The sequence below is a fragment of the Pseudomonas sp. p1(2021b) genome (genome assembly GCF_020151015.1).
Classification (GTDB): Bacteria; Pseudomonadota; Gammaproteobacteria; order Pseudomonadales; family Pseudomonadaceae; genus Aquipseudomonas; species Aquipseudomonas putida_K.
In genome coordinates, this window is record NZ_CP083746.1 from 893,105 (window position 1) to 1,005,607 (window position 112,503).

General features: G+C 64.1%; 103 protein-coding genes and 1 pseudogene (2 of these 104 only partly in view). 54 read left to right on the plus strand and 50 right to left on the minus strand.

Annotation, left to right across the window (positions count from 1 at the left end; translation table 11 throughout):
- The 3 genes from ftsA to lpxC all read left to right on the plus strand — a co-directional run.
- Positions 1-705 carry the 3' portion of a cell division protein FtsA gene (gene ftsA, locus K8374_RS04215; RefSeq protein ID WP_224458035.1) on the plus strand. Its footprint begins 552 nt before the window's first position, so only the last 705 of its 1,257 coding nucleotides appear in the window; its start codon lies off the left edge, out of view; it ends in the stop codon at positions 703-705.
- 55 nt (positions 706-760) lie between these two features.
- Positions 761-1,957, plus strand: coding sequence for a cell division protein FtsZ (gene ftsZ / locus K8374_RS04220; protein WP_084857291.1), 1,197 nt, complete (start codon positions 761-763; stop codon positions 1,955-1,957).
- Between the two features lie 112 nt (positions 1,958-2,069).
- Positions 2,070-2,981 carry a UDP-3-O-acyl-N-acetylglucosamine deacetylase gene (lpxC, locus tag K8374_RS04225; RefSeq protein ID WP_070092350.1) on the plus strand — a complete coding sequence of 304 codons (912 nt, stop codon included), beginning with the start codon at positions 2,070-2,072 and terminating at the stop codon, positions 2,979-2,981.
- A gap of 121 nt (positions 2,982-3,102) precedes the next feature.
- Here the strand turns inward: lpxC and K8374_RS04230 are convergent, their stop codons facing one another.
- Together K8374_RS04230 and K8374_RS26205 are read right to left on the minus strand one after the other, a co-directional pair.
- A complete protein-coding gene (locus K8374_RS04230; protein ID WP_224458036.1) occupies positions 3,103-3,558 on the minus strand; it encodes a DUF721 domain-containing protein in 456 nt (151 codons plus the stop codon).
- Between the two features lie 32 nt (positions 3,559-3,590).
- The gene (locus tag K8374_RS26205; RefSeq protein WP_263498519.1) at positions 3,591-3,719 is read right to left on the minus strand and encodes a hypothetical protein; all 129 of its coding nucleotides are present in this window, start codon (positions 3,717-3,719) and stop codon (positions 3,591-3,593) included.
- 198 nt (positions 3,720-3,917) lie between these two features.
- Here K8374_RS26205 and secA point away from each other — a divergent pair, with 198 nt between their 5' ends.
- The 4 genes from secA (at position 3,918) to K8374_RS04250 (ending at position 9,756) form a co-directional block, all read left to right on the plus strand.
- On the plus strand, positions 3,918-6,656 hold the full coding sequence (gene secA / locus K8374_RS04235; RefSeq protein WP_224458037.1) for a preprotein translocase subunit SecA: 2,739 nt from the start codon (positions 3,918-3,920) through the stop codon (positions 6,654-6,656).
- Positions 6,657-6,836: 180 nt separating this feature from the next.
- On the plus strand, positions 6,837-8,054 hold the full coding sequence (gene argJ / locus K8374_RS04240; protein WP_224458038.1) for a bifunctional glutamate N-acetyltransferase/amino-acid acetyltransferase ArgJ: 1,218 nt from the start codon (positions 6,837-6,839) through the stop codon (positions 8,052-8,054).
- A 128-nt stretch (positions 8,055-8,182) separates the two neighbouring features.
- Complete coding sequence (locus K8374_RS04245; RefSeq protein ID WP_224458039.1) at positions 8,183-8,815, plus strand: glutathione S-transferase family protein; 633 nt, start codon at positions 8,183-8,185, stop codon at positions 8,813-8,815.
- On the plus strand, positions 8,812-9,756 hold the full coding sequence (locus tag K8374_RS04250) for a Nudix family hydrolase (protein WP_224458040.1): 945 nt from the start codon (positions 8,812-8,814) through the stop codon (positions 9,754-9,756). Before K8374_RS04245 ends, K8374_RS04250 begins: the two co-directional genes overlap by 4 nt.
- A 69-nt stretch (positions 9,757-9,825) precedes the next feature.
- Here the strand turns inward: K8374_RS04250 and K8374_RS04255 are convergent, their stop codons facing one another.
- From K8374_RS04255 to K8374_RS04265, 3 genes are read right to left on the minus strand one after another with little or no spacing between them, the layout of a single operon-like run.
- Entirely contained in the window at positions 9,826-10,392 is a 567-nt protein-coding gene (locus K8374_RS04255) for a cob(I)yrinic acid a,c-diamide adenosyltransferase (protein WP_224458041.1), read from the minus strand.
- 1 nt (position 10,393) lies between these two features.
- On the minus strand, positions 10,394-12,424 hold the full coding sequence (locus tag K8374_RS04260) for a sensor histidine kinase (protein WP_224458042.1): 2,031 nt from the start codon (positions 12,422-12,424) through the stop codon (positions 10,394-10,396).
- 39 nt (positions 12,425-12,463) lie between these two features.
- Positions 12,464-13,381: a putative 2-dehydropantoate 2-reductase gene (locus tag K8374_RS04265; protein WP_224458043.1), complete on the minus strand. Its 918-nt coding sequence runs from the start codon at positions 13,379-13,381 to the stop codon at positions 12,464-12,466.
- Between the two features lie 96 nt (positions 13,382-13,477).
- Between K8374_RS04265 and K8374_RS04270 the strand changes: the two genes are divergently transcribed.
- From K8374_RS04270 to K8374_RS04280, 3 genes are all read left to right on the plus strand, one after another.
- Complete coding sequence (locus K8374_RS04270; protein WP_084855798.1) at positions 13,478-13,963, plus strand: YajQ family cyclic di-GMP-binding protein; 486 nt, start codon at positions 13,478-13,480, stop codon at positions 13,961-13,963.
- 118 nt (positions 13,964-14,081) lie between these two features.
- Complete coding sequence (locus K8374_RS04275) at positions 14,082-14,924, plus strand: mechanosensitive ion channel family protein (RefSeq protein WP_224458044.1); 843 nt, start codon at positions 14,082-14,084, stop codon at positions 14,922-14,924.
- Between the two features lie 178 nt (positions 14,925-15,102).
- Positions 15,103-16,344 carry an MFS transporter gene (locus K8374_RS04280; RefSeq protein ID WP_224458045.1) on the plus strand — a complete coding sequence of 414 codons (1,242 nt, stop codon included), beginning with the start codon at positions 15,103-15,105 and terminating at the stop codon, positions 16,342-16,344.
- 102 nt (positions 16,345-16,446) lie between these two features.
- On the opposite strand, the gene K8374_RS04285 is transcribed toward K8374_RS04280, so the two are convergent.
- Together K8374_RS04285 and K8374_RS04290 are read right to left on the minus strand one after the other, a co-directional pair.
- Positions 16,447-17,994 carry an AmpG family muropeptide MFS transporter gene (locus K8374_RS04285; RefSeq protein WP_224458046.1) on the minus strand — a complete coding sequence of 516 codons (1,548 nt, stop codon included), beginning with the start codon at positions 17,992-17,994 and terminating at the stop codon, positions 16,447-16,449.
- A gap of 44 nt (positions 17,995-18,038) precedes the next feature.
- On the minus strand, positions 18,039-18,392 hold the full coding sequence (locus K8374_RS04290) for an MGMT family protein (RefSeq protein WP_224458047.1): 354 nt from the start codon (positions 18,390-18,392) through the stop codon (positions 18,039-18,041).
- A 153-nt stretch (positions 18,393-18,545) separates the two neighbouring features.
- On the opposite strand from K8374_RS04290, the gene K8374_RS04295 reads away from it, so the two are divergent.
- The 5 genes from K8374_RS04295 (at position 18,546) to groL (ending at position 23,230) form a co-directional block, all read left to right on the plus strand.
- Complete coding sequence (locus K8374_RS04295; RefSeq protein ID WP_224458048.1) at positions 18,546-19,553, plus strand: DUF481 domain-containing protein; 1,008 nt, start codon at positions 18,546-18,548, stop codon at positions 19,551-19,553.
- 110 nt (positions 19,554-19,663) lie between these two features.
- Entirely contained in the window at positions 19,664-20,395 is a 732-nt protein-coding gene (locus K8374_RS04300; protein WP_224458049.1) for a HugZ family protein, read from the plus strand.
- Positions 20,396-20,462: 67 nt separating this feature from the next.
- Positions 20,463-20,924 (plus strand): FxsA family protein, encoded by a 462-nt coding sequence (locus K8374_RS04305; RefSeq protein WP_084855805.1) that lies wholly within the window; start codon positions 20,463-20,465, stop codon positions 20,922-20,924.
- Between the two features lie 319 nt (positions 20,925-21,243).
- Positions 21,244-21,537 (plus strand): co-chaperone GroES, encoded by a 294-nt coding sequence (locus K8374_RS04310; RefSeq protein ID WP_003260750.1) that lies wholly within the window; start codon positions 21,244-21,246, stop codon positions 21,535-21,537.
- 49 nt (positions 21,538-21,586) lie between these two features.
- Entirely contained in the window at positions 21,587-23,230 is a 1,644-nt protein-coding gene (gene groL, locus K8374_RS04315) for a chaperonin GroEL (protein WP_084855806.1), read from the plus strand.
- A 153-nt stretch (positions 23,231-23,383) separates the two neighbouring features.
- Here groL and K8374_RS04320 read toward each other — a convergent pair whose 3' ends face one another.
- On the minus strand, positions 23,384-24,112 hold the full coding sequence (locus K8374_RS04320; protein ID WP_224458050.1) for a phosphatase PAP2 family protein: 729 nt from the start codon (positions 24,110-24,112) through the stop codon (positions 23,384-23,386).
- A 177-nt stretch (positions 24,113-24,289) separates the two neighbouring features.
- Here K8374_RS04320 and colR point away from each other — a divergent pair, with 177 nt between their 5' ends.
- From colR to K8374_RS04345, 5 genes are all read left to right on the plus strand, one after another.
- Positions 24,290-24,973: a two-component system response regulator ColR gene (colR, locus tag K8374_RS04325; RefSeq protein WP_043213544.1), complete on the plus strand. Its 684-nt coding sequence runs from the start codon at positions 24,290-24,292 to the stop codon at positions 24,971-24,973.
- A complete protein-coding gene (locus tag K8374_RS04330) occupies positions 24,963-26,291 on the plus strand; it encodes a sensor histidine kinase (RefSeq protein WP_224458051.1) in 1,329 nt (442 codons plus the stop codon). Before colR ends, K8374_RS04330 begins: the two co-directional genes overlap by 11 nt.
- Before the next feature lie 108 nt (positions 26,292-26,399).
- On the plus strand, positions 26,400-27,080 hold the full coding sequence (locus K8374_RS04335; protein ID WP_224458052.1) for a class I SAM-dependent methyltransferase: 681 nt from the start codon (positions 26,400-26,402) through the stop codon (positions 27,078-27,080).
- Positions 27,081-27,085: 5 nt separating this feature from the next.
- A complete protein-coding gene (locus tag K8374_RS04340) occupies positions 27,086-27,787 on the plus strand; it encodes a lipopolysaccharide kinase InaA family protein (protein ID WP_224458053.1) in 702 nt (233 codons plus the stop codon).
- Positions 27,784-28,011: a hypothetical protein gene (locus tag K8374_RS04345; RefSeq protein WP_084855811.1), complete on the plus strand. Its 228-nt coding sequence runs from the start codon at positions 27,784-27,786 to the stop codon at positions 28,009-28,011. Before K8374_RS04340 ends, K8374_RS04345 begins: the two co-directional genes overlap by 4 nt.
- Before the next feature lie 357 nt (positions 28,012-28,368).
- On the opposite strand, the gene K8374_RS04350 is transcribed toward K8374_RS04345, so the two are convergent.
- The 9 genes from K8374_RS04350 to K8374_RS04390 all read right to left on the minus strand — a co-directional run bounded on the left by K8374_RS04350 (position 28,369) and on the right by K8374_RS04390 (position 41,911).
- Complete coding sequence (locus K8374_RS04350) at positions 28,369-31,401, minus strand: multidrug efflux RND transporter permease subunit (protein ID WP_224458054.1); 3,033 nt, start codon at positions 31,399-31,401, stop codon at positions 28,369-28,371.
- 13 nt (positions 31,402-31,414) lie between these two features.
- Positions 31,415-32,566, minus strand: coding sequence for an efflux RND transporter periplasmic adaptor subunit (locus K8374_RS04355; RefSeq protein ID WP_224458055.1), 1,152 nt, complete (start codon positions 32,564-32,566; stop codon positions 31,415-31,417).
- Positions 32,567-32,729: 163 nt separating this feature from the next.
- Positions 32,730-33,827, minus strand: coding sequence for a DUF1513 domain-containing protein (locus K8374_RS04360; RefSeq protein ID WP_224458056.1), 1,098 nt, complete (start codon positions 33,825-33,827; stop codon positions 32,730-32,732).
- 2 nt (positions 33,828-33,829) lie between these two features.
- Complete coding sequence (locus K8374_RS04365; protein WP_224458057.1) at positions 33,830-34,894, minus strand: imelysin family protein; 1,065 nt, start codon at positions 34,892-34,894, stop codon at positions 33,830-33,832.
- A 17-nt stretch (positions 34,895-34,911) separates the two neighbouring features.
- The gene (locus K8374_RS04370) at positions 34,912-36,339 is read right to left on the minus strand and encodes a di-heme oxidoredictase family protein (RefSeq protein WP_224458058.1); all 1,428 of its coding nucleotides are present in this window, start codon (positions 36,337-36,339) and stop codon (positions 34,912-34,914) included.
- A 278-nt stretch (positions 36,340-36,617) separates the two neighbouring features.
- A complete protein-coding gene (locus K8374_RS04375) occupies positions 36,618-37,949 on the minus strand; it encodes an imelysin family protein (protein ID WP_224458059.1) in 1,332 nt (443 codons plus the stop codon).
- A 145-nt stretch (positions 37,950-38,094) separates the two neighbouring features.
- Positions 38,095-40,146, minus strand: coding sequence for a putative bifunctional diguanylate cyclase/phosphodiesterase (locus tag K8374_RS04380; RefSeq protein WP_224458060.1), 2,052 nt, complete (start codon positions 40,144-40,146; stop codon positions 38,095-38,097).
- A 288-nt stretch (positions 40,147-40,434) separates the two neighbouring features.
- Entirely contained in the window at positions 40,435-41,031 is a 597-nt protein-coding gene (locus K8374_RS04385; protein ID WP_084855819.1) for a superoxide dismutase, read from the minus strand.
- A 280-nt stretch (positions 41,032-41,311) separates the two neighbouring features.
- On the minus strand, positions 41,312-41,911 hold the full coding sequence (locus K8374_RS04390; RefSeq protein ID WP_084855820.1) for a LysE/ArgO family amino acid transporter: 600 nt from the start codon (positions 41,909-41,911) through the stop codon (positions 41,312-41,314).
- A 124-nt stretch (positions 41,912-42,035) separates the two neighbouring features.
- On the opposite strand from K8374_RS04390, the gene K8374_RS04395 reads away from it, so the two are divergent.
- From K8374_RS04395 to K8374_RS04405, 3 genes are all read left to right on the plus strand, one after another.
- Positions 42,036-42,926, plus strand: coding sequence for a LysR family transcriptional regulator ArgP (locus tag K8374_RS04395; RefSeq protein ID WP_224458061.1), 891 nt, complete (start codon positions 42,036-42,038; stop codon positions 42,924-42,926).
- 49 nt (positions 42,927-42,975) lie between these two features.
- Positions 42,976-43,971, plus strand: a complete 996-nt coding sequence (locus tag K8374_RS04400) for an NAD-dependent epimerase/dehydratase family protein (protein WP_224458062.1) — start codon at positions 42,976-42,978, stop codon at positions 43,969-43,971.
- Positions 43,972-44,061: 90 nt separating this feature from the next.
- On the plus strand, positions 44,062-44,907 hold the full coding sequence (locus tag K8374_RS04405; protein WP_224458063.1) for an ATPase: 846 nt from the start codon (positions 44,062-44,064) through the stop codon (positions 44,905-44,907).
- Between the two features lie 96 nt (positions 44,908-45,003).
- Here K8374_RS04405 and K8374_RS04410 read toward each other — a convergent pair whose 3' ends face one another.
- Positions 45,004-46,053 carry an alkene reductase gene (locus K8374_RS04410; RefSeq protein WP_084855824.1) on the minus strand — a complete coding sequence of 350 codons (1,050 nt, stop codon included), beginning with the start codon at positions 46,051-46,053 and terminating at the stop codon, positions 45,004-45,006.
- Positions 46,054-46,136: 83 nt separating this feature from the next.
- Positions 46,137-46,439 (minus strand): ArsR/SmtB family transcription factor, encoded by a 303-nt coding sequence (locus K8374_RS04415; protein WP_084855825.1) that lies wholly within the window; start codon positions 46,437-46,439, stop codon positions 46,137-46,139.
- A gap of 151 nt (positions 46,440-46,590) precedes the next feature.
- Here K8374_RS04415 and K8374_RS04420 point away from each other — a divergent pair, with 151 nt between their 5' ends.
- A complete protein-coding gene (locus K8374_RS04420) occupies positions 46,591-47,163 on the plus strand; it encodes an ACP phosphodiesterase (RefSeq protein WP_224458064.1) in 573 nt (190 codons plus the stop codon).
- 111 nt (positions 47,164-47,274) lie between these two features.
- Here K8374_RS04420 and K8374_RS04425 read toward each other — a convergent pair whose 3' ends face one another.
- Together K8374_RS04425 and olsB are read right to left on the minus strand one after the other, a co-directional pair.
- Positions 47,275-48,063 (minus strand): lysophospholipid acyltransferase family protein, encoded by a 789-nt coding sequence (locus K8374_RS04425; protein ID WP_224459270.1) that lies wholly within the window; start codon positions 48,061-48,063, stop codon positions 47,275-47,277.
- On the minus strand, positions 48,063-48,818 hold the full coding sequence (gene olsB, locus K8374_RS04430; RefSeq protein ID WP_084855828.1) for an L-ornithine N(alpha)-acyltransferase: 756 nt from the start codon (positions 48,816-48,818) through the stop codon (positions 48,063-48,065). Before olsB ends, K8374_RS04425 begins: the two co-directional genes overlap by 1 nt.
- 134 nt (positions 48,819-48,952) lie before the next feature.
- Between olsB and K8374_RS04435 the strand changes: the two genes are divergently transcribed.
- The 6 genes from K8374_RS04435 (at position 48,953) to K8374_RS04460 (ending at position 53,708) form a co-directional block, all read left to right on the plus strand.
- Positions 48,953-49,840, plus strand: a complete 888-nt coding sequence (locus K8374_RS04435) for an acyl-CoA dehydrogenase family protein (RefSeq protein WP_224458065.1) — start codon at positions 48,953-48,955, stop codon at positions 49,838-49,840.
- A gap of 42 nt (positions 49,841-49,882) precedes the next feature.
- Positions 49,883-50,971 (plus strand): serine hydrolase domain-containing protein, encoded by a 1,089-nt coding sequence (locus K8374_RS04440; protein ID WP_224458066.1) that lies wholly within the window; start codon positions 49,883-49,885, stop codon positions 50,969-50,971.
- Positions 50,968-51,264, plus strand: coding sequence for an amidase (locus K8374_RS04445; RefSeq protein ID WP_224458067.1), 297 nt, complete (start codon positions 50,968-50,970; stop codon positions 51,262-51,264). Before K8374_RS04440 ends, K8374_RS04445 begins: the two co-directional genes overlap by 4 nt.
- Before the next feature lie 44 nt (positions 51,265-51,308).
- Positions 51,309-51,890 carry a YceI family protein gene (locus K8374_RS04450; RefSeq protein WP_224458068.1) on the plus strand — a complete coding sequence of 194 codons (582 nt, stop codon included), beginning with the start codon at positions 51,309-51,311 and terminating at the stop codon, positions 51,888-51,890.
- A 1-nt stretch (position 51,891) separates the two neighbouring features.
- Positions 51,892-53,049 (plus strand): phospholipase D-like domain-containing protein, encoded by a 1,158-nt coding sequence (locus tag K8374_RS04455; RefSeq protein WP_224458069.1) that lies wholly within the window; start codon positions 51,892-51,894, stop codon positions 53,047-53,049.
- An 80-nt stretch (positions 53,050-53,129) separates the two neighbouring features.
- Positions 53,130-53,708: a DJ-1/PfpI family protein gene (locus K8374_RS04460; protein WP_084855834.1), complete on the plus strand. Its 579-nt coding sequence runs from the start codon at positions 53,130-53,132 to the stop codon at positions 53,706-53,708.
- 611 nt (positions 53,709-54,319) lie between these two features.
- On the opposite strand, the gene K8374_RS04465 is transcribed toward K8374_RS04460, so the two are convergent.
- On the minus strand, positions 54,320-54,718 hold the full coding sequence (locus K8374_RS04465; RefSeq protein ID WP_084855835.1) for a nuclear transport factor 2 family protein: 399 nt from the start codon (positions 54,716-54,718) through the stop codon (positions 54,320-54,322).
- A 115-nt stretch (positions 54,719-54,833) separates the two neighbouring features.
- On the opposite strand from K8374_RS04465, the gene K8374_RS04470 reads away from it, so the two are divergent.
- Together K8374_RS04470 and K8374_RS04475 are read left to right on the plus strand one after the other, a co-directional pair.
- Positions 54,834-55,424, plus strand: a complete 591-nt coding sequence (locus tag K8374_RS04470) for a GNAT family acetyltransferase (protein WP_224458070.1) — start codon at positions 54,834-54,836, stop codon at positions 55,422-55,424.
- A complete protein-coding gene (locus K8374_RS04475) occupies positions 55,421-56,293 on the plus strand; it encodes a carbon-nitrogen hydrolase family protein (RefSeq protein WP_224458071.1) in 873 nt (290 codons plus the stop codon). The genes K8374_RS04470 and K8374_RS04475 overlap by 4 nt, the downstream gene beginning before the upstream one ends.
- Positions 56,294-56,406: 113 nt before the next feature.
- On the opposite strand, the gene K8374_RS04480 is transcribed toward K8374_RS04475, so the two are convergent.
- On the minus strand, positions 56,407-57,930 hold the full coding sequence (locus K8374_RS04480) for a fumarate hydratase (RefSeq protein WP_043214937.1): 1,524 nt from the start codon (positions 57,928-57,930) through the stop codon (positions 56,407-56,409).
- Positions 57,931-58,206: 276 nt separating this feature from the next.
- On the opposite strand from K8374_RS04480, the gene K8374_RS04485 reads away from it, so the two are divergent.
- Positions 58,207-59,127, plus strand: a complete 921-nt coding sequence (locus K8374_RS04485; protein WP_224458072.1) for an iron-sulfur-binding ferredoxin reductase — start codon at positions 58,207-58,209, stop codon at positions 59,125-59,127.
- A 138-nt stretch (positions 59,128-59,265) separates the two neighbouring features.
- Here the strand turns inward: K8374_RS04485 and pyk are convergent, their stop codons facing one another.
- On the minus strand, positions 59,266-60,720 hold the full coding sequence (gene pyk / locus K8374_RS04490; protein ID WP_084855841.1) for a pyruvate kinase: 1,455 nt from the start codon (positions 60,718-60,720) through the stop codon (positions 59,266-59,268).
- 183 nt (positions 60,721-60,903) lie between these two features.
- Between pyk and K8374_RS04495 the strand changes: the two genes are divergently transcribed.
- The 3 genes from K8374_RS04495 to sbcB all read left to right on the plus strand — a co-directional run bounded on the left by K8374_RS04495 (position 60,904) and on the right by sbcB (position 63,286).
- Entirely contained in the window at positions 60,904-61,290 is a 387-nt protein-coding gene (locus K8374_RS04495; RefSeq protein ID WP_084855842.1) for a hypothetical protein, read from the plus strand.
- A gap of 117 nt (positions 61,291-61,407) precedes the next feature.
- Positions 61,408-61,767, plus strand: coding sequence for a PilZ domain-containing protein (locus K8374_RS04500; protein ID WP_224458073.1), 360 nt, complete (start codon positions 61,408-61,410; stop codon positions 61,765-61,767).
- An 88-nt stretch (positions 61,768-61,855) separates the two neighbouring features.
- Positions 61,856-63,286, plus strand: coding sequence for an exodeoxyribonuclease I (gene sbcB / locus K8374_RS04505; protein ID WP_224458074.1), 1,431 nt, complete (start codon positions 61,856-61,858; stop codon positions 63,284-63,286).
- A 66-nt stretch (positions 63,287-63,352) separates the two neighbouring features.
- Here the strand turns inward: sbcB and mvaT are convergent, their stop codons facing one another.
- Positions 63,353-63,730, minus strand: coding sequence for a histone-like nucleoid-structuring protein MvaT (gene mvaT / locus K8374_RS04510; protein ID WP_084855845.1), 378 nt, complete (start codon positions 63,728-63,730; stop codon positions 63,353-63,355).
- A 305-nt stretch (positions 63,731-64,035) separates the two neighbouring features.
- Here mvaT and purU point away from each other — a divergent pair, with 305 nt between their 5' ends.
- Entirely contained in the window at positions 64,036-64,887 is an 852-nt protein-coding gene (gene purU / locus K8374_RS04515) for a formyltetrahydrofolate deformylase (protein ID WP_084855846.1), read from the plus strand.
- Between the two features lie 65 nt (positions 64,888-64,952).
- On the opposite strand, the gene K8374_RS04520 is transcribed toward purU, so the two are convergent.
- From K8374_RS04520 to K8374_RS26390, 5 genes and pseudogenes are all read right to left on the minus strand, one after another.
- A complete protein-coding gene (locus K8374_RS04520; RefSeq protein WP_224458075.1) occupies positions 64,953-65,945 on the minus strand; it encodes a lysylphosphatidylglycerol synthase transmembrane domain-containing protein in 993 nt (330 codons plus the stop codon).
- Positions 65,942-66,706 carry a DUF2334 domain-containing protein gene (locus K8374_RS04525; protein WP_224458076.1) on the minus strand — a complete coding sequence of 255 codons (765 nt, stop codon included), beginning with the start codon at positions 66,704-66,706 and terminating at the stop codon, positions 65,942-65,944. Before K8374_RS04525 ends, K8374_RS04520 begins: the two co-directional genes overlap by 4 nt.
- Positions 66,699-67,820 carry a glycosyltransferase family 4 protein gene (locus K8374_RS04530; protein WP_224458077.1) on the minus strand — a complete coding sequence of 374 codons (1,122 nt, stop codon included), beginning with the start codon at positions 67,818-67,820 and terminating at the stop codon, positions 66,699-66,701. The genes K8374_RS04525 and K8374_RS04530 overlap by 8 nt, the downstream gene beginning before the upstream one ends.
- A 294-nt stretch (positions 67,821-68,114) precedes the next feature.
- Positions 68,115-68,879, minus strand: a complete 765-nt coding sequence (locus tag K8374_RS26385) for a methyl-accepting chemotaxis protein (RefSeq protein WP_411969628.1) — start codon at positions 68,877-68,879, stop codon at positions 68,115-68,117.
- Between the two features lie 141 nt (positions 68,880-69,020).
- Positions 69,021-69,989: pseudogene (locus K8374_RS26390) on the minus strand (cache domain-containing protein); the annotation flags it as partial.
- 167 nt (positions 69,990-70,156) lie between these two features.
- On the opposite strand from K8374_RS26390, the gene K8374_RS04540 reads away from it, so the two are divergent.
- On the plus strand, positions 70,157-71,632 hold the full coding sequence (locus K8374_RS04540; RefSeq protein WP_224458079.1) for a helicase HerA-like domain-containing protein: 1,476 nt from the start codon (positions 70,157-70,159) through the stop codon (positions 71,630-71,632).
- A gap of 110 nt (positions 71,633-71,742) precedes the next feature.
- Here the strand turns inward: K8374_RS04540 and K8374_RS04545 are convergent, their stop codons facing one another.
- Together K8374_RS04545 and K8374_RS04550 are read right to left on the minus strand one after the other, a co-directional pair.
- Complete coding sequence (locus K8374_RS04545) at positions 71,743-73,215, minus strand: inorganic phosphate transporter (protein WP_224458080.1); 1,473 nt, start codon at positions 73,213-73,215, stop codon at positions 71,743-71,745.
- Positions 73,216-73,533: 318 nt separating this feature from the next.
- Positions 73,534-73,734, minus strand: a complete 201-nt coding sequence (locus K8374_RS04550) for a hypothetical protein (RefSeq protein ID WP_224458081.1) — start codon at positions 73,732-73,734, stop codon at positions 73,534-73,536.
- Between the two features lie 561 nt (positions 73,735-74,295).
- Here K8374_RS04550 and pcaR point away from each other — a divergent pair.
- The 5 genes from pcaR (at position 74,296) to K8374_RS04575 (ending at position 79,570) form a co-directional block, all read left to right on the plus strand.
- Positions 74,296-75,165 carry a pca regulon transcriptional regulator PcaR gene (gene pcaR, locus K8374_RS04555; RefSeq protein ID WP_224458082.1) on the plus strand — a complete coding sequence of 290 codons (870 nt, stop codon included), beginning with the start codon at positions 74,296-74,298 and terminating at the stop codon, positions 75,163-75,165.
- 164 nt (positions 75,166-75,329) lie between these two features.
- Positions 75,330-76,190 carry a CoA transferase subunit A gene (locus K8374_RS04560; protein WP_224458083.1) on the plus strand — a complete coding sequence of 287 codons (861 nt, stop codon included), beginning with the start codon at positions 75,330-75,332 and terminating at the stop codon, positions 76,188-76,190.
- Positions 76,187-76,966, plus strand: coding sequence for a CoA-transferase subunit beta (locus K8374_RS04565; protein ID WP_224458084.1), 780 nt, complete (start codon positions 76,187-76,189; stop codon positions 76,964-76,966). Before K8374_RS04560 ends, K8374_RS04565 begins: the two co-directional genes overlap by 4 nt.
- Positions 76,963-78,168: a 3-oxoadipyl-CoA thiolase gene (gene pcaF / locus K8374_RS04570; protein ID WP_224459271.1), complete on the plus strand. Its 1,206-nt coding sequence runs from the start codon at positions 76,963-76,965 to the stop codon at positions 78,166-78,168. Before K8374_RS04565 ends, pcaF begins: the two co-directional genes overlap by 4 nt.
- A gap of 112 nt (positions 78,169-78,280) precedes the next feature.
- The gene (locus K8374_RS04575; protein ID WP_224458085.1) at positions 78,281-79,570 is read left to right on the plus strand and encodes an MFS family transporter; all 1,290 of its coding nucleotides are present in this window, start codon (positions 78,281-78,283) and stop codon (positions 79,568-79,570) included.
- Between the two features lie 79 nt (positions 79,571-79,649).
- On the opposite strand, the gene K8374_RS04580 is transcribed toward K8374_RS04575, so the two are convergent.
- The 4 genes from K8374_RS04580 to ttgA form a co-directional block, all read right to left on the minus strand.
- Positions 79,650-80,174: a DUF962 domain-containing protein gene (locus tag K8374_RS04580; protein ID WP_224458086.1), complete on the minus strand. Its 525-nt coding sequence runs from the start codon at positions 80,172-80,174 to the stop codon at positions 79,650-79,652.
- A 187-nt stretch (positions 80,175-80,361) separates the two neighbouring features.
- Positions 80,362-81,816 (minus strand): AdeC/AdeK/OprM family multidrug efflux complex outer membrane factor, encoded by a 1,455-nt coding sequence (locus K8374_RS04585; RefSeq protein WP_224458087.1) that lies wholly within the window; start codon positions 81,814-81,816, stop codon positions 80,362-80,364.
- Positions 81,813-84,965, minus strand: coding sequence for a multidrug efflux RND transporter permease subunit TtgB (gene ttgB / locus K8374_RS04590; protein ID WP_224458088.1), 3,153 nt, complete (start codon positions 84,963-84,965; stop codon positions 81,813-81,815). Before ttgB ends, K8374_RS04585 begins: the two co-directional genes overlap by 4 nt.
- Positions 84,966-84,968: 3 nt before the next feature.
- Positions 84,969-86,123 (minus strand): toluene efflux RND transporter periplasmic adaptor subunit TtgA, encoded by a 1,155-nt coding sequence (ttgA, locus tag K8374_RS04595; RefSeq protein WP_084855862.1) that lies wholly within the window; start codon positions 86,121-86,123, stop codon positions 84,969-84,971.
- 255 nt (positions 86,124-86,378) lie between these two features.
- Here ttgA and K8374_RS04600 point away from each other — a divergent pair, with 255 nt between their 5' ends.
- Positions 86,379-87,011, plus strand: coding sequence for a TetR family transcriptional regulator (locus K8374_RS04600; protein ID WP_224458089.1), 633 nt, complete (start codon positions 86,379-86,381; stop codon positions 87,009-87,011).
- 100 nt (positions 87,012-87,111) lie between these two features.
- On the opposite strand, the gene K8374_RS04605 is transcribed toward K8374_RS04600, so the two are convergent.
- Positions 87,112-88,563 (minus strand): MDR family MFS transporter, encoded by a 1,452-nt coding sequence (locus tag K8374_RS04605; protein ID WP_224458090.1) that lies wholly within the window; start codon positions 88,561-88,563, stop codon positions 87,112-87,114.
- A 388-nt stretch (positions 88,564-88,951) separates the two neighbouring features.
- Between K8374_RS04605 and K8374_RS04610 the strand changes: the two genes are divergently transcribed.
- On the plus strand, positions 88,952-89,821 hold the full coding sequence (locus K8374_RS04610; RefSeq protein ID WP_224458091.1) for an oxaloacetate decarboxylase: 870 nt from the start codon (positions 88,952-88,954) through the stop codon (positions 89,819-89,821).
- 9 nt (positions 89,822-89,830) lie between these two features.
- Here K8374_RS04610 and K8374_RS04615 read toward each other — a convergent pair whose 3' ends face one another.
- Positions 89,831-90,736 (minus strand): LysR family transcriptional regulator, encoded by a 906-nt coding sequence (locus K8374_RS04615; protein ID WP_224458092.1) that lies wholly within the window; start codon positions 90,734-90,736, stop codon positions 89,831-89,833.
- Between the two features lie 104 nt (positions 90,737-90,840).
- Here K8374_RS04615 and K8374_RS04620 point away from each other — a divergent pair, with 104 nt between their 5' ends.
- Positions 90,841-91,716 carry an MBL fold metallo-hydrolase gene (locus tag K8374_RS04620; RefSeq protein ID WP_224458093.1) on the plus strand — a complete coding sequence of 292 codons (876 nt, stop codon included), beginning with the start codon at positions 90,841-90,843 and terminating at the stop codon, positions 91,714-91,716.
- Positions 91,717-91,782: 66 nt separating this feature from the next.
- Here K8374_RS04620 and K8374_RS04625 read toward each other — a convergent pair whose 3' ends face one another.
- On the minus strand, positions 91,783-92,658 hold the full coding sequence (locus tag K8374_RS04625; RefSeq protein WP_224459272.1) for a LysR substrate-binding domain-containing protein: 876 nt from the start codon (positions 92,656-92,658) through the stop codon (positions 91,783-91,785).
- Between the two features lie 114 nt (positions 92,659-92,772).
- Between K8374_RS04625 and K8374_RS04630 the strand changes: the two genes are divergently transcribed.
- Positions 92,773-94,410, plus strand: a complete 1,638-nt coding sequence (locus K8374_RS04630) for a 5-guanidino-2-oxopentanoate decarboxylase (RefSeq protein WP_224458094.1) — start codon at positions 92,773-92,775, stop codon at positions 94,408-94,410.
- A gap of 266 nt (positions 94,411-94,676) precedes the next feature.
- Here the strand turns inward: K8374_RS04630 and K8374_RS04635 are convergent, their stop codons facing one another.
- Entirely contained in the window at positions 94,677-95,585 is a 909-nt protein-coding gene (locus K8374_RS04635; RefSeq protein WP_224458095.1) for an AraC family transcriptional regulator, read from the minus strand.
- Positions 95,586-95,785: 200 nt separating this feature from the next.
- Here K8374_RS04635 and K8374_RS04640 point away from each other — a divergent pair, with 200 nt between their 5' ends.
- Both K8374_RS04640 and K8374_RS04645 read left to right on the plus strand, forming a co-directional pair.
- Positions 95,786-96,079, plus strand: a complete 294-nt coding sequence (locus K8374_RS04640) for a putative quinol monooxygenase (protein WP_084855871.1) — start codon at positions 95,786-95,788, stop codon at positions 96,077-96,079.
- Positions 96,080-96,145: 66 nt separating this feature from the next.
- Positions 96,146-96,379, plus strand: coding sequence for a hypothetical protein (locus K8374_RS04645; protein WP_224458096.1), 234 nt, complete (start codon positions 96,146-96,148; stop codon positions 96,377-96,379).
- On the opposite strand, the gene K8374_RS04650 is transcribed toward K8374_RS04645, so the two are convergent.
- Both K8374_RS04650 and K8374_RS04655 read right to left on the minus strand, forming a co-directional pair.
- Entirely contained in the window at positions 96,380-96,991 is a 612-nt protein-coding gene (locus tag K8374_RS04650) for a flavin reductase family protein (protein ID WP_224458097.1), read from the minus strand.
- A 120-nt stretch (positions 96,992-97,111) separates the two neighbouring features.
- Positions 97,112-97,438 (minus strand): hypothetical protein, encoded by a 327-nt coding sequence (locus K8374_RS04655; RefSeq protein ID WP_224458098.1) that lies wholly within the window; start codon positions 97,436-97,438, stop codon positions 97,112-97,114.
- Positions 97,439-97,773: 335 nt separating this feature from the next.
- Here K8374_RS04655 and K8374_RS04660 point away from each other — a divergent pair, with 335 nt between their 5' ends.
- Positions 97,774-98,523, plus strand: coding sequence for a hypothetical protein (locus tag K8374_RS04660; protein ID WP_224458099.1), 750 nt, complete (start codon positions 97,774-97,776; stop codon positions 98,521-98,523).
- A 158-nt stretch (positions 98,524-98,681) separates the two neighbouring features.
- Here K8374_RS04660 and K8374_RS04665 read toward each other — a convergent pair whose 3' ends face one another.
- The 4 genes from K8374_RS04665 to bglX form a co-directional block, all read right to left on the minus strand.
- Complete coding sequence (locus K8374_RS04665; protein ID WP_224458100.1) at positions 98,682-100,001, minus strand: MFS transporter; 1,320 nt, start codon at positions 99,999-100,001, stop codon at positions 98,682-98,684.
- Positions 100,002-100,266: 265 nt separating this feature from the next.
- Positions 100,267-101,601 (minus strand): sigma-54-dependent transcriptional regulator, encoded by a 1,335-nt coding sequence (locus K8374_RS04670; RefSeq protein WP_224458101.1) that lies wholly within the window; start codon positions 101,599-101,601, stop codon positions 100,267-100,269.
- Positions 101,595-103,352, minus strand: a complete 1,758-nt coding sequence (locus K8374_RS04675; RefSeq protein WP_224458102.1) for an ATP-binding protein — start codon at positions 103,350-103,352, stop codon at positions 101,595-101,597. The genes K8374_RS04670 and K8374_RS04675 overlap by 7 nt, the downstream gene beginning before the upstream one ends.
- A 156-nt stretch (positions 103,353-103,508) precedes the next feature.
- Complete coding sequence (bglX, locus tag K8374_RS04680; protein ID WP_224458103.1) at positions 103,509-105,800, minus strand: beta-glucosidase BglX; 2,292 nt, start codon at positions 105,798-105,800, stop codon at positions 103,509-103,511.
- A 223-nt stretch (positions 105,801-106,023) separates the two neighbouring features.
- Between bglX and K8374_RS04685 the strand changes: the two genes are divergently transcribed.
- Together K8374_RS04685 and K8374_RS04690 are read left to right on the plus strand one after the other, a co-directional pair.
- Positions 106,024-106,641: a TPM domain-containing protein gene (locus K8374_RS04685; RefSeq protein WP_084855880.1), complete on the plus strand. Its 618-nt coding sequence runs from the start codon at positions 106,024-106,026 to the stop codon at positions 106,639-106,641.
- A gap of 98 nt (positions 106,642-106,739) precedes the next feature.
- A complete protein-coding gene (locus K8374_RS04690; RefSeq protein ID WP_224458104.1) occupies positions 106,740-107,954 on the plus strand; it encodes a class I SAM-dependent methyltransferase in 1,215 nt (404 codons plus the stop codon).
- Between the two features lie 35 nt (positions 107,955-107,989).
- Here K8374_RS04690 and K8374_RS04695 read toward each other — a convergent pair whose 3' ends face one another.
- From K8374_RS04695 to cynR, 4 genes are all read right to left on the minus strand, one after another.
- Positions 107,990-108,952, minus strand: coding sequence for an IS110 family transposase (locus tag K8374_RS04695; protein ID WP_224458105.1), 963 nt, complete (start codon positions 108,950-108,952; stop codon positions 107,990-107,992).
- Positions 108,953-109,202: 250 nt separating this feature from the next.
- Complete coding sequence (locus K8374_RS04700) at positions 109,203-110,219, minus strand: DUF4917 family protein (protein ID WP_224458106.1); 1,017 nt, start codon at positions 110,217-110,219, stop codon at positions 109,203-109,205.
- Positions 110,220-110,314: 95 nt separating this feature from the next.
- Positions 110,315-110,560 (minus strand): helix-turn-helix domain-containing protein, encoded by a 246-nt coding sequence (locus K8374_RS04705; protein WP_224458107.1) that lies wholly within the window; start codon positions 110,558-110,560, stop codon positions 110,315-110,317.
- A gap of 108 nt (positions 110,561-110,668) precedes the next feature.
- A complete protein-coding gene (cynR, locus tag K8374_RS04710) occupies positions 110,669-111,559 on the minus strand; it encodes a transcriptional regulator CynR (RefSeq protein WP_224458108.1) in 891 nt (296 codons plus the stop codon).
- Between the two features lie 112 nt (positions 111,560-111,671).
- On the opposite strand from cynR, the gene K8374_RS04715 reads away from it, so the two are divergent.
- A complete protein-coding gene (locus K8374_RS04715; RefSeq protein ID WP_224458109.1) occupies positions 111,672-112,331 on the plus strand; it encodes a carbonic anhydrase in 660 nt (219 codons plus the stop codon).
- Positions 112,332-112,360: 29 nt separating this feature from the next.
- A protein-coding gene (cynS, locus tag K8374_RS04720; protein WP_224458110.1) for a cyanase crosses the window boundary here: on the plus strand, positions 112,361-112,503 show its 5' end (the start). It continues 328 nt past the right edge of the window; the window shows 143 of its 471 coding nt (coding positions 1-143); it begins with the start codon at positions 112,361-112,363; its stop codon lies beyond the right edge, outside the window.

A 112,503-nucleotide genomic window follows, 5' to 3' on the forward strand; every position in this document is an offset into this window, starting at 1 on the left:
ATCATCCTCGAGCAGCTGGCCTCGGCCTACTCGGTGCTGACCGATGACGAAAAAGAACTGGGCGTGTGCCTGGTGGACATCGGTGGTGGCACCACCGATATCGCCATCTTCACCGAAGGCGCTATCCGCCACACCGCGGTGATCCCGATCGCCGGCGACCAGGTGACCAACGACATCGCCATGGCCTTGCGTACGCCGACCCAGTACGCCGAGGAAATCAAGATCCGCTACGCCTGCGCCCTGGCCAAGCTGGCCGGCGCCGGCGAGACCATCAAAGTGCCGAGCGTGGGCGATCGCCCGCCGCGCGAGCTGTCGCGCCAGGCCCTGGCCGAGGTGGTGGAGCCCCGTTACGACGAGCTCTTCACCCTCATCCAGGCCGAGCTGCGTCGCAGCGGTTACGAGGACCTGGTGCCGGCCGGCATCGTCCTCACCGGTGGCACCGCGAAGATGGAAGGCGCCGTGGAATTGGCCGAGGAAATCTTCCACATGCCGGTACGCCTGGGCGTGCCGCACAGCGTTCGGGGGCTGAGCGATGTCGTACGCAACCCGATCTATTCCACCGGCGTGGGCCTGCTCACCTATGGCCTGCAAAAGCAGACCGAGGACCTGCCCTTGACCGGTAACAGCAGCAGCAACAGCTATGGCGATGAACCGAAGGCCCCGGTGCTTGAGCGATTCAAGCGTTGGGTCCAGGGCAACTTCTAAGTTTCAAAGCAGTAGTGGTAGGCGCAAAAACTAGAGAACTGTAAGGAGAGGGAAAATGTTCGAGCTCGTAGACAACGTCCCGCAAAGCCCGGTCATCAAAGTGATCGGTGTCGGCGGTGGTGGCGGCAACGCCGTCAACCACATGGTCAAAAGCAACATCGAAGGCGTCGAGTTCATCTGCGCCAACACCGATGCACAGGCGCTGAAGAACATCGGCGCGCGCACCATCCTGCAACTGGGTACCGGCGTCACCAAGGGTCTGGGTGCAGGTGCCAATCCGGAAGTCGGCCGCCAGGCTGCGCTGGAAGACCGCGAGCGCATCGCCGAAGTGCTGCAGGGCACCAACATGGTGTTCATCACCACCGGCATGGGTGGCGGTACCGGTACCGGTGCTGCGCCGATCATCGCCGAAGTGGCCAAGGAAATGGGCATCCTCACCGTTGCGGTGGTGACCCGTCCGTTCCCGTTCGAAGGCCGCAAGCGCATGCAGATCGCCGATGAAGGCATTCGTATGCTGGCCGAGAGCGTCGACTCGTTGATCACCATCCCCAACGAGAAGCTGCTGACCATCCTGGGCAAGGATGCCAGCCTGCTGTCTGCCTTCGCCAAGGCCGACGACGTGCTAGCCGGTGCCGTACGCGGTATCTCCGACATCATCAAGCGCCCAGGCATGATCAACGTCGACTTCGCCGACGTGCGCACCGTGATGGGCGAAATGGGTATGGCAATGATGGGGACCGGTTGCGCCAGCGGCCCGAACCGTGCCCGCGAAGCGACCGAGGCGGCGATCCGCAACCCGCTGCTCGAGGACGTCAACCTGCAGGGCGCCCGCGGCATCCTGGTGAACATCACCGCAGGCCCGGACCTGTCCCTGGGCGAGTACTCCGACGTCGGTAGCATCATCGAAGCCTTCGCCTCTGACCACGCAATGGTCAAGGTCGGCACCGTGATCGACCCAGACATGCGCGACGAACTGCACGTGACCGTAGTGGCCACCGGCCTGGGCGCGCGCATCGAGAAGCCGGTCAAGGTCGTGGACAACACCCTGCAGAACGCCCAGCAGGCCTACGAGGCGTCCATCCCGGCACCGGCCCGCCAGGAGCAGCCAGCGGTCAACTACCGTGACCTGGAGCGTCCGACCGTGATGCGCAACCAGGCCCACGGCGGTGCTGCCGCAGCCGCTAAACTCAACCCACAGGATGATCTGGACTACCTCGACATCCCGGCGTTCCTGCGTCGTCAGGCCGATTAATGGAATTTATCAGGGGTATAGGGGTGATTGGTGTTCAGCAAAGGCCGGGTCTGTTATCATCCCCAGCCTTTGTTGATACCTGTTCGCAATTTGCGCTGAAGCGGCCAATGCCATGATTAGACAACGCACCCTGAAGAATACCATCCGTGCCACAGGTGTCGGCCTGCACTCCGGGGAGAAGGTTTACCTGACCCTCAAGCCAGCGCCTGTGGACACCGGCATCGTCTTCCGCCGTGCCGACCTCGACCCTGTCGTCGAGATCCCGGCGCGCGCGGCCAACGTCGGCGAGACAACCATGTCGACGACGCTGGTCAACGGTGACGTAAAGGTCGATACGGTCGAGCACCTGCTCTCCGCCATGGCGGGCCTGGGCATCGATAACGCCTACGTCGAGCTCTCCGCCTCGGAAGTACCGATCATGGATGGCAGCGCGGGCCCCTTCGTATTCCTGATTCAATCCGCCGGCCTGGAAGAACAGGACGCAGCCAAGAAGTTCATCCGCATCCTGCGCGAAGTGACGGTGGAGGAGGGCGACAAGCGCGCCACTTTCCTGCCTTTCGACGGGTTCAAGGTGAGCTTCGAGATCGACTTCGATCATCCGGTACTGCGCAACCGGACCCAGAGCGCCAGCGTCGACTTCTCCAGCACGTCGTTCGTGAAGGAAGTCAGCCGCGCCCGTACCTTCGGTTTCATGCGCGACATCGAGTACCTGCGCAAGCACAACCTTGCGTTGGGCGGCAGCGTGGAAAACGCCATCGTGGTCGATGAGGACGGCGTGCTCAACGAAGACGGCCTTCGTTACGAAGACGAATTCGTCAAGCACAAGATCCTCGACGCCATCGGCGACCTCTACCTGCTGGGCAACAGCCTGATCGGCGAGTTCAAGGGCTACAAGTCCGGACACGCGCTGAACAACCAGCTGCTGCGCAAGCTCATTGCCGAGAAAGACGCCTGGGAAGTGGTCACCTTCGAAGATGCCAGCACGGCACCGATCTCCTACATGCGCCCTGTTGCGGCCGTGTAAGTTCGAACACTCTCTAGTTCATTGAGGCCACCTTCGGGTGGCCTTTTTTATGCCGCGTATATGCAGCCCCGGTAGGAGCGGCCTTGCGCCGCGAAAGGAGCGCGAAGCGGTCCCAGCGGGCCTATGGCTTGTCGCGGGCGTGACTGGCCAACCGTTCCAGGGCTGCGCGCAGCCTGGGGTCGGCAATGCCTTCGGCGGAATCGCGAATGTTCTCGGCTGCCTTGCTCGACAGCTCGACCCCTTGCCCCTCGCGCTTGGCCGGCACCAGCGGCGGCTGCACCTTGAACAGGATACGTTGCAGGTTGCCGAACGCCTCCAGCGTCTGTAGCTGACGTTGCAGCCTTTTCTGCTGGTAGCGCAGGCGTGTCGCCCAATGACCATCCGTCACCACCAGCAACAAAGTGCCATCGCGCCAGGACGCCACGTGGCAATGCTCGCGAGCAGCTGGCTGCAGCTGGCTCTCCAGCAGGCGCTGCAGGTATTCCAGGCGTTCGGCCTGGTTGAGCAGCAGGCGCAGCGGTCGGGCCTGGCGTAGCAGGGCGGCCGGTGGGCGGGCGGGGGAGGGCTTGTAGGCCATTGGAGTACACAGTGGGTTGCTGGGTGGCCATCTTAACAGAAGCTGCACGCCACACGGCCTGTCTTGCCGAACCCCTGCGGGAGCGGGCTTGTCCCGCGATTGAGCAGCAAACGCAACGCAACCGCCTGATCCGCTTCGGAAATGTCCCAGATACGTTTCATCTTCCAGCACCTTGAACTTGCCCGAAAAGCCCTTATGTTAGGAGGGCCCCCGCCAAAGCGCTGTGCCAGCATCGTGGAAATCCACCACTTTCCTCACCATCGTTTCCGGGTAGAATGCTCGTTCGCATGCAGCCCATGGGCTGCACGGGCGACTCACGGGGCCGCCCTCCATCCCTAAGTGTGGAAGATCCTGTCGATATGTTTGCGCCTTTGTTAAAGAAACTTTTTGGAAGCAAGAACGAGCGTGAAGTCAAACGCATGCTCAAGACGGTGAATATCGTCAATGCCTTCGAAGAGAAGATGGTGGCCCTCTCCGACGAGCAGCTGCGGGGCAAGACCGCAGAGTTCAAGGAGCGCCTGGCCAAAGGCGAGACCCTCGACCAATTGCTGCCCGAAGCCTTCGCCGTGGCCCGTGAGGCCGGCAAGCGCGTCATGGGCATGCGTCACTTCGATGTGCAGCTGATCGGCGGCATGACCCTGCACGAGGGCATGATCGCAGAAATGCGCACCGGTGAAGGCAAGACGTTAGTCGGTACCCTGGCCGTCTACCTCAACGCACTGTCCGGCAAGGGCGTGCACGTGGTGACGGTGAACGACTACCTGGCCCGCCGTGACGCCAACTGGATGCGTCCGCTGTACGAGTTCCTCGGTCTTTCCGTGGGTATCGTCTCGGCCTTCCAACCGCCGGAGGAGAAGCGCGCCGCCTACGCCGCCGACATCACCTACGGCACCAACAACGAATTCGGTTTCGACTACCTGCGCGACAACATGGCGTTCAGCCAGGAGGAGAAGTTCCAGCGCGAGCTGAACTTCGCCGTGATCGACGAAGTCGACTCCATCCTCATCGACGAAGCCCGTACCCCGCTGATCATCTCCGGCCAGGCCGAGGACAGCTCCAAGCTGTACATCGAGATCAACCGCCTGATCCCACGCCTGACCCAGCACATCGAGGAAGTCGAAGGCCAGGTGACCCAGGAAGGTCACTACACCATCGACGAGAAGAGCCGTCAGGTGGAGCTCAACGAAGCCGGCCACCAGTTCATCGAGGAGATGCTCACCCAGGCCGGCCTGCTGGCCGAGGGCGAGAGCCTCTATTCGGCACACAACCTGGGGCTGCTGACCCACGTCTATGCCGGCCTGCGCGCCCACAAGCTGTTCCACCGCAACGTCGAGTACATCGTCCAGGACGGCCAGGTCCTGCTGATCGACGAGCACACCGGCCGCACCATGCCGGGCCGCCGCCTGTCCGAGGGCCTGCACCAGGCCATCGAGGCGAAGGAAAACCTGAACATCCAGGCCGAGAGCCAGACCCTGGCCTCGACCACCTTCCAGAACTACTTCCGCCTCTACACCAAGCTGTCCGGCATGACCGGTACCGCCGATACCGAAGCGTTCGAGTTCGCCCAGATCTACAACCTCAACGTGATGGTCATCCCGCCGAACAAGCCATTGGCGCGCAAGGACTTCAACGACCTGGTGTACCTGACCGCCGACGAGAAGTACGCGGCGATCATCGCCGACATCAAGGAAAGCATGAAGCAGGGCCGTCCGGTCCTGGTCGGTACAGCCACCATCGAAACCTCCGAGCACATGTCCAACCTGCTCAAGAAGGAAGGTATCGACCACAAGGTGCTCAACGCCAAGTACCACGAGAAGGAAGCCGAGATCATCGCCCAGGCCGGTGCGCCGGGCGCGCTGACCATCGCCACCAACATGGCCGGTCGAGGTACCGACATCCTGTTGGGGGGTAACTGGGAAGCCGAGGTCGCAGCCCTCGAGAACCCGACCCCCGAGCAGATCGCCCAGATCAAGGCCGACTGGCAGAAGCGTCACCAGCAGGTGATCGAGGCTGGCGGCCTGCACGTGATCGCCTCCGAGCGCCACGAATCCCGCCGTATCGACAACCAGCTGCGCGGTCGTGCCGGCCGTCAGGGTGACCCGGGTTCCAGCCGTTTCTACCTGTCGCTCGAAGACAGCCTGATGCGTATCTTCGCCTCCGACCGGGTGAAGAACTTCATGAAGGCCTTGGGGATGCAGTCCGGCGAGGCCATCGAGCATCGCATGGTCACCAACGCCATCGAGAAGGCCCAGCGCAAGGTCGAAGGCCGTAACTTCGACATCCGCAAACAGTTGCTCGAATACGACGACGTGGCCAACGAGCAGCGCAAGGTGATCTACCACATGCGCAACAGCCTGCTGGCGGCCGACAACATCGGCGACACCATCGCCGAGTTCCGCCAGGAAGTGCTCGACGCCACCATCAGCCAGCACATTCCGCCACAGTCGCTGCCCGAGCAGTGGGACGTGGCCGGCCTGGAAGCCGCTTTGGCCAGCGATTTCGCCATCAAGCTGCCAATCCAGCAGTGGCTCGACGAGGACGAGCGCCTCTACGAGGAGACCCTGCGCGAGAAACTGCTCAGCGAAATCACCGCAGCCTACAACGAGAAGGAAGACCAGGCCGGCGAGGAAGCCCTGCGTACCTTCGAGAAGCAGATCCTGCTGCGCGTACTGGACGACCTGTGGAAGGACCACCTGTCGACCATGGACCACCTGCGTCACGGTATCCACTTGCGCGGCTATGCGCAGAAGAACCCGAAGCAGGAGTACAAGCGCGAGTCCTTCAGCCTGTTCCAGGAGCTGCTGGAGTCGATCAAGCGCGACACCATCCGTGTGCTGTCCCATGTCCAGGTCCGTCGCGAGGACCCGGCCGAAGAGGAAGCGCGCCTGCGTCGCGAGGCCGAGGAACTGGCCCAGCGCATGCAGTTCCAGCATGCCGCCGCCCCTGGCCTGGAAAGCGAAGAGCAAGCTGCCCAGGAAGGTGCCGAAGTGGCCGTGGCCACCGCGCCGGTGCGCAACGAGCAGAAGCTGGGCCGCAACGAGCCATGCTGGTGCGGTTCGGGCAAGAAGTTCAAGCATTGCCACGGCCAGATCGAATGATCTGATCCGCCTGCTGTAACGTGACAAACCTGGGCCGCTGTGCGGCCCATTCGCGGCACAAGGCCGCTCCTACAGGGACTGCGCCCGAGGCACTGTAGGAGCGGCCTTGTGCCGCGAATGGGGTGCGAAGCGGCCTCGCTCTTCCATCACCTGTCCACCGTATTTTCTAGGAGCGCTCTAATGGCTGTTGGTCTTGGTCCTTTGCCCACCCTGCACCCGGTTCCCGGTTTCGAACTCGGCATCGCGTCTGCCGGCATCAAGCGCCCTGGGCGCAAGGACGTGGTGGTGATGCGTTGCGCCGAAGGCTCCAGCGTCGCGGGTGTGTTCACCCTCAACGCCTTCTGTGCAGCGCCGGTGATCCTCTCCAAGCAGCGTGTACAAGGCACCGTGCGCTACCTGCTGACCAACACCGGCAACGCCAATGCCGGCACCGGCGCGCCGGGCCTCGCCGCCGCCGAGCGCACCTGCGCCAAGCTGGCCGAATTGGCGGGTGTCGATGCCAGCACGGTATTGCCGTTCTCCACCGGCGTGATCGGCGAGCCGCTGCCGGTCGAGAAGATCGAGGGTGCGCTGCAGGCCGCCCTGGACGACCTGTCGGAAGACAACTGGGCGCAAGCCGCCACCGGCATCATGACCACCGACACCCTGCCCAAGGGGGCCAGCCGCCAGTTCCAGCACGACGGCGTCACCGTCACGGTCACCGGCATCAGCAAGGGCGCCGGGATGATCCGCCCGAACATGGCCACCATGCTCGGCTACATCGCCACCGACGCCAAGGTTGCGCCGGGCGTGCTCAAGGACCTGCTGCTCGACGGCGCCAACAAGTCGTTCAACCGGATCACCATCGATGGCGATACCTCGACCAACGACTGCTGCATGCTGATCGCCACCGGCAAGGCCAACCTGCCGGAAGTCACTGAAGCCCGCGGCGCGCTGTTCGACGCCCTGAAGCAGGCCGTGTTCGAGGTGTGCATGGAAGTGGCCCAGGCCATCGTGCGCGACGGTGAAGGCGCCACCAAGTTCGTCACCGTGCAGGTCAATGGCGGCGGCAACCACCAGGAGTGCCTGGACGTCGGCTACGCCGTGGCCCACTCGCCGCTGATCAAGACCGCGCTGTTCGCCTCCGACCCCAACTGGGGCCGCATCCTCGCCGCGGTCGGCCGTGCCGGCGTACCGGCGCTGGATGTCAGCCTGATCGACGTGTTCCTCGATGACGTCTGCATCGCCAGCAAGGGTGGCCGTAGCCCGAGCTATACCGAGGAGCAGGGGTCCAAGGTGATGGCCCAGGAGGAAATCACCATTCGCATCGAGCTGGGCCGTGGCCAATGCAGCGAAACCATCTGGACCACCGACCTGTCCCACGAGTACGTGAAGATCAACGCTGAATACCGCACCTGATTCAGCTGGGGCCGCGTCGCGGCCCTTTCGCGGCACAAGGCCGCTCCTACAGGGCCCAGGTAGGAGCGGCCTTGTGCCGCGATGGGCTGCAAGGCAGCCGCAAAATCCCAAACCGATGGAGCCGAACCATGAGCTATCACCTGATCATCGGCGACAAGCTGTACTCCTCCTGGTCGCTGCGTGGCGCGCTGGCCCTGGAGCTGGCTGGCGTGCCCTATGAAGAAACGCTGATCAAGCTGAACCAGCCCGACACCCGCAAGCGCATCCTCGAGTTCTCGACCAGTGGCAAGGTGCCGCTGCTCAAGACCGAGCATGGTGTGATCGCCGATTCCCTGGCCATCGCCGAGTACCTGGCCGAGCGCCACCCCGACGCCCAGCTGTGGCCGGCCGACGTCACTGCCCGTGCCCTGGCCCGCTCGGCTTGCGCGCAGATGCACAGCGGCTTCATGGCCCTGCGCAGTGCCATGCCATTCGACCTGTCTCGCGACGAGGGCCTGGAAAGCATCCCGCTGGATGTCCAGGTGGATATCGACCGTATGGTCGCCCTGTGGTCCGAATGCCGGCTGGCGGCCAAGGAAAGCGGCCCGTTCCTGTTCGGCAAGCCGAGCCTGGCCGACGCCTTCTTCGCCCCGGTGGCTGTGCGCCTGCGTACCTACCGCGTCGAAGTGCCCGCGCAAGCGGCGACCTACATCGAGACCATCTACCAGTGGCCGGCCTTCCAGGCCTGGCAGAAGGCAGGCCTGGCGGAGCGTGAAGGGTGAAGCGGATTCATGTCGTAGCAGCAGTCATTCGTGGTACCGATGGGCGCATCCTGATCGCTCGACGCGCCGACACCCAGCACCAGGGCGGCCTGTGGGAGTTCCCCGGCGGCAAGGTGGAGGAGGGCGAGGCCGTCGAGGCGGCGCTGGCCCGTGAGCTGCGCGAGGAACTGGGCATCGAGGTGACCCGTTCCCGGCCGCTGATCAAGGTCAGCCATGATTACCCAGACAAGCAGGTGCTGCTGGATGTCCGTGAGGTCGACGGTTTCACCGGCGAGCCCCATGGCGCCGAGGGCCAGCCGCTGGCCTGGGTGGCGACCCGGGATCTGGGGCAGTACGACTTCCCCGAGGCCAACACGCCGATCGTGGCGGCCGCCCGCCTGCCAGACCAGTACCTGATCACCCCGGACGGGCTGGACGCGCCGCAACTGCTGCGCGGTATCCAGAAGGCCATCGCCAACGGCATCCGCCTGATCCAGCTGCGTGCACCGGACATGTACGACCCCAAGTATCGCGACGTGGCGGTGGATGCGGTCGGCCTGTGTGCCGGCAAGGCCCAGTTGATGCTCAAGGGGCCGTTGGAGTGGTTGGGCGATTTCCCCTCCGCCGGCTGGCACCTGACCTCGGCACAACTGCGCAAGTACGCTGCCAATGGTCGCCCCTTCCCCAAGGCGCGCTGGCTGGCGGCGTCCTGCCACGATGCCGAGGAGTTGGCCCTGGCCGAGCAGATGGGCGTGGATTTCGTCACCCTGTCGCCGGTGCAGGCTACCCAGACTCATCCGGATGCGGCGCCGCTGGGTTGGGAAGACGCGGAGCGTTTGATTCAGGGCATCAACCACCCGGTATTCCTGCTCGGGGGCGTAGGGGCCGCTGAGCGGGAGCGGGCCTGGAGTGTGGGAGCCCAAGGTGTCGCGGGGATTCGGGCCTTCTGGCCTGAGGTCTGAGGCAAGGGGGCCGCTGTGCGGCCCTTTCGCGGCACAAGGCCGCTCCTACACCGCATAGGGCCGGTAATATCAGGCTTGCGGCCTGGCTGCCGCCTGCCACAACACTTCGGCCACCCCCTGCCGCCGCCCGATGATCCGGGCCGCCACGAACAGCAGGTCTGACAATCGGTTGATATACGCCAACCCGACCCCCTCCAGCGGCTCGAGCCCATTCAGCTGTTGGCAACGCCGCTCCGCGCTGCGTGCCAGGCTCCGGCATACATGGGCCTGGGCCACCAGCGCCGAGCCACTGGGCAGGATGAAATTCTTCAACGGCCCGAGTTCTTCGTTCCAGCGGTCGATCGCTTCTTCCAGCCGTTCGACTTCCATGGCGTTCAGTGCCTGGTAGCTGGGCATCGCCAACTCGCCCCCCAGGTCGAACAACCGGTGCTGGCAGGGCGACAGGACCTCGATCACTTCTTCCAGCCCTTCTGCGGCGAGCCCTGCGAGCAACAGGCCCAACTGGCTGTTGAGGCTGTCCACCTCGCCGATGGCCTCGATACGCGGGTGGTCCTTGGGCACCCGGCGCCCATCGCCCAGGCCGGTCTCGCCTTTGTCGCCGGTGCGGGTGTAGATCTTCGACAGGCGATAGCCCATGTCATGCCTCCGTGGTACCCGGTGCCGTCGGCGCCGGTTGGCCAAGGGGCAGGCGCAAGGTGAAGCAGGTACCCTGGCCGGGGGCGGAATGCACTTCCATTTGCCCCTTGTGGTTGTTGGTGATGATGAAATACGAGACCGACAAGCCCAAGCCGGTGCCCTGCCCAATCTCCTTGGTGGTGAAGAACGGTTCGAAGGTTCGCTTGCGTACGGCTTCGGGCATGCCGACGCCATTGTCTTCCACCTGGATTTCCGCCCACGGCGGGTTGAGCCGGGTGCGCAGGGTGATGCGCCCCGGTTCGCTGGGTTGCGGGCGCTGGTGAATGGCCTGGGCGGCATTCTTGAGCAGGTTGAGCAGCACCTGCTCCAGCTCGTTGGCCGTGCAGGGTACTGGCCCGAGCGCCGGGTCGAATTGACGCACGATGTGTTGGCCCTTGAAGTCGAAGCCGATGGCCAAATCGAAGTCGTTGCCGGCGATTTCCACGGCCTGGTCGATCAGCGCCGGCAGATCGCAGGGCGCCAGCTGACGGTTGCTGCGGCGGCTGAAACTGAGCATGTGGGTGACGATCTTCGCTGCGCGCGCGCCGGCCTGCTGGATGCCATCGAGCAGTTGGGGTACCTCGCGGCTTTCCAGGTAGCGGTTGACGCTGGGCAGGTCGATGTCCAGCTCGGCCGCCTGCTCCTGGTTGCGAGGCAGCTCCGGCGACAGCCGTCGGCGGATGTTCTGCACGTTGTGCAGGATGGCCCCCAGGGGGTTGTTGATCTCGTGGGCCATGCCCGCGGCGAGCCCGCCCACCGAGAGCATCTTCTCCGACTGCACCATCATCTCTTCCAGCGAGAGGCGCTGGGTGATGTCGTCGATGCGGATCACCACGCCACGCCCTCCGCCGCCCGTCAACGGGTAGAAGGTCAGGGCGTAGTGGCGCACGTCCTCGCCCTTGGGCCAGGTGACCCGTTCGATCTTCGCCACGCGGTGTTTCTCCACGCTTTCCTTGAGTTGCGGAAGGAACGGCTTGAGCGGCTCGAAGGCGATGAAGATCGGCTGGTTCAGCGCCTCATCCAGCGGTGTGCCGGAGAGCACCGTGGCTTCATGGTTCCACTGGGTCACGTAGAGCTGTTCATCGAGGGCGATCAGGGCCGAAGGCATGGAGTCGATGATGCTGTTGAGGTAGTTCTGGAAGCCCGTGAGCTTCTTCTCGATCTTGCTGCGCACCTGGACTTCCAGTTCCAGCTTGCGGTTGGTGTGCCGCGTTTCTTCGGCCAGGCCCTGGGCCTGGTCATAGGCCATCTGGAATTCGTCGCGGGTGCGCTTGAGCTGCTGCTCGCGGGCCTCGATGCGCGAGAGCATGGTATTGAAGGCGTTGGCCAGGCTGCCGATCTCGTCGTCGTTGCCGCGTTGGGCGCGCAGGGCGTAGCTTTCCTCACGGGTGACCTGGCGGCTCAGTTCCTCGAGCTGGTTGATCGGTTCGGTGATCAGGCGCTTGATCTGCCGAGCGATGAGCAACCACAGCAGCACACTGAAGACCAGGATCGCCAGGCTCGCGGTGAGGGTGCCCGTGTAGAAGGCCGTCGGCAGTTCGCTGCTGGCGACCAGCAGCAGGTGGGCCGGGGGCTTGCCTTCGCGGGGCAGGGGGATCAGTTGGGTGCTGCGAAATTCCATCATGCGCCAGCCGCTGATGTTGCGAAAACGCTTGGGCAGCGCCAGCGGGTCGCCATGTTGCAGCTGTGCGAGCATGCGCCCATCGCCGCCATAGAGGGCGGCGGCGCGCAGGGGAGAGTAGCTGTCCAGTTCCTTGAGCAGTGCGCTGGCCGCCTCCTGCGAGTCGCCGGCGCGCGCCGACAGCTGTGGGTTGGATACCAGCCGGCCGATGGTGTGCAGGGCCTGGGGCGCCATGCTTTCCTGGGTGATCCAATAGGCGGCGCTGATGAACGCCAGGTTGGCTACCAGCAGGATGGTGACCAGCAGTACCAGCAAGGCCGCCAGCAGTTTCTGCCCGACCGGGAGGTTTTCCAGGCGTTGGCGCAGGGTCATGGGCGAGGCGGTGTCCTCTGTGCGGTTGATGGGGCAGCGTCAGTCGCTGGGCAGGCCACGGGCCTGCAAGCTATCGACCAGGCGCTGGTGCAGGCGTTCCAGGTGCGGCAGGCCCAGGCCATGGCGGGCTGCGGTCCGGCAGGCATGGCCGAGCAGATAGTGCACCTCGGTGCGCCGGCCATGACGAACGTCCTGGTACATGGAAGAGTAGTTGGCTGCCGTGGCCAGCACGACCCGCTGCACTTCCTCGCCCAGCGCTTCGGCAGCCTGGGGTTGGCCGCAGCGCCGCAGCAGTTCGGCCAGTTCCTCGCACAGGATGGACACCTCGCCCAGGTGCTCCAGCAAGCCACCGTTGTGGCAATCGTGAAGCACGGTCAGCGGGTTGATCGCACAGTTGAGCGCCAGCTTGCGCCACAGGCGGGTGAGGATATCCACGGTCCATTCGGCAGGGATGCCGGCATCGCCCAGGTCGTCGAACCACTCCGGCACGGCAGGGTTGGCAGGGTCGCCCAGCCAGTTGAAGCCTTGGCCGGCGAAGCGCACGCGCCAGTCGTCCTCGCGAAAGGCGCCTTCGGTGCTCGAGGCGAAGATGCAGCGGGCCCGAGGCACCTGCTCGGCGACTTCGTCCTGGCTGCCCAGGCCGTTCTGCAGCAGCACCAGCTCGGCGCCTTCGGCCAGGCGCGGTGCCAGGCGGGCCACGGCGGGGGCGGCATCATAGGCCTTGCAGGCCACCAGCAGGCGATGGATCGGCCCATGGGCGCCGGGGCTCTCGGCCGGGATCGCATAGTGGCTGGCCTGGTCATGCTCGACCAGGGTCAGGCCGCCGACGGCCTGGTAGGCGGCCACGCGCTGTTCGTCACGCAGGACCAGGCGCACCGCCTTGCCCGCGCGGGCCAGGCGGCAGGCCCAGAGGCTGCCGAGGTTACCGGCGCCGAGAATATGCCAGGTGCTGCTCATCTGCGTTTCGCAACCCGTTATAATGAGCCCGCATTTTAACCGTCAAACCTGGCGCGCTCCATCCGACCGAGCGCGCTTTTATTTTGGAGAACAACCATGCCTTCGTTCGACGTGGTATCGGAACTGGACAAGCACGAAGTCACCAACGCCGTGGACAACGCGGTGAAGGAACTGGACCGTCGCTACGACCTCAAGGGCAAGGGCAGCTTCGAGTTCAAGGACAAGGAGCAGACCGTGCTCCTGACCGCCGAGGCGGAATTCCAGCTCGAGGCGATGATCGAGATCCTGCGCCTGGCCCTGGTCAAGCGCAAGATCGACGTCAAATGCCTGGAAGTCAAGGATGCCTACCCCTCCGGCAAGGAAATGAAGCAGGAAGCCAAGTTCCGCGAGGGTATCGATAAAGAACTGGCCAAGAAGATCGTCGCTACCATCAAGGACGCCAAGCTCAAGGTCCAGGCCGCCATCCAGGGCGAGCAGGTGCGGGTCACCGGCAAGAAGCGCGACGACCTGCAGGAAGCCATCGCCCTGCTGCGCACCAAGGAATTCGACATGCCGCTGCAGTTCAACAACTTCCGCGACTGACCGTTTGTGAAGCAGGAACCTTGATGGCCTAGTGATGTCCATTGGAACCTGGGGCCGCGAGATCTTCGCGGCCTGTTTTTTTCGTGTACGTGCCGTTCGGCATCAGGAGATGAAATAGATGGATTTGAACGCTGAAGTCGACCAGCTCGTCCGCCAGTCGCAGACCTGGATCCCGTTGATCATGGAATACGGCAGCCGCGTGCTGCTGGCATTGGTGACCCTGGGTATCGGCTGGTGGGTGACCAACAAGATCAGCAACCGCCTGGGCCGCCTGGTCGGCCTGCGCAACCCCGACCTTGCGCTGCAGGGCTTCATCAGCACGATCGCCAATATCGTGCTCAAGGTGCTGCTGGCCATCAGCGTGGCTTCGATGATCGGCATCGAGACCACCTCGTTCGTGGCGGCCATCGGTGGTGCCACCCTGGCCATTGGCCTGGCCCTGCAAGGCAGCCTGGCGAACTTCGCCGGTGGCGTATTGATCCTGCTGTTCCGCCCGTTCCGCATCGGCGACTGGATCGAAGCCCAGGGCGTGAGCGGTACCGTCGACAGCATCCAGATCTTCCACACCGTGCTGCGCACCGGTGACAACAAGACCGTGATCATGCCCAACGGCAGCCTGTCCAACGGCATCATCACCAACTACAACCGCCAGCCGACCCGCAAGGTGGTGTTCGATGTCGGTGTGGATTACGACGCGGACCTGCAGAAGGCGCGCAACGTACTGCTGGAGTTGGCCAAGGACCCGCGCGTGCTGCAGGACCCGGCTCCGGAAGCCGTGGTGTCGACCCTGGGCGACAGCGCCATTACCGTCTCCCTGCGTGCCTGGGTCAACACCGCCGACTACTGGAGCGTGATGTTCATGCTCAACGAGCATGCCCGTGATCGTCTGAAGGCCGAGGGTATCGACATTCCGTTCCCGCAGCGGGTGATCCGCGTGGTGCAGGAAGCGGCTGCGCAATAAGGTCGTTGTTCCCGGGGCTGCTTTGCAGCCCTTCGCGGGGCAAGCCCGCTCCTACAGAGTCGTGTGGGGGTTGGCTTGCCCCGCGATGCGTTGGTAGCCATTACACTTGTTCACAGCCTCGCCCCGCCGTTTCTGGCATATAGGCTGGCCCCTCCTGTTTTCCAAGCTGTCTTCGATCATGAAACCATTGCTGTACATCACGCCCCTGCGTGCCTTGCTGTTCGGGCTGACCCTGGCCCTGTTCGAATTGCTGACCTACCTGGCCAGCGACGCGGTCATGCCCGCCATGCCGGTGGTGGTCGACGATCTGAAGGCCAGCCCCGAATACATTCCCCATGCCCTGAACCTGTACCTGCTCGGTGGCGTGCTGCTGCAGTGGCTGATCGGCCCCCTGGCCGACCGCTATGGGCGGCGGCCGCTGCTGCTGGCTGGTTGTGCGTTGTTCGGCCTGGCGTGCCTGGCCACCTACTGGGTGCACGACATTGGCCTGTTCAACCTGCTGCGCCTGTTGCAGGGCATTGGCCTGGGCTTCGTGGTGACGGTCAGCTACCCGGCGCTCAACGAGGCCTTCAGCGAAGCCGATGCCGTGCGCATGATGGCCCTGTTGGCCAACATCGCCCTGTTGTCGCCGCTGCTGGGGCCGCTGGTGGGGACCCTGATGCTGCAATGGCTGGATTGGCGCTGGTTGTTCGTGGCGTTTGCCGTGGGCGCTGTGCTGACCTGGGCGCTGCTCTACCGGTTGATGCCGGAGACCCTGGGCGTGGAGCGCCGCGATGGCTCGCGCCTGCCGTTCACGCCGATCCACCTGCTGCCGTTGCTCGCCGGTTATGGCCAGCTGCTGGGCAACTCTCGCTTCGTCGCGGGCAGTGCAGCGCTCGGGCTGGTGGGCTTGCCGCTGATCGGCTGGATCGGCCTGTCGCCGGTGTTGCTGATCACCGACGAAGGTTTGAGCACGATGGAGTACGCCTTGTGGCAGTTGCCGGTATTCGGTGGGCTGATCCTGGGCAACCTGATCATCAACCGTATCGCCGACCGCTACCCCTTGGCCAGTCTGGTACGTGGGGCGCTCTGGCCGTACCTGGCAGGGCTTTGCCTGATGGCGCTGGCGACCTGGTACTGGCCGACGGTGACCAGTCTGGTGGCGGGCATGTCGCTGTATGCGTTGGGCCTGGGTGTGGCCAATGCGGTGTTGTATCGCATGACGCTGTTCGCCAGCGAGCAGAGCAAGGGGCTGGTATCGGCGATGCTGGGGATGATCACCATCGCCCTGCTGGGGCTCGGTGGCGCGGTGCTGGCGATGCTGGGGGCGGGGGCGAGCCTGGTGCACTTTGCCCTGGGGGCCGGCCTTGCCGGAGCGTTGGCGCTGTGGCCGTTATGGTTTGTGGTAGGCGGGCGTCGGGACCAAGGCGCTGTGGTCTAGGATCCGGGGGCCGTTTCGCGGGGCAAGCCCGCTCCTACAGGGACCTCACCCTTCTATAGGTGCGGGCTTGTCCCGCGTGGGCTGCACCGCAGCCCCCAGAGCTCAAGGCCGCTCGGCCGCGGAATTATCCACAGGCGCCGGCTTGCCACGCCCGGCCTCCTGGTGCCAGTGCAGGGCGATCAGGATCAGCGTCGGTACGCCCAGCAGAGCGGTGATCAGGAAGAAATCGTGGTAGCCGAACTTCTCCACCAGCACCCCTGAGTAACCGCCGATCAGACGCGGCAGCAGCAGCATGATCGAGCTGAGCAGTGCGTACTGGGTGGCCGAGAACTTCAGGTTGGTCAGGCTCGACAGGTAGGCCACGAATGCCGAAGTGGCAAGGCCCGAGCTGAAGTTGTCGAGGGAGATGGTGACCACCAGCATTTCCAGGTTCGGGCCCATGTCGGCCAGCATCAGGAACAGAATGTTGGTCGCCGCCGAGGCTGCGCCACCGATGAACAGGATCGGCAGGATGCCGAAGCGCACGATCAGCAGGCCGCCAGCCCCGGCGCCGACCAGTGTCATGACCAGCCCGAAGATCTTGCTGACGCTGGCGATCTGGTCCTTGGTGAAGCCCTGGTCGATGTAGAACACATTGGCCATCACGCCCATCACGGTGTCGGACATGCGATAGGTAGCGATCAGCCCGAGCAGCAGCAACGCCTGCCAGCGATAACGCAGGATGAAGTCGTTGACCGGCGTCAACACCGGCGCCAGGCCTCTTCGGCCCAGGGAGGACAGGCAAGCCCAGGTCAGCAGCACATAGAGGATCAGGCGCAGGAAGGCACGATCCTCGAGCAGCAGGTCGAGCATGGTCGCATCACCGGCAATCACGCTGGACCAGCCGGTATTGAACATCTGCGTGAAGCTCGCCGGCACCGACACCAGCAGAATGATCAGCACGAACACCGAGGCCAGCTGATGGACCAGGCCGTAGCGCGCAGCCGACAGCTGGGTGCGCATCGGCACGGGCGGCTCGCGCATCACCAGGGTGGTGAACACCGCAGGTAGCATCAGTACGCCGAACAGCACATAGGTGCCGGTCCAGGCCTTGTGCAGGTAGCTGAAGCCGGTGGAGCCGAACCATTCGGCGAAGAACAGCGCACCGGCCGTGGCGAGCAGGGCCGCGACACGGTAGCCGGCCATGTAGCTGGCAGCCAGGGCGGCCTGGCGCTGGTCATCGGCGATTTCCAGGCGGTAGGCATCCACGGCGATGTCCTGGGTCGCCGAGGCGAAGGCCACCAGCACGGCCAGGGCGATCAGCCAGGACAGGTGTTTCTGTGGATCGCACAAGCCCATGCCGACCAGGCCGACCACGACCAGGGCCTGCGACAGCAACAGCCAGGAGCGGCGCCGGCCAAGACGACCGAGCACCGGCAGGCGCCATTGATCCAGCAGCGGCGACCAGACCCATTTGAACGCGTAGGCAAGGCCGATCAGGCTGGCATAGCCGATGGTCTCGCGTGCGACACCCGCTTCCCGAAGCCATACGGAAAGCGTCGAAAACACCAGCATGTAGGGCAGGCCGGCAGCGAATCCAAGCAGCAAAAGCACCAAGGTCGACGGGCTGGCATAGGCAGCGAGCGCAGCGCGCCAGGTTTTACGGGGCATGGGCCAACATCTGCCTCAACATTTGCGAAAACAAAGCGCGCACTCTAACCGCTGTGCTCCATCGGACGCCAGCCATGACGCGACATATCGACGCGATTGTTCACGACTGCAACGCCTTCTGCACGCAGGCGAGCACGCTGTTCATCCCCCGATGGCGTGCCCAGCGCCAGGCTCAGGCGGCCGCCTGCACCCACCACTCGGTGCCACGGCAGGCGGGTGTCCACCGGGAGCTGCCCGAGGGTGCGCCCGACCCAGCGGGCTGCACGCCCCAGGCCGGCCAGCTCGGCCAGCTGGCCATAGCTGACGACCTTGCCGGGGGGAATCTGGCCCAGTACCGAATAAAGCGCCATTCGTCGGCCTTCGGCATCTTCCGCTGGCCCAGAAGGGGGCGCCGGCATCACTGCAGCCCTGGCCTGTGGATGAAAGCGGACCGGCGGTCGGGGTAAATGAGAGTGGAACTCAACGGCATGGTCTGGGTCTGTCCTTGCTCTGGTCGTGGTGATCTGGATAATGCCCGGCTTTTTTTGGTAAATCGAACCCGTAGTCAGCTTATGTATTCTAGAACCCTGCTATGCATCCTTGCCGCTTCACTCTGCGCGCCGGCGCTCGCCGACACCGTGTGGATGAAGAACGGCGACAGGCTCAGCGGCAAGATCAAGGTCTTCGATGGCGGCAAGTTGTTGCTGGAAACCCCGTATGGCGGTTCCATCGCCCTGGACTGGAAAGAAGTGCAGACCCTGGAAAGCGACCAGGAACTGCTGGTCAAGCAGGACGCCTACAACGGCGAGAAGACCAAGTCGCTCAAGGCTGCCGAGCCGGGCAAGGTGACCCTGGCCAATGGCGAGGCGCCCAAGACCGTGGACCTGGCGAGCATCGAACAGATCATGAAGCCCAGGCCACTGGTCGAGGACTTCCTGTGGAAGGGCAATGTCGATGTAGCCATGGACTACAAGCGCGCCGAGAACGATACCGACGACTACGACGTCAGCTTCAAGACCACCGCGCGCCATGGTCGCTGGCGGCACAATGCCGAAGGCGAATACAACCGCGAGACCAAGGACGACGTCACCACCACCAACAACTGGAGCGCTGAATACGCCCTGGACCGTTTCATCACCGACCAGTGGTTCTGGCAGGGGCGCATGGAATACAAGCGCGACCACATCGAGGACCTGGCGCGCCAGCGCACCGTCGGTACGGGCCCGGGCTACCAGTTCTGGGACGACGAGCTGGGGGCGTTCTCCCTCGGTTCGCTGATCAACCGCACCGACTTCGAATACCGGGACGGTGGCAAGGACAACTTCTATTCCGCGGCGCTGAAGTGGGACTACAACCGCTACCTGATCGGCAAGAGCGTCGAGATCTTCACCAATGGCGAATTCGGCAAGCCTCTGGGTGGCGTGGCGGATTACTCGCTGGATGCCGAGGCGGGCCTGCGCTACAAGGTCACCGAATGGGCCTCGCTCAACCTCAAGGCGGAGAAAGACATCATCAGCGGAACCCGGGACAGCGACCTGGACAAGACCCGTTACACCGCCGGCTTCGGGGTGACCTGGTAGGGCACAAGGTGACTCGCGCCTGCAACGGGTGTGACAAGGCAGCGATTGGCAGTGGGCAGTGATAATGCTTATCTTGTCCGCATCCAGTCCGCCGCCCAGGAGCGCGCTTCGTGAGTAACAATGCCATCCGCCCCGCCCGGGAACTGCTGCTCAAGGAATACCGTGGCGTCCTTTCGACCCACTCCAAGTCCATGCCCGGTTTCCCCTTCGGTTCGGTGGTGCCGTACTGCCTGGACGGCGATGGCCACCCGCTGATCCTGATCAGCCGTATCGCCCAGCACACCCATAACCTGCAGAAGGACGCCAAGTGCTCGCTGCTGGTGGGCGAGCGCGATGCCGAAGATGTCCAGGCCGTGGGGCGGCTGACGATCATGGCGCAGGCCCGCAAGCTCACCGACGAAGCCGCCATCGAGGCGGCGGCCGAGCGCTACTACCGCTACTTCCCGGATGCGGCGAACTACCACAAGGCGCACGATTTCGACTTCTGGGTCCTGGAGCCGGCTCGCCACCGCTACATCGGCGGCTTCGGCGCGATCCACTGGCTCGACCAGGTGACCCTGGCCAACCCCTTCGCCGGCCAAGTCGAGGCGAGCATGATCGAGCACATGAACAACGACCATGCCAATGCCATCGCCCACTACGTCGAGCTCACCAACCTGCCGCGCACGGCGCCGGCGCAACTGGTGGGCATCGACAGCGAGGGCATGCACTTGCGGATCGGCCAGGGTATTCACTGGCTGGCGTTTCCCAGTGTTTGCAACACCCCGATACAGGTTCGCGAAGCCTTGGTTTTGCTGGCCCGCGCCGACCAATGGCCGGTTGCGGCGAAGGTCGAGGGTTGAAAACAGGCGCAGACGCATCCATCTGATGGTCTTACTGGAAGGTTTTCTTCCGCCGAGGATCCCTTGAATGCGTGCCTTTCTACTGCTGTTCCTGATTTTTCCGGTGCTGGAGCTGTTCGTCTTCGTCAAGGTCAGCGCCGCCATCGGTTTCTTTCCGGCGCTGCTGCTGATCATCGCCGGTTCCGCCCTGGGTGTGCTGGTAATGCGCGTGGCAGGCCTCGCGACCGCCCTGCGTGCCCGTGAAAGCCTGCAGCGCGGCGAACTGCCCGCCGAGGACATGTTCCAGGGCATGATGCTGGCCGTCGGTGGCGGCCTGCTGTTGCTGCCCGGCTTCATCAGTGACGTGCTGGGCCTGCTGTGCCTGTTGCCGTTCACCCGTCACCTGGCCGCACGCAAGATGCGCCAACGCGCCGAAGCCCAGGCCATGCGCCAACGCGCCTTCCAGGACGACCCGTTCCAGGCGCAGCCGCGTGACGGTGGTCATCGCCCGAATGTGATCGAGGGCGAGTACGAACGTCGCGACAAGTAATTCTGCTGGGGCCGCTTCGCGCCCCGTTCGCGGCACAAGGCCGCTCCTACAGAGGCAAGCGTGTTCATGTAGGAGCGGCCTTGTGCCGTGAAAGGGGCGCGAAGCGGCCCAGTTTTTTCGCCTGAAAAAATTTTTACGTACCAAGCCTTGTAATTGATTTCGCCGACCACATGTATGGGTCACCGCAAGGTTTCTGGTGGCAACACCAGACATATATACGGGGTTCGCCCGGGCGAGCCCCGACCGGCAACGCCGGACCGTATCAACCCGCCGGTATCGACACCGGCCGATGAAAACCACAATTTGGGAGAGATCGACAATGAAGCTTCGTCCTCTGCATGACCGCGTCGTCATCCGTCGCAGCGAAGAAGAATCGAAAACCGCTGGCGGTATCGTCCTGCCGGGTTCGGCCGCTGAAAAACCAAACCGCGGCGAAGTCGTCGCCGTCGGCACCGGTCGCATCCTGGACAACGGCGAAGTACGCGCGCTGGCCGTGAAAGTGGGTGACAAAGTGGTTTTCGGCCCTTACTCGGGCAGCAACACCGTGAAAGTCGATGGCGAAGACCTGCTGGTCATGGCTGAAAACGAAATCCTGGCCGTCATCGAAGGCTGATTTCCCCGACTTCCCGTTACTCCAAAGATTTTTCAAGGAATAAACGATCATGGCTGCTAAAGACGTAAAATTCGGCGATTCCGCTCGTAAGAAAATGCTGGTTGGTGTCAACGTTCTGGCTGACGCCGTAAAAGCGACCCTGGGCCCGAAAGGCCGCAACGTGGTCCTGGCCAAGAGCTTCGGCGCGCCGACCATCACCAAGGACGGTGTTTCCGTCGCCAAGGAAATCGAGCTGAAGGACGCCTTCGAGAACATGGGCGCCCAGCTGGTCAAGGAAGTCGCTTCCAAGGCCAACGACGCTGCCGGTGACGGCACCACCACCGCTACCGTCCTGGCCCAGGCCATCGTCAACGAAGGCCTGAAGGCCGTTGCTGCCGGCATGAACCCGATGGACCTCAAGCGCGGTATCGACAAGGCCACCGCCGCCATCGTCGCCGAGCTGAAGAACCTGTCCAAGCCATGCGCCGACTCCAAGGCCATCGCCCAGGTAGGTACCATCTCCGCCAACTCCGACACCTCCATCGGTGAAATCATCGCCGAAGCCATGGAAAAAGTCGGTAAAGAAGGCGTGATCACCGTTGAAGAAGGCTCGGGCCTGGAAAACGAACTGTCCGTCGTCGAGGGCATGCAGTTCGACCGTGGCTACCTGTCGCCGTACTTCATCAACAAGCCGGACACCATGGTTGCCGAGCTGGAAAGCCCGCTGCTGCTGCTGGTCGACAAGAAGATCTCCAACATCCGCGAGCTGCTGCCTGTTCTGGAAGCCGTTGCCAAGGCCGGCCGTCCGCTGCTGATCGTTGCCGAGGACGTCGAAGGCGAAGCCCTGGCCACCCTGGTGGTCAACAACATGCGCGGCATCGTCAAGGTCGCTGCTGTCAAGGCACCTGGCTTCGGCGACCGCCGCAAGGCCATGCTGCAGGACATCGCCACCCTGACTGGCGGCCAGGTCATCTCCGAGGAAATCGGCCTGACCCTGGAAACCACCACCCTGGAGCACCTGGGTAACGCCAAGCGCGTCATCCTGTCCAAGGAAAACACCACCATCATCGACGGCGCCGGTTCCGATGCCGACATCGAAGCACGCGTCAAGCAGATCCGTGCCCAGATCGAAGAGACTTCCTCGGACTACGACCGTGAGAAGCTGCAAGAGCGTCTGGCCAAGCTGGCTGGCGGTGTTGCCGTGATCAAGGTCGGTGCTGGCACCGAAGTCGAAATGAAAGAGAAGAAGGCTCGCGTCGAAGACGCCCTGCACGCTACCCGTGCAGCCGTCGAAGAAGGCGTGGTGCCTGGCGGTGGTGTTGCCCTGGTGCGCGCCCTGCAAGCCGTTGCCGACCTCAAGGGCGAGAACGAAGACCAGAACGTCGGTATCGCGCTGCTGCGTCGCTCGGTCGAAGCCCCGCTGCGTCAGATCACTGCCAACGCCGGCGACGAGCCAAGCGTTGTCGCTGACAAGGTCAAGCAAGGTTCGGGCAACTACGGCTACAACGCTGCTACCGGCGAATACGGCGACATGATCGAGATGGGTATCCTGGACCCAGCCAAGGTCACCCGTTCGGCCCTGCAAGCCGCAGCTTCGATCGGCGGTCTGATGATCACCACCGAAGCGATGGTTGCCGACCTGCCGGAAGACAAGCCAGCAGCTGGCGGCATGCCAGACATGGGCGGCATGGGTGGCATGGGCGGCATGATGTAAGCCAGCCTTACCCCTGCTGTAACAAAAAGCCCCGCCTTGTGCGGGGCTTTTTGTTGCGGTTTTTCGCGGCACAAGGCCGCTCCTACAGGAAAGTGCGCTTTTTTGTAGGAGCGGCCTTGTGCCGCGAAAGGGGCGCAAAGCGCCCCCGTTCATTCAGGCAACGCTACGTTGCGCTTCGGGCACCGTCACGGCTCCCCGGCGATACAGCACCAGGTAATAGCACCCCAGCCCGATCATCCAGCAGAACACCGCTGTCCACAGGTTGTGCGACAAGAAATGCGCGCCCTGCAGCATGCGCCCGATCGACAGTACCGTGCCGGTGGTGAACGCCAGCACGAAGGCGGCGCGCGCCAGGCGTGGGCGCCGGTCGCGCAGGACGAAGAACAGGGCGAACAGGCTGAAACCGGTCGCCGCATGGCCGCCAGGCCAGCAGCGCCCGGGCTTGTCTGTGGCCGGGCGGTGTTCGAGCAGTTTGCTGTAGGTCTCCTTGCCACCGAATTGGCTCAGGCTCCACGGGCACTGCACCTCGGTCGCGGCCTTGAGCGGGGTGACGAAGGCGGTGGACAACGCCAGCGACAATACCAGGCAGCCCAGCTCGCGACGCCAGCCGAACAGCCGTGACCAGAAGCAGCTGGCCACGAAGGCGACGATCGACAGCAGGCCCAGGCCGATGACCACCTGCTTGACCCGGTCGTGCAGGATGTTTTCCAACAGGTAGCTGTGACGGCCGATGAACTGGCCGGCGACCGGGTCGAAAGCCAGCTTGGCCACGTCCATGTCCAGCGACGTCCATTCCAGCAGGATCAAGGCCACGGCGGTGGCCAGCGGGATGCCCAGGTACAACCACAGGTTGAGCGGGCGGGGGCGGGGATTTTGCTGCATGACGGCTCCAGGGGCATAAATGCCGGGCATTGTCGGCTAGCCGCTATGCTGGGTTCGTGAAGGATGAGTGAAAAATCCGTCAGCCTTAAGGATCGTTGCCCAAGACTGGCGCCGCGCCGACGATGGCCTTAAGCTGCGCCTGCCGCGCACAGCGAAAGCGCCGCACAGGAGACCCCGATGCGCATTCTACTGGTTGAAGACAACCGCGATATTCTCGCCAATCTGGCTGACTACCTGGGCATGAAAGGCTACACCGTCGACTGCGCCCAGGATGGCCTGTCCGGGTTGCACCTGGCCGCCACCGAGCATTACGACCTGATCGTGCTCGACATCATGCTGCCGGGCATCGACGGCTATACCCTGTGCAAGCGTCTGCGCGAGGATGCCCGCCGCGATACCCCGGTGATCATGCTGACCGCCCGCGATCAGCTCGATGACCGCCTGCAGGGCTTTCGCTCCGGTGCCGACGACTACCTGCTCAAGCCGTTCGCCCTGTCGGAGCTGGCGGCGCGCATCGAGGCGGTGCTACGCCGCTCCCAGGGGGGCGGCCGCCGTACCCTGCAGGTCGCGGACCTGAGTTATGACCTCGATACCTTGGAGGTCACCCGCCAGGGGCGCCTGCTCAAGCTCAACCCGGTCGGCCTCAAGCTGCTCGCCGTGCTGATGCAGAAGAGCCCCCATGTGCTGCGCCGCGAGGTGCTCGAAGAAGCCTTGTGGGGCGACGACTGCCCCGACAGCGACAGCCTGCGCAGCCATGTCCACCAACTGCGTCAGGTGATCGACAAGCCGTTCGAAAAACCGCTGCTGCATACCGTCCATGGCGTCGGCTATCGCCTCGCCGAGGGCCGTGATGGAGTTTAAGCAGAGCCTTGCCCAGCGCATCATCATCGCTTTCGCGCTGATGAGTGCGCTGGTGGCCGGCGCCTTCGCCTTCGGTATCGTCGCCACCGTGCACCTGGTCGAGGAGCGGCTGATTTCCGCCGTGCTCGGTGGGGACCTGCAGCGCCTGCTGCGTATGGATAGTATCAGTGACTGGAGCCATCGGCCGCGCCCTGACCAGCTGTTCTACTTCAGCGGAGGCCGCGACGATTTCGAGTTGCCCAAGGACCTGCGCCATCTGAAGCCGGGTTTCCATGAAGTGTTCCGTGACCAGTTGTCCTACCACGCGATGGTGGAGATCGTCGACGGTCGCCATTACGTACTGCTGCAGGACCAGAGCGACTTCGAAGAGCGCGAGCGGGTGCTGTTCGCCGTCGTGGTCGTAGGGTTCATGCTCAGCCTGGTGCTGGCCGTGACCCTTGGCTGGTTGCTGGCCAGGCGCGTGATGGCGCCGGTCATCCGCCTGGCCCGACAGGTGCGCCATCGTGACCAGTTACTGGGCCTGGCGCCGCCCTTGGCCCCCGATTACGCTGCGGACGAAGTCGGCCAGCTGGCGGTGGCCTTCGACGATACCTTGGGCCGCCTGCGCGATGCCCTGACCCGCGAGCGGCTGTTCACCAGTGACGTGAGCCATGAACTGCGCACGCCCTTGATGGTGCTGGCCACCTCCTGCGAATTGCTGATGGAGAACCCGAACCTCGACAGTCGTTCGCGCAGCCAGGTGGAGCGCATCGCCCGGGCGACCGAGGAAATGCGCGAGTTGGTCAAGACCTTCCTGATGCTCGCCCGGGCCCAGCGCGACGAAGGCGCGGTAGCTTCCCAGGCGACCTTGAGCGAGGTGGCCGACGACCTGATCGGTGTGTGGCGCGACACCATCGAGCAGAAGGGGCTGACGCTCTACTACGACGGCCGCATCAGCGCCGGTCGGGTGCTCTATAACGCCACGTTCCTGCAATCGGTGATGGGCAATCTGCTACGTAACGCCGCCCATTACACCGACAGCGGTTACATTCGTCTGAGCCTGGAGCCCGCCGGCTTCAGTGTCGAGGACAGCGGCGTGGGTATCCCGGAAGAACAGCGCGAAGCCATGTTCCGGCCCTTCGTGCGCGGTGACGAGCGTCGTGGTGAAGGCCTGGGCCTGGGGTTGTCGCTGGTGCAGCGGATTTGCGATGACCAGGGCTGGCGGGTCACCCTGACGGCAACCCAGCCCCATGGCTGCCGTTTCCAGGTGGACCTGAGCCAGGGGAAAACCCCTGGCGAAGATAGTGAAACCGGTGACCAGATACCGGTTTCCCGTTGATTTTTCGGAAATATCCTCTTGCAGGGCTGACGTAATTTTCACATTCGCATGACCTGATTCCAACGCTTGACGCCCTAGAGTGAGCGCACTTGGAGTCAGGAGAGCACCATGCGTAGCCCCATCAAACTCGAATTTTCCGAGAAGTACGACCGGCAGCACGCCCAGGAGTACTTCCTCAAGCACCAGGACGGCCTGGCGCGTCGCCTCTCGCACCAACGCGACGAGCAATTGGCGCGCCGTGCCCTGGCCTTGGCCGGAGAGCCGGGGCTGGTGCTGGACCTGCCATGCGGTGCCGGCCGCTTCTGGCCGCTGCTGGCGGAAAAACCCAATCGAGTGATCATCGGTGCCGACAACTCCGCTGCAATGATCGAGACCGCCTGTGCCTCGCAGCCGGCAGACGTGGTGTCGCGGGTACGCCCCTTGCAGACTTCCGCCTTCGATATCCAACTGCCGGACAATGCGGTCGACAGCATCTTCTGCATGCGCCTGTTCCATCACATCGGCGAGGCCGCTCATCGCAAGGCGATTCTCTCCGAGTTTCACCGGGTTAGTCGCGACAGCGTGATCCTCTCGCTGTGGGTCGATGGCAATTTCAAGGCATGGCGTCGCAAGAAACTCGAGCGCCGTCGCAGCGCCAAGGCGGAGCAGGGCAGTTACCAGAATCGTTTTGTGTTACCAGTTGATACAATCGAAGAAGAATTTATGACAGCAGGTTTCCGTATCCAGGATCGCCTGGACTTCCTGCCGTTCTACGCCATGTGGCGGGTATACGTATTACGAAAGGGGTAGGTTTCATGGCAGTGGCCGGCAATACAGCTTCCCAGTTCGAGTTCTACTGGAGCCAGCAGGGTGAATGGGTCGAAGCGCCCAATCAGCGCCGTGGCGGCGAAAGTGGCGTGCAACGTTTGACCGCTGCGGGTGGGCAGTTGCTGTATGCCAAGCGCCAGGTCGGGCATATCTACCGCAGCCTGCGCCATCCCTTCGGCCGGCCGACGGTATTACGTGAGCTGGACGCCTTGCACAGCTTCGAACAATTGGGCGTGCGCGTACCGCGTATTGTCTTCGCTGGCGCTGAACGAGGCGCCGACCATCAATGGCGGGCGCTGTTGGTGAGCGAGGCCCTGGACGGCTTCGTCGACCTGGACACCTGGCATGCCGAGGGTGCCGTGGAGCGTTACCCGCAAGCGCTGCATGAGCGCCTGCTCAAGGACCTGGCGGACAATCTGGCGCGCATGCACCTGGGGCACTGGCAGCATGGTTGCCTGTATGGCAAGCACGTATTCGTCAAAGTCATCGGCGAAGGAGAACAGGCCCGGGCCGAAGTCGCCCTGCTGGACCTGGAAAAGTGCCGGCGGCGCATCAGCTGCCAACGTGCGGCCTACAACGATCTTCGCCAGTTGCGGCGCCATTCGTCATTCAATGAGGCGCACTGGCAGACCCTGCTCTATTTTTACCAGATGGCGTTTGGCAGCGCTGTCAAAGGGTTAGAGCAATGAAACTAGAAATCGCTCGAGCTTTGTTCCTGTTGGCTGCACTGGCGGTGACCACCGCGGCGGTGGCGGCCTGGGAAGAGCCGCGTCCCGCGGTGTTCAGCAAGGCAGAGGTCGGGGGGCTGTGCGCGGTGCCCCGTGAGGTGAAGCAGCAGGTCAGGGTCCAGCCGGACAACGACCTGTTGTTGTTCCTGTTCGGCATGCGCCAGGGGCTGCGGCCGTTCGGGTGAGCGAGCGCGTGATGGTTGAAAACGCCAGGGGCCCACGACGGGCCCCTGGCGTTTTCATTCCGGCCCGATCGCCGGCAAGCCGGCTCTCACAGTGATTTCGCAAGTCTTGAGAGCGGCGCAATCTCGGTGGGAGCTGGCGACAGCCTGCGATGGGCTGCAAAGCAGCCCCAAGCCCTCGAACGGTGGAGCCCCTCCAGACTCAAGGGGCCGCTTTGCGGCCCATCGCAGGCTCCGCCAGCTCCCACGAAGCAAGCGGAGCCTGGGCGGTATTGGCATGGCTGTCCAGCAAGCGTCCCGCTCAGGAGCAGTGTCATTTTGTGGGAGCCGGCTTGCCGGCGATTGGGTCGAAGCAGGCACTCAGGCGTGTACCGCCGTCCTGTGCGCCAGCAGTGTGTAGATGCATGGCAACACGAACAATGTGAACAAGGTCCCGATCGACATCCCCGTGGCGATCACCATGCCGATATCGAACCGGCTGACCGCCCCGGCCCCGGTGGCGAGAATCAGTGGCACCATGCCGAACACCATCGCTGCGGTGGTCATCAGCACCGGGCGCAGGCGAATGGCGGCTGCCTCTTCGATCGCTTCGCGCACGCCCAACCCCTTTTCCTCACGCAACTGGTTGGCGAACTCGACGATCAGGATGCCATGCTTACTGATCAGCCCGATCAGCGTCACCAGGCCCACCTGGGTATAGATATTCATGCTGGAGACCCCCAGGAACAACGGCAATAGCGCGCCGCAGATCGACAAGGGCACGGTCACCAGGATCACCAGCGGGTCGCGGAAGCTTTCGAACTGCGCGGCCAGCACCAGGAAGATGATCGCCAGCGCCAGGCCGAAGGTGACCCACAAGGCGCTGCCCTCCTGCACGAACTGGCGCGCCGCGCCGGCATAGTCGAAGGAAAAGCCTTCCGGCGCTTCCTCGCGGGCGATCGCCTGCACCGTCTGCAGCGCCTCGCCGATGCTGACCAGCGGGAAGCCTTGGATGATCGCTGAGTTCAACTGCTGGAACTGGTTCAGCTGGCGCGGCCGGGCGCGGTCGCTGACGCTGATCAGGGTCGAGAGCGGCAGCAGTTGGCCCTGGTCGTTCTTCACGTAGTAGCTGTTCAGCCAGCCGGGGTTGTCCCGGTAGGGCCGCTCGACCTGGGCGATGACCTTGTAGCTGCGCCCTTCGAGGGTGAAGCGGTTGATTTCCCCTTCGCCCAGCAGCGTCGCCAGGGTGCCGCCCAGCTCGTCCATGGATACGCCCATCTGCGCGGCCTTGGCCCGGTCGATGTTCACCACCACCTCCGGTTTGTCGAAGGCCAGGTCGATGTCCAGAAAGGCGAACTTGCCGGAGGCCTGGGCTCGCTCCTTGACCCGTTGGGCCACCTCCAGCAGCGTCGGATAGTCGCCGGCGGTGTTGATCACGAACTGGAACGGCAGGCCTTCGCCGGTACCGGGCAACGATGGCAGGTTGAAGCCGAAGATCTGCAGGCCGCCGATTTCCTCGAGTTTGGCCTGCACCAGCGGCAGCAGCTCCATCTGGGTGCGTTCGCGCTCGTTCCAGGGCTTCAGGAGAAAGCCGCCTATGCCGCTTTGCACGCCGTTGAAGCCGTTGATCTGGAAGGACGAATAGTACTCGGGGAAGGTCTTGAACAGCGGTGTGAATTCATCGGTGTAGGCGTTGAGGTAGTCCAGGTTGGCTGTCTGCGGCGAATTGCTCATCATGAAGATCACGCCCTGGTCTTCGTCCGGCGCCAGTTCGTTGTGGGTGAACATCAACAGCACCGGGATCAGGCACAGCACGAGCACGGCGAACACCAGCACCACCGGGCGACTGTCCAGGGTGCCGTGCAACAAGCGCTGGTAGCGAACCTTCAGCCCTTCGAACAGCACGTCCAGACGATGCGCCAGGCCGCTGGGGTTCTGCTCGTGGCGCAGCAGCAGGGCGCACATCATAGGCGACAGGGTCAGGGCGACGATGCCGGAAATGATCACGGCGCCCGCCAAGGTCAGGGCGAATTCCTTGAACAGCGCGCCGGTCAGGCCTTCGAGGAAGCCGATGGGTGCATACACGGCCGCCAAGGTGATGGTCATCGACACCACCGGCATGGCGATTTCCCGTGCGCCTTCCAGGGCGGCCTCGAACGGTGTCTTGCCTTCCTCGATGTGCCGATGGATGTTCTCCACCACGACGATGGCGTCATCCACCACCAGGCCGATGGCCAGCACCATGGCCAGCAAGGTCAGCAGGTTCAGCGAATACCCCATCATCTGCATGAAGAACAGCACACCGATCATCGACAGTGGAATGGTCACCACCGGAATCAGCACAGAGCGCAAGGCGCCCAGGAACAGGAACACCACCACGATCACGATCAGCACCGCCTCGCCGAGGGTCTTGATCACCTCGTCGATGGACGCCTGGATGAACAAGGTGGCGTCGTAGGCGATGGAGACCTTGAGGTTGGCGGGCAGCTCCGACTCCAGGGTGGGCATGATGCGCCGCACTTCCTTGATCACTTCCAGCGGGTTGGCCGCCGGGGTGGCCTTGATGCCGATGTAGACCGAAGGCGTGCCGTCGAAGGAGCTGACCGTGTCGTAGTTTTCCGCGCCCATTTCCACCCGTGCCACGTCGCCCAGCAGCACGCGCCGGTCACCGGCGGTCTTGACCGGTAGCTTGGCGAAGGCCTCGGCGGACTTCAGCTCGGTGGTGGCGTTGATGCTGGTGACCACATATTCGCCTTTGACCTCGCCTGCGGCAGAGAGGAAGTTGTAGCGGCGCACCGCATCGGTCACATCGCTCGCGGCCAGGCCGAAGCCTGCCAGCTTCACCGGGTCGAGCCAGATGCGCATGGCGAACACCTGGTTGCCGAGGATCTCGGCCTCGGCCATGCCGGGCAGGGTGGCCAGCTTGGGCTGGATCACCCGCGACAGGTAGTCGGTGATCTGTGGATTGCTCATCTGCTGGCTGTAGAAGCTGATGTACATCAGGGCCGAGGCGTCGGCCGCTTCCTTGCTCAGTACGGGGTCTTCGGCGTCCTGGGGCAGCTTGTTGCGTACCTCGTTGGCCTTGGCCAGCAGTTGAGTGAACAGCCGGTCGGTGTCGGCGCCGATGCGTGCGTAGACGGAAATCACCGAGAAGTTCTGGCGGCTGACCGAGGTCATGTAGTCGATGCCGTCGGCGCTGGCCAGGCTCTGCTGCAACGGCTGGGTGATGTAGCCCTGGATGGTCTCGGCATTGGCGCCAGGGTAGGCGGTGGTCACCGTGATCAGCGCGTTTTCCATCTGCGGGTACTGGCGGATCTGCAACTTGCTCCAGGCCTGGAAGCCCAGCAGCAGGATCAACAGGCTGACCACGCTGGCCAGGACCGGGCGGCGGATGAACGGGTCGGTGAACGCCATGCCTGCCTCCTGCTCACTCGGCGCCGGCGGCGCCCTGGCCATCCTGCTCGAGCGCCTTGTCGGCACTGATACGGATGGCGGCGCCTGGGGTCAGCTTCAACTGGCCTGCACTCACCACCTGCTCGCCAGCCTTGAGCCCTTCGCTCACCACCACCAGGCCATCGCGGCGCTCGCCGGTCTTGACCGTGCGTTGCTCGGCGATCAGCTGCGGCTGGCCATCGGCGTTCTTTTCCACCTGGCCGTCCTTGCCTTTCTTCTGGGTCACGACATACACCGAGTTGCCGTAGAGGGTATAGGTGATGGCGCTCTCCGGGACCACCACCTGTGGCTGTGGGTTGGGCAGCAGCACCAGCAGGCTGGCGAACATGCCGGGCAGCAGCTTGCCGTCGGGGTTGGCCAGGGTCGCACGTACCAGCAGGTTGCGGGTGCTCTCGTCGACCTTGGGGTTGATGGCGCTGAGGCTGCCTGGGAAGGTCTGGCCCGGGTAGGCCGCCACCTGTACCAGCACCTGCTGGCCGAGCGTCAGTTGCGGCAGGGCCTGTTCGGGCACGTTGAAGTCGACGTACAGGCTGGAAAGGTCCTGCAGGGTGGCGATGACGGTGCCGCTGGGCAGGTAGTCGCCCACGTCGACCTGACGGATGCCGATGGTACCGCTGAAGGGGGCGCTGATGCTTTTCTTGGCAAGCGAAGCCTTCAATTGCTCGACGACCGCCTGATTGCGCCGGTACTGGGCCGTGAGGCGGTCGAACTCGCCACGGGAGATGGCCGAGTCGCCGACCAGTTGGCTGCCCCGGCCGAAGTCGACCTTGGCCAGGCCCAAGTCGGCCTGCGCGGTGCCCAGCAGGGCGGTCTCCTGGTCGTGATCCAGTTGCAGCAACAGCTGGCCGGCCTTGACCTTCTGCCCGGACTCGAAGTGCAGCGACTTGACCGTGCCCGCCACCTCCAGGCTCAGGTCCACGCCCTGCAAGGCCGTGAGGCTGCCGACTGCGGGCAGGCGCTCCTGCCACTGGCGCTGTTCGGCCCACGCCGCAGCCACGCTCACCGGCGGTTTCGGGGCGGAGAACATCTGGACCTGCTGGTAGATCGAGAACGCCTTGATGCCACCCAGGGCCAGCACGATCAGCAGGACCACGGCCAACATGATCAGCATGCGGCGGCGCAGCATAGTTCCGCTTCCTTGGAAAAGGGTTGTTGTTCGTATGGCACGACAACGGGCGATCCTGCCCACGTGCGGATGAAGGAAGTATTGCCTGTTTTCTGGACGAGGGGGAAGGGCGGATCGGCTTGGCGGTCGGTTATTCCATTGGGCTGCAAAGCAGCCCAATGGCTCAGACCAGGTGCAGGTGGTTGTCCCAGAACCCGGACGGCAGGTTCAACGGTTGGCCGACCAGCTCGGTCTTGCGGCAATCATAGTAGCGGCAACGCCCCTGGCCGGAAGTGACCACGAAGCCATCCTTGACCGCGCCCACGCCCGCACAATCGGGCATCGGTGCGTCCAGCTTCACGGCACCGTTGTCCAGGTCCCAGATGAACAGGCGGTTGGCCCGCGGGGCGGTCAGCGCGACCAGGCGCAGGTCGCTGTGGATGGCCACGCTGGCGGTGTACTGGGCCATCGACTGCAGTTGCCGCTCCGGCACCGGGAAGGCCTTGAACGGCTCGCCAGGGCGCTTGATCGCCAGCAGCTCGGCGGTTTCCTCGGCATCGCCCATGAACTGCTGGCAGGCGGCGATGGTGCCATCGCTGCCGATGGCCAGGTGGCGCACGCTGTTCATCTGCTGGGCCAGGGTCTCCTTGCTCAGCAAGGTACCGTCGCGGCGCATCAGCACCAGGCTTGGCTCCATGGCGTCGAGGTTCATCTCCACACGGCTTTCGGCCTCGGTGCGGATGCCACCGTTGGCCACCACCAGGGTTTCGCCGTCCGGCAGCCAGGCCACTTCGTGGGGGCCGATGCCGTGGGTGGAAATCTCGCCGCTGTGCACCAGGCGGTCACCCTCGAAGCGGTAGATGCCGAGCACGCCACGGCCGGGGTCGGTGGTGTCGTTCTCGGTGGCGTACAGCCACTCACCGCCCCTGTGGACCACCGCATGGCCATAGAAATGCCGGTTTGGCTGGGAGGCCACGGTCTGCAACAGGCGCCCGTCACGCAGGTCGACCAGGTAGCTTTCGGTGCCGGGGCGGCGGGCGACGAACAGGGCGATGGGCCGTTCAGGGTGGTGGATGATGGCGTGGCAACGCTGGGCGACCTGGGTGGCGAACACCTGGGTGCCGTCCAGGCGATAACCGACGGCATAATGCTTGCCATCGCCGTCATCGCGCGCCGAGAGCAGCAGCGGTTCGCTGCCCTTGCTACGCAGCAGGCTCCAGCCACCCAGGGTCAGGGCGCTGAGCAACACGCTACCGAGTTTGAGGGCCTGGCGTCGCAACATGATCAGTCACCGTCGTTGGCATTGAAGCCCAGCTGGATGTTCAACGCCTTGGCCAGCTCGCCTTCGTGCAGGCGGTGGACGGCGTTGAGGCTGTCGTAGATTTTGTCCAAGGCCTGCTTGCCAGCGTCGTCGGCGAGCAGCTCGCCCAGGGTCTTCTGGTTGTCGGCCAGCAGTTTCAACGACGTGGCGTAGGCGGTGTCGATCTTCTCGGCCAGAGCGTTCTGGTCTTTGCCCAACAGGCCGCGCAGGCCCTGGTTGTCGACGCCTACCCATACCGCCTGGGCGGCCTTGAGGCTGGCTTCCAGACTCTTGAGCGAGGAGCTGCTGCGCCAGGCTTCGGCCTGCAGCGGCTGCGCGATGCCTTTGCTCTGGCGACCCATGGGGGCACCGAGCTTCTTCTTCAGGGTGTCCAGGGCCGTGACCTGGGCACGCAGCAGGTCGGCGATCGCCTCGTGGGAGTCGGCGTAGCGCTGGTTGGGGAACTTGGTCATCTGCGAGAGCATGCCGTCGGTGCTGTTCCAGCCCTTGAGGATTTCCTCGGCCAGGGCTTTCTGGTGTTCGCCGATGGCCACCAGCAACGGGCAGTAGCGAGCTTTTTGTTCCGGGGTGGCAACATCCGGCTTGCTGTCGAACAGGATGTATTCGTAGGCCGACAGGCCACGCACCACCACGCTAGCCTTGCCCAGTGCCGCGGCGTCGATCGGCTTGTCGCCGGCGACCAGTTGCTCGACCTGGCGGCCCACCAGGTTCTTCTTGTCCGGCCAGAACTGTACCTGCCAGGCGCGGTTGCCCTCGGCCAGCGGGCCTACCAGCAGCGGCTGGAGCTCGGCCCAGGCTTTCTGGGCATTGAGGAAGTCGGCGCGTGCCGCTTCCAGGGACGTCTTGCCTTCGCAGTAGGCCAGGGCGCTGCTGGCCAGCTGGCGGTCGGCTTCGACCCAGCGGCTGTAGGTCGGCAGGATCACCTGCTTGGCGATGGCCGCGGACGTCACGGCCTGTGGGTCTTGTGGCGAACAGGCACCGAGGGCGAGTGCGGCGAGGCTGGTGAACAACAGTTTGGGTCGGAACATGCCCGGCTCCTTGCGCTTTAAAGTGAGTTCAGGAAGGCCAGCAACGCGGCGCGTTGCTCGGCATTGAAGGTCAGTACATGGTTGCGCGCCGCCTGGGCTTCGCCGCCGTGCCAGAGCACGGCCTCGAGCAGGTTGCGGGCACGGCCGTCATGGAGGAACTGGGAGTGGCCGCTGACCGTTTCGCTCAGGCCGATGCCCCAGAGCGGCGCGGTGCGCCAGTCCTGCCCGGAAGCCTTGAATTCGCTGCGCTCGTCGGCCAGGCCCGGGCCCATGTCGTGCAGCAGCAGGTCGCTGTAGGGGCGGATCACCTGGTTGGCCAGCTCCGGCTCCGGGGTGTCAGCGGCGGTGGTGAACTGCGGGGTATGGCAGCCCTGGCAGCCGGCCTGAAAGAACAGGGTCTTGCCGGCCAGTACCTGCGGTGCGCCGACGTCGCGTCGTGCCGGCACGCCCAGGTTGCGGGTGTAGAAGGTGACCAGGCGCAGGATGTTGTCGCTGACTTCCTTCTCGCCATCGGCCCCGTCGCCATTGGGCGCGGCCAGGCAGGCCGCCTGGGCCGGGGTGCAGTCGTCGAAGGGCAGCAGGGTGCTGGTCAGGCCCATGTCGCCGGAGAAGGCATGGACGTTCTGTTGGTTGACGTTGGGCTGGCCGGCCTTCCAGCCGAAACGGCCGAGCACGGCCTTGCCGGCCGCGTCGTCCCAGACCTGGTTGGCGCGGCCTCGGATACCATCGCCGTTACGGTCGTGCGGGTCGGCGTTGGCCAGGATCGCGGCTTCCGGGATGGCCTCGAGCAGGCCCAGGCCGATCATTGGCGGGGCCACCCGCGCGGAGAACCGGGTGTCGGGGTGCATGGGCCCGTACCCGAGCTGGGTGATCTGCAGTTTCGGGCGGCGCAGTTCGACCTGGTGGCCGTCCTCGAAGGTGACCGTCTCGGTGGTGTATGTCACGCGCACCTTGCCTTCCGGCGCCACGCCCGGGATGGCCATGTCCTGTAGCTGGGTGCCGTAGACCGGCTCCGGGACCACGCCCAGGCGTTCGATTTCCTTCACATACTGCGGCTGGTCCGGGATCGACAGGCGCACCAGCATAGACACTGCATTGCTGGCATCGGGCTCGGGCGGGTGGCCACGGCCGTCGCGCACGTGGCAGTTCTGGCAGGCGTTGGTGTTGAACAGCGGGCCCAGGCCGTCACGGGCGGTGGTGGTGGACGGCGCGATGACCCAAGGATTGCGGAAGAAGCTGTTGCCGACACTGAAGTCCAGGCGCCGCTCTGGCGAAAGGTTGGCCGAGGGCAGGGAATAGGCGTTGCGGTCGCTGCGTTGTACCGTTGCCGTGCCGCCGGAAAGGGCTTCGCCGGGCTCGGCCTGGGTGAAACGCGGGGCGTCGTCACAGGCGGCCAGGGCAAGGGCCAGTAGTAAAGGAGAGGGTCGGAACAGCGACGCGGACATCGAGGATCCTGGCTATGGGCTAAAAAACCGGCGTGCAAGCTTAGCAGGGTGAAGAAGTTTGAATAAGAGCAATTTGCAATTGCTGGATGAAATTCCTGTCACCCATCGAGTGGCTCACTGTGAGGGCTTCCAGGTGCATGCCTTGGGATTTTAAGGTGATGCACAGATCGAAACGCTGAACCTTTCACGACGAACACCTGGCAGCCCTGACACCTCCTCAAAACGCCCCAAAAAAAGGCGGCCGGAAGGCCGCCTCTGTCGAACACGGACGTGTGGGATCAGAACTCGTGATCCGCGGTGTCCGGGTTCAGGTTGGCGATACCCAGCTTGCCGGCGGCCTGCTCGATCGCGCCGGTCTGCTTGACCAGCGACGCGATGGCGTCGCGCACGACCTGGTTGCCGGCCGCGTTGTCGGCGGCGATCAGCTGGTCGTAGTGCTCGCCCTTGAGCGCGCGGTCGACCATGACCTGGATCTTGGCCTCGGTGGCTTCCAGGTCTGCCTTGAGGGTGGCGTCGGTGGCCGGGTCGACCTTGGCCACCAGCGAAGACAAGCTCGGGCCGGTCAACTTGGTGCCGTCGGTGCGGGTGTACTCGCCCAGGTAGACGTTACGGATACCCTTGGCGTCGTAGAAGTGCGAATAGTGGGTGTTGTCGCTGAAGCAGTCCTGTTCGTCTTCCGGCGAATTGGCCTCCAGGGAGACCTTCATGCGCTCGCCGGCCAGCTCGCCCAGAGACAGGCTGCCCATACCGAACAGCATCTTGCGCAGGCCATCGGCCACAGGCTCGGCCTCGAGCTTGGCGCGGTAGTTGTCGGTGACGTTCGGTGCCCAGTTGCCGACCATTTCTTCCAAGTCCTGGACCAGCAGCTGGGTCACGGCCTTCAGGTAGGCGCGGCGACGCTCGTTGTGGCCACCGGTGGCGCCTTCGCCTTCCAGGTAGTCGGAAGCCGGGCGGTTGCCGGCGCCTGGGCCGGTACCGTTGAGGTCCTGGCCCCACAGCAGGAATTCGATGGCGTGGTAGCCGGTGGCGACGTTGGCCTCGGAACCCCCCAGCTCGTTCAGGCTGGCCAGCTTCTCAGGCGTGATGTCCTTGACGTCGACCTTCTCTTCGCCCACCTGGATCTCGGTGTTGGCGATGATGTTGGCGCTGGCCGCCGGGTTGCCCAGGGCGTGTTCGTAGCTCGTGTCGACGTAGTCGATCAGGCCTTCGTCCAGGGGCCATGCGTTCACCTGGCCTTCCCAGTCGTCGATGATGGTATTGCCGAAGCGGAAGACTTCGCTCTGCAGATACGGTACGCGTGCAGCGGCCCAGGCTTCCTTGGCGGCTTTCAAGGTCTCGTCGTTGGGCTTGGCGAGGAACGCATCGATCGCGCCCTGCAGGGCCTTGGCGGTGCTCAGCGAGTCGCTGTAGACGGCATGGACCATCTCGGCGTAATGCTTGACCACGGCCTTGCCGGCCGCTTCGTCGACAGCCCCCGGCGCCGCGGCGGTGGTGGCGGCAGGTGCAGGTGCTTGCGCTGCGGGCGCCTTTTCATCCTTGCTCTCGCCGCAACCGGCGAGGGCGATGGCGATGGCCAGCAGACTGGCGGAGGCCAGAGGCATTCGAATCATTGTAGGTTTCCTGCGTCGTGGGGTTGGACACTGTGCTGTGGGATACGAAACCGCAACATAATGCGAAAGATTTGCATTTGGTGTAAAGAGGCCGGCGCGTAATTCGTGCAGAAGGGTCGTTTTCATGCTGGTGCCGGCCCAGGTCCTACGTCACCGTGGCCTGGTTGCGTTGCGCATGTTTGAGGAAGGCGGTCAGCTCGCGGGCGTTCAAGGGCTTGCTGTAGTGGTAGCCCTGACCTTCGTGGCAACCCTGGGCGATGATGTACGCCTCCTGCTCGGCCGACTCCACGCCCTCGGCGATCACCTGCATGCCCAGGCTCTTGCCCAGCTGGATGATGGCCCGCACGATGGTGGCGTCGTCATCGTCGTCGAGCAGGTCCTGGACGAAACTCTTGTCGATCTTGATCTTGTCCAGCGGCAGCGACTTCAGGTAGCTGAGCGAGGAATAGCCGGTACCGAAGTCGTCGATGGCGATCAGTGCCCCGGAGCGGCGCAGGCTCAGCAGGTGCTGGGCGGCGGTGCTGATGTCTTCCATCAGGCCGGTCTCGGTCACCTCCAGCTCCAGGCTGCGGGGTGGCAGGCGGTAGATCTGCAGCAGATTGTTGACCACCCGCGGCAGTTCGCTGTGGTGCAGTTGCACGGTCGAGAGGTTGACCGCCATGCGCAGCTCGGTAAAACCCTGGTCATGCCATTCGCGCAACTGGCGGCAGGCCTGGTCGAGTACCCATTCACCAATGGCGACGATGCTGCCGTTCTGCTCGGCCAGGGGGATGAACTGGTCGGGTGGGACCATGCCCAGCTCCGCGTGCTGCCAGCGCAGCAGCGCCTCGACGCCCACCACACGATGGTCGCGATAGCTGATCTGCGGCTGGTACACCAGGTACAGCTGGTTGCGTGGCAGGGCTTCGCGCAGGTCCTTTTCCAGCTCGCGACGACGGCGCATCTCGCTGTCCACGCTGGCGATGTAGAACTGGTAGCGATTGCGCGAACGGGCCTTGGCCAGGGTCATGGTCTGCTCGGCCTTTTGCAGCAGTTTTTCGGTGCTGTCGCCATCCTCGGGGAACAGCGTGATGCCGATGGTGGCGCGCAGGCGAATGTGCTGGTGGTCGACGGCGAAGGGGACCTCCAGGTCGTCGAGGATGCTCTGGGCCAGTTCGGCGGCTTCGTAGGGTTGGTCGATGTCGGCCTGGACCAGGGCGAACTGATCGCCCCCGAGCCGCGCCAGGGCACCCAGGCGGCCGCTGTGGGCGCGCAGGCGGTCGGCCAGTGCCAACAGCAGCTGGTCACCGACCTGGTAGGTGAACTGTTCGTTGATGCCCTTGAAGTCGTCCAGGCCTACGCACAGCACGGCGACCCGGCGTTGCAGACGCCCGCCGTCGACGAGGATCTTGTCCAGCTGCTGTTGCAATTGCTGGCGGTTGGGCAGGCCGGTGAGGAAGTCGTACTGGGCCATGCGTTGCAGGCTGTTCTCGGCCTCGTGGCGCAGGTGGGTATTGCGTTCGATGGAGGCCAGCAACTGGTTGGCAGTGTTGACCCACTGGCCCAGTTCGTTCTTTTCGTGGCCTTTGAGCAACGGGATCTGGTGCTGGCTGGGGCGGTCGGGATTGATCTGGGTGAGGTGTTCGATGATCTTCGACAGCGGTCGGGTCAGCAGCCAGTGGTACACCAGGTACAGCACCAGGCCCATGGCCAGCGCGCGCAGTACGCCGGAAATGAAGATGATCACGGCATTGACCAGGAAACCCTCGCCATAGTCGGCGGTGTCCAGGGTGATGCTCAGGTCGCCGTAGTATTCGCTGTAGGGGCCACGGCCGACCAACTGGGTGGTGAAGGTGCGCTCCTGGCCGAGGATCAGGTCGGTCAGCCAGCGCACGGGCGTGTCCTGCAGCGGGCGGGACTTTTCCGCCAGCATGGTTTCGTTGGGGTGGCCGATGGAGGCGATGCGCACGGACTCGTCCTGGAATAAACCTTCCATGACCTGCATGCCCATTTCCCGGTCCAGGCTGTAGACGGCCTGGGTGGACGGGTCGCGGAACATGTCAAGGATGCGTTGGGCGTCGTTGTTGACCGATTGGCGGGTCTTGTAGGCGTCGTAGACGATCTGCGCGCAGCTGAGAACGACACCGACGGCCAGCGCCGAGAGCAGGACGACCCTGAGCAACTTGACCGATAAGCTGTTCCGAAATTCCAGCTTCAATGGGGTTTCCTTAATCCATGCGCGTGCCATTATTTTGCCATTAGCCTTGGCGATACACTATCGACCTTGTTGCCGCAGCAGGCGAGGGGACCTTCATGGTCCCTGTGGCAATGTATCGGTTGAGGTGGCTGGTGACTTGAGCGCGCGATGTCAACTTTCCAGATGATTGATGTTAGCGCGCTATCGGGGAGGGGCAAGAGGTAACGGGTGGAGTTTCATGGCGGGCGAACGGGCAAAAAAATCCGACGCCTGGGCGTCGGATCTTTTCTGCGAAGGCTACCCAGGCGATCAGGCCTTGAAGGTGTTGCCTTCGAACTGCTGGGCAACGAAGTCCCAGTTGACCAGCTGCCAGAACGCCTCGACGTACTTCGGACGCAGGTTGCGGTAGTCGATGTAGTAGGCGTGTTCCCAGACGTCGCAGGTCAGCAGCGGGGTGTCGCCGCTGGTCAGCGGGTTGCCGGCGCCGATGGTGCTGGCCAGGGCCAGGGAGCCGTCGGCCTTCTTCACCAGCCAGCCCCAGCCGGAGCCGAAGGTGCCGACGGAGGTCTTGGTGAACTCTTCCTTGAACTTGTCGAAGGAACCGAAAGCCTTGGTGATGGCATCGGCCAGGGCGCCGGTCGGCTGGCCACCGCCGTTCGGCGACAGGCAGTTCCAGTAGAAGGTGTGGTTCCAGACTTGTGCGGCGTTGTTGAAGATGCCACCCGAAGAGGTCTTGACGATCTCTTCCAGGGTCTTGCCTTCGAATTCGGTGCCTGGGACCAGGTTGTTCAGGTTCACGACATAGGTGTTGTGGTGCTTGTCGTGGTGATACTCCAGGGTTTCCTTGGAGATGTGCGGCTGCAGGGCATCGTGGGCGTATGGCAGCGGCGGCAATTCAAAAGCCATGGTGGATCTCCTGATTCAGGTCTGTGTGCGGTTTGCGCAAGGCCGATCACGGGCGGCCCGGTGTGCGTCGGGGAGTTTGTACTCTTTGCGACGCAAGGGCTGGATCATAGCACCGGCCCCCGCGCATAACCACGCAACAAAGATAGGGAATAGAGGTTCCCGAATGGAAGGGCGATACCGACCGGTGGTGTTCGCCTTGGCGATGGTGTTGCCTGTGAGACCGAGCGCCGCGCGGGCGGCGCGATCTCACAGGCGATAAACATGCTGCGCCGAGTCAGACTCAGTTGAAGATCAACTGCGCCGCCACCGCGAACATCATCACCGCCACCATCAGGTCGAGCAGGCGCCAGGTGGTCGGGCGGGCCAGCCAGGGCGCCAGCCAGGCCGCGCCGAGGGCCAGGGTCGAGAACCAGACCAGCGAGGCACTGGCGGCGCCGGCCACGTAGGCGCCCGGCACGGTCTGCTGGGCACCCAGCGAGCCGATCAGCAGCACGGTGTCCAGGTAGACGTGCGGGTTGAGCAGGGTCACCGCCAGGGCGCTGAGCAGCACCGCACGGCGCGAGCGCATGCCTTGGCCTTCCTGGTGCTGCAAGCTTTGCTTGGAGCAGGCGCTGCGCAGGGCCTTGGCGCCGTACCAGATCAGGAACACCGCGCCACCCCAGCGGGCCACCGCCAGCAATGTCGGGTTGTGGGCCAGCACCGTGGCCAGGCCGAACACCCCGGCGGCGACCAGGATGGCATCGCAGAGGATGCACAACGCGGCCACCGGCAGGTGATGTTCACGGCGCAGGCTCTGGGCCAGGACGAAGGCGTTCTGCGCGCCGATGGCCATGATCAGGCCGAAGGCCACCAGCATGCCGTTCAGATAGCTTTGCCACATAGCGGGAACACTCCACGGACGCCGGCGATGTGCGGCGTTTATTGCCAAAGAAGACGCTGGCCATTGTGGGTAATGACGCTGTATAAGAAAAACAAATAAAGCTGATCAGGCATTAGGAAAATCGATGTTCGACTACAAGCTGCTCGCCGCCCTCGCCGCAGTCATCGAACAAGGCGGTTTCGAGCGCGCGGCGCAGGTCCTGGGCCTGTCGCAGTCGGCCATTTCCCAGCGCATCAAGTTGCTCGAGGCGCGGGTCGGGCAACCGGTGCTGGTGCGTGCCACGCCACCCAGCCCCACCGAGGTGGGGCGCCAACTGCTCAACCATGTGCAGCAGGTGCGCTTGCTCGAGCGCGACTTGCAGCGCCAGGTGCCGGCGCTGGACGAAGAGGGCATGCCGGAACGCCTGCGCATCGCCTTGAACGCCGACAGCCTGGCCACTTGGTGGGCCGGCGCGGTGGGCGACTTCTGCGCCGGCCAGCAGGTGCTGCTGGACTTGGTGGTAGAAGACCAGGAGGTTGGCCTCAAGCGCATGCGCGCAGGCGAGGTAGCTGCCTGCCTGTGCGGCAGCGAGCGGCCGGTGGCCGGGGCGCGCAGCCTGCCGTTAGGGGCGATGCGCTACCGAGCGTTGGCCAGCCCGGCATTCATGGCGCGGCACTTTGCCCAGGGCTTCGAAGCCCGGCGCCTGGCTCGCATCCCGGCGGTGGTGTACGGGCCGGACGATTTCCTGCAGCACCGCTATCTGGCGTCCCTGGGGATCCAGGATGGTTTCCTGCACCACCTGTGCCCTTCCTCGGAAGGCTTCCTGCGTATGACCGAGGCCGGCCTGGGCTGGGGGCTGGTGCCGGAGTTGCAGGCCCAGGAGCAACTGGCGACGGGCCAATTGGTGGAAATCTGCGCTGATACCCCCATCGATGTGCCGCTGTACTGGCATCATTGGCGTAACGGCGGGCAATTGCTCGCCCAGTTGACGGAGCACCTGCGCCAGACGGCGCCAGGCTGGCTGGTGCCCTTGTAGGCGCGGGCGACGTCAGCTGCATCTGTAATCTGGCAAGGCGGAGTCTTACATGCGAATTCTGGTCACCGGCGCGAGCGGCTTCATTGGCGGACGCTTTGCGCGTTTCGCTCTGGAGCAGGGCCTGGACGTACGGGTCAATGGCCGGCGTGCCGAGGGCGTGGAGCACCTGGTCAAGCGTGGCGCCGAGTTCATGCCGGGCGACCTGACCGATGCCGAGCTGGCCCGGCGCCTGTGCCAGGGCATCGATGCCGTGGTGCATTGCGCGGGCGCGGTCGGGCACTGGGGGCGTTACCAGGACTTCCATCAGGGCAACGTGGTGGTCACCGAGAACGTGGTGGAGGGTTGCCTGAAGGCGCGTGTACGCCGCCTGGTACATCTGTCGTCGCCATCGATCTATTTCAATGGCCGTTCGCGCCTGGATATTCGTGAGGACCAGGTGCCGCGTCGCTTGCATGACCATTATGCGACGACCAAGCATCTGGCCGAGCAGAAGGCCTTCGGTGCCCAGGAGTTCGGCCTGGAGGTGCTGGCCCTGCGGCCACGCTTCGTCACCGGGGCAGGCGATGCCGGTATCTTCCCGCGCTTGATGCAGATGCAGCGCAAGGGGCGCCTGGCAATCATCGGCAATGGCCTGAACAAGGCCGACTTCACCAGTGTGCACAACCTCAACGAGGCCCTGCTCAGCGCCCTGTTCGCCGATGAGCAGGCCCTCGGCCAGGCCTACAACATCAGCAACGGCCACCCCTTGCCGGTGTGGGACGTGGTCAACTATGTGATGCGTCAGATGCAGTTGCCTCCGGTCACCCGCTACCGTGCCCCAGGGCTGGCCTACAGCCTGGGCGCGCTGAACGAAGCGGCCTGCCTGCTCTGGCCCGGGCGCCCCGAGCCGACGCTATCGCGCCTGGGCGCGCAGGTGATGAGCAAGGATTTTACCCTGGACATCAGCCGCGCCCGGCAGTACCTGGACTACCGCCCGAAGGTCAGCCTGTGGACTGCACTGGATGAATTCTGTGCCTGGTGGAAGGCTCAGCCGGGTATCGGGTGAACCAGTGGGCGGGATGATGGTCATCAGAGCGCCGCGTGAGCGGTTTATACTACTGCCCCTTTGCTACTACTACCGCGGTTGAACGTACCCATGCGTAACAATGTCCACGACGATTTCGACGACGTGCCTGTCCTGCGCGCCGGCACTCCTGACGATGACGAGCTGTTGCCCGCACGGGTGGCGCGCAGCCGCGAGAAGGCGGCGCGCCCGGCCAGCAACGGGCCGCTGTGGGCCTTGCTCGGCGCCTCGTTCATTGCCCTGGCGGGCCTGGGTTGGTGGAGTTTCCAGCAGATCTCGCTGATGGAGCAGCAGTTGGTGGCGACCCAGGAAAGCTTCGCGCGCATCAGTGAGGAGGCCGCCGGGCGCCTGCAGGCGATCAGTGGCAAGGTCGACGCCACCGAGTCCAGCGCCAGTACCGGCAGCGAAGCGTTGAAGCTGCAGATTCGCAAGCTGCAGGCCAGCCTGGCCGAGGCACGTGCCCAGCAACAGGGCGTGGCCGGGCAGACCGGCGATCTGGGCAAGCGTTTGGAAAAAGTGCTGGCCGATGCCCGCGCGCAACAAGACGCCATGGCGCAGCAGCAAAAGACCATCACGGCTCTGCAAGGCCAGCTGGAGGCCCAGCTCAAGGCGGTCAATGGCGAGCTGGCAGCCCTCAAGTCGGGGCAGGTGGATGGGGGCAGGATCGATGCCCAGCTCAAGAGCCTGGGCAACGAGGTGGCGGCGCTGAAGAAACAGGGCAATCCGAACACGGCGATCCAGAGCCTGGAACAGGACATCCTGGTGCTCAAGAGCCAGCTCGACAACCGCCCGGCTCCGGCTGCCGGCGGTGCCTCGGTGCAGGAGTTCGATGCGTTCCGCGGGCAGACCACCCGCAGTCTCAATACCCTGCAGAGCCAGATCCAGAACCTGCAGCAGCAGATCAACGCCCGACCCTAGATTTGTCGAGGCCTCTTCGCGGGTAAACCCGCTCCCACAGGTACAGGGGCAATATCTGTGGGAGCGGGAGCGGGTTTACCCGCGAATGGCCCTGGCTTACATCCGTGGGTAATCGATGTACCCCACCGGCCCCTTGGCATAGAAGGTTTCCGGGTGTGCTTCGTTCAAGGGGGCATCGGCGGCCAGGCGGGCGGGCAGGTCCGGGTTGGCGATGAACGGGATGCCGAAGGCCACCGCGTCAGCCTTGCCGTTGGCCAGGGCGGCATTGGCGCTGGCCTTGTCGAAGCGCTCGTTGACGATGTACGGGCCGCCGAAGGCGTCCTTGATCAGCGCGCCGATGCTGTCGTCGGCTTCCATTTCCCGTGAGCAGATGAACGCCACGCCACGCTTGCCCAGTTCCCGGGCGACGTAGGTGAAGGTCTCGGCGCGGTCAGCGTCGCCCATGTCGTGGGCATCGGCCCGTGGCGCCAGGTGCACGCCCACACGGTTGGCACCCCACACCTCGATGGCCGCGTCGGTCACTTCCAGCAGCAGACGCGCACGGTTCTCCAGCGAGCCGCCATATCGGTCGGTGCGCTGGTTGGTGCTGCTTTGCAGGAACTGGTCGAGCAGGTAGCCGTTGGCGCCATGGATTTCCACGCCGTCGAAGCCGGCCGCCTTGGCGTTCTCGGCACCGGTGCGGTAGGCCTCGACGATGTCGGCGATCTCCTCGGTTTCCAGGGCGCGTGGCGTCGGGTACTCGGTGATCGGGCGAACCAGGCTGACATGGCCTTTGGGCTGGATCGCGCTCGGGGCCACCGGCAGCTCACCGTTCAGGTAGGTGGGGTGGGAGATACGGCCCACATGCCACAACTGCAGGAAGATGCGCCCGCCGGCGCCGTGTACGGCCTTGGTGACGTTGGTCCAGCCGCGTACCTGTTCGTCGGACCAGATGCCCGGCGTGTCCGGATAGCCGACGCCCATGGGCGTCACCGAGGTGGCCTCGCTGAGGATCAGGCCGGCGCTGGCCCGTTGCACGTAGTACTCGGCCATCAGCGCGTTGGGCACGCGGCCTTCGTCGGCGCGGCAGCGGGTCAGCGGGGCCATGATGATGCGGTTGGGCAGCTCGAGGTCGCCCAGGGTGATCGGATCGAAGAGCGTGGTCATCTGCTAAGCCTCGCGTGGTCACTTGAAAGGGGTTGCCAGCTCGGCACGCAGCCGTGCTGGTTGAAGGGAAAGACAGGAGTGAGTCAGAGCTCCTGGCTCATCTGCTCGAGGAAGGCCTGGATGGTTTCTTCGTTGCGTTTGAAGAAGTGCCACTGGCCGATCTTCTGGCTGGTGATCAGCCCCGCGCGCTGCAGGGTGGCCAGGTGGGCGGAGACGGTTGACTGCGACAGGCCGCAGCGTTGGTCGATCTGCCCGGCACACACGCCGTGCTCGGTACTGTGGTACTGGTCGGGAAACTGCGCCGCCGGGTCCTTCAGCCAGGTGAGGATTTCTCGCCGTACCGGGTGGGCGAGGGCCTTTATGATTTCGTCGAGGTCGAGAGGCATGGAGGTGCTCATGTGTGTAACGTCATATCGCGATGGAGCGAAATATAAATCGGTATTTCGCGATATACAAATATGAAGAGGTTCTGAGCTGAGCATCAATCGCTATATCGCGTTATAACGATATTCGCGACCCGGGTGCTAGACTGGCGCCATGAACTACCTTGCACACCTTCATCTTGGCGGCAACGAGCCGCAGCAGTTGCTGGGCAGCCTGTATGGCGATTTCGTCAAAGGCTCGCTCGAAGGGCGTTTCCCGCCTGCGCTGGAGGCCGCGATCCGCCTGCACCGGCGCATCGACAGCTATACCGACAGCCATCCGCTGGTGCTGGCGGCCTTGGCGCGCTTCCCCCAGGAGCGGCGGCGCTACGCCGGCATCATCCTGGACGTGTTCTTCGACCATTGCCTGGCTCGGCATTGGAGCGACTATGCCGAGCAACCGCTGGCAGCATTCACCCAGGGCTTCTACCGGGTATTGCTGGCCGAGCCCGAATTGCCAGGGCGTCTGGCGCGGATTGCGCCGTTCATGGCCGCCGACGACTGGTTGGGCGCCTATGGCGACTTCGCCACGCTGGAGCAGGTGTTCAACGGGATTGCCCGGCGCTTGTCGCGGCCGGAGGGGATGAGCGGGGTGATGCAGGAGCTGGAGGCGCTGTACGAGCCACTGATGGCGGATTTCCGGGAATTTTATCCACAGCTGCAGGGGTTCGCGGCGGCGGGCAGGTGAAGTGAGTGTTGCCAATGCCGGCGCAATCGCGGGGCAAGCCCGCTCCCACAGGTCCAACGCCGTCTACAAGGCAGCGGTAAACCTGTGGGGGCTTGTCCCGCGATTGGGCGCTCAGGCCGCCCGCGCCTGGCGCCGTGGCACGCTCCAGCTGTCCTCGACCCCGAACAACGCCAGGTGAACCGCCTGCTGCGCCTGATACGCCAGGGCCGCCCGTTCCTTGCCGGCACTCGCGATCGGCTGCAGCAAGTGGATGACCACCTCGCTGCGCGGTTGGTCGAACAGGCGGATCAGGTGCGAGACCAGGTCGTCGTCGCCAATGAACGGCGCGATCGGGTCCGGCTCGCCAGCGCGCAGGTACTGGATCGCCACCGGTTGTACCGGTGTGCCCTGGTCGATGGCTCCAGCGAGCAGGCGGCCGTGGAAGGTGCGCACGCTTCGGCCATCGGTGGTGGTGCCTTCGGGGAAGATCAGCAAGGGCCTGTGTTCACCCAACTGGTTGCCGATCTGCTGGGACAGGCGCTGGCCGTCGCCACCGCCGCGGCGGATGAACAGCGTACCGGCTTTTTCCGCCAGCCAGCCGGCCAATGGCCAGTGACGCACTTCGGCCTTGGACAGGAATGACAACGGCGTGAGCATGCCGAGCAGGGGAATGTCGATCCACGACACATGGTTGCTGACCCACAGCATCGGCTGCTGCGGCAGGCTGCCCACCACGCGTACGTCCAAGGGCAGGGCCGCGACCAGGCGCTGCATGAACAGGCGCGTCCAGCGTTGGCGACGTTCGATGGAGGCAGCCAGGCCCAGGCGTTCGCCCAAGGCGATGATGCTGGCCATGGCCATGCCCAGCAGCAGGACCAGCACCAGGCGGGACAGGCGGGCCAGTACCCGCAGGCTCGGCATCACACCGCCGCCTTGAAGTGGCGGGCGTAGCGTGGGCAGAGGTCGTCGCGCTTGAGCAGGATGAACACGTCGGCGACCTGGAAGTCCTCGTCCCAGCACGGCTCGCCGCAGATCTTGGCGCCCAGGCGCATGTAGGCCTTGAGTAAGGGCGGCATCTCGGCGATCACGTTGCCCGGTAGGGCCAGGCTCGGCAGGGGGTTCTTCGGCTCGGCGCGCAGGTGCTCGGTGCACAGGTAGCGTTCGCGCAGTCGTTGCATGATGGCGTGGGCCTGTACGCCGCCATCCTGCATGGGAATGCTGGCGCAACCCATCAAGTAGCTGTAGCGACCTTCGTTGAGCACTTCGGCAAGCTCGCCCCAGAGCACGGCGATGGTGCCGCCGTTTCGGTAGGCCGGGTCGACGCAGGTGCGACCCAGTTCCAGGATCGGCCCCTGCAGTTGCAGCAGGCCGTGCAGGCTGAATTCCTCTTCGCTGTAGAAGCGGCCCAGGCTGCTGGCGGCCTGATGGTCGAGCAGGCGGGTGGTGGCCACCAGGCGGCCGGTGGCCAGGTCGCGCACGCCGATGTGGCGGCAATGGACATCGTAGTCATCCATGTCCAGGCCCTGCTCAGCGCCCTTGAGCTTGGCCTGAAATTCGGCGCTGAACACCTTGAAACGCAGGGCCTGTGCTTCCTGCAGCGCCGCGGCGCCGACCAGGCGTTCGGCTTGCAGACGGCGTTCAGTGCTGTTGTCGCCAGAGCGAGCGATCCGAGTCATTGCGAGTCTCCCTAAGCCAGCCAAAGGGTTGCGGCCGGTCGGCTTTGTTGTGCAAAGTCAGCCTAGGTAGGCGTGGTGTCACCCCCATGAACCTTTGGTGATGCTTGCGTGACAACCCAGACGAGGAGTGCTCGATGGCCTGGTTGCAACGACTCAACGACCCTTATCGGCAACCCCTGGCAGCCACCCTGGGCGAAGGCCATGGCGTATTGCTCGAGCGGCTAGGCCCCGTCACACCGTTCGAACTCGCCGTACTGGGCGGCCGGGCGATGGCCACCCCGGGCCTGGCATTCCTGGTTGGCTACCAGGCGGCGTTGCGCGTGCTCTGGCCCAGCGCCCCTGCCAGCCTGGGCGCCCTGTGCGCCACCGAGCGGCGCAGCGTACGGCCGGCGGATATGCACACCCGCCTGGAAGACCTGCGCCTGACCGGCCGCAAGGACTTTGTCACCGCAGGCCTGGAGGCCGAATGGTTGCTGGTAGCGGCGCGCAGCGAAGGGCAGGGGGAGGCGCCACGGCTGCAACTGGCCGTGGTCTACCCGGGGGAACCCGGTGTGACGCTGGAGCCCTTGCCTACGTTGCCGTTGATGCCCGAGGTTGGGCATGCCCGCCTGCAATTGCACCAAGCCAGCTGCGAACTGCTGGCAGGCGACGGTTGGGACGCCTACGTCAAGCCCTTCCGATCCCTCGAGGACCTCTACGTGCTGGCTGCGCTGGCTGCCTGGTTGTACGGCGTCGGCCAGGAGAGCAACTGGCCGCAGGACCTGCAGTTGCGTTTGCTGGGGTTGCTCGGCGGTTGCGCCGAAGGCAGCCGGCAATGCGCCGACAGTGCGGCCTGCCACCTGTTGCTGGGGGGCCTGTTCGCCCAGTTCCACAGCTTGCATGATGCCCTCGACAAAGCGCTGGCCGCCGGCCCGGCGCAATGGGCGCAGCTGTGGCAGCGTGACCAAGGGGTGCTGGCGCTGGCCACCGCGGCTCGGGAGAAGCGTTTACAGAAAGCCTGGGCTGCCGCTGGGCTGTCATGAAACCCTGGCAGGCTCGCCCGATCCGCGACGTGAGGGCTGGCCATGGGTGTATTCGGAAAAGTACTGGGTATCCTGAGCCTGGTGAGCCTTTCAGCCTGGGCAGAGCAATGGCCGGACGCGAACTGGAGCCGCGAGCCTGCCAAGGTCGACTGGCGGGCGGTGGAAGCCTACGCCTTCCCGGCCCGTGACGAGGGCAGGCGCACAGGGATACGCACCGATGCGCTGCTGATCGTGCGCGATGGCCATATTCTGTATGAGCGCTACACCGCACCCACCGGGCCGGATACGGCGCACCTGACCTGGTCGGTGAGCAAGAGTGTGCTCGCCACCGTGCTCGGCGTTGCCTACGGCGAGGGGCGCTTCGCGCTGGAGGACCCGGCGGCCCGCTATTATCCGCCGCTGCATGCCCACCCTGGGGTGCGCCTGGTCGACCTGCTGCATTGGGCCAGCGGCCTGGCCTGGCAGGAAGACTATGAATACGCGCCGCTCAAGTCGTCGGTGGTGGCGATGCTCTATACCCGCGGCCACACCGACATGGCGGCCTTCACCGCCGCGCAGCCGGCTGCCCAGGCACCTGGCCAGGCTTTTCTCTATTCAAGCGGCGACAGCAACCTGCTGGCCGCAGCCCTGCGCGGCATGCTGCCGCCCGCTCGTTACGAGGCCTACCCCTGGCAGGCGCTGTTCGAGCCGCTGGGCATTCGTAGCGCAGTCTGGGAGCGCGACGCTGCCGGTACCTACGTGGGGTCCTCCTACCTTTACCTCAGTGCCCGCGACCTTGCCCGCATCGGCCTCCTGATGCTACGTGATGGGCGTTGGCACGGCCGGCAGGTGCTGCCGGCCGACTGGGTGGCGTTCAACCGACAGTTGTTCGCGCATGCCCAGGCGATTCCCGGCGAGGCCAACCCCGGTGGGCACTGGTGGCTCAACCAACCTTTGCCGGGTAGCCCGCGGCCTTGGCCCAGCGCGCCGGAGGACAGCTTTGCTGCGCTTGGCCACTGGGGGCAGGCGCTGTATGTGGTGCCGTCGCGAAAGCTGGTAATCGTGCGCTACGCCGACGATCGAGATGGCAGCTACCGGCATGACGAACTGCTCGAGCGGGTATTGACGGCCATGGCCGGGGAGGGGGTATGAAACGCGTACTGTGGCTGTTGCTCATTGCCTTGCTGGCCTGGGCCTGGCACGAGCGTCAGGCCTTGGCGGACTTTCCGGGCATCCTCTCGGCATATTCGGCCAAAGAGTATTGCTCGTGCCGCTTCGTCATGGGGTTCGACCAGGCCTATTGCCGCGGCTATGTGAAGCAGTACCTGCCCTTGGGCAGGCTGGAGGAAGACCGCACCGAGCGTCATGTGATCGCGGAGGGCCTGGGGCGTCGCCACCAGGCAGCCTGGCAGGGCGCGCGCGAGGGCTGCCGCTTGCTGCCGTGAGGGCGTGCGGGTAAGGTTGACGGCCTTGTTACACAGGATCTCCCATGCTCAAACTGCCTCGCTTGCTGCCCGCCCTGTTGCTGGCCCTGTGCCTGCCCGCCCATGCCAACTGGCACCTCGATGGCGAGTCGTCGCGCCTGTCCTTCGTCACCAGCAAGAACGGGGATACTGCCGAGGTTCACCGCTTTCTGGTGTTCCACGGCACAGTGGATCGTAACGGTGCCGCGCAGCTGCGCATCGAGATGGACTCGGTCAGCGGCGGCATCCCGCTGCGTGACGAGCGCATGCGCAAGGAGTTGTTCGAAGTCGCCAAGTTCCCCGAGGCCACGGTGCAGGCGAAGATCGACCTGAGCCCGATCAATGACCTGGCCAATGGTGCCCAGGTAGAGTTGCGCCTGCCGGTGACCGTGACCCTGCGTGGCCAGTCGCACAGCTACAGCACCTTGCTGTTGGCCACCCGGCTGGACGAGCGTCGTTTCCAGGTGGTGACCCTGGAGCCCCTGTTGCTGCGTGCCGAGGACTTCGGCCTGTTGCCGGGCCTGGCGACGTTGCGCAAGCTCGCCGGTGCCTCTTCCATCAGCCCATCGGTGCCGGTGAGCGCGGTGCTGATCTTCTCCGCGCGCTGACATGCCTGGGCCGGTCTTCCCCTGGCGGGATGGCAACGAGTTCGAGCTGCTGATCGACGGCCCCGATTTTTTCCCGCGCATGCTCCGGGCGATCATGCGCGCTGAGTTCCAGATCGATCTGGAACTGTACCTGGTGGAAGGGGGCGCCTGTGCCGAGGCGGTGGTCGAGGCCCTGGAGCAGGCCGCTGCCCGTGGCGTACGGGTGCGCTGCCTGTTCGATGACTACGGCTCTTTGGCATTCCCCTCGGCCTTGCGCGAGCGTCTGGAGGCCGCCGGGGTCTACCTGCGCTACTACAACCGCATCCGCTGGCGACGCGGGTTTCGCAACCTGTACCGTGACCACCGCAAGCTGCTGCTGGTGGATGAACGCTGGGCCGTGGTGGGCGGCACGGGCGTCACCGATGAATTCTGGACGCCGGGCATCGACACCAGCGAGTGGCATGAGGTGATGGTGCGCATGGAGGGGCCGATCGTCACCGACTGGCAGTTGCTGTTCGATCGCCAATGGCACGCCAACAACCGGCGCACCGCCTGGCGTCCGCCGGAGGGTTTCGGCCTGCCGCGCCTGCCGCGGGTGCCGGCCCAGGGGCAAGGCATGGGCCGGGTGGCCTATGCCGACGCCCGCCAGCACCAGGACATCCTGCATTCGTTGGTGCGTGCCTTGAACAGTGGCCAACGCCGCATCTGGTTGGCGACGCCGTACTTCCTGCCGACCTTCAGCGTGCGCCGCTCCTTGCGTCGCGCCGCGCAGAAAGGCATCGATGTGCGCCTGCTGCTCACCGGCCCGCGCACCGACCACCCGGCGGTACGCTACGCCGGGCACCGGTACTACCCGCGCCTGTTGCGGGCCGGCGTCCGGATCTTCGAATACCAGCCGTGCTTCCTGCACTTGAAGATGGTGCTGGTGGACGATTGGGTCAGTGTCGGTTCGTGCAACTTCGACCATTGGAACCTGCACTTCAACCTCGAGGCCAATGTCGAGGCCCTCGACCCACCGTTGACCGCCGCCGTGGTGGCCAGCTTCGAGCGGGACTTCGGCCTCAGCCAGGAGGTCGACCTGGAGCGCTGGAACGCCCGCCCATTCTGGCGCCGGATGCAGCAGCGGATGTGGGGATGGCTGGACCGCCTGGTGGTCAACCTGCTCAATCGTCGCGACTAGACCTGCCGCGGATACCCGGTGGCGTAGAAGCAGACTATCGTGCAGGGATTGTTCCCATGCGACGCAAAGGAGTGGATGCGATGACGGCCAAGAAGATTCTCATGCTGGTGGGCGACTTCGTCGAGGATTACGAAGTGATGGTGCCGTTCCAGGCCCTGAAGATGGTCGGGCATACCGTGCATGCGGTGTGCCCGGAGAAGCTGGCGGGGCAGACGGTGCGCACGGCGATCCATGATTTCGAGGGGGACCAGACCTACAGTGAGAAGCCTGGGCACAACTTTGCCTTGAACTTCGACTTCGTGCAGGTACGGGCCGAGGGGTACGACGCCTTGCTGATTCCGGGTGGGCGGGCGCCTGAATACCTGCGCCTGGACGAGCGGGTGCTGGCGTTGGTGAAGGCGTTCGATCAGGCGGGCAAGCCGATTGCGGCGGTGTGTCATGGGGCGCAATTGCTGGCGGCTGCCGGAGTGTTGGAAGGGAGAGCCTGCAGTGCATACCCGGCGTGTGCGCCGGAGGTGCGGTTGGCGGGTGGGCGCTTCGTGGATATCGCCATGGACCAGGCGCACGTGGACGGGAACCTGGTGACTGCGCCTGCCTGGCCTGCGCATCCGGCTTGGCTGGCGGCGTTTCTCAAGGTGCTTGGGACGCGGGTTTCCTGATTTCGCGCCCCTGCATCCGGCCTCCTGAGGCGGCGCAAGTTACGCGTGGCGCCTGGGCTGGCGTTGTTTTTTCAGTGCGAGTGGTGGTGGGCTCTTGGGCCAATCGCGGGGCAAGCCCGCTCCCACAGTGATTTCGCAAGTCTTGAGAGCGGCGCAATCTCGGTGGGAGATCACCCAGCCCTTCGGGCTGCGCTGTCGCGCAGAGAACAAGTGGCTAGCGCCGCCTTCTTCTGTAGGAGTGGCGGTGCGGCGGTCCGACTTGTCCCGCGATTGGGCCGGCCCAGCCGCCGCGGCTGTATGGCAAGGGCTTCGCCCTTGATCGCGGGACAAGCCCGCTCCTACAGGCCTTGTAAAATCAATGAGTTATGCGTTGTTCTATGAGAGCTGGCGACAGCCTGCGATGGGCTGCAAAGCAGCCCAAGCCCTCAAACGGTGGAGCCCCTCCAGACTCAAGGGGCCGCTGTGCGGCCCATCGCAGGCTCCGCCAGCTCCCACCAAGCAAGCAGAGCCTGGGCCGTATCTGCACGGCTGGGGAAACCAACCGAAGGCAATTTGGGCTTGTCCCGGGTACAAACCAGAGACATCGTTTACATATCAATCCGGGGTATGGCTCACCCCACCTGCTCAACCCAATCATTCAAGTTGTAGTAGTTGGTCACCCGCGCAATCTTCCCGCAATGAATGTAGAAGAACGCCCCAGCCGGCAGCACGTAGGTCTGCCCCTTGGCCGGGGGCAGGCCCTCGTCATCGGCCAGGTACTCCCCGTGCACCGTGAACTCCGCCGCCGCTCGGCTGCCATCGGCATTCTGCATGACCACGATATCGGCCAGCCGCTCCCGGTAGCAGCGGTTCATCTTCTCCATGAACCCGGCAAACGCCGCCTTGCCCATCTGCCGCTCGCCCTGGTTGATGTCGTGGATCACGTCCTCGCTGAGCAACCCAAGGAAGGTCGGCATGTCCCCGGCGTTAAAGGCTGCGTAGTAGGCGTTCACAAGCTCGGTAGCGGTCATGGCAATGTTCCTGTCGTGTACGGGAAAGGGAATGGTTCGGGCCGGATGATAGGGTTTCCCCTCAAGCCCGGCTTAGCCGAGCGCGTCATCCACATCGACAAAACGACCGCTACGCATGGAAATCCGCCTGTTGCACGGCGCAGCCATTGCGCCTTACATCGATGACCTCGCTCGCCTGCGCCTGACGGTGTTCCGCGAGTTTCCCTACCTTTACGACGGTACGCCGGAATATGAGGCCGAATACCTGTCCACCTATGCCCGCTCCGGGCGTAGCCTGGCGGTGCTGGCCATCGACCAGGGCAGGGTGGTCGGAGCCTCCACCGGCCTGCCCCTGGTCGACGAAACGCCCGAGTTCCAGCAGCCTTTCCTGGCCCAGGGGCGCGACCCGGCCAGCGTCTATTACTTCGGCGAGTCGGTGCTGTTGCCGGCCTACCGTGGCCAGGGCCTGGGCGTGCGCTTCTTTATCGAGCGCGAGTCCTATGCCCACAAGCTCGCCGAGTTCGACTACTGCGCCTTCTGCGCCGTGGAGCGACCGGCCGGACACCCCCGGCGGCCCTCGGACTACAAGCCGCTGCACGGGTTCTGGCGTAACCGCGGTTTCCTGCACGACCCCTCGCTGCGCACGACCTACGCCTGGCGTGACCTGGACGAGGAGCAGGCGTCGTCGAAGATCATGTCGTTCTGGCTCAAGGAGTTGCCGATATGATTCGCCTTGCCGCCTGTCAGTACGCCATCGAGCTGCACGAGACCTGGGAGGCCTATGCCCACCACTTCCAGGCCTTGTGCGCCGAAGCCGTCGAGGGCGGTGCGCAATTGCTGCTGTTGCCGGAGTACGCCGGGCTGGTGCTCAGCGGCCAACTACCGCCGGACCAGCGCAGCGACCTGAAGGGGTCGATCGCCGGCATCCAGCCGCTGCTGGAGCCATGGCTGGCCTTGTGCGAAGGCGTTGCCAGGCGCTGGGGCATCTACCTCCAGCCGGGTAGCCTGCCGGTGCTCGATGCCGATGGTTGCTATCGCAACCGTGCCTGGCTGTTTGGCCCGGACGGCGTGCTGGGGTACCAGGACAAGCTGATCATGACGCGCTTCGAGCGGGAGCAGTGGGACATTGCGGGAGGTCAAGGGCTCAAGGTGTTCGATACCGCACTCGGGCGGTTGGGCATCCTGATCTGCTATGACAATGAATTTCCCATGCTGGCCCGCCACTTGGCCGAAGGTGGGGCCGACCTGATCCTGGCGCCGAGCTGCACCGACACCGAGGCGGGCTACCACCGCGTACGCATCGGCGCTCAGGCACGGGCGTTGGAGAACCAGATCGCGGTACTGCAAAGCCCAACGGTGGGCATGGCGGCCTGGTCGCCGGCGCTGGATGAGAATATCGGACGGGCAGGGCTGTTCGTGCCGCCGGACCATGGCATGCCGGGCACCGGGGTGGTGGCCGAGAGTGCCGAGTTGTGCCCGGAGGGTAGCCGTTGGCTGATCTGCGAGCTGGATCTGGAGGCGGTACGCCGGGTGCGGCGCGAGGGGCAGGTGTTCATCCGGCGGGACTGGCCGGAGCAGTTCGAATGCGTGAGCTGAATTCAGGGCTGCTGCGCAGCCCTTTCGCGGCGCAAGGCCGCTCCTACAGGAGACGTGTGATTTCTGTAGGAGCGGCCTTGTGCCGCGAAAGGGCCGCAAAGCGGCCCCGAGGGTTACTTCACTTCGACCGCCAGGCTCTGGGCGATCTTGCTCTGCCACAGGGCAGGGCCGGTGATGTGCACCGACTCGCCGTTGCTGTCCACCGCGACGGTGACCGGCATGTCCTTGACCTCGAACTCGTAGATCGCTTCCATGCCCAGTTCGGCGAAGGCCAGGACCTGGGATTTGCGGATCGCCTGGGCCACCAGGTAGGCGGCGCCGCCGACGGCCATCAGGTACACGGCCTTGTTGTCCTTGATCGCCTCGATGGCGGTCGGGCCACGCTCGGACTTGCCGATCATGCCCAGCAGGCCGGTCTGCTCGAGGATCTGGCGGGTGAACTTGTCCATGCGGGTGGCGGTGGTCGGGCCGGCAGGGCCTACCACTTCGTCACCGACCGGGTCGACCGGGCCGACGTAGTAGATGAAGCGGCCCTTGAGGTCGACCGGCAGCTCTTCGCCACGGTTGAGCATCTCGACCATGCGCTTGTGCGCGGCATCGCGACCGGTGAGCATCTTGCCGTTGAGCAGCAGGGTCTCGCCCGGCTTCCAGCTGGCCACTTCTTCCGGGGTGATTGCGTCGAGGTTGACGCGACGGGCGCTCGGGCCGGCTTCCCAGACGATTTCCGGGTAGGCATCCAGCGACGGCGCTTCCAGCTCGGCAGGGCCGGAGCCGTCCAACACGAAGTGGGCGTGGCGGGTGGCGGCGCAGTTGGGGATCATGCAGACCGGCAGCGACGCGGCGTGGGTCGGGTAGTCCATGATCTTGACGTCGAGCACGGTGGTCAGGCCGCCCAGGCCCTGGGCGCCGATGCCCAGCTGGTTGACCTTCTCGAACAGCTCCAGGCGCAGCTCCTCGATGCGGTTCTGCGGGCCGCGCGCCTTGAGCTCATGGATGTCGATGGACTCCATCAACACTTCCTTGGCCATCACGGCCGCCTTTTCGGCGGTGCCGCCGATACCGATGCCCAGCATGCCCGGTGGGCACCAGCCAGCGCCCATGGTCGGCACGGTCTTCAGGACCCAGTCGACGATCGAGTCGGATGGGTTGAGCATGGCCATCTTCGACTTGTTCTCCGAACCGCCGCCCTTGGCCGCGACGTCGACTTCGACCTTGTCGCCGGGGACGATGGAGTAGTGGATGACCGCCGGGGTGTTGTCCTTGGTGTTCTTGCGGGCACCGGCGGGGTCCGCCAGGATCGAGGCGCGCAGGACGTTTTCAGGCAGGTTGTAGGCGCGACGCACACCTTCGTTGATCATGTCGTCGACGCTCATGGTGGCGCCATCCCAGCGCACGTCCATGCCCACGCGCACGAACACGGTGACGATGCCGGTGTCCTGGCAGATCGGGCGGTGGCCGGTGGCGCACATGCGCGAGTTGATCAGGATCTGGGCGATGGAGTCGCGTGCGGCGGGCGACTCTTCACGCAGGTAGGCCTCGTGCATCGCCTGGATGAAATCGACGGGGTGGTAGTACGAGATGAATTGCAGGGCGTCGGCAACGCTCTGAATCAGGTCGTCTTGCTTGATCACGGTCATGCAGCGCGCTCCTCTTAAAGACGGGAACATTTCGTAAAGGCACTTCCGACACAGCCGACCAGCGCGTCGAAACACCTTGCAAGGCGCGCCGGCAGGCAGTGGCCGACGCAAAAGGGCGCGGCAGTATAGCGCGCATCCGTGCCCGGCACACCTGTGGCCGGTCTGGACCATGGTCGGCAGGGCACGGGCATCCTTTTTGCTGCGAACGTGCGATCCTGTGGCATGGGGGCCGCTACGCGCCCCAGGCGATATTTGAACGGAACGAGATTCTTGACCATGCCCGAACTCTGCGTGGGCGAGCGCCGCTGGACGGTTCCCGCCGGCAGCAACCTGCTCGATGCCCTGAACGAGGCCGGCCTCGACGTGCCCTACAGTTGCCGTGCCGGCAGTTGCCATGCTTGCCTGGTGCATTGCCTGGACGGGCAGCCCGAAGATGCCATGCCCGAGGCGTTGGGTATGGAGAAGCGCGAGCAGGGCTGGCGGCTGGCTTGCCAGTGCCGGGTGAGTGGCGATCTGCAGGTGGCGGTGTTCGACCCGTTGCGCGATGGTTTGCCAGCCCAGGTGTGCGCGCTGGACTGGTTCGGCGATGTGCTGCGCTTGCGCCTGCGCCCCGAGCGGCCGTTGCGCTACCAGGCAGGGCAGCACCTGGTGCTGTGGCTTGGAACGGTGGCCCGGCCCTATTCCTTGGCGAGCTTGCCGGGAGAAGATGATTTTCTCGAATTTCATATCGATTGCCGGCACCCGGGGGCTTTTTGTGACCAGGCCCGTCTGCTGCAGGTCGGCGACGTGTTGAGCCTGGGTGAGCTCAGGGGTGGGGCGTTGCACTATGACCCGGGCTGGCAGGAGCGGCCGCTCTGGCTGCTGGCGGCAGGTACGGGGCTGGCGCCGTTATGGGGCATTTTGCGAGAGGCGTTACGGCAGGGGCACCAGGGGGAGATCAGGGTGGTGCATGTGGCGAGCGATAGGCTTGGCCACTATCTGGCTGAGCCGCTAATGCAACTGGAAGACGTGAATGTCGAGCTGGTGCTGGCGGAGCAGTTGGATGAAGCGCTGGCGGGATTGCGGCCGTCCTCGCGGCAAACGGTGGCGTTGGTGTGCGGAGCGCCGAGGAGTGTCGAGCGCTTTGCCCGGCGGCTGTTCATTGCCGGGGTGCCGAGGAACCAGATGTTCTCTGATGTGTTTGTCGAGCATGCCTGAGTGACGGGGGGGGGGGCTTCGCCCTCCTTTCGCGGCACAAGGCCGCTCCTACAGGGGTAGCGCAAGACCCCGGCCTGCGCGATACCTGTCGGAGCGGCCTTGCGCCGCGAAAGGGCCGCAAAGCGGCCCTCGGGGCTATCAGCCAACCAGCGGGTCACCCACATGCAGGATCTTCATGCCGTTGGTGCCACCGATGGTGTGGTAGCTGTCGCCCTTGGTCAGGATCACCCAATCGCCTTGTTCCACCAGGCCGCGCTTGAGCAGCTCGTCGACGGCTGCCTGGCTGACCTTGTCCGCCGGCAGCGAAGCCGGGTCGAAGGCGATGGGGTACACGCCACGGAACAGCGAGGCGCGCGCCTGAGTGGCGCGGTGCGGCGACATGGCGAAGATCGGCACGTGCGAGCGCAGGCGCGACATGATCAGCGGGGTGTAGCCACTCTCGGTAAGCGAGATGATCGCCTTGACCCCCGGGAAGTGGTTGGCCGTGTACATGGCCGCCAGGGCAATGCTTTCGTCGCAGCGTTCGAAAGTGGTGTGCAGGCGGTGGCTGGACTTCTGGCTGGTCGGATGCTTCTCGGCACCCTGGCAGATGCGGGCCATGGCCTGGACTGCTTCGATCGGGTAGGCGCCGGCAGCGCTTTCGGCCGAGAGCATCACCGCGTCGGTGTTGTCCAGCACGGCGTTGGCCACGTCTGAAACCTCGGCGCGGGTCGGCATCGGGTTCTGGATCATCGACTCCATCATCTGGGTCGCGACGATCACCGCCTTGTTGTTGCGGCGGGCGTGCTGGATGATCTTCTTCTGGATGGCGATCAGCTCGGCGTCGCCGATTTCCACGCCCAGGTCACCGCGGGCGACCATCACTGCGTCGGAAGCGGCGATCAGGCCATCGAGGGTCTCATCGTCGGCCACGGCTTCGGCGCGCTCGATCTTGGACACGAGCCAGGCGGTGCCGCCGGCTTCGTCGCGCAGCTTGCGGGCGTATTCCATGTCCTTGGCATCGCGCGGGAAGGAGACAGCCAGGTAGTCCAGGTCCATTTCCGCAGCCAGCTTGATGTCGGCCTTGTCTTTTTCGGTCAGGGCCGGCGCGGTCAGGCCACCGCCCTTGCGGTTGATGCCCTTGTGGTCGGACAGTGGGCCGCCGACGATCACCACGCAGTGCAAGGCATCGGCGGTGGCGGTCTCGACGCGCATGACCACGCGGCCGTCGTCGAGCAGCAGTTCGTCACCGACGCCGCAGTCCTTGACCAGGTCGGGATAATCGATACCGACGATGTCCTGGTTGCCTTCGGTCAGCGGGTGGACGGTGGAGAAGGTGAACTTGTCACCGATCTTCAGTTCGATGCGCTTGTTGGTGAACTTGGCGATGCGGATCTTCGGCCCCTGCAGGTCGCCCAGCAGCGCCACATGGCGGCCGTTCTTGGCGGCGATCTCGCGGATCAGGCGGGCGCGGGCCTTGTGCTCGTCCGGGGTGCCGTGGGAGAAGTTCAGGCGTGCCACGTCCAGGCCGGCGAGGATCAGCTGTTCGATCACTTGCGGCGAGTTGCTGGCGGGGCCAAGGGTGGCGACGATTTTGGTACGGCGGATGGTCATGCACAGACTCCTATAGTGAAGCGCAGCGAAAGGCTACTCCTGAATATCGCTGTAGTCATTGTTCCGTTGCACTACCTCCGGGTTCGGCAGGGTGGCATTTGAACGGGCCGGGGTATGCTTGCATGCACGTGTGAAGATTTGCCGCGCCCGGCCGATACCCTGCTCATCAAAGGAGATTCCCCCATGCGTGCCCTGATCGTTTTGGCCGTGGCGGCCAGTGTCGTCGGTTGTACCCGCTGGTCCATGGACCATCACCTGAACAATGCCTACCGCGCCTACGACCGTGGCGATTGCCAGCGCGTGATGCTGGAGCTGTCCCAGGTCGACCGCACCAGCCGGGCCCGGCCGTTCATCCACCCCGAGGTCTCGATGCTGCGCGGCCAGTGCCTGGAACGCCAGAAGCTCTATGTGGATGCGGCGCAGACCTACCAGTACCTGATCCAGCGCTACCCGCACAACGAGTACGCCTATCGAGCCAAGGCGCGTTTGCAGACCCTCGAGCAACTGGGCCACTACCGCCCAGGCGAAGCAGCACTCGCGAGCCCGGCGGCAGCTACACCTTGGCGTTAATACCAAGGTGTTCTTGCTATCGCCGAAACAGCCACCTGCGCTGAGCTAATCTGTTAAGGGTTGTAACGTTCATCGCCAGTACCTTGTCTTCCTGGCATCAGGTACGGACTGCGCCCCATGTTTATCCAACGTCATATAGAGCGGCATCAACTGCCTTGCATGCTCAAGGTCTACAACCGCTATACCGACCAGCCGATCGGCTTCCTGGGCAACGCCTCGGAAGATGGCATGATGCTGATCAGCCAGTTGCCGGTGCTGGTGGGGCCGGACTTCGAGCTGCAGTTGCGCCTGCCGCTCGCGGGCGCAGCTAGCCAGTGCATCGACCTGACGGCCAGTTGCCTCTGGTGCCGTGAAGATCAGACGCCCGGCCACTACGATGCAGGGTTCATGTTGCTGCAGCCGCCGCGCGAGTACGAGGACTTCGTCCGGGTGCTACGCGACTACTTCAGTTTTCGCCCCCTGAACGCCTCCGCATAAGGCGCAGGCAATGCGCTGCATCGAAATCGGTATTCGAATTGGCCGGCCAGGCCGCTAGACTCTGTCGACCTTGTTACAGGAAGACCCCGTGAGCTCCAGCATTTTCTGGCACGACTACGAAACCACCGGCATCAACCCCCGTTGCGACCGCCCGCTGCAGGTCGCCGGCGTGCGCACCGACCTCGAGCTCAACGAGATCGAAGCGCCCTTCAACCTGTATTGCCGGCCCAGTGACGATATCCTGCCGCACCCGGCGGCATGCCTGGTGACGGGCATCACGCCCGCGCAGCTGGCCGCCAACGGCCTGGGCGAAGCCGAATTCATGACCCGCGTGCATGAGCAACTGGCACGCCCCGGTACCTGCGGTGCCGGCTACAACACCTTGCGTTTCGACGACGAGGTCACCCGCTACAGCCTCTATCGTAATTTCTTCGACCCGTATGCACGCGAATGGCAGGGCGGCAACAGCCGCTGGGACTTGATCGATGTGGTGCGCACCGCCTATGCGTTGCGCCCGGAGGGCATCGTCTGGCCGCAACAGGACGGGCGCACCAGCCTGCGCCTGGAACTGCTCAGCAAGGCCAACGGTATCGACCATGGGCAGGCGCACGAGGCGCTTTCCGACGTGCGGGCAACCATCGCCCTGGCGCGCCTGATTCGTGAAAAACAACCCCGCTTATATGACTGGCTGTTCAACCTGCGTAGCAAACACAAGGTCATGGAACACATTCGCCTCCTACAGCCCCTGGTGCATGTGTCGGGGCGTTTTTCGGCGGAGCGTAGTTACCTGGGGGTCGTATTGCCGTTGGCCTGGCATCCACGTAATCGCAATGCGTTGATTGTATGTGACCTGCACCTGGACAGCGCGCCGCTGTTGCAGGACAGTGCCGAAACATTACGAAAATGTTTGTATACCCGGCGTGACGAATTGTCTGATGGACAATTACCTGTTCCTCTGAAGTTGGTGCAGATCAACCGTTGTCCGGTCCTCGCTCCGTTGTCGGTATTACGGCCTGCCGACCAGCAAAGGCTGGGGCTGGATATGGCCCTCCTGCAACAGCGCGGCGAACATTTGGCCAATCAGCAACACCTTTGGCAGGACAAGCTGGACGCTATTTACACAGGCGATGAGTTTGCCCCCAGCGAAGATCCGGAGCAGCAACTGTATGACGGTTTCCTGGGCGATCGGGATCGTCGATTATGCGAACAGGTCCGTAGCCTTGACCCTCGTCAATTGGGGCAGGGGCATTGGATGTTCGACGACCCGCGAATGCCGGAATTGTTGTTCCGTTACCGTGCCAGGAACTTTACCGACACCTTGACTGTAGAAGAACAGCAACGTTGGCATCGGTTCTGCCAGCAGCGCTTGAGTGACCCGCGCTTGGGCGCGCCGAATACGTTGGGTGACTTCGAACAGGCGTGCCAGAGCGTCTGGAGTACGGCTGACGATGCAGGGCGACAAGTGCTGGACGCATGGCGAGCCTATGTCCAGCAATTGAAAGCGCAGTATCAGGTGTAGCGTCGAGCCCATAAAAAACGCCGGCAATAGGCCGGCGTTTTTCATGGGTATTGCACAGGCAACCATTTAATCCAACAGGGTTGCCCAGCTTTCAACCACATCGCCGCCCCACTTGGCTTTCCACTCTTTCAGGGTCTTGTGGTTGCCGCCTTTGGTTTCGATCACTTCACCGTTGTGCGGGTTCTTGTATTGCTTGACCTTACGGGCACGTTTGGTGCCGGTGGCCTTGACGGCACCGCGCGGTGCTTTGCTCAGCTTGGACTCTGGATCCAACAGGGCGATCACGTCGCGCAGGGACTTGGAGTATTCACCCATCAGCGCGCGCAGTTTGCCTTCGAATTCCAGCTCTTTCTTCAGCTTGTCATCTTGAGACAGGTTGGCCAGGCGGGCCTGAAGTTCCTTGATGGCTTCTTCGGTGGCGCGGTATTCGTTGATCAGGGACATGGAGTGTTCCTTGAGTAGCATGTTCGAGGGATAACAGTTCGGGGCAATAATAGACAGGCCAAACTCGCAAGTAAACAATTAAAAAGACAATGAACTGTTAATTGTTGTGCGACAAAGCAGGCATTGGGTTAAGAAATTTTTACATATCGGCTGGCAAATTCATCCTTTCCTACAGATATTGCCCACGACAGCGTTTGCCGGGGGTACAGGCGACAGGGCATCCAAGGGGCGGGGCAATCGATACTGCGTTTTTTCCGGCGGGCCGCTAGAATGTGCGCCTTTGCGAAGTTTCCGGAGTCTCCTTCATGCGCACCTATCGACTGGTGATTGCCTGCCCCGACCGTGTCGGCATCGTGGCGAAAGTCAGTAATTTCCTGGCCTTGTACAACGGCTGGATCAACGAAGCCAGCCACCACTCCGATGAGCAGAGTGGTTGGTTCTTCATGCGCCATGAGATCCGCGCCGAATCCCTGCCCTTTGGCATCGAGGCCTTCCGCGAGGCGTTCGCGCCGATCGCCGAAGAGTTCTCCATGACGTGGCGAATCACCGATTCGGCCCAGAAGAAGCGCGTTGTCCTGATGGCCAGCCGTGAGTCCCACTGCCTGGCCGACCTGCTGCATCGCTGGCACACCGATGAGCTCGATTGCGACATCCCATGCGTGATCTCCAACCACAATGACCTGCGCAGCATGGTCGAGTGGCACGGCATTCCATTCTTCCATGTCCCGGTGGACCCGAAAGACAAGCAACCGGCATTCGCCGAAGTGTCGCGTCTGGTCGAGGAGCACGGTGCCGACGTCGTGGTACTGGCCCGCTACATGCAAATCCTGCCTCCGCAGCTGTGCCAGGAATACGCTGAAAAGGTGATCAACATCCACCACAGCTTCCTGCCGTCCTTCGTCGGTGCCAAGCCTTACCACCAGGCGGCCCTGCGTGGCGTGAAGCTGATCGGCGCCACCTGCCACTACGTCACCGAGGAGCTGGACGCAGGCCCCATCATCGAGCAGGACGTGGTGCGTGTGAGCCATGCCGACAGCATCGAGGACATGGTGCGGTTCGGCCGTGACGTGGAAAAGATGGTGCTGGCCCGCGGCCTGCGCTATCACCTGGAAGACCGCGTGCTGGTGCATGGCAACAAGACCGTAGTGTTCGACTGATCGCCATCGCTGCGGCTCGGGTCGCGAAATCTTGTCGGTGCGGGCTGCAAAGCGGCCCATGGCGCTCAGCGCGTCTGACGACGCCAGCGCTCCAGCAATGGGCGCGCCAACAGGCAGACGAACACCGGCCCGCCCGCGATCAAATAGAAGTAGTAGGTCACCGCGCGCCAGATCAGGATCGCTGCGGCGGCCGTCGAACTGCCCACCAGGGGCGCGAGCAGGCTGGCCGAGGTCAGTTCGGCTGCACCCGCTCCGCCGGGCAGCAGGCTGAACTGCCCTGCACTGAGCGAAAGGATCTGCACCAGGAAACTGGGGATCCACGACAACTCCACGCCCAAACCTCGCAATACCAGGTACAGCACACTGTAGCGCAGGCTCCAGTGGGCGCAGGTCAGGGTGAAGACCAGGGCCAGGGTGCGCTTGGGCAGGCGCCAGGTATCCGTCAGGGCATGCACGAACCGCAGCAGCTTGCGCGCCCAGCGTCGCCGGCGCCGGCATGACATGCCCAACCGATACAACAATCGCCCGTTGAAACGCATCACCGCGCGGCGATAGCGCAGCAGCGCGACGATCCCTGCCAGTGCCGAGCACAGCAGCAAGGCGCTGCCCAACAGCATGCTTTCCTGGGTGTGCCCCAGGCTGTGGAACAGGGCGTAGCCGGCAATGGCCAGCATGGCACAGAAGAAAAACACCAAGTCATTGAGCTGGTCCATGGCGAACACGGCGCCGCTGCGCGCCGGGCCGATACGCTCGCGGGCCAGCAACGCCATGAGCGTCAGCGGCCCGCCACTGCCGCCCGGGGTGGTGCAGATAGCGAATTCGGTGGCCATGATCACGCCCAGGCTGCGGACCCGGCCGAGCCTGGTGCCCTGCTGGCCGAGCAGTAGGCGCAGGCGCAGGGCATTGATCATCCAGCACACCAGAATCATGCCCAGCAGTATCGCCATCAGCCCAGGGGCGAAGGATTTCAGGCGTGGCAGCAGGTCACCGCCGCCCAGCATGGCCGGGACCAGCACTGCCACCAGCAGCGCCAGCCCCAGCCAGCCGAAGCGGCTCATGCGACAGCCTGGCGCGCCAACCAGGCAGACTTGGTCAGCGGTTGGCGGCCTTGCTCGAGCAATGTGTGCAAGGTGCGCAGCCAATAGTCACGGGAGGATCGATGGCGCATGTCCACCGGGTGCAGCCCCAGGCGCAGGGTGTCGGCTTCGCGCCAACGCCGGCATTGCCAATCGCAGACCATCCGTGACAGCCCACGGCGCCAGGCGCTGCGGGCGCTCCACACCAGGCCGGGGGCGTCGATGGCGGTGAATTCCGGCAGTCGGTAGAGGTGCCGTGGTGTGCTGGTATAGCGCAGCGGTAGACGGCGCAGGGCCTGGCGCGTGCCTTCGCTCATCAGCCAGGCTGGGGCGACGAAGCCGGCCACAGGCCAGGCATGGCGATGGAACACTTCCAGCCCGGCCTCCAGGCGCAGCAAGGCATCGGCTTCGTCCAGCCCATAGAACTCGCCTTCGTGGGTATAGACCCTGCGCATGAAGAACTCGCCGGGGCTGCGTGGTGCCGGAGCGTCGTCGGTGTGGAAGTAGCCATGCAGGGCCAGTTCGTCCCCCTGTGCCAGGCGTCGTTCGAGCAGCCGGCAGAAGGTCGGTGAGCGCGCCAACGCATTGCGGTGGTGAAAGTCCGGTACCACCAGCCAGGTCATGGGCACCCCACCGAGCTGGTCCACGGCCTGGACGAAGGGCTGGTAGTCGGGCCAGGTCTCGGGCGCGACGTCGTGCAGCACCAGCATCAGGCTGCGTGGCGTGGCGGGCGCTTCAACCATGGGCACACACCTGCGGCTGATGGCCCAGCACGGCCTGGTAGTGGGCGAGCAAGCCATCGACCACCTTGTCCCAGGCGTAGTGCTGCTCCACGTGGCGGCGGGCCTGGGCGCCGAGACGCCGCACGCCAGCTTCGAAGATTTCCCGCACCGCGGTGGCCATGGCCTGGCCGTCGTTGGGCGTGCACAGGCGCCCGCACTGGTCGGTGATGATCTCGCCGAAGGCACCGGCATGCACCGCTACCACCGGCGTGGCGCTGGCCATGGCCTCGAGGATGACCAGGCCGAAGGTTTCCTGGTCCCCGGCATGCACCAGCAGGTCAGCGCTGGCGAACAACCGGGCGACCTCCTGGGGCGGGCAGAAGTGGTCGATGACGCTGACATTGCCCGGTACGTTGGCGGGCATGTTGGAGCCGACCAGCAGCAAGTGGTAGTGACGGCCCAGGCGGGTCATGCAGTCGAGCAGCACCGGCAGGTTCTTCTCCCGCGAGCCGCGGCCGGCGAACACCAGCAGGCGAGTGGTGTCGGGGATGCCGAGCTCGGCACGCAGGTGAGGGTCGCGGTGTTCGGGGTTGAAGGTGGCCAGGTCCACGCCCAGGCGTTGCACATGCACATCCTTGACCCCGAGCCGGCACAGTTTGTCGGCCATCACCTGGCTGGGCGCCAGGACCCGGTCGAAGTTGCCGTAGAGCTTGCTGACATAGGCCTCGACATTGGGCGTGAACCAATTGCCCATGCGGTTGCTGACCAGCAGCGGCAGGTCGGAGTGGTAGAAACCAATCACCGGGACGTCAAGCTTGCGTCGCGCCTCGAGGGCGGCCCAGGCGGTGAGGTAGGGGTCGCCGACTTCGATCAGGTCCGGCTGCAGGCGCCGCAGCACATTGCACCAGGGAGCCAGGCGTACCGGGAAACGGTAGCCGTTGCCGAAGGGCAAGGGCGGTGCCGGCACCTGGTAGATGCCGTTGGCATGGCTGGCGCTGGCGCCGGGGATCAAGAGGCTGTGACGCACGCCTGGCCTGGCGTCGAGTCGGCGATGTTTGGCATCAAGATAGGTACGTACGCCTCCGCTGGCCGGGGCGTAGAACATGGTGATGTCAGCGATGTGCACGATCAGCATCCCTCCGGGATCGTCTTCGGGTCTGTCATCTGGCGGTAATGGCCGTGATGACACGCCTAAAGGTTGACCTTCCTTAAGGATAGTTTGTTCGATCGGGGTTCGAGCCGGGCAGGGCAGGCGGGCGGGCGCCTTGAGTGCGGAGCGGCCTGGTGCCGCGAAAGGGGCGCAAAGCGCCCCGTGGGTCTCGAGCCGATCACCGACAGCGGTCGGGACCAGACTTGGGCTTGGGATCCTGGGGCTGCCTTGCAGCCCTTTCGCGGCACGAGGCCGCTCCTACAGGAGGAGAGCGGTGAATCAAATGCGGAAGCTGCCGACCAGGTGCTTGAGTCGGCTGGCCTGCTGCTCCAGGTCGGCACAGGCGCGCAGGGTGGCCTGCAGGTTCTCGACGCCTTCCTGGTTGAGCATGTTGATCTCGTTGATGTCCATGTTGATCGAGTCGACCACGGCGGTCTGTTCCTCGGTGGCAGTGGCCACCGACTGGTTCATGCCGTCGATCTCGCCGATGCGCACGGTCACGCTGTCCAGGCGTTCGCCGGCCTGGTTGGCGATCTCCATGCTGTCCTGGCTGTGGCGCTGGCTCTGGCTCATGGTTTCCACCGATTCGCGGGCGCCTACTTGCAGTTCCTCGATCATGGCTTGCACCTGCTGGGCCGATTCCTGGGTGCGGTGGGCGAGGTTGCGTACTTCGTCGGCGACCACGGCGAAGCCACGGCCGGCTTCCCCGGCGCGGGCAGCTTCGATGGCGGCATTGAGTGCCAGCAGGTTGGTCTGCTGGGAGATGCTGGTGATCACCTCGAGGATCTGGCCGATGTTAACGGTCTTGTGATTGAGCGTCTCGATGTGCGCGCTGGAGGTCACGATCAGGTCCGAAAGACGGTTCATTGCCTCGATGTTGCGTTCCACCACTTGTTGGCCTTCCTCTGCCAGCAGCCGCGCGGAGGTCGCGTGCTGAGAGGCCTGGGCCGCATTGCCGGCGATTTCCTGGGCGGCGGCGCCCAGTTCGTTGATGGCGGCGGCGACGCTGCTGGTGCGGTTGGACTGCTCGTCGGAGTTGGCCATCGACGAGTTGGAGGCGCTGATCACCCGCAGGGCTACTTCATTGACCTGCTCGGTGGCCGAGGATACTTCGCGGATCGAGCCATGGATGCGCTCCACGAAACGATTGAACGCCGTGCCGAGGATGCCGAACTCATCGTGCTGGTGGATCTGCAGGCGCTTGGTCAGGTCGCCTTCGCCCTCGGCGATGTCTTCCATGGCGCGGGTCATCGTATGCAGCGGTTGCATCAGCACACGGATCAGCAGGCCCAGCAAAGCGATGATGATGACCACCGCCACGAGGGTGGCGATGATTGCCGAGGTGCGGAAGGTGCTGAGCATGGAGAAGGCTTTGTCCTTGTCCACCGACAGGCCGATGTACCAGTTGGCCGAAGGCAGGCCCTTGATCGGCGTGAAGGTCAGCAAGCGGGCCTGGCCATTGGCCTGGACCTCGGTCAGCTCGCCGGAGAGCGTCGGGGTGCCTTGGGGGAACAGGTCGGCCAGCGACTTCATCACCAGCTCCTTGTCCGGGTGCACCAGGATCTTGCCCTGGTCGTTGACCAGGAAGGCATAGCCCATGCCGCCGAAGTTCAGCGAGTTGATGATCTCCACCAGACCATCGAGGGCCAGGTCGCCACCGACCACGCCGACGCTGGCCGAAACCTTGCTGAGGATGCCGATGACCATCTTGTTGGTGGTCAGGTCGATGTAAGGCTCGGTCAGCATCGCGCCGCTGGCGTTCATGCCGTCCTTGTACCAGGGGCGCACTCGTGGGTCGTAGCCATCAGGCATCTTCGAGTCCGGGCGGACGCTGAAGCCGCCGTCCACCTTGCCCAGGTAGACGGTGAGGAAACTCGACAGCAGGGCCGGTTGACCCATGAAAGTTTCGGCATTGGCGGGATTCTGTGCGATGTTCTGTGCCAGGTTCTCGACCAACTTGATACGGCCGTCGAACAAGTTGCGAATATTGGTCGATGTCGACTCGCCCATTTCAGCCAGATAACTCTCCAGGTCGTCGCGAATCGCATTACGCTGGAGGTAATCGTTATAGAGCGTGAACAGGCTGAAGGCGACTATCACGATCAATGAGGCCGCCAAGAGTATCTTGTGGCTGAAACGAAGGCTTTTGTTCATGGCGTGGTCCGCTAAGGTTTTTATCGGGTCGTTCGCACGAAGACAGCTTGAAAACAGTGCAACAATGCCCGCAGGTCCTTTTCGGGTTGTTCCTGTCTTTCGAGGTGAAACATCACCCAGGGGTATCGGCCGTAACGCGGCAAAGCTTGAATAGAGGATGAAAGAAGATGTCGGATTCTTCGCAAATCGTTGTAGGGGCGGGCATGGATGGCCAGCCCGTAGGCCAGGCCATGCGCCTGGCCAACCGCCACGGCTTGGTGGCCGGTGCCACGGGGACGGGCAAGACCGTGACCCTGCAGCACCTGGCCGAGGCCTTCAGCGACGCCGGCGTGGCGGTGTTCGCCGCCGACGTGAAGGGCGACCTGTGTGGCTTGGGGGCGGCGGGTGCGCCACAAGGCAAGGTGGCCGAGCGTATTGCCGGCATGCCCTGGCTGGGCCATAAACCCCAGGCCTACCCCGTCACCCTGTGGGATGTCGCCGGCCAGTCGGGCCACCCGTTGCGCACCACCCTCAGCGAAATGGGGCCCTTGCTGCTGGGTAACCTGCTGGAGCTGACCGACAGCCAGCAGGCGGCGCTGTACGCGGCGTTCAAGGTGGCAGACCGCGAAGGGCTGCTGTTGCTCGACCTCAAGGACCTCAAGGCCCTGCTCGGGCACCTGAAGGACAACCCGCAACTGCTGGGTGACGATGCCGCGCTGATGACCACCGGCTCCACCCAGGCCTTGCTGCGCCGCCTCTCGACCCTGGAACAGCAGGGGGCCGAGGCATTGTTCGGCGAGCCGGCCTTGCAGTTGGAAGACCTGCTGCGCCAGGACGGTGATGGCCGCGGGCGCATCCACCTGCTCGATGCCAGCCGCCTGGTGCATGAAGCGCCCAAGGTATACGCGACCTTCCTGCTGTGGCTGCTGGCCGAATTGTTCGAACAGCTGCCCGAGCGTGGCGATGCCGACAAGCCGGTGCTGGCGTTGTTCTTCGACGAAGCCCATCTGCTGTTCAATGGCACGCCGAAAGCGCTGCAGGATCGTCTGGAACAGGTCGTGCGGCTGATCCGCTCCAAGGGCGTGGGCGTGTATTTCGTCACCCAGTCGCCGGGAGACCTACCGGATGCGGTATTGGCGCAGTTGGGCTTGCGTATCCAGCATGGGCTGCGCGCCTTTACCGCCAAGGAGCAGAAGTCGCTGCGGGCAGTGGCCGATGGCTTTCGGCCGAACCCGGCATTCGATGCGCTCAGCGTGCTCACTGAGCTAGGGATCGGCGAGGCGTTGGTGGGCACCTTGCAGGACAAGGGCACGCCGGAAATGGTCCAGCGGGTGCTGGTCGCCCCGCCGCAGTCGAGGATCGGCCCGTTGACTGAGGGCGAGCGTAGCGCCTTGATTGCGGGGTCACCTTTGGCTGGGCGCTATGACAAGCCGATCGACCGGGAGTCGGCCTATGAAATGCTCACGGCACGCAAGGGCGAGCCGGTGGAGCCGGCACCGCAGCCCCAGGCTGACGAGGAAAGCTTTGCCGACAAGGCCGGCGAGTTCCTGCAGAGTGCCGCGGGGCAGGCCATCAAGTCGGCGGTACGTCAGGCGGCCAATCAGCTCGGCCGGCAATTGGTGCGGGGCTTGATGGGGTCGTTGCTGGGGGGCAAGCGAAGGTAGCGAGCAGGGCCCTGTGGGGGCGGGCTTGTTCCGCGATGGCTGCGTCACGGATGTGAGCAGGAACGAAAAAGGCGCCTCGAAGGGCGCCTTTTCCACTACAGCGGTATCGCTCAGCTGATCGCCTTGGAGGCCAGCCAGAACAGGCCGGCGGCCAGGCTCATCGAAGCTGGCAGGGTCAGTACCCAAGCCAGCAGGATGGTTTTCACCGTGCCGCCTTGCAGGCCGCTCTTGTTGGCGACCATGGTGCCTGCCACGCCCGACGACAATACGTGGGTGGTCGACACCGGCAGGCTGAAGATATTGGCCATGCCAATGGCGCAGGCTGCGGTGATCTGGGCCGACATGCCCTGGGCGTAGGTCATGCCTTGCTTGCCGATCTTCTCGCCAACGGTCAGGACCACGCGCTTCCAGCCGACCATGGTGCCCAGGCCCAGGGCCAGGGCGACGGCCACGATCACCCAGAACGGGGCGTATTCGGTGGTGGCGGTCAGGTCTTTGCGCAGTTTTTCCAAGTCAGCCTTTTCACGGCTTTCCAGGCCCGGCAGCTTGCCAACCTTTTTCGCGGTATCGTCCAGGCAGAGCAGGTAGCGACGCACTTCGACACGCTTCTCGGCGCTCAGGTCGCGGTAGTCGGTCACGCCCTTGAGCGACGATTGCAGGGCCGCGATGGTCGGCTCGGTCTGCTGTGGATTGCAGCTGAACTGCTCGGGCAGGTCGGTCGACTTGGCTTTGCCCAGCGCCAGGAACTCGCCCAGGGTGGCTGCGTTGCGCTCGTAGAACTGGCTCATGTGCAAGGTGGCGTCGCGGGTGCGCTCGATCTGGTAGGTGGTGCTGTTCAGGTCGAGGACGAACTTCGCCGGGACGATGCCGATCAGCACCAGCATGATCAGGCCGATGCCTTTCTGGCCATCGTTGGAACCGTGCACGAAGCTCACGCCCATGGCAGAGATCACCAGTACCAGGCGGTTCCAGAAGGGCGGGTGCTTCTTGTCATCGAGCTTGCGACGCTGCTCGGGGGTCTTGTGCATCTTCGACAGCGGACGCCACCACTTCAGGCCGATCAGCACCAAGGCTGCGACGGCGAAGCCGGCCATCGGCGAGACCACCAGCGACAGGGCGATGTCGATCGCCTTCTGCCAGTTGACGCCATCGCCCAGCGGGATGTCGTTGAGCAGCGCGTTGGCCAGCCCCACGCCGAGGATCGAGCCGATCAGGGTGTGGGAGCTGGACGCCGGGATACCGAAGTACCAGGTGCCCAGGTTCCAGGTGATGGCCGCGGCCAGCAACGAGAAGACCATGGCCAGGCCGTGGCCGGTGTTCACATTGATCAGCAGCTCGACCGGCAGCAGGTGGACGATGGCATAGGCCACCCCGACACCGCCCAGCAGAACCCCGAGGAAGTTGAACACGCCGGAGAAGAACACGGCCAGGTGCGGCGGCATGGCTTTGGTATAGATGACAGTGGCTACCGCGTTGGCGGTGTCATGAAAGCCATTGATGAACTCGAATGCGAGCACGAAGGTCAGAGCGAGCAGCAAGCTCACCAGCACCCACGCATCCAGTCCGCTGAATAATTCGATCATGAAGGTTGTCTGGCGGTCATAGGGGGGCGCGATTATGCCAGAAAACCTTGGCAGTCGATGCCCCCGCGACGAACCGATGACGACCCTGCCGACTGCCACGAAGCGCAACGCAAGGCGAGTCGCTGCAGGATTTCAGTGGCTAAAAGCAGCTAAATCCTGCGAAGCGAATGGAAAAATCGCAAATTCTGCACGCGCTGAATGATTCAAACGCTTGTATTAAATTTGTGTGATTCCGTTTCGTTCCTGGCTTTTCGGTAAAAAAGCCTACGCCGGCCTTGCCCAAGGGTGAGGCATGCACGGTGTCATGAGTGCGTTGGGTCAGCCGTCTTCGCTGCGCAGTTCCTTTTCCATTTTTTCCAGTTCCTGGGCGAAGGCCTGGTCCTGGACCGTGGCACGCTTGCGCCAAGGTTTGCGCTCCGGTTCCGGTTGTGCGGCATAAGTGGTGACTTCACCACCATAAACATCCTTGTAACGTTCAGCCTGGCGCTCGAGTTCCGCGCGCAGTTCTTCTTTCGTCACAGTCATACCCGAATAAAATTTGAAATTTTGCGCTGGCCTTCGTCATGCAAAGTTATGCATACGGCTACGCCGCCAGTGCGAACAGGTTGTCGTAGCGACAATATTCAATACGGAACAGGGCACCTGGAAAGTGATTCAGGCCTTGGCCCTGCACGCGGCTTTGCTGGCGGGGAACTCGATGGAGGTGCCGGATGAGGGCCATGCCGAATGTCCGGGCCAGCGGGTTCGATTATAGCAACCAGCAAGTCGATGGCTACCTACTTTAGGCGACAACACCAAGCGCTGCACAATTCAAGCTCGGCGTGTTTCACAATTGCGTAGGCCTTGAAAGTTTGAGGCTCGAGGGTTTCGAAAGTTCTTACAAAGAGCAACAAAAGGAAAAACGGCCTCGGGTTAGCGAGGCCGTTGCCTGGGGACTTCTACGGTGGGTACCTGACCAGTCTCTCCAAAGAAGCCACATGTGGCAGGAGAAAGGTATAAGCAAACGTGTCAGCGGTCAATTGCGATTATCGGCCGTTGGTTCGATAATCGCACAAAGCGAGCGATTTTTTTGAGGTAGCCATGAGCGAAGACATCCAGGACACCACCAACCCGGAACCGGCGCGCCCTGCGGCGCCCGCGCTGGCACCGCCGATCGTGGCGTCGCCGGCCAAGCGCATCCAGGCCTTTACCGGTGACCCGGACTTCATGACCTCCCTGGCCCGGGGGTTGGCCGTCATCCAGGCGTTCCAGGAGCGTAAGCGCCACCTGACCATCGCCCAGATCAGCCACCGGACCGAGATCCCCCGGGCGGCGGTGCGCCGTTGCTTGCACACGCTGATGAAGCTGGGGTACGCAACCACCGATGGGCGTACCTATTCCTTGTTGCCCAAGGTGCTGACCCTGGGGCATGCCTACCTGTCGTCGACCCCGTTGGCGGTGTCCGCGCAGCCGTATCTGGACCGCATCAGCGACCAACTGCACGAAGCGGCCAACATGGCGACCCTCGAAGGCGACGACATTCTCTATATCGCCCGCTCGGCCACCGTGGAGCGCCTGATTTCGGTCGACTTGTCGGTCGGCGGTCGCTTGCCGGCCTATTGCACGTCCATGGGGCGGATCCTGTTGGCGGCGCTGGACGATGCGAGCCTTTGGGAGTACCTGGAGCGTGCCGACCTCAAGGCCCGTACCAGTCGCACCCTGCATGATCCGGATTCGCTGTTCGCCTGCATCCAGCAGGTGCGTGCCCAGGGCTGGTGCGTGGTCGATCAGGAACTGGAGCAAGGTTTGCGTTCGATTGCCGTGCCGATCTATGACGCCTCGGGGCAGGTGCTGGCGGCGCTGAACGTCAGCACGCACGTGGGGAGGGTGACCCGTAGCGAACTGGAGCAGCGATTCCTGCCGATCCTGTTGGCAGCCAGTCGGGACCTATGCCATCAACTGTTTGGCTAGGGTTACCGCAGCTACGTTTGCGTCTCAAATTTTTAGTTCGATAATCGAACGAAAGTTCGATTATCGGATTGTAAGCCTCCTGCGAGCCTCCTTAATCTGAGCGCATCGCAGCGATGCTCTTGCCCGCTGCTCACTGACCGGCTCGTCCTGACCAGGAGTCTCCAATGGCAGCAATCCTTTCCCTTCACGACGCGGTGAAGCAATTCATCCAGGATGGCGACACGGTCGCCCTCGAAGGTTTCACCCACCTGATCCCGACTGCCGCGGGCCACGAGATCATCCGCCAGGGCAAGCAGGACCTCACCTTGGTGCGCATGACCCCGGACCTGATCTACGACCAGCTGATCGGTGCCGGTTGTGCGCGCAAGCTGATCTTCTCCTGGGGCGGCAACCCGGGGGTCGGTTCCCTGCATCGCTTGCGTGACGCGGTGGAAAAGCACTGGCCCCACGCGATCGCAATCGAGGAGCACAGCCACGCCGACCTGGCCAATGCCTACGTCGCGGGTGCCTCAGGCCTGCCCTTCGCGGTGCTGCGTGCCTACGCAGGCTCCGACCTGCCGAAGGTCAACCCACTGATCAAGAGCGTCACCTGCCCATTCACCGGCGAGGTGCTCGCGGCGGTGCCGTCGGTGCGCCCCGACGTCACCGTGATCCACGCGCAGAAGGCTGACCGCAAGGGTAACGTGCTGCTATGGGGCATCCTCGGCGTGCAAAAGGAGGCGGCGTTGGCGGCCAGGCGCTGCATCGTCACCGTCGAGGAAATCGTCGACGACCTGCAGGCCTCGATGAACGCCTGCGTCTTGCCAACCTGGGCCTTGAGTGCGGTGTGCCTCGTACCTGGTGGCGCTCATCCATCCTATGCGCATGGCTATTACGAGCGAGACAACCGCTTCTACCAGGTCTGGGACCCGATCGCCCGCGACCGTGAGTCGTTCACCGCCTGGATCGACACCTATATCCGAGGCACTGCCGACTTCAACGCATTCAAGGCCAAGCTGGCCAGCACCGCGGAGGCTGCGCAATGAGCTATTCCACGTCCGAAATGATGACGGTCGCCGCGGCCCGTCGGCTGCGCAACGGGGCAGTCTGCTTCGTCGGCATCGGCTTGCCGTCCAAGGCCGCCAACCTGGCGCGCCTGACCTCGTCGCCCGATGTGGTGCTGATCTATGAGTCCGGCCCGATCGGCGCCAAGCCCAGCGTGCTGCCGCTGTCCATCGGGGATGGTGAGCTGGCGGAAACCGCCGACACCGTGGTGCCCACCGCCGAGATCTTCCGCTACTGGCTGCAGGGTGGGCGGATCGACGTGGGCTTCCTCGGTGCTGCCCAGGTCGACCGCTTCGGCAACATCAACACCACCGTGGTGGGTGACTACCAGGCCCCCAGGACCCGCCTGCCGGGTGCCGGGGGTGCCCCGGAGATTGCAGGCTCGGCCAAGCAGGTGCTGATCATCCTCAAGCAGTCGACGCGTGCCTTCGTCGAAAAGCTCGATTTCATCACCTCGGTCGGCCACGGTGAGGGCGGCGATTCGCGTCAACGCCTGGGCCTGCCAGGCGAGGGGCCGGTGGGCATCATCACCGACCTGTGCATCATGGAACCGGAAGCCGGTACCCATGAGTTCTTGGTCACATCGATCCACCCGGGCGTGACCCGCGAGCAGATCGTCGCTGCCACCGGCTGGCCGATTCGCTTCGCCGACCGTGTGCAGACCACCGCTGCACCCAGCGAAATCGAGCTGGGCGCCCTGCGCGAGCTGGAGGCCCGCACCGCCGTCGCCCATGGCCAGACAGTAGGAGAAGCCTGATGCGTGACGTATTCATCTGCGATGCCATCCGCACCCCGATCGGCCGCTTCGGCGGAGCTTTGGCCAGCGTGCGTGCCGATGACTTGGCGGCGGTGCCGCTCAAGGCGCTCATGGCGCGTAACCCCCAGGTCGACTGGGCCCAGTTGGACGAGGTGTTTCTTGGCTGCGCCAACCAGGCTGGCGAGGACAACCGCAACGTGGCACGCATGGCGCTGCTGTTGGCCGGCCTGCCGCAAAGCGTGCCGGGCGTGACCCTGAACCGCCTGTGTGCCTCGGGCATGGATGCCATCGGTACCGCGTTTCGCGCCATTGCCAGCGGCGAGATGGAGCTGGCGATTGCCGGTGGGGTCGAATCCATGTCCCGCGCACCCTTCGTAATGGGCAAGGCCGAGAGCGCCTATTCGCGCAGCATGAAGCTCGAGGACACCACCATCGGCTGGCGCTTCGTCAATCCATTGATGAAGGCCGAGTACGGCGTGGACTCGATGCCTGAGACTGCCGACAACGTGGCCAACGATTTCCAGATCTCGCGCGCCGACCAGGACGCCTTCGCCCTGCGAAGCCAGCAGAAGGCCGCGGCTGCCCAGGCCGCGGGTTACTTTGCCGAAGAGATCGTGCCGGTGCGTATTGTCCACAAGAAGGGTGAACGCCTGGTCGAACAGGATGAGCATTTGCGTCCGGAAACCACCCTGCAGACGCTGGCACGACTCAAACCGGTCAACGGCCCGGAGAAGACCGTCACTGCCGGCAACGCCTCGGGGGTCAACGATGGCGCCGCAGCGCTGATCCTGGCCTCGACCGAGGCGGTGCACGCGCATGGCCTGACCCCGCGTGCGCGGGTGCTGGGCATGGCCAGCAGCGGGGTAGCGCCGCGGGTGATGGGCATCGGTCCGGTGCCAGCGGTGCGCAAGCTGAGCGAGCGGCTGGGGATCGCGGTGGGTGAATTCGATGTCATCGAGCTCAACGAAGCGTTCGCCAGCCAGGGCTTGGCGGTGTTGCGTGAGCTGGGCATCGCGGACGACGCGCCGCAGGTCAATCCCAATGGTGGCGCCATCGCTTTGGGGCACCCCTTGGGCATGAGCGGCGCGCGGCTGGTGCTGACGGCGTTGCACCAACTGGAAAAGTGCGGCGGGCGCAAGGGCCTGGCGACCATGTGCGTAGGGGTAGGGCAGGGGTTGGCCCTGGCGATCGAGCGCCTATGACGGCTAACCCGTGTAGGAGCGGCACAAGGCCGCTCCTTGGGGCGTGCAGTGGAACGAGATTGTTACTGAGTGTGTCTAGACTAGGCAGGGACCTTCTTGGAGTGAGTACCTCATGACTTCAACCTATTACACAGGCGAAGAACGCAGCAAACGCATCTTCGCCATCGTCGGGGCTTCGTCGGGCAATCTGGTGGAATGGTTCGACTTCTACGTCTACGCCTTCTGCGCCATCTACTTCGCCCCGGCTTTCTTTCCCTCCGACAACCCCACCGTGCAGTTGCTCAATACTGCCGGCGTGTTCGCCGCAGGCTTCTTGATGCGTCCGATCGGCGGCTGGATCTTCGGTCGCCTGGCGGACCGCCATGGCCGCAAGAACTCCTTGATGATTTCGGTGCTGATGATGTGCGGTGGCTCGCTGATCATCGCCTGCCTGCCGACCTACTCCAGCATCGGCGCCTGGGCCCCGGCCCTGTTGTTGCTGGCGCGGCTGATCCAGGGCCTGTCGGTGGGCGGTGAATACGGCACCACCGCCACCTACATGAGCGAGGTGGCCTTGCGTGGCCAGCGCGGCTTCTTCGCCTCGTTCCAGTACGTCACGCTGATCGGTGGCCAGTTGCTGGCGGTGCTGGTGGTGGTGATCCTGCAGCAACTGCTGACCGAGGAGGAGTTGCGGGCCTATGGTTGGCGGATTCCCTTCGTGGTGGGCGCCGTCGCCGCCTTGATCTCGCTCATGCTGCGCCGCTCGCTGAAAGAGACCAGCAGCGCTGAAACCCGCCAGGACAAAGAGGCCGGTACCATCGGTGGGCTGTTGCGCAACCATGCTGCAGCCTTCATCACCGTGCTGGGCTACACCGCGGGCGGTTCGTTGATCTTCTATACCTTCACCACCTACATGCAGAAGTTCCTGGTCAACACGGCCGGCATGCAGGCCAAGAGCGCCAGCTACGTGATGACGGGGGCCCTGTTCCTGTTCATGATCCTGCAGCCGCTGTTCGGCATGCTGTCCGACCGCATTGGGCGGCGCAATTCCATGCTGCTGTTCGGCGGCCTGGGCACGCTGTTCACCGTACCGTTGCTGATGGCGCTGAAAACCGTGACCAGCCCGTTCCTGGCGTTCGTGCTGGTGACCCTGGCGCTGTGCATCGTGAGTTTCTACACCTCGATCAGCGGCTTGGTGAAGGCCGAGATGTTCCCGGCGCAGGTGCGTGCCTTGGGCGTGGGCCTGGCCTATGCCGTGGCCAACGCCGTATTCGGCGGTTCGGCCGAATACGTGGCCTTGGGCTTGAAGACCCTGGGCCTGGAGAACACGTTCTACTGGTACGTGACCGCCATGATGGCGGTGGCCTTCCTGTTCAGCCTGCGCCTGCCGAAACAGGCCGCTTACCTGCACCATGACCACTGAACGCACCAGGGGCCGGGTGGGCCGGTACCGAATGCCGGTGCCCGCTTGCCCACCGCCGAAGGCGGCGGGATGACTCGAGTCAGGCCGCGGCCTTCTTCTGCCGCACCGCCACCGGGCCGGCTTTGGCTTCCACTGCGCGCTTGAGCGCCGGACACAGCCCGAGCATGAACGCCAGCTCCGCCACCACGAACAGCGGGCCGATGATCAGCCCGCTGATATCGTCGACGAACGCCGGTTTGCGGCCTTCGTAATAATGCCCGACGAACTGGATGATCCAGCCCACCACGAACGCCCCCAGCCCGGCGCTCAACCATAGCCCGGTGGCCTGTATGGCCAGCAGTTGGCCGACCCACAGGCACGACCCCAGCAGCGCACCCATGACCAGCCCGAAACGCAAGTCCAGGCGCAGGTAGAACCACACCGATGCGGCGGCCACGAGCAGCGCGGGGGAGAGCCAGATGCCGGCCAGGTTCCAGCCGGGGCGTGAAAGCAGGATGGTCACCGCCAGCACGATCAACGGGATGCCGATGAAGTGGGTGGCGATATTGCGCGGGTCGCGGTGGTAGGCCGCGTATTGGCTCAGGTGGTCGACGAGGCTTTTCATGGTTGTTCCTCCCTGTGTGGCTGCAAGTGCACCCTGCAGCGGGGCTAACCGCCATGGCATGAGCATAGCGCTCGACCACCGGAGCTGGAACCGTGCGTGGGTAATGGGCATCCATCACCGTAGCGAATGAGCAGGCCGCAAAACGAAAAGCCCACCGCGAGGGTGGGCTTGATGCACTGCAGGGCGATCAGCCTTTCGGTGATTGCACCGCGGCCTGTTGGTTGGCCTGGCCGGTCTGCTCCAGCCAGCCGCCACCCAGGGCCTTGTACAGGTTGACCTCGCTGACCAGCTGCGAGAGGCGGTCGCTGATCAGCGCCTGCTGCGAGCTGAACAGGTTGCGCTGGGCATCGAGGAAGGTCAGGTTGCTGTCGATGCCGATGCGATAGCGACGTTCGGCCAGGCGGTAGTAGTCCTGGTTGGCGGCCACCAGGTCGCGCTGCGCCTGCAGCTGTTCTTCGAACGTCTTGCGCGCGGCCAGGCCATCGGAGACTTCCTGGAAGGCCGTCTGGATGGTCTTTTCGTACTTGGCGACGTTGATGTCCTTCTGGATCTTCGAGTAGTCCAGGCTCGCCTTCAGGCTGCCGGCGTTGAAGATCGGCAGGTTGATCTGCGGCTGGAACAGCCAGGTGCCCGAGCCGCCCTTGAACAGCCCGCCCATGTCCGGGCTCAGGGTGCCGGCGTTGGCGGTCAGGCTGATGCTCGGGAAGAACGCCGCCCGGGCCGCGCCGATGTTGGCGTTGGCCGCTTTGAGCAGGTGCTCGGCTTCCTGGATGTCCGGGCGGCGTTGCAGCAGCTCGGACGGCAGGCCTGCCGGCACTTCGGCCAACTGGTCTTCGCTGAGCTTGAGCGGTACCGGAAGGTCGGCAGGCACGCCGGTGCCCAGCAGCACGGTCAGGCTGTTCAGGTCCTGGGCCACCAGGCGCTGGTATTGCGACAGCTTGACCCGGGCGCCTTCCACGGCAGTGCGTGCCTGGCTCAGGTCGAGCGCCGAGGCCACACCCACTTCATTGCTGCGGCGGGTCAGGTTGTAGCTTTCCTCGTAGGTCTTGAGGGTTTCTTCGGTCAGCTTGAGCAGGGCCTGGTCGGCCTGCCAGGTGTAGTAGGCATTGGCCACGCTGGCCACCAGGCTGATCTGCGTGGAGCGGCGGGCCTGCTCGCTGGAGAGGTAGGTCTCCAGGGCTTGCTCGGTCAGGCTGCGTACACGGCCGAACAGGTCCAGCTCGTAGGCGCTGACGCCCAGGGTCGCCGAGTACTGGCTGGTGATGCCCGCCTCGCCGGTCTGCGACATGTTCGCCGGTACCCGCTGGCGGCTGCCGCTGCCATTGGCCGAGACCGCCGGGAACAGGTCGGCCCGCTGGATGCGGTACTGGGCCCGGTAGGCGTCGATGTTCAGCGCCGCGACGCGAAGGTCGCGGTTGTTCTCCAGGGACGTCTGGATCAGCTTCTGCAGCGCCGGGTCGTGGAAGAACTGGCGCCAGCCCTGCTCGGCAGCGGCCACGTTGGCCGACTCGGTCGGCGAGTACGCAGGGCCTTGCGGCCACTGCGCAGCCACCGGTGATTCCGGGGTCTGGTAGTCAGGGATCAGCGAGCAGCCGCCAAGGATGAAAGCGGTCACTGCCAGGGATAATAAAGACTTGGTCATTGCCCAGCCTCATAACGAGTAGTTTCAGGGGTGGCGTCGGGTTCAGGCTTCTTGCTGCCGAACAACGACGACACTGCTACGAAGAACAGCGGTACCCAGAAGATAGCCAGCACGGTCGCACTGATCATGCCGCCGATCACCCCGGTGCCGATGGCGTGCTGGCTGCCCGAGCCTGCGCCACTGGCGATGGTCAACGGTACCACGCCGAGGATGAACGCCAGCGAGGTCATGATGATCGGGCGCAGACGCATGCGGCAGGCCTCGATGGCCGCGTCGAACAGGCTGCGGCCTTGCTCGTGCAGTTCCTTGGCGAACTCGACGATCAGGATCGCGTTCTTCGCCGCCAGGCCAATGGTGGTCAGCAGGCCGACCAGGAAGTACACGTCGTTGGACAGCCCGCGCAGGCTGGTGGCGATCAGCGCACCGATGATACCCAGCGGTACCACCAGCACCACGGCGATCGGGATCGACCAGCTTTCGTACAGCGCCGCCAGGCACAGGAACACGAACAGTACCGAGAGGGCGAACAGCGCCGGCATCTGCGAGCCGGAGAGCTTCTCCTCGTAGGACATGCCGGTCCAGGAATAACCGATGCCCGCTGGCAGCTCGCCGGCGATGCGCTCGACCTCGGCCATGGCTTCACCGGTACTGTAGCCCGGCGCCGGGGCGCCGAGGATCTCGACGGCTTCCACGCCGTTGTAGCGCGACAGCTTGGGCGAGCCGTAGGTCCATTCGCCCTTGGCGAAGGAGGAGAACGGCACCATCTCGCCGGCGCCGTTGCGCACGTACCATTTCTGCAGGTCTTCCGGGCTCATCCGGGCGCTGGGTTCACCCTGGATGTACACCTTCTTGACTCGACCGCGGTCGATGAAGTCGTTGACGTAGCTGCCGCCGAGGGCGATCGACAGGGTGTTGTTGATGTCGGCGATGGTCACGCCCAAGGCGCTGGCACGTTCGTCATCGATGGTCAGCTGGTACTGCGGCTCGTCGTTCAGGCCGTTCGGGCGCACGGCGCTGAGCACCTTGCTCTGGGCGGCCTTGGCCAGGAACTGGTTGCGCGCTTCCATCAGCTTCTGGTGGCCGACGCCGGCGCGGTCCTGGAGGAACACGTCGAAGCCGGTGGCGTTACCCAGTTCGAGTACCGCAGGCGGTGCGAAGGCGAACACCATCGCGTCGCGGAAGCTGAAGAAGTGCTGCTGGGCGCGGGCGGCGAGGTTGAACACGCTGTTCTCGGCCGAACGCTCTTCCCACGGCTTGAGCATGATGAACGCCATGCCCGAGCTTTGGCCACGGCCGGCGAAGTTGAAGCCGTTGACCGTGAACACCGACGACACGGTATCGGCTTCGTCCTTGAGCAGGTACTCGCGCATCTGGTCGACCACCACCTGGGTGCGCTCGGCACTGGAACCCGCCGGGGTCTGCACCTGGGCGAACAGTACGCCTTGGTCTTCTTCCGGAAGGAACGCGGTGGGGATGCGCATGAACAGCCAGATCATGCCGACCACGATCAGCGCGTAGGCCAGCAGGAACGGTGCCTTGTTGCGCAGGATGGTGCCGACGCTGCGCTCGTAGCCTTGCACGCTGCGGTCGAAGTTGCGGTTGAACCAGCCGAAGAAGCCACGCTTGGCCACGTGGTGCTCGCCCTTTTTCAGCGGCTTGAGCATGGTGGCGCACAGGGCTGGGGTGAAGATCAGCGCGACCAGCACCGACAGGCCCATGGCCGAGACGATGGTGATCGAGAACTGCCGGTAGATCACACCGGTGGAGCCGCCGAAGAAGGCCATTGGCAGCAGTACCGCCGACAGCACCAGGGCGATACCCACCAGGGCGCCCTGGATCTGCTCCATCGAGCGCTTGGTCGCTTCCTTGGGCGGCAGGCCCTCCTCGGACATCACCCGCTCGACGTTCTCCACCACGACGATGGCGTCGTCCACCAGCAGGCCGATGGCCAGAACCATGGCGAACATGGTCAGGGTGTTGATGCTGAAGCCCGCCGCGGCCAGGATGCCGAAGGTTCCCAGCAACACCACCGGCACGGTCATGGTGGTGATGATGGTGGCGCGGAAGTTCTGCAGGAACAGGTACATCACCAGGAACACCAGCACCACCGCCTCGATCAGGGTGTGGATCACGCCGCTGATGGACTCGGTGACCACCGGGGTGGTGTCATACGGGAACACCGCCTTCACGCCTGGCGGGAAGAACGGCTCCAGGTCGCTGATGGTCTTGCGCAGGGCCTTGGCGGTATCCAGGGCGTTGGCGCCAGTGGCCAGCTTGATCGCCAGGCCCGAGGCCGGGAAGCCGTTGTACTGCGCGCTGATGGCATAGTTCTCGCCACCCAGGCCGACCTTGGCGACATCGCCCAGGCGTACCTGGGAGCCGTCGCTGTTGACCTTGAGCAGGATGTTTTCGAATTGCTCGGCGGTCTGCAGGCGGGTCTTGCCGATGATGGTGGCGTTGAGCTGGGTACCAGGCATCGCCGGCAGGCCGCCGAGCTGGCCGGAGGAGACCTGCACGTTCTGCGCGCTGACGGCGGTGCGCACGTCGACCGGGGTCAGCTGGAACTTGTTCAGCTTGGCCGGATCGAGCCAGATACGCATGGCGTACTGGGCACCGAAGACCTGGAAGTCACCGACACCTGCGGTCCGCGAGATCGGGTCCTGCATGTTCGAGACGATGTAGTTGGACAGGTCGTCCTTGGTCATGCTGCCGTCTTCGGACACCAGGCCGATCACCAACAGGAAGTTCTTCACCGCCTTGGTCACACGGATACCTTGCTGCTGCACTTCCTGCGGCAGCAACGGGGTGGCCAGGTTCAGCTTGTTCTGCACCTGGACCTGCGCGGTGTCAGGGTTGGTGCCCTGCTCGAAGGTGGCGGTGATGGTCATGCTGCCGTCGGAGTTGCTCTCCGAGGACACGTACCGCAGGTTGTCGATACCGTTGAGCTGCTGCTCGATGACCTGCACCACGGTGTCCTGCACGGTTTGCGCCGAGGCGCCCGGGTAGGTCACGGCGATGGCGATGGCCGGTGGTGCAATGCTCGGGTACTGGTTGATCGGCAGCTTCAGGATTGACAAGGCGCCGACCAGCATGATCACCAGTGCGATCACCCAGGCGAAGATCGGGCGATCGATAAAGAACTTCGACATGGTTTACTCCGCTTTGGCGTCTGCTTTCGCCGCGCTGGCCTGGGCTGGGCCGGCCGGCTTCTTGACGTTGGTGGCTTCGCTGACCTTGACCTCGACCCCTGGCCGCACGAACTGCAGGCCTTCGGTGATCAGGCGGTCGCCTGGGTTCAGGCCTTCCTCGATCAGCCAGTCGCTGCCCAGGGTACGGCTGGCCTTGAGCTGGCGCAGTTCGACCTTGTTTTCCTTGTTCACCACCAGAGCGGTCGGCGTGCCCTTGAGGTCACGGGTCACGCCCTGCTGGGGCGCCAGGATGGCGTTGGCGTTTACCCCGGCCTTCAGGCGGGCATGGACGAACATGCCCGGCAACAGGGTGTGGTCGGGGTTGGGGAAGATCGCGCGCAGGGTGACCGAGCCGGTGGTCTCGTCGACCGCGACTTCGGAGAACTCCAGGCGGCCCTGCTGCTTGAACAGGCTGCCATCCTCGAGCACCAGCTGCACCGTGGCGGCGTTGTCGCCGGCCTTTTGCAGCTGGCCGCTCTCCAGGTCACGGCGCAGCTTGAGCAGCTCCGCGGTGGACTGGGTGACGTCGACATAGATCGGGTCGAGCTGCTGGATGGTGGCCATGGCGTTGCTCTGGCCATTGCTCACCAATGCACCCTCGGTCACCGCGGAGCGGCCGATGCGGCCACTGATCGGGGCCAGGACCTTGGTGTAGCGCAGGTCGATCTGCGCGCTCTTGAGCGAAGCCTCGGCCTGCAATCGTTTGGCATTGGCGTCGTCGTATTCCTGTTTGGAGACAGCCTGCTCGTCGATCAGCTGCTTGTAGCGCTCGGCCAGCGAGCGGGTGGCCTGCAGGTTGGCCTTGGCGTTGGCCAGGTTGGCTTCGTAGACGGACGGGTCGATCTGGTACAGCTGCTGACCTTCCTTGACCTCGGTGCCTTCCTTGAACAGGCGCTTGAGGATGATGCCATTGACCTGCGGGCGGACCTCGGCCACACGGAAGGCAGTGGTACGCCCCGGCAGTTCCGAAGTCAGGGTGTAGGCCTGCGGTTGAAGGGTAACGACGCCGACCAGAGGAGCCTGCGCTGCGGGCGCTGCTTCTTCTTTCTTACAGCCACTTAGCAGGGTTGCCAGGGCGACGGCGGAAACCAGGGCGGTGACGGCTGGCTTGAATTGCATGAGGATCCTCGGGTCGCTAGAGCAGGGAGACGCTCAAGAATAATGGAAGTGCTTTCAGAAAAGGTGCTATCCGGTGGATAAATAGCTTACTAACGAATATACTTACATTCATGCTTGTTTGTAAATACCGCAGGCGGGTGCACAATGCCGCAGCGGATCCGTCGATTAATTCCGGGGCGAGCCTTCAAGAGGCAGCTCCGGCCTGAACTACCGCGTGCCGTACGCGCACGCGGGCCATGATGAGGTTGAGCTGCCATGGTCCGTCGAACCAAAGAGGAAGCCCAGGAAACCCGTGCCCAGATCATCGAGGCGGCGGAAAAGGCCTTCTACAAGCGCGGGGTCGCGCGAACCACCCTGGCCGACATCGCGCAGCTCGCGGGTGTGACCCGGGGGGCGATCTACTGGCATTTCAACAACAAGGCTGAACTGGTGCAGGCACTGCTGGACAGCCTGCATGAAACCCATGATCACCTGGCCCGTGCCAGCGAAAGCGAGGACGAACTCGACCCGCTGGGCTGCATTCGCACATTGTTGCTGCAGGTGCTCAACGAGCTGGTGCTCAATGCCAGGACGCGGCGTATCAATGAAATCCTGCACCACAAGTGCGAGTTCACCGATGACATGTGCGAGATCCGCCAGCAGCGCCAAAGTGCAGTGCTGGATTGCCACCAGGGTATTGCGCTGGCGATGGCCAATGCCGTGCGTCGCGGGCAGTTGCCCGGTGACCTGGACGTGGAGCGTGCCGCGGTTGCCCTGTTCGCCTATGCCGACGGCCTGATCGGGCGCTGGTTGCTGCTGCCGGACAGCTTCGACCTGCTGCGCGATGTAGAGAAATGGGTCGACACAGGGTTGGATATGCTGCGCTTGAGCCCTTCGTTACGCAAATGAGACTTTGTTAATGATTGTGATGAAGTGTTTCCCTTCTGCATTAAGAGGGCATTAATACGTTTGGGGGGGCGTAGTAGGACCGCGCAGCGGCCCCAACCGCTCACCGCCCCCGCAATTGCCGATCAGGCATGGCTATTGCCGCCACCAGCCCCAGCAATGAGATCCCGGCACTGATCATCAACAACAGGCGGAAGGTTTCCATCAACCGGGCCTGGGTGATCGGGTCCGGCTCCCCGGCCTTGAGGCTGCCCAGCAGCGGATTGCCAAGCGCCTCGAAACCGCCCTGGTGCAACAAGGCCAGCAACAGGCTGGACATGCACGCGACCCCCATCGCCCCGCCCAATGCACGGAACAGGTTGGTGGTACTGGTGGCCACGCCGATGTCCTTGAGCTCGACCGCGCTCTGGGTGCCGACCAGCGAGGTGGGAAATTGCAAGCCGCAGGTAATGCCGGTCAGCAACATGAACAAGGCGCCGAGCAGGGCCGACTGGGGAGGTGTCAGGGCCATGCCGAGAATTGCCAGTGGCATCAGCACGAATCCGACCAGAATTTGTGGCCGGTAGCGACCGGTGCGGCTGGTCAGTCGACCGCCGGTGAAGGCCCCCAACGGCAAGCCCATGGCCAACGGCAGCAGGTACAGCGCTGCGCTGTCGGCACCGGCGCCGGTGATGCCCTGGTAGCGCAACGGCATCAGCATGGTCAGGGAAATCGACTGGAAACTGGCGAAAAAGATCGCACACCAGCACAACACGGCAGCGCGGTTGCCGAACAGCTTGAGCGGCAGTAGTGGCTCCTGGCAGCGTCGTTCATGGGCAATGAACAACAACAGGCCGAGCAGGGCGCAGGCCAGCAGGGCCAGCACGGGCGACGATGCCCACGGGTGCCCCTGGCCGACTAGGGTGATGCCCAGCAGCAGGCTGCCAAGGCCCAGGATCAGCAACAACGCGCCCAAGTAGTCCACCTGTGCCTCGCGCCGCTGTACTGGCATCCCGCCGAGGGCGCGACGGATCGCCCACAAGGCGAACAGGCCAAGTGGCAGGTTGATCCAGAACACCCAGCGCCACGACAGGTATTCGGTCAGCCACCCACCGAGCACGGGGCCAGCGACACTGGCCAGGGCATACATGCTGCTGAAATACCCCTGGTAGCGGCCCCGTTCGCGGGGTGGGACGAAGTCGCCGATGATCGCCTGGCTTACCGAGACCATGCCGCCCGCGCCGACCCCCTGGAGCACGCGCGCCAGCACCAGTTGCTGCATGTCCTGGGCCAGGGCGCAGGCCACCGAGGCCAGGGTGAACAGTGCGGTGCCAGCCAGGATCATGCGCCGACGCCCGTACAGGTCGCCCAGCTTGCCGTAGATCGGCACGGCCACGGTCATGGCCACCATGTAGCCGGAAATCACCCAGGCCAGCAGGCCGACGTCGTTGAATTGCGCCGAAATCGCCGGCATCGACACTGCGACGATGGTCTGGTCCAGGGCACCGAGGAAGATCGCCAGCATCAAGGCGGTGAGGACGCTGCGCAGAACAGTGGGGGGCAGGGCGGCAGTCACGAAGTAACCTTGTCGAAAGTCATTGTCGGAAGGGGGCGCCAGCGCCGCGCGGCAAGGGGCTGGCCGAGCCCGCATTGTAGCTGAGTTAGGTAGCTTCCTATGTACTATGTGCATCCCCTATGCAAGATCGGCATTGGCGCGTTCATCCAGTAGTGCATGGCTGCGTGATATCGTGACTTCACCGCAGCGGCTGAAATACGGGGCCTGCACCAGCATGGTGCAAGATTTTCCGGTTCCGTTTCCTGTCGTTGTATCCCACACCTTCTATTCCTCTGCCTGCATGTCGAGCATGACCGCCCTGATGGCGACGGTTGGAACAGGTCAGGTAGACCCGATTCAGGGGTCGGTAGTCAGCCCGTTCAAATTTTCCTGTTATTGCGGAGTGATCATGCCCAAGGCTTCCCACCACGATCTGCGTTTTGCCTTCCGCGAACTGCTTGCGTCCGGTTCGTGCTATCACACCGCTTCGGTTTTCGACCCCATGTCGGCACGTATTGCCGCGGACCTCGGCTTCGAAGTCGGTATCCTCGGAGGTTCGGTTGCCTCGCTGCAGGTCCTGGCCGCGCCGGACTTCGCCCTGATCACCCTGAGCGAATTCGTCGAGCAGGCCACCCGTATCGGCCGTGTCGCCCAGTTGCCAGTGATCGCCGATGCCGACCATGGCTACGGCAACGCGCTCAATGTCATGCGTACGGTGATCGAGTTGGAACGCGCCGGCGTTGCTGCGCTGACCATCGAAGACACGCTGCTGCCGGCGCAGTTCGGGCGTAAATCGACCGACCTGATCCCGGTGGAAGAGGGCGTGGGCAAGATTCGTGCGGCCATCGAGGCGCGGGTCGATTCGGCGTTGTCGATCATTGCCCGGACCAACGCTGGCGTGCTGACCACCGAGGAAATCATCGTACGCACCCAGAGCTACCAGAAGGCGGGCGCCGATGGTATCTGCATGGTGGGGGTGAAGGATTTCGACCAGCTCGAGCAGATCGCCGAACACCTGAACGTGCCGCTGATGCTGGTGAGCTATGGCAACCCGAACCTGCGCGACGACGCGCGCCTGGCGAGCCTCGGCGTACGCATCGTGGTCGATGGCCATGCGGCCTACTTCGCCGCGATCAAGGCCACCTACGACTGCCTGCGCCTGCAGCGTGGGCAACAGAACAAGTCCGAGAACCTCAGCGCCACCGAGCTTTCGCACACCTATACTCAGCCGGAGGAATACATCCGCTGGGCCAAGGAGTACATGAGCGTCGAGGAGTGACCGGCCTGGTCAGAAATCCCTGTCCCACTCCGGCTCGTCCTGGAACCGCTGCGCCAGGAAGTCCAGCATGCTGCGCAGGGTCGCCGGCATGTGCTTGCGCGAGGTGTACACCGCATTGAGGCTCAGCTCCCGGGGGCGCGCCTGGGGCAGCAGGCGCACCAGCTCGCCACTGCGCAAGGCCGGTGCGGCCTGGTAGGTCGGTAGCATGGCGACCCCGGCACCCGCCAGGGCAGCCTTTTGCAAGGTCATGGCCTCGTTGGCGCTGATGTTGCCCTGCACCGGTACGGCCACGTCTTGCCCATTCACCTCGAAGTGCCACAGGCTATGCCCGAAATAGGCATGGGTCAGGCAATTGTGCCGGCTCAACGCCTCGACCTGTTCGGGCACGCCATGTTCGCGCAGGTAGGCCGGGGCGGCGCACACCACCGAGCGGCACACGGTCAGGCGGCGGGCGATCAGGTTCGGGTCCAGGTCGTTGCTGGTGCGAATCGCCAGGTCGATGCGCTCGTCCACCAGGTTGACCGTGCGATCGAGCATCTGCAGCTCGACCTTCACCCCTGGGTAGCGCTTCACATAGTCAGCCACTGCATCCACCAACTGGGCCTGGCCGAACGAGGTGCTGACACTGATACGCAGCTCACCGCGCGGTGCTTCGTCAGGCTGTCGCACGGCGGCCTGTAGATCGCCGGCCAGTTCCAGCAACTGGCGACAGCGGGGCAGGGTTTCCTGACCGGCGGCGGTAAGGCTGAGCCTGCGCGTGGTGCGCTGCATCAAGCGGGCGCCGACCCACTCTTCCAGCTCGGCCAGATAGCGCGATACCACCGGCCGCGAGAGCTGCAGGTGATCGGCTGCGGCCGACTGGCTGCCCAGGTCGACGACGGTGACGAAGACGCGCATGGCGTTGAGACGGTCCATGATCTGCTCGATTTCAGAAACAAACTATGTCCAAGCATCGCATTTTTTGTGACGAATCGGGCAACTAAGCTGTTGTTCACTTTCCCGCTCACAGGAACAACACGATGTCATTGATCACCACCCTACGTGGTCTGGCGCTGGCCAGTCTGGCCCTGGCCGGCCAGGTACTTGCCGCCGAGCCGCTGCACCTTGAGGTCTACAACCCAGGCCACGAGGCCATCTTCCCGGTCAGCTCGGTGATCATCAGCGGTGCACACGATGCCGTGCTGGTCGACGCCCAGTTCGGCAAGGCCCAGGCCGAGCAGTTGGTCCAGCGCCTGAGCGCCAGCGGCAAGCGGTTGACCACCATCTACATCAGCCATGGCGACCCGGACTATTACTTCGGCCTCGACACCCTGGTCCGTGCGTTTCCCCAGGCCCGGGTGGTCGCCTCGGCGCCTACCGTGGCGCATATTCGCAAGACCATGGAGGCCAAGCTGGCCTACTGGGGGCCGAAGATGGGTACCGACAAGCCCGAGCACCTGGTCGTGCCGCAAGTCCTGGACGGCGACCAGCTGGAGCTGGAAGGCCAGGCGCTGGAAGTCGTGGGCCTGGACGGCCCGCAGCCAGAGCGCAGCTTCGTATGGGTTCCTTCGATCAAGGCAGTGGTCGGTGGCGTGGTCGTGGCGGAGCACATCCATGTGTGGATGGCCGACACCCAGACCGCCCAGTCCCATGCCGACTGGCTCAAGACCCTCGAACGTATCGAGCAGCTCGGGCCTCGCACTGTGATCCCCGGCCATTATCTGGGCCAGAGCAGCCGTTCGCTGGAGGCGGTGCGTTTCACGGCCGGGTACATCCGCGCCTTCGATGCCGAAACCGCCAAGGCCACCGATGGCGCTGCGCTGGTCAAGGCGATGGAGCGACGCTACCCCGGTCTTGCCGATGGCAGCTCGCTGGAACTCAGTGCCAAGGTGGCCAAGGGGGAGATGGCGTGGTGATCGGGTTTGCCTGGGTAACGTCGGAGGCAGCGAGATCGCGAGCTACTTAAGACCTACCTTTGCAGTTCACTGACGAGCCCGCGCTTCGAGCCAGTCCATCAGTTCGCCCAACCCTGCCGGCATGTGCTTCGAAGGGCTGACCAGGTAATACCCCTTGCCGGTCAGCACCTTCAGCTCGAACGGCATGCACAGCCTGCCACTGCGCAGGTCATCGCCGACCAGCGCCCAGTCGCCGATCGCCACGCCGGTGCCCTGGGCTGCCATGGCCATGGCCATGTCCAAGGTCTCGAAATGCTGACGAGGGCCGTGTGGCACGATCTCGGTTCCCGTGGCCTGCAGCCAGAGGTGCCAGTCATGTTCGTCCCGGGAAGGGTGCAGCAGCATGTGTCGTCCCAGGTCCTGCACGTGGGCCAGGGGCACAGGCCCCTCCAGCAACGACGGCGCACATACCGGGGTCAACTGTTCGTCGAACAGCTTACGCACCTGCAGGCCAGCGTCAGGCGGCGCGCCGTAGACCACTGCGGCATCGAAGCCTTCTCGCCGGAAATCCACGCCGTGCTGGACAGTGGTGGTCAGTTCCACCGGCACATCCGGGCGCAGGGCCTGCCATTCCATCAGCCGTGGCAGCAGCCAGCGCATCACGCATGTCGGCGCCTTCAACTGCAGCGTAGTGCTGCGCCCGCCGACTTCACGCACGCCTTGCTCGATCAACGCGAACACCTGCTGGACCCGGGGCAGCCAGTCCTGGCCCTCGCGGGTCAGGCTCAGGCCACGGGCCTGGCGCAGGAACAACGGATAGCCGAGGTGCTCCTCGAGGCCGGCGATCTGCCGGCTCACCGCGCCTTGGGTAATGTGCAGCTGCTGCGCCGCACGGGTGAAATTGCAGTGCTGGGCGGTGACCAGAAAGGTATGCAGGGCAGGCAGGGGCGGTAGGCGTTTCATTGTCATGAGCCATGATCCAGGAACATGGCTAGTATGTGTTTTTTTGCCTTGTGGCGATAGCTGCGCCTTGCTTCCATGGGCACCTGAACTCAACAAGAACCAGGGTGATTCACAATGGCAACCTGTGGCGAAGTATTGGTCAAACTCCTCGAAGGCTACGGCGTGGACCACGTCTTCGGGATTCCCGGTGTGCATACCGTGGAACTCTACCGCGGCCTGGCGGGCTCCTCGATCCGGCACATCACGCCGCGCCACGAGCAGGGCGCCGGGTTCATGGCCGATGGTTATGCCCGTACCCGAGGCAAGCCGGGGGTGTGTTTCATCATCACCGGCCCCGGGATGACCAACATCACCACTGCCATGGGCCAGGCCTATGCTGACTCGATTCCCATGCTGGTGATCTCTAGCGTGCAGTCGCGCGACCAGCTCGGTGGTGGGCGCGGCAAGCTGCACGAGCTGCCCAACCAGGGGACGCTGGTCGGCGGCGTGGCAGCCTTCTCCCATACCCTGATGAGTGCCGATGACCTGCCGCAAATCCTGGCCCGGGCCTTTGCCGTGTTCGACGGTGCCCGGCCGCGTCCGGTGCATATCGAGATCCCGCTGGACGTGTTGGTCGAGCCGGCCGACCATCTTCTGCCCGGCCGCCCGGTGCGCACCACACGTGCAGGCGCTTCGCCCTGCATGGTGGCGCTCATGGCCGAGCGCCTGGCCCAGGCCCGACGGCCATTGATCCTGGCAGGCGGCGGCGCCTTGGCGGCAGGCCCGGCCCTGGCGGCGCTCGCCGAGCACTTGCAGGCTCCGGTGGCGCTGACGATCAACGCCAAGGGCCTGCTGGCGTCCAACCACTCGCTGCAGATCGGCTCGACCCAGTCGCTGCCGGCCACCCGGGCCCTGGTCGCCGAGGCTGACGTGGTGCTGGCCATCGGTACCGAGCTGGCTGAGACCGACTACGACGTGACCTTCAAAGGTGGCTTCGAGATTCCGGGCAGCCTGTTGCGCATCGATATCGACCCGGACCAGACCGTGCGCAACTACCTGCCGGAGTTGGCCTTGGTGGCCGATGCCGAGCAAGCGGCCCAGGCCCTGCTCGTCGCCCTGCAAGCGTTGCCTGAGCCTGCGCGAGGCAGCGATTGGGGCGTCGGTCGTGTGGCTCGCCTGCGCCAGGACCTGGCGACGGGCTGGGACCAGCCGACCTTGAGCCAGACCCGCCTGCTCACCGGCATCCTCGAGGCACTGCCCAACGCTATCCTGGTGGGCGATTCGACCCAGCCGGTGTACACCGGCAACCTGACCCTGGATATGGACAAGCCGCGGCACTGGTTCAACGCCTCGACCGGCTACGGCACCTTGGGTTACGCCTTGCCTGCGGCCATGGGCGCCTGGCTTGGCAGCGCGGAGCGTGCCGATGAACGTGCTCCGACGGTGTGCCTGATCGGCGATGGTGGCTTGCAGTTCACCCTGCCAGAGCTGGCCAGCGCGGTGGAAGCACAGGTGCCGCTGATCGTGCTGTTGTGGAACAACCAGGGGTATGAAGAAATCAAGAAATACATGGTCAACCGGGCCATCGAGCCGGTGGGCGTGGATATCCATACGCCGGACTTCATCGGAGTCGCCCAGGCCCTGGGCGCTGCGGCGCAGCAGGTCGGAGATGTGGCGCAGTTGCAGGCAGCTTTGAAGCAGGCGGTGGAGCGCCGGGGGCCGACGTTGATCCAGGTCGACCAGGCCCAGTGGCAGGCGGCCGTAGCGGGCTGAGGTGCCGTCCTATGGGAGCGGGTTTGCCCGCGAAGACCGCTGCGGCGTATGGCACCGGCTGCGCCGGTGTTCGCGGGTAAACCCGCTCCCACAGGGGTTTCGCAAGTCTTGAATGCCGCGCAATCTCGGTGGGTGCTGGCGACAGCCTGCGATGGGCTGCAAAGCAGCCCCAAGCCCTCAAACGGTGGAGCCCCTCCAGACTCAGGGCCGCTTTGCGGCCCATCGCAGGCTCCGCCAGCTCCCACGGGGCCTGCAAGATTCGGGGGTCAGCCTGTGTTGCCGCGTAACCGCGCCACATCACGGATCGGCGGTGCGCCATACAACCGGCTGTATTCACGGCTGAACTGCGAAGGGCTTTCATAGCCCACCCGATAGCCGGCCACCGCTGCTTCCAGCCCGTCATTGAGCATCAGCCGCCGCGCTTCCTGCAGGCGCAGTTGCTTCTGGTACTGCAAGGGGCTCATGGAAGTCACGGCCTTGAACCTGTGGTGCAGCGTCGAGGTGCTCAGGTTGACCTCCCGCGCCAGCTCCTCGATGCGCAAGGGCAAGTGGTAGTGATGCTTCAGCCAGGTGATGGCCTGGCTCACGCGGTGGGTCTGGCTGTTGGCCAGGGCGATTTCGTACAGGCGATGGCCCTGGGGGCCGCGCAGCAACCGGTACAGGATCTCGCGGCGGATCAGCGGCGCCATGACTGGGATATCCCGGGGCGTATCGAGCAGGCGCATCAGGCGTATCAAGGCATCGAGCAACTGCGGGTCGCTCTTTTCCACGTACAGGCCTCGGCCAGAAGGCAGGTTGGGTACCAGCATCGGCCCGCTCTCGGCGATCAGCTGGCTGATCTGGGCCGGGTCGATATCCAGGCGCAGGCCCAGGCTGGGATTTTCCGGGCTGGCATCCAGACGCACCGCGCTGATCGGCAGGGTCACGGACACCACCATGTAGTGCAGTGGGTCGTAGGCGTATTGCTCATCGCCCAGGAACAGGCTCTTGCTGCCCTGGGCCAGGATGCACAGAGCGGGTTGGGCCAGGGTCGGCATCGAGCGGATGTTCTCTCGATAAGCCGTGGGGTACAGGTCATCGATGGCCGAGGCCTGGCCGTGGACCTCGCCGGCATGGCGCAAGATCAAGCCAGCCAGTTCCTGGCGTTGTAATTCCAGTGCGGGGTCGATGGACATGGGCGGTTTCCTTTATGGACCGACGCAGCATAGGTTTGGGCAAGGTTGGGCGCTAGTCGAAAGCTGCACGTCGATTGCCTGATCCTGTCGTGCGGCAGGATCAGGCAATCGTGCGGCAGTAATCGCCTAACCACGCGCACGGGCGAGGGCCTAACCTTGGCAGCCTGGTTTCAATGCCCCTTCGTTCATGGAGATCGATCATGACCCTGCCACAACCGGTCACGCACCTGGCTTTCATCCGCGCCAGCAATGGTCGCTCGGCAGAGCTGGGCGCGCGCCTTCGTGATCTGCTGGAGCCTTCGTTGCGGGCGCCGGGCTGCCTGAGCTTCGTCGTGCAGCAATCCCAGGCCGATGGCGACCTCTGGCTGCTCAGCGGCAGCTGGCGCGACCAGCAGGCGATGAGCGGCTATTTCGCATCACCCACCCTGGATGTCTTCGGTGAGCTGGTGCAGGCCCAGGTGGTCAGCAGCCTGGACCTGCACACCTTCGCCTGATGTCCCGTCGTCACCATGATGGGTGGGGTAGAATGCCGCCCTTTGTTCACACCATGGATTTGCACGATGGCACGTAGAGAGTTTCCTCGTTTCGAAGTGGTTTCGGCGATGGTTCCCGTCGAAGGTGGCGGCTATAACGCGGCAATCGCCGTGAAGGGGCTGGGCGCCGCTGGCGCGCCGCGCTTTCACAAGGTGCTCGAGGGCCAGGTGTTCAAGAGCGCGGTGGCGGCCGATGAAGCCGCCTGTGCCGAGCTTGCGCGCCTGCAAGGCGTCAGCGAGGAAGGTGAGCTGCTCTGGTGATCAGCCGTTGACCTGGGGCCGGGTCATCTTGAACAGGTTGCCCAGCTCGAAATAGTCCGCCGGGCCGCCGCCGCGCAGGATCGGCTCGGCTGCCGCTGTGTCGTAGATGCCATCCTTGAGCAGATGCTCGGCGATATGCACCGCGACCACCTCTCCTAGGATCAACCAGCTGGGCACCGGCGCCTGGTCGGCGCGCTTGAGCTGGACGATTTGGCTCACCTTGCATTCGAAGGCCACCGGGCTTTCGGCTACGCGCGGCACCTGGACCACCCGCGAAGCGCTCGGGGTCAGGCCGCTGAGCACGAACTCATCCACATCCGCAGCCACGGCCGCACAGCTTTGGTTCATCTGCTCGGCCAGCGGGCGGGTCGCCAGGTTCCAGACGAATTCGCCGGTCTGTTCGATATTGTTCAGGCTGTCTTTGCGCCCGACACTGCAGAAACCGATGATCGGCGGAATGTAGTTGAAGGCATTGAAGAAGCTGTAGGGCGCCAGGTTCAGACGGCCTGCGGTGTCCTGGGAGGAGATCCAGCCGATGGGCCGAGGGCCGACGATGGCATTGAAGGGGTCATGGGGCAGGCCGTGGCCTTTGGCGGGTTCGTAGTAATACATCTGCGCAAGAGCCTGTGGCCCTTTCCTGTGTGTGGACGAGGCGCCTAGTGTGCCAAGGCTTGGCCTGGCTGGAAATGATCAAGCCCGGCCGAAGCCGGGCTGGGTACGCATCTTCAGTGATCAGCTGAAGCGGTGGGCGTTGGTGCGGTCGAAGCCGTTTTCCGCGAAACGCTGTGCGCCAGTGCGGTCGAAGCCGTCTTCGGCGAAGCGTTGGCCGCCGGTGCGGTCGAAGCCGTCTTCGGCGAAGCGTTGGCCGCCGGTGCGGTCGAAGCCGTCTTCAGCGAAGCGCTGTGCGCCGGTGCGGTCGAAACCATCTTCTGCATAAGTTGCCGATTGGGTCTGGACGGCGGTGAAGCTGTGGGCGTTGGTGCGGTCGAAACCGTCTTCGGCGAATGCACCGGTAGCCAGTGCCGACAGAGCCAGGGTCAGGATCAGTTTGCTTTTCATGGTCGTTGCTCCAGTGGAATCGTTGGGGTTGTTTGTTTCTATGGGTTCCATGCTACGCCGATTAAATTGATTAAAAAGCGCAATTATTCGCGCAAATAAATCGAATTATTCGATTTATTTGCGCGCTTTAACCGCTCGCTCTCGTTCTCGCTCAGTCCTGGGCTCAAGCCTTGAACCCACGTGAAACTTTCCGACCCTTCAAGCCTGCCGCATGGGAATTAATGTCCGGTTAAATGAAACCTTCGGTGAATGAACGCTTTTTTCATGCATCACCAACCGTTTTTTCAGAGAAGCGCCCCCACCATCGCGCCACCCAACCTCTGGAGCGGCACACAATGAACAAACTTCCGCAAATCACCCTGGCCTTCTGGGTCATGAAGATCTGCGCAACCACTTTGGGCGAGACGGCGGGCGACCTGTTGTCGATGACTTTGGATATCGGCTATGCCATGAGCTCGCTGCTGTTGATCAGCGTGTTTTTGGTGACTTTGCTCACCCAGCTCTATTCGCGCCGCTACAACCCGCTGCTCTATTGGCTGGTGATCCTGTCCACCAGCACCGCCGGCACCACCATGTCCGATTTCATGGACCGTACCCTGGGCCTGGGCTACGCAGCAGGCTCGGCAATCCTGATCGGGATCCTGCTGTTGACCTTCGTGTTGTGGCGCCTGAGCGGCAACCCGCTGGACGTCACACGTATCAAGAACCGTGCAGGCGAGCTGTTCTATTGGGTCGCCATCCTGTTCTCCAATACCCTCGGCACGGCATTGGGTGACTTCCTGGCCGATGATTCCGGGCTGGGCTTCGCGGGCGGCGCGATGCTGATCGGCGGTGCGATCGGGGTGGTCTTACTGGCTCGCTACTGGACGCGTATTCCGGGCGTGGTGCTGTTCTGGATCGCCTTCGTCCTGACTCGCCCATTCGGCGCGACCCTGGGCGACTTCCTCACCAAGCCATATGAAAAAGGTGGGTTGGACTTCGGTACGGTCGGCTCGTCGGCGGTACTGGGCGGGGTGTTGCTGGTACTGGTGCTGATGGCGTCGTTCTACAACCGTGAGCCGCGCCGGGCGTTGGAGGCTTCCTGAGCGCAGAGAACCGGTGGCTGTGGGAGTGGGCTTGCCCCGCGATCAAGGGCGAAGCCCTTGCCAGGCGGCCCAATCGCGGGGCAAGCCCGCTCAGCGAGAAAAAAGGGGCGCCCCGTCAGACGAGGCGCCCCTTGTTTTGCAGCCGTGCTGTATCGGGATCAGTCAGTCACGATCCGCGAGTGCTTGGCGGTGTCCTTCATGGTGGCGTACACCAGCAGCGAACAGGCGATGCAGGCGGTGACATACCAGTAGAAGCCGGTCTCCATGCCGTGGCTCTTGAACCACAGGGCGACGTATTCGGCAGTACCGCCGAAGATCGACACGGTCAATGCGTAGGGCAGGCCGACGCCCAGGGCGCGAATCTCAGTGGGGAACAGCTCGGCCTTGACCACGGCGTTGATCGAGGTATAGCCGCTGACGATGATCAGCGCCGCCATGATCAGGAAGAAGGCGCCCCACCAGGTCTGCACGGTGTGCAGGGTGCTCAGGATCGGCACGGTGAACAGGGTGCCCAGCACACCGAAGGCGATCAGGATCGGGCGGCGGCCGATCTTGTCGGACAGCCCGCCGATCACCGGCTGCAGGCACATGAACAGGAACAGCGTGGCTGCCGAGATGGTGGTCGAGTCGCTGATGCTCATGCCCACGGTGTTGACCAGGTACTTCTGCATGTAGGTGGTGTAGGTATAGAAGGCCAGGGTGCCGCCCATGGTCAGGCCGACCACGGTCATCAGCTCCTTGGGATGGCGCAGCAGGGTGCGCATCAGGCTTTCCTTGGACTTCTCCTTCTTGGTGAAGGAGCTGGTCTCTTCCATGCCACGACGCAGGTACAGGGCGACCACCGCGCACAGCGCGCCGATCACGAAGGGCACGCGCCAGCCCCAGGCATACAGCTGCTCGGTGGTGAGGGTCTGCTGCAGGATGATCAGCACCGCCAGCGCGATGAGCTGGCCGGAGATCAGTGTCACGTACTGGAAGCTGGAGAAGAACCCACGGCGATCCTTGCTGGCCATTTCGCTGAGGTAGGTGGCCGAGGTGCCGTATTCACCGCCAACCGACAGGCCCTGCATCAGGCGCGCCAGCACCAGCAGGATCGGCGCGGCGACGCCGATGGTCTCGTAGCCCGGGGTCAGGGCGATGACCAGGGAGCCGGCGCACATCAGCAGCACCGAGGCCATCAGCGCGGCCTTGCGGCCCTTGCGGTCGGCATACAGGCCCATCAGCCAGCCACCGATCGGGCGCATGAGGAAGCCCACGGCGAAGATGGCAGCGGTGTTGAGCAACTGTGCGGTGGTGTCGCCAGCCGGGAAGAAGGCCTTGGCGAAGTACAGCGAGAACGCGGCGTAGACGTACCAGTCGTACCATTCGACCATGTTGCCGATGGAACCACTGAAGATCGACTTGAGGCGGCTGGCGGTGGTTTTTTCCGCGGCGGGCACGGTGGCCGCCCCGGAGGGCAGGGTGGTGGCGTTATCCATCAGGGGATACCTTCTCGTTGTTTTTGTGGAGCGCGCCTGGGCGCGGCTTGAGAAGGCGATTGCAGAAGGTGTGCCAAAGGGGGGCAAGGCGGTCCAGAAAGGGGCGTTACGCAGCCCATCGCGGCTCAAAGCCCCGAAACTCAGGCATTCACGCCTCCTTGTAGGAGCGGGCTTGCCCCGCGATGGGCTGCGCAGCAGCCCCAATTCGCCAGGTCAAATAAGCAAGATCTTGCTCATCCACCTCGAGCAATAGGCAAGAATCCGCCTATTCGCGCTCGAGAAAATCCTCACGCACCAACCCGTGCCGCTGCATCTTCTCGTTCAAGGTACGCCTTGGCAGCTGCAGGGTTTCCATCACCGCCTTGATTTCACCCTTGTGCTGGCGCAGTGCTGCGCGCAGGCACTGGGCTTCGAACGCCTCCATCTGCCCGGCCAGGGATTGGGTGTCCGACGCGGCTTCGACGTCGGGCGCGTCCAGCCCCAGGGCATGGCGCTCGGCGGCATTGGCCAGTTCGCGGACATTGCCCGGCCAGTCATGGGCCAGCAGCCGCGCCAGTTGCACGCCCGCAAGGGGCGGCGCGGTGCGGCCCAGGCGTTCGGCCGCAGCGCGGGCGAAATGCTCGAACAGCAAGGGGATATCTTCGCGCCGCTCGCGCAAGGGGGCCAGGCGCAGCTCGGCGACGTTCAGGCGGTAGGCCAGGTCTTCGCGGAACCGCCCGGCCCGAGCCTCCTCCAGAAGGTCCGGCTTGGTCGCGGCGATGATTCGCAGGTCGACGCTGATGCTCTGGTTGGCGCCGAGGCGCTCCAACTTCTGCTCCTGGATCACGCGCAGCAACTTGGCCTGCTGGGCCAGGGGCATGCTCTCGATTTCGTCCAGAAATACCGTGCCGCCATTGGCGTATTCCAGCTTGCCGATACGCTTGCCCTGGGCGCCGGTGAAGGCGCCGCTTTCGTGACCGAACAGCTCGGCCTCGAACAGCGACTCGGGGATCGCCGCGCAATTGAGGTCCACGAACGGTTTGTCGGCACGCGGGCCGAAGTCGTGCAGGCAACGGGCGACGCGTTCCTTGCCGCTGCCGGTTTCACCGCGGATCAGCACGTTCACCGGCAGGTTGGCCAGGTCCAGGACCTGACGACGCAGGTGCTGCAGGCCCTGGGACATGCCCAGCAAGGTACCTTCCAGGCGCGACTTGAGGTCGGCCTGTTGATGCAGGCGCCGGTTTTCCAGTACCAGTTGGCGTTTCTCCAGCGCGCGACGCAGGCTGCCCAGCAGGGTCTGCGGAGTGAAGGGTTTTTCCAGGAAGTCGTAGGCACCGCTGCGCATGGCTTCGACCGCCATGGGCACATCGCCGTGGCCGGTGAGCAGGATCACCGGCAGGTCCGGGTCCTGTGCCTGCAGCCGCTCGAGCAGCTGCAGGCCATCGATGCCTGGCATGCGTACATCGCTGACGACCACCCCAGGGAAATGCGCCGGCACGTGCGCCAGGCACTCCTCGGCACGGGCGAACAGCTGGACGTTGAAGCCGCTCAGGCTCAGCCACTGTTCCACTGCGGTGCGGATACTGGCTTCGTCATCGACGACGATCACCGAATTCAACATACAGGCTCCTGGTCGCGGGGCAGGGTGAAGCTCAGGCGTGCACCACCCGGCAGGTTCTCGGCCTGCAACTGGCCGCCGGCCTCCTGGACGATGCCATAGGAGATCGCCAGGCCCAGGCCAAGCCCTTCACCCACCGGTTTGGTGGTGAAGAACGGGTCGAAGACCTTGATCAGGTCCGCCTTGGGGATGCCGCCGCCGGAATCGAGCACGCTCAGCCGCCAATGGCCGTTGTCGGCTTCTATGCGGATCTCCAGGCGTTTGTAGCGTTTATCGGCCATGGCGTCGAGGGCATTGCGCAGCAGGTTGATCAGCACCTGCTCGAGGCGGATCGCGTCGCCGCGGACCCAGGCCGGGCGCGCCAGGTACTGCGCCACCTCGACGCCCTCGTCGCGGATGCGCGCCTCGAGCAGGTGCAGGGCCTGATCGACCACGGTCGCCAGGTCCAGGCGCTCGCGCAGGCCGCCCGGGCTGTTGCGGGCGAAAGTCTTCAGGTGCCCGGTCAGCGCTGCCATGCGCTTGAGCATCTGCTCGAGGGGCTCCAGGGCGCGACGGGCCTCGTCGATACGGCCATGGTCGAGCAGCAGGCGCAGGGTTTCCAGTTGCATGCGCTGGGTGGTCAGGGGTTGGTTGATCTCATGGGCCAGGGCCGCCGACATCTGCCCCAGCGCTGCCAGCTTGGTCGATTGCACCAGGCCCTCCTGGGCGGTACGCAGCTCACGGGTGCGTTCCTCCACCAGGCGCTTGAGGTCGTCGCGGCTGCGCTTGCGCAAGCGGTCCAGGCGCAAGCGCTGGCTGACGAACAGTGCGGCGAACACCAAGGTCAGCCAGATGGCCGCGGCGGCCAGGGCGGCGTTGCGCCCGTCAGCACTGACCTGGGGTTTGCGCAGCAGGTGCAAGGTCCAGCCCTCGGCGTCCAGCGGCAGGCTTTCCCACAAATAGTCAGCGGTGCCTTCCGGGCCCTGTACACGGCTCAGCTGGCTGTTGTCGTCGAAGTGCGTCAACACCTGATGTTGCAGGGGCACCAGAGGCTGCTTGTCGTACTGCCGGGTTTCGGCCAGTTCGGCGCGGTCGGCGCTGGAAATCGGTTGCAGTTCGCGGTACCGCCAGCCGTCCTGGTTGGCGATGAAGGTGATGCCGCGGGCGTCGCTGACCAGCAAGATGTCACTGCCCTGGCGCCATTCGCGCTCGAGCTCGGGGAATTCCAGCTTGACCACCATCGCCCCGAGGAAACGCCCATGCTCATCGTTGACCGCGCTGGCCAGGAAGTACCCCGGCACGCCGCTGGTGACGCCGACCGCATAGAAGCGGCCGCTGCCGTGGGTGCGGGTCTGCTTGAAGTAGGGGCGAAAGCCGTAGTTGGAGCCTACATAGGTGGTCGGCAGGCGCCAGTTGCTGGCGGCGATGGCGAGGCCGGTACGGTCGAGCAGCTCGAGGGTCGAGGAGTTGGCGGCGCCGTTGATGCGCTCGAGCTTGCGGTTGAGGGCCTCTTGCACGTGTGCGTTGACCGGACCGCGCAGGGCGGCGATCAGCTCCGGGTCCAGCGCCAGGACGGCCGGCAGGGCGCGGTAGCGTTCGATCAGGGTGTGCAAGGCATTGGCGTACAGGGTCAGCTGCTGGCTGGCCCGGCGGGCGTCGGTCGCCATGGCCTGGCGCTTGGCCTGGTGCATCGCCCAACCGGCGCTGAGCGCGGTGCCGACGAGGATCACCAGGACGATCATGGCCAGGCGCAGGGTACGAAAGGAAAAAAGCATGAGGCGGGTCCTTGGCCTGTGCGGGTGTTCGATCGATGATTGTCGGTGCTGGCCTCATCGCGGGGCAACACAGGCCTGGCTGATTGTGCGAGGCCTGTGGGTTTACGGGGTTTGTGCTCTGTGTAATCGCCCAGCCCAAAGGGGCTGGGTAATCGCCTACAGCAACTCGAAGCTCTGCTGCTGCACCGCCTCGGAGTCCAGGCCGACCTGGACGTTGAACTGCCCAGGCTCTGCGACGCGCTGCAGCTGGCCATTGTAGAACTTCAGGTCATCCTCGCTGATGCGGAAGGTCAAGGTCCGCGACTCACCGGCCTTGAGCATCAGTTTCTGGAAGTTCTTCAACTCCTTGACCGGGCGGCTCATGGACGCGCTGACATCTTGCAGGTACAGCTGCACTACCGTCTCGCCGTCGCGTTTACCGGTGTTCTTCACCGTTACCTTGGCCTCGAGCGTGCCGCCACGCTTGAGTCGCTGGTTATCCAGGGCCAAGCCCGAGAGTTCGAAGGTGCTATAGCTCAGGCCGTAGCCGAACGGATACAGCGGGCCGTTGGGCTCCTCGAAATACTGCGAAGTGTAGTTGCCCGGCTTGCCCGGCGTGTAGGGCCGGCCGATGCGCAGGTGGTTGTAGTACATCGGGATCTGTCCGACCGAGCGCGGGAAGGTGATGGCCAGCTTGCCGGACGGGTTGTAGTCGCCGAACAGCACATCGGCGATGGCATTGCCGCCTTCGGTGCCGCTGAACCAGGTCTCGAGCAGGGCGTCCGCCTGCTCGCGTTCCCAGGCCAGGGACAGCGGGCGACCATTCATCAGCACCAGCACCAAGGGTTTGCCGGTGGCCTTCAGCGCCTTGATCAGGTCGCGTTGCACCTTGGGGATTTCCAGGGTGGTGCGGCTGGAGGATTCGTGGGACATACCACGCGATTCCCCGACCACGGCCACCACCACATCGGACTGCCTGGCGGCCTTCACCGCTTCGTCGATCAGCACGGCAGCGGGGCGTGGGTCATCGATGATCTCGGGTGCGGCGAAGTTGAGGAAGTTCAGGTAGTCGAACATGGCCTTGTCGCCGGTCACGTTCGAACCCTTGGCATAGACCAGCTTGGCCTTGCCCGCCAGGGCGCGGCGCAGGCCTTCGCGCACGGTCACCGAGTGCTCCGGTTTGCCGTCGGCAGCCCAGCTGCCCATCATGTCGATCGGCGCATCGGCCAGCGGGCCGACCAGGGCGATGGTGCCGGCCTTCTTCAGCGGCAGGGTCTGGTCACGGTTCTCCAGCAGCACCAGGCTGCGGCGTGCCACGTCGCGGGCTGCCTCGCGGTGCAGGCGGTTCTCGGCGTAGTAGTCGGCAACGTCGCTCTCGGGCTTGCCGATGCGCACGTACGGGTCCTTGAACAGGCCCATGTCGTACTTGGCGCCGAGTACTTCGCGCACCGCCTGGTCCAGCTCGGCCTGGGTCACTTCCCCGGACTTCAACAGCCCCGGCAGTTCTTCGCCGTAGAGGGTGTCGTTCATGCTCATATCGATGCCGGCCTTGATCGCCAGCTTGGCCGCCTCGCGGCCATCGCGGGCCACACCATGGCGGATCAATTCCTGGATGGCGCCGTGGTCGCTGATGGTCACGCCTTTGAAACCCCACTCCTTGCGCAGCAGGTCGTTCATCAGCCAGGTGTTGGAGGTGGCCGGCACGCCATTGATGGAGTTCAGCGCCACCATCACCCCGCCTGCGCCCGCCTCGAGGCTGGCGCGGTAGGGCGGCAGGTAGTCGTTGTACATTTTCGGCAAGCTCATATCGACCGTGTTGTAGTCGCGCCCGCCTTCCACCGCGCCGTACAGGGCGAAGTGCTTGACGATGGCCATGATGCTGTCGGGGTTGGCCGGGCTCGAGCCCTGAAATGCCTTGACCATCACCTGGCCGATCTTCGAGGTGAGGTAGGTATCCTCGCCGAAGCCTTCGCTGGTACGGCCCCAGCGCGGGTCGCGGGCGATGTCGACCATCGGCCCGAAGGTCATGTCCAGGGAGTCGGCCGCGGCCTCGATGGCCGAGGTACGACCGACCTTGGCGATGGCGTCCATGTCCCAGGTCGCGGCCAGGCCCAGGCCGATCGGGAAGATCGTGCGCTCGCCGTGGATGGTGTCGTAGGCGAAGAACATCGGGATCTTCAGGCGGCTGCGCATGGCAGCGTCCTGCATCGGCCGGTTCTCCGGTGCCGTGCGCGAGTTGAAGGTGCCGCCGATGCGCCCGGCGGCGATCTCCTCGCGGATCTTCTCGCGGGGCATTTCCGGCCCGATGCTGATCAGGCGAAGCTGGCCGATCTTCTCGGCTTCGGTCATCTGGCCGATCAGGTGTTCGATGAACGCCTGCTTGTCCTGCAGGGGTGGTGCGGAGGGAGCGGCCAGGGCCGCCTGACTGGCAAGGCCCATGGCCAGGCCCAGCAAACACAGTTTCATCATGAATTCCGTTGTCGAGGCCTATGCCGTATCCACGGTGATACGCGCGTGGCCGAGTTCTTTGGCGGCTGTTCTTGTAGGGTTCGCCGGGCGTTTCTTGGCCGATCCGCCCTGCAGGGTCCAATGCAGCGGCGGATTATGCCTCATCTGGGGCGTGTCATGAGATACACTCCCGCCGACCGGCTGCCGGGACAACAACTATAAGAACGACCGAGAGACCCAGGGCATGACTGTTTTCAACGAATACGAACAGCGCCAGATCGCCGAGGCCATCGCCCGCGCCGAGCAGCGCACCGATGCGGAGCTGGTGACCGTGCTGGCGCGTCGCGCCGACGACTACGCCTACCTGCCTTTGTTGTGGGCCGCCCTGTTGGCCCTGGCCATACCTGGCCTGGCACGCCTGGCCTTGGGCTGGCCGGATATCCGCACCTTGCTGGTGGCCCAGATGGTTACCTTCGTCATCCTCTGCCTTTTGCTGCGTAACCCGCGCCTGGCCAGCTGCCTGGTGCCGCGCCTGTTGCGCCAGCGCCGTGCGTCGGGCCTGGCCCGGCAGCAGTTCCTGGAGCTGAACCTGCAACGCACCGCCGGCGCGACGGGGGTGCTGATCTTCGTCAGCGAAGCGGAGCGCCATGTGGAGATCCTGGTGGACGAAGGCATCGCCCGCCATCTACCGGAGCAGGCCCGCGAGGCGCTCGTCGCGCGGTTCACCGAGCAGGTGCGCCAGGGTCAGACCCTGCAAGGCTTCGTCGAGTGCATCGAAGCGTGCGGCGAATTGTTCAGCGAACATGTGCCGCCGACCTTCGCACGCAACGAACTGCCCAATCGCCTGGTGATTCTCGACTAGCCGCGTCCATCGAGAAACCCTTCGCGCAGACCGGGCATCGACGTAGAATGCCCGCCATTGCGCGTTGCGCTTCCCGCATTTCGAGGCACCCGATTCCCATGTCCGCCACACCTTCCACCACCGCGCCGGATGCGCGTGCCCAGTTCCTTGGCCTTCTGGCCGATGCCCTGCACGGGGGCAGTCTGGCCAAGCTGGTGCTGGCTCGCCATGTCGGCGCCGACCAGACCCTGCTGCGCATCATCGCCAAGCCCGTGGTGGTCAAGGGCCAGCCGTGCCTGTCGCTGGTCTACCGTCACCAGACCCGCGACATCACCCGCAACCTGCCGTTGGATCAGGCCCAGGCACTGGTAGCCGATCTGCTGCCGGACAGTTTTCGCAATGCCCACCTGTTCAGCGCCGAGGGCGAGGTGCAGCTGGGCTTCAGCAAGAAAGGCAAGCCGATGCTCCAGCGCCATGTCGCCCAGCCGGCCCGTGAACAGGCAGGCGCTGCCCACGACCGGGAGAAGAAGCGCTACCTGGAGCTGTCGCGACCCTTCCTGCGCGACCTGGGGGTGACCGATGCCCAAGGCGCGCTGATTCCGTCGATGTCGCGCAAATGGAAGCAGATCAACAAGTTCATCGAGGTCTTCGACCATGCCCTGGCCAGCGCGCCGCTGGCGGCGGACCAGCTGCTGCGGGTGGCGGACTTCGGTTCGGGCAAGGGCTACCTGACCTTCGCCATGCACGACTACCTGCGCAATACCTTGGCCCGTGACGCCCAGGTGACCGGCGTCGAACTGCGCCAGGACATGGTCGACCTGTGCAACGCCGCCGCCGCGCGCCTGGAGCACCCGGGCCTCGACTTCCAGTGCGGCGATGTGCGCAGCGTGGTGCCGGAGGCCATCGAAGTGATGATCGCCCTGCACGCTTGCGACATCGCCACCGACTACGCCATCCACACCGGGATCCGCTGCAACGCCGCGATCATCATGTGCTCGCCGTGCTGCCACAAGCAGATCCGCCCGCAGTTGCACAGCCCGGGGTTGCTGCAGCCGATGTTGCAGTATGGCCTGCACCTCGGCCAGCAGGCCGAGATGCTCACCGACAGCCTGCGCGCGCTCTATCTGGAAGCTTGCGGGTACGAAACCAAGGTGTTCGAGTTCATTTCGTTGGAGCACACCAACAAGAACAAGATGATCCTGGCGGTCAAGCGCCGGCAGCCGCTGGATAACAGCGCGCTGCTGGAGAAGATCGGCCAGCTCAAGGCGTTCTATGGGGTGCAGGAGCATTGCCTGGAGACGTTATTGCGCCAGGATGGGTTGATCGCGGCGTGATTGTTTGGGGCTGCTTTGCAGCCCTGTGGGAGATTCTATGGTTGTGGGCAAGCATTTTTAGCTGTTCTGGTGACGTATTCGCCCTGACTCTTCAATAGGGCGAATGCGACTCTGGCGAGCTTCCTGGCCAAGATCACCAGGGCCTCGGTAGTAGCCTTACCTTTGCTCCTGTGGTGTGCATACACCTCTTTCCAGGCCACTGATCGACTAGCCGACATTGCCGCATTGTGCAGAAGGCGTCGTATCTCAGAGCAGCCCCGCTTGGTGAGCCGCCGACGGCCGGTTTTTTGCCCGGAGTCAGAGATTTGCAAGTCCATGCCCAAGAAAGCGATGAATGAATCACCATTCTTGAAGTCCCCCCGGATAAACGCTGTCACCAACCCCACAGCGGTCAAAAATCCGATGCCTTCTATCTTTTGGCAGCGGGCGACCTGCTCGCTTAATCCGGCTTCGCGCACCAACTCCTTGAGCTTTTTCTGAAGCAGTACATCGAGTTTCTCCATGTTCTTGGCAAAGGATTTGAACACGGTCTCAAGGCTTCTCTCATTGGACCAGCTTTGCGTCAAGGCGGTGCGTGCCGAGACCAGCGAGGCGCGGCGACGCAGAAGGCTCTGGAGCTTGCCGTAGACGGCTGGAGGTGGGCCCCAGGGACGTAGTCCACTGCCTTCGCGGGAAAGATAGCGAGAGAGTAGATAAGCGTCAGAGGCGTCCGTCTTCACCCGACCACCGACGCTCTTTCGATAGTTACTGAGCTGGAAGCCATCGACCACGTAGACTGCAAAGCCTTTTTCATAAGCCATCTCCACCAGGTCGAGATGGTAGGTATTCGTTGCTTCGACGCAGATAGCGGTATTGGCGGGTTGTTGTCCCAGCCATTTTTTGATTTCGGGTTTGGTATTTTTCAGCGAGGACTGTTCATCACGGTCTTCGAAATGGACAACCAATTCGACTTTGGCCACATCCACACCAATGATGAATTGGCTTACCTGCATTGCCATTGGCCACACTCCCACGTATGGTTTTTCTGCTTGGAGGGGTTTTCACCAAGAGGCGCTGGCTTGCTTCTATCGTCGCTTGCAAACGATGCATTCTTTATCGGCGCTTTGGTGAAGGGGTGGGGCGATGTCTCCCACGGTCTGTACTGCGGCTAACAGTCAGAATCGGCTTTTTCGTCCCACCACCCCTTCAAGTATCACCATACAAGCGGGCTTGTCCCGCGATAGGGGCGCGTAGCGGCCCCATGCGCACTCAGCGTTGGCGAGCACGCTCCACCGGCACCTCGATCGCCAGTTCAGAGCCACCCAACGGATGGCTGCTGGCATCGAAGAAATGCAGCGCCGTTTCCGGCATGTCGGCAAACCGCTGAACGAAATGCTGCTTCTGGTTGATGACCGACGCCTCGCTCAACGGCCGGATGGCGATCGATAGATGCCGTGGCCGCGCCTGGCGGATGGCCTCGAGCAGGTGCTGGTCGCTGGCATCCAGGTGTTGGCCGAACAGGCACAGGCCCTCGCGTTCCCTGGCCAGTTGGCCCAACCCCCAGGACAGATAGTCAGACGCGCGGATGGCTCGCAGTTTTTCGTCGCTGCGGCCCTCGTTGACGAACAGCGGCACCTCGCCGGGAATGTTCACGGCGAAGCCATCGAGCAGCTCCGTGCATTCGGCGCTGCGCCGGCGCGTGGTGCCGTCGGGCAGCTTGAGCAGGTGCAGGCCACCGTGCAGATGGACGACCCGGGTACCTTCGCCTGAGGTGCGGCGCACATCGAAGAAGCCCTGTTCGTCGAACAGCGCGGCGAAGCCCTCGGGCGCTTGCTGCATGGCCCAGGGCAGCACCAGGTCATAGTTGCTGGTGTAGACGTTGCGATAGTCGCGCAAAGCCTGGTTGATCGTCGCCAGCGTATCGCCTGGCACCCGCGCCCAGGGCACGTGTACCGCGCGTATGGCATGGATCAGGGCTTCCTTGATCGAGTAGTAGCGGTTCAGCGGGGCGGTGGAATTGATCGCCAGTGCGGCATTGGCACGCACGGTGGTGTTGAGGGTGTTCAGTACCGGCTCGAACAGCTCGGTACCCAGGGCCTTGAACAGCGCCTGGTCGCTTACGCCGAGCGCCTTGTGACGAACCCGCTGCGCCTCCTCGAACAACGAGAAGTAGCCGAACGGCTTCCACAAGGCGCGGCTGGCGCCGTTGCCCAGCAGCAGGGCAGAACAGGGGTGGCGGTCGTTGAGCACCTGCCAGGCAGGCAAGTGGGCATCGAGAGCGGGCATGATGAGTCCATTGGGCTGGGCGGGAAACGCGGGGACTTTAGCATGCCGGGCAGGTTGTGCGGGACGGCCTCCGTGCATCCGTCCGGCCCGGTAGCTCAATGGGACAAGGCTTTGAGCACATGTTCGGGATCGTTGTGTATCGCCCGCAGTAGCGCCTTGGCCGCGCCGGTAGGCTCCCGGCGTCCTTGCTCCCAGTTACGCAATGTCGCAACTTGAACATCGATCATCTCTGCGAAACGTGCCTGTGAAAGGCCAGTGGCCTTGCGTATGTTTCTGACTTGCAGGGCATCGATTTCGAAGATGCGAGAAGGTTTGCGGGTACCTTGTACAATCTCGTCCATCTGTTCTCGAAGTCCGCAGCTGCCCCGGCCCCACAGCGCAATAGCGGGCACCGTGCTTGGGCATGCTTCGTCGAGTGCGGGCCATGCCCTTTTTTCTGTCGCCGGTGCTCAAGCCTTCTGCAACGCCATTGCCACCTGCATCGCCACCTCGATGAAGGCACGCGCGGCGGCTGTCTGGTAGGCGCCCTTGCGCTGCAGGAGCACGGCTGTGCGTTGTAGGCGCAGCGGCTCCAGGTCCAGGGCGGTGAGGTCGGTATGGGCGCTGGCGAGGTTGGCCGGCAGCAGGGTCGACAGCGTCGTACGGCGCACCACCTCGATCACCGCCCCAATGGCATTGGCCTCCATCGCCACCCGTGGGCGCACATCCTGTTGGCGCAGGTAGCGGTCGATCTGCTCGCGGGTGGCGAATTCGCCGCTCAGCAGCACCAGGGATTCTGCGCCCAGCGCCTGCCGCGAGATACAACGCTGCCCGGCCAAGGGGTGTGCGTCGCCGACCACCAATGCCAGGCTCTCGACCAGCAGCAGCTGCGTCTCGATGTCCTGGGCATGTACCGGGTCGAATGCGATCCCCACATCCAGCTCATCGGCCAGCAACAGCGCTTCCATGCGTTCCTGGGCGATTTCGCGCAAGGTCAGGGTGATGTTGGGATAGCGGCGATGAAAGGCCTGCACCAGCGGGCCGATCAGGTAGGTGGTGAAGGTCGGCGTCACGGCCACCCGTAGCGCCCCCCGGCTCAGGTCGGCGACATCATGGATGGCGCGCTTGCCTTCTTCGAGTTCCTGCGCGGCCTTGCGGGCGTAGCGCAGGTACACCTCGCCGGCGTCGGTCAGGCGTGTGGTACGTCCCGAGCGGTCGAACAGCTGTGCGCCGAGACTCTCTTCCAGTTGCCTGACCTGCTGCGACAGGGCCGGTTGCGAGACATGCAGGGCCGCCGCCGCGCGGGTGAAGCTATGGTGTTGCGCCACGGCCAGGAAGTAATGGATGTGTCGGGCGAGCATGATGAAATCGCATAAGTTTATCTGATGTGGTTCATCATAAATGAGACTTTTACCTTATTGGAAACGCTGCGTAACCTTTGCTCCATCGCATCGCGAGACAGAGGTTTGAGCAATGAAGGACATCATCGACGGCTTCCTGAAATTCCAACGGGACGCCTTTCCCAAGCGCGCCGGCCTGTTCAGGAACCTGGCCACCCGACAAAGCCCGCGCGCGCTGTTCATCTCCTGTTCCGACAGCCGGCTGGTACCGGAGCTGGTCACGCAACGCGAGCCGGGCGACCTGTTCGTCATCCGCAACGCCGGCAACATCGTGCCGTCCTACGGCCCTGAGCCAGGCGGCGTCTCGGCTTCGGTGGAGTATGCGGTCGCGGCCCTGCGGGTGTCCGACATCGTGATCTGTGGGCATTCCGATTGTGGCGCCATGACCGCTATCGCCACCTGTACGTGCCTGGACCACATGCCTGCGGTGGCCGGCTGGTTGCGCTACGCCGAATCGGCCCGGGTGGTCAACGAGGCCCGCCAGCATGCCGGGCCGCACGCCAAGGTCGAAGCCATGGTGCGCGAGAACGTGATCGCCCAGTTGGCCAATATCCAGACGCATCCGTCGGTACGCCTGGCCCTCGAAGAGGGGCGCGTGACCCTGCACGGTTGGGTCTACGACATCGAAAGCGGGCGCATCGATGCCTTCGATGGTCGTACCGGCACCTTCCTTTCCCTTGCGGACAACCCCGACGTCCGCGCCGTTTCGCACCTGCTCCAGCGAGCAGGGTGAACCCTTCAATCCACCACGGAGATAGCACCATGATCCAGTCCCAAGTCAGCCAGAACGCACGCCTGGCCCTGACCGACGTCATCCTCCTGGCCAAGGCCCGCAAGGACCTGTCGTTCGCCCAGATCACCGAAGGCACCGGCCTCTCCGAGGCCTTCGTCACCGCGGCGCTGCT

Excerpts from the sequence above, each read along its gene's own strand:
- ftsZ (WP_084857291.1), top strand. The coding sequence starts at position 761 with ATGTTCGAGCTCGTAGACAACGTCCCGCAAAGCCCGGTCATCAAAGTG.
- lpxC (WP_070092350.1), top strand. The coding sequence starts at position 2,070 with ATGATTAGACAACGCACCCTGAAGAATACCATCCGTGCCACAGGTGTC.
- K8374_RS04230 (WP_224458036.1), bottom strand. The coding sequence starts at position 3,558 with ATGGCCTACAAGCCCTCCCCCGCCCGCCCACCGGCCGCCCTGCTACGC.
- K8374_RS26205 (WP_263498519.1), bottom strand. The coding sequence starts at position 3,719 with ATGAAACGTATCTGGGACATTTCCGAAGCGGATCAGGCGGTTGCGTTG.
- secA (WP_224458037.1), top strand. The coding sequence starts at position 3,918 with ATGTTTGCGCCTTTGTTAAAGAAACTTTTTGGAAGCAAGAACGAGCGT.
- argJ (WP_224458038.1), top strand. The coding sequence starts at position 6,837 with ATGGCTGTTGGTCTTGGTCCTTTGCCCACCCTGCACCCGGTTCCCGGT.
- K8374_RS04245 (WP_224458039.1), top strand. The coding sequence starts at position 8,183 with ATGAGCTATCACCTGATCATCGGCGACAAGCTGTACTCCTCCTGGTCG.
- K8374_RS04255 (WP_224458041.1), bottom strand. The coding sequence starts at position 10,392 with ATGGGCTATCGCCTGTCGAAGATCTACACCCGCACCGGCGACAAAGGC.
- K8374_RS04260 (WP_224458042.1), bottom strand. The coding sequence starts at position 12,424 with ATGACCCTGCGCCAACGCCTGGAAAACCTCCCGGTCGGGCAGAAACTG.
- K8374_RS04265 (WP_224458043.1), bottom strand. The coding sequence starts at position 13,381 with ATGAGCAGCACCTGGCATATTCTCGGCGCCGGTAACCTCGGCAGCCTC.
- K8374_RS04270 (WP_084855798.1), top strand. The coding sequence starts at position 13,478 with ATGCCTTCGTTCGACGTGGTATCGGAACTGGACAAGCACGAAGTCACC.
- K8374_RS04275 (WP_224458044.1), top strand. The coding sequence starts at position 14,082 with ATGGATTTGAACGCTGAAGTCGACCAGCTCGTCCGCCAGTCGCAGACC.
- K8374_RS04280 (WP_224458045.1), top strand. The coding sequence starts at position 15,103 with ATGAAACCATTGCTGTACATCACGCCCCTGCGTGCCTTGCTGTTCGGG.
- K8374_RS04285 (WP_224458046.1), bottom strand. The coding sequence starts at position 17,994 with ATGCCCCGTAAAACCTGGCGCGCTGCGCTCGCTGCCTATGCCAGCCCG.
- K8374_RS04290 (WP_224458047.1), bottom strand. The coding sequence starts at position 18,392 with ATGCCGGCGCCCCCTTCTGGGCCAGCGGAAGATGCCGAAGGCCGACGA.
- K8374_RS04295 (WP_224458048.1), top strand. The coding sequence starts at position 18,546 with ATGTATTCTAGAACCCTGCTATGCATCCTTGCCGCTTCACTCTGCGCG.
- K8374_RS04305 (WP_084855805.1), top strand. The coding sequence starts at position 20,463 with ATGCGTGCCTTTCTACTGCTGTTCCTGATTTTTCCGGTGCTGGAGCTG.
- K8374_RS04310 (WP_003260750.1), top strand. The coding sequence starts at position 21,244 with ATGAAGCTTCGTCCTCTGCATGACCGCGTCGTCATCCGTCGCAGCGAA.
- groL (WP_084855806.1), top strand. The coding sequence starts at position 21,587 with ATGGCTGCTAAAGACGTAAAATTCGGCGATTCCGCTCGTAAGAAAATG.
- K8374_RS04320 (WP_224458050.1), bottom strand. The coding sequence starts at position 24,112 with ATGCAGCAAAATCCCCGCCCCCGCCCGCTCAACCTGTGGTTGTACCTG.
- colR (WP_043213544.1), top strand. The coding sequence starts at position 24,290 with ATGCGCATTCTACTGGTTGAAGACAACCGCGATATTCTCGCCAATCTG.
- K8374_RS04330 (WP_224458051.1), top strand. The coding sequence starts at position 24,963 with ATGGAGTTTAAGCAGAGCCTTGCCCAGCGCATCATCATCGCTTTCGCG.
- K8374_RS04335 (WP_224458052.1), top strand. The coding sequence starts at position 26,400 with ATGCGTAGCCCCATCAAACTCGAATTTTCCGAGAAGTACGACCGGCAG.
- K8374_RS04340 (WP_224458053.1), top strand. The coding sequence starts at position 27,086 with ATGGCAGTGGCCGGCAATACAGCTTCCCAGTTCGAGTTCTACTGGAGC.
- K8374_RS04345 (WP_084855811.1), top strand. The coding sequence starts at position 27,784 with ATGAAACTAGAAATCGCTCGAGCTTTGTTCCTGTTGGCTGCACTGGCG.
- K8374_RS04350 (WP_224458054.1), bottom strand. The coding sequence starts at position 31,401 with ATGGCGTTCACCGACCCGTTCATCCGCCGCCCGGTCCTGGCCAGCGTG.
- K8374_RS04355 (WP_224458055.1), bottom strand. The coding sequence starts at position 32,566 with ATGCTGCGCCGCCGCATGCTGATCATGTTGGCCGTGGTCCTGCTGATC.
- K8374_RS04360 (WP_224458056.1), bottom strand. The coding sequence starts at position 33,827 with ATGTTGCGACGCCAGGCCCTCAAACTCGGTAGCGTGTTGCTCAGCGCC.
- K8374_RS04365 (WP_224458057.1), bottom strand. The coding sequence starts at position 34,894 with ATGTTCCGACCCAAACTGTTGTTCACCAGCCTCGCCGCACTCGCCCTC.
- K8374_RS04370 (WP_224458058.1), bottom strand. The coding sequence starts at position 36,339 with ATGTCCGCGTCGCTGTTCCGACCCTCTCCTTTACTACTGGCCCTTGCC.
- K8374_RS04375 (WP_224458059.1), bottom strand. The coding sequence starts at position 37,949 with ATGATTCGAATGCCTCTGGCCTCCGCCAGTCTGCTGGCCATCGCCATC.
- K8374_RS04385 (WP_084855819.1), bottom strand. The coding sequence starts at position 41,031 with ATGGCTTTTGAATTGCCGCCGCTGCCATACGCCCACGATGCCCTGCAG.
- K8374_RS04390 (WP_084855820.1), bottom strand. The coding sequence starts at position 41,911 with ATGTGGCAAAGCTATCTGAACGGCATGCTGGTGGCCTTCGGCCTGATC.
- K8374_RS04395 (WP_224458061.1), top strand. The coding sequence starts at position 42,036 with ATGTTCGACTACAAGCTGCTCGCCGCCCTCGCCGCAGTCATCGAACAA.
- K8374_RS04400 (WP_224458062.1), top strand. The coding sequence starts at position 42,976 with ATGCGAATTCTGGTCACCGGCGCGAGCGGCTTCATTGGCGGACGCTTT.
- K8374_RS04405 (WP_224458063.1), top strand. The coding sequence starts at position 44,062 with ATGCGTAACAATGTCCACGACGATTTCGACGACGTGCCTGTCCTGCGC.
- K8374_RS04410 (WP_084855824.1), bottom strand. The coding sequence starts at position 46,053 with ATGACCACGCTCTTCGATCCGATCACCCTGGGCGACCTCGAGCTGCCC.
- K8374_RS04415 (WP_084855825.1), bottom strand. The coding sequence starts at position 46,439 with ATGCCTCTCGACCTCGACGAAATCATAAAGGCCCTCGCCCACCCGGTA.
- K8374_RS04420 (WP_224458064.1), top strand. The coding sequence starts at position 46,591 with ATGAACTACCTTGCACACCTTCATCTTGGCGGCAACGAGCCGCAGCAG.
- K8374_RS04425 (WP_224459270.1), bottom strand. The coding sequence starts at position 48,063 with ATGCCGAGCCTGCGGGTACTGGCCCGCCTGTCCCGCCTGGTGCTGGTC.
- olsB (WP_084855828.1), bottom strand. The coding sequence starts at position 48,818 with ATGACTCGGATCGCTCGCTCTGGCGACAACAGCACTGAACGCCGTCTG.
- K8374_RS04435 (WP_224458065.1), top strand. The coding sequence starts at position 48,953 with ATGGCCTGGTTGCAACGACTCAACGACCCTTATCGGCAACCCCTGGCA.
- K8374_RS04440 (WP_224458066.1), top strand. The coding sequence starts at position 49,883 with ATGGGTGTATTCGGAAAAGTACTGGGTATCCTGAGCCTGGTGAGCCTT.
- K8374_RS04445 (WP_224458067.1), top strand. The coding sequence starts at position 50,968 with ATGAAACGCGTACTGTGGCTGTTGCTCATTGCCTTGCTGGCCTGGGCC.
- K8374_RS04450 (WP_224458068.1), top strand. The coding sequence starts at position 51,309 with ATGCTCAAACTGCCTCGCTTGCTGCCCGCCCTGTTGCTGGCCCTGTGC.
- K8374_RS04455 (WP_224458069.1), top strand. The coding sequence starts at position 51,892 with ATGCCTGGGCCGGTCTTCCCCTGGCGGGATGGCAACGAGTTCGAGCTG.
- K8374_RS04460 (WP_084855834.1), top strand. The coding sequence starts at position 53,130 with ATGACGGCCAAGAAGATTCTCATGCTGGTGGGCGACTTCGTCGAGGAT.
- K8374_RS04465 (WP_084855835.1), bottom strand. The coding sequence starts at position 54,718 with ATGACCGCTACCGAGCTTGTGAACGCCTACTACGCAGCCTTTAACGCC.
- K8374_RS04470 (WP_224458070.1), top strand. The coding sequence starts at position 54,834 with ATGGAAATCCGCCTGTTGCACGGCGCAGCCATTGCGCCTTACATCGAT.
- K8374_RS04475 (WP_224458071.1), top strand. The coding sequence starts at position 55,421 with ATGATTCGCCTTGCCGCCTGTCAGTACGCCATCGAGCTGCACGAGACC.
- K8374_RS04480 (WP_043214937.1), bottom strand. The coding sequence starts at position 57,930 with ATGACCGTGATCAAGCAAGACGACCTGATTCAGAGCGTTGCCGACGCC.
- K8374_RS04485 (WP_224458072.1), top strand. The coding sequence starts at position 58,207 with ATGCCCGAACTCTGCGTGGGCGAGCGCCGCTGGACGGTTCCCGCCGGC.
- pyk (WP_084855841.1), bottom strand. The coding sequence starts at position 60,720 with ATGACCATCCGCCGTACCAAAATCGTCGCCACCCTTGGCCCCGCCAGC.
- K8374_RS04495 (WP_084855842.1), top strand. The coding sequence starts at position 60,904 with ATGCGTGCCCTGATCGTTTTGGCCGTGGCGGCCAGTGTCGTCGGTTGT.
- K8374_RS04500 (WP_224458073.1), top strand. The coding sequence starts at position 61,408 with ATGTTTATCCAACGTCATATAGAGCGGCATCAACTGCCTTGCATGCTC.
- mvaT (WP_084855845.1), bottom strand. The coding sequence starts at position 63,730 with ATGTCCCTGATCAACGAATACCGCGCCACCGAAGAAGCCATCAAGGAA.
- purU (WP_084855846.1), top strand. The coding sequence starts at position 64,036 with ATGCGCACCTATCGACTGGTGATTGCCTGCCCCGACCGTGTCGGCATC.
- K8374_RS04520 (WP_224458075.1), bottom strand. The coding sequence starts at position 65,945 with ATGAGCCGCTTCGGCTGGCTGGGGCTGGCGCTGCTGGTGGCAGTGCTG.
- K8374_RS04525 (WP_224458076.1), bottom strand. The coding sequence starts at position 66,706 with ATGGTTGAAGCGCCCGCCACGCCACGCAGCCTGATGCTGGTGCTGCAC.
- K8374_RS04530 (WP_224458077.1), bottom strand. The coding sequence starts at position 67,820 with ATGCTGATCGTGCACATCGCTGACATCACCATGTTCTACGCCCCGGCC.
- K8374_RS26385 (WP_411969628.1), bottom strand. The coding sequence starts at position 68,879 with ATGGCCAACTCCGACGAGCAGTCCAACCGCACCAGCAGCGTCGCCGCC.
- K8374_RS04540 (WP_224458079.1), top strand. The coding sequence starts at position 70,157 with ATGTCGGATTCTTCGCAAATCGTTGTAGGGGCGGGCATGGATGGCCAG.
- K8374_RS04545 (WP_224458080.1), bottom strand. The coding sequence starts at position 73,215 with ATGATCGAATTATTCAGCGGACTGGATGCGTGGGTGCTGGTGAGCTTG.
- pcaR (WP_224458082.1), top strand. The coding sequence starts at position 74,296 with ATGAGCGAAGACATCCAGGACACCACCAACCCGGAACCGGCGCGCCCT.
- K8374_RS04560 (WP_224458083.1), top strand. The coding sequence starts at position 75,330 with ATGGCAGCAATCCTTTCCCTTCACGACGCGGTGAAGCAATTCATCCAG.
- K8374_RS04565 (WP_224458084.1), top strand. The coding sequence starts at position 76,187 with ATGAGCTATTCCACGTCCGAAATGATGACGGTCGCCGCGGCCCGTCGG.
- K8374_RS04575 (WP_224458085.1), top strand. The coding sequence starts at position 78,281 with ATGACTTCAACCTATTACACAGGCGAAGAACGCAGCAAACGCATCTTC.
- K8374_RS04580 (WP_224458086.1), bottom strand. The coding sequence starts at position 80,174 with ATGAAAAGCCTCGTCGACCACCTGAGCCAATACGCGGCCTACCACCGC.
- K8374_RS04585 (WP_224458087.1), bottom strand. The coding sequence starts at position 81,816 with ATGACCAAGTCTTTATTATCCCTGGCAGTGACCGCTTTCATCCTTGGC.
- ttgB (WP_224458088.1), bottom strand. The coding sequence starts at position 84,965 with ATGTCGAAGTTCTTTATCGATCGCCCGATCTTCGCCTGGGTGATCGCA.
- ttgA (WP_084855862.1), bottom strand. The coding sequence starts at position 86,123 with ATGCAATTCAAGCCAGCCGTCACCGCCCTGGTTTCCGCCGTCGCCCTG.
- K8374_RS04600 (WP_224458089.1), top strand. The coding sequence starts at position 86,379 with ATGGTCCGTCGAACCAAAGAGGAAGCCCAGGAAACCCGTGCCCAGATC.
- K8374_RS04610 (WP_224458091.1), top strand. The coding sequence starts at position 88,952 with ATGCCCAAGGCTTCCCACCACGATCTGCGTTTTGCCTTCCGCGAACTG.
- K8374_RS04615 (WP_224458092.1), bottom strand. The coding sequence starts at position 90,736 with ATGGACCGTCTCAACGCCATGCGCGTCTTCGTCACCGTCGTCGACCTG.
- K8374_RS04620 (WP_224458093.1), top strand. The coding sequence starts at position 90,841 with ATGTCATTGATCACCACCCTACGTGGTCTGGCGCTGGCCAGTCTGGCC.
- K8374_RS04625 (WP_224459272.1), bottom strand. The coding sequence starts at position 92,658 with ATGAAACGCCTACCGCCCCTGCCTGCCCTGCATACCTTTCTGGTCACC.
- K8374_RS04630 (WP_224458094.1), top strand. The coding sequence starts at position 92,773 with ATGGCAACCTGTGGCGAAGTATTGGTCAAACTCCTCGAAGGCTACGGC.
- K8374_RS04635 (WP_224458095.1), bottom strand. The coding sequence starts at position 95,585 with ATGTCCATCGACCCCGCACTGGAATTACAACGCCAGGAACTGGCTGGC.
- K8374_RS04640 (WP_084855871.1), top strand. The coding sequence starts at position 95,786 with ATGACCCTGCCACAACCGGTCACGCACCTGGCTTTCATCCGCGCCAGC.
- K8374_RS04645 (WP_224458096.1), top strand. The coding sequence starts at position 96,146 with ATGGCACGTAGAGAGTTTCCTCGTTTCGAAGTGGTTTCGGCGATGGTT.
- K8374_RS04650 (WP_224458097.1), bottom strand. The coding sequence starts at position 96,991 with ATGTATTACTACGAACCCGCCAAAGGCCACGGCCTGCCCCATGACCCC.
- K8374_RS04655 (WP_224458098.1), bottom strand. The coding sequence starts at position 97,438 with ATGAAAAGCAAACTGATCCTGACCCTGGCTCTGTCGGCACTGGCTACC.
- K8374_RS04660 (WP_224458099.1), top strand. The coding sequence starts at position 97,774 with ATGAACAAACTTCCGCAAATCACCCTGGCCTTCTGGGTCATGAAGATC.
- K8374_RS04665 (WP_224458100.1), bottom strand. The coding sequence starts at position 100,001 with ATGGATAACGCCACCACCCTGCCCTCCGGGGCGGCCACCGTGCCCGCC.
- K8374_RS04670 (WP_224458101.1), bottom strand. The coding sequence starts at position 101,601 with ATGTTGAATTCGGTGATCGTCGTCGATGACGAAGCCAGTATCCGCACC.
- K8374_RS04675 (WP_224458102.1), bottom strand. The coding sequence starts at position 103,352 with ATGCTTTTTTCCTTTCGTACCCTGCGCCTGGCCATGATCGTCCTGGTG.
- bglX (WP_224458103.1), bottom strand. The coding sequence starts at position 105,800 with ATGATGAAACTGTGTTTGCTGGGCCTGGCCATGGGCCTTGCCAGTCAG.
- K8374_RS04685 (WP_084855880.1), top strand. The coding sequence starts at position 106,024 with ATGACTGTTTTCAACGAATACGAACAGCGCCAGATCGCCGAGGCCATC.
- K8374_RS04690 (WP_224458104.1), top strand. The coding sequence starts at position 106,740 with ATGTCCGCCACACCTTCCACCACCGCGCCGGATGCGCGTGCCCAGTTC.
- K8374_RS04695 (WP_224458105.1), bottom strand. The coding sequence starts at position 108,952 with ATGGCAATGCAGGTAAGCCAATTCATCATTGGTGTGGATGTGGCCAAA.
- K8374_RS04700 (WP_224458106.1), bottom strand. The coding sequence starts at position 110,219 with ATGCCCGCTCTCGATGCCCACTTGCCTGCCTGGCAGGTGCTCAACGAC.
- K8374_RS04705 (WP_224458107.1), bottom strand. The coding sequence starts at position 110,560 with ATGGACGAGATTGTACAAGGTACCCGCAAACCTTCTCGCATCTTCGAA.
- cynR (WP_224458108.1), bottom strand. The coding sequence starts at position 111,559 with ATGCTCGCCCGACACATCCATTACTTCCTGGCCGTGGCGCAACACCAT.
- K8374_RS04715 (WP_224458109.1), top strand. The coding sequence starts at position 111,672 with ATGAAGGACATCATCGACGGCTTCCTGAAATTCCAACGGGACGCCTTT.